Annotated in this window: 91 protein-coding genes and 5 tRNA genes (1 of these 96 cut by a window edge); 17 read left to right on the top strand and 79 right to left on the bottom strand. The window is 42.4% G+C overall.

Annotation, left to right across the window (positions count from 1 at the left end; genetic code table 11):
- From AC1DUD_RS03870 to AC1DUD_RS03720, 31 genes are all read right to left on the bottom strand, one after another.
- Positions 1 to 503, bottom strand: the 5' portion of a protein-coding gene (locus tag AC1DUD_RS03870) for an SDR family oxidoreductase (RefSeq protein ID WP_477371779.1). The gene continues 355 nt to the left of window position 1, outside the view; 503 of the gene's 858 nt are visible here — the first part of the coding sequence; its start codon is at positions 501 to 503; its stop codon lies off the left edge, out of view.
- A gap of 1 nt (position 504) precedes the next feature.
- A complete protein-coding gene (locus AC1DUD_RS03865) occupies positions 505 to 957 on the bottom strand; it encodes a hypothetical protein (protein ID WP_477371777.1) in 453 nt (150 codons plus the stop codon).
- Positions 942 to 2,045 carry a CDP-glucose 4,6-dehydratase gene (gene rfbG, locus AC1DUD_RS03860; RefSeq protein ID WP_477371775.1) on the bottom strand — a complete coding sequence of 368 codons (1,104 nt, stop codon included), beginning with the start codon at positions 2,043 to 2,045 and terminating at the stop codon, positions 942 to 944. Before rfbG ends, AC1DUD_RS03865 begins: the two co-directional genes overlap by 16 nt.
- 21 nt (positions 2,046 to 2,066) lie before the next feature.
- A complete protein-coding gene (rfbF, locus tag AC1DUD_RS03855) occupies positions 2,067 to 2,837 on the bottom strand; it encodes a glucose-1-phosphate cytidylyltransferase (protein WP_477371773.1) in 771 nt (256 codons plus the stop codon).
- A 55-nt stretch (positions 2,838 to 2,892) separates the two neighbouring features.
- A complete protein-coding gene (locus AC1DUD_RS03850) occupies positions 2,893 to 5,286 on the bottom strand; it encodes a GumC family protein (RefSeq protein WP_477371771.1) in 2,394 nt (797 codons plus the stop codon).
- An 8-nt stretch (positions 5,287 to 5,294) separates the two neighbouring features.
- Positions 5,295 to 6,149 carry a polysaccharide biosynthesis/export family protein gene (locus tag AC1DUD_RS03845; RefSeq protein WP_477371769.1) on the bottom strand — a complete coding sequence of 285 codons (855 nt, stop codon included), beginning with the start codon at positions 6,147 to 6,149 and terminating at the stop codon, positions 5,295 to 5,297.
- Between the two features lie 160 nt (positions 6,150 to 6,309).
- Entirely contained in the window at positions 6,310 to 6,621 is a 312-nt protein-coding gene (locus AC1DUD_RS03840) for a DUF3467 domain-containing protein (RefSeq protein WP_477371767.1), read from the bottom strand.
- Positions 6,622 to 6,844: 223 nt separating this feature from the next.
- Complete coding sequence (rpoC, locus tag AC1DUD_RS03835; protein ID WP_477371765.1) at positions 6,845 to 11,134, bottom strand: DNA-directed RNA polymerase subunit beta'; 4,290 nt, start codon at positions 11,132 to 11,134, stop codon at positions 6,845 to 6,847.
- A 111-nt stretch (positions 11,135 to 11,245) separates the two neighbouring features.
- On the bottom strand, positions 11,246 to 15,049 hold the full coding sequence (rpoB, locus tag AC1DUD_RS03830; protein WP_477371763.1) for a DNA-directed RNA polymerase subunit beta: 3,804 nt from the start codon (positions 15,047 to 15,049) through the stop codon (positions 11,246 to 11,248).
- 249 nt (positions 15,050 to 15,298) lie between these two features.
- Positions 15,299 to 15,682: a 50S ribosomal protein L7/L12 gene (rplL, locus tag AC1DUD_RS03825; protein ID WP_073405423.1), complete on the bottom strand. Its 384-nt coding sequence runs from the start codon at positions 15,680 to 15,682 to the stop codon at positions 15,299 to 15,301.
- 61 nt (positions 15,683 to 15,743) lie between these two features.
- The gene (rplJ, locus tag AC1DUD_RS03820; RefSeq protein ID WP_110585431.1) at positions 15,744 to 16,262 is read right to left on the bottom strand and encodes a 50S ribosomal protein L10; all 519 of its coding nucleotides are present in this window, start codon (positions 16,260 to 16,262) and stop codon (positions 15,744 to 15,746) included.
- 2 nt (positions 16,263 to 16,264) lie between these two features.
- Entirely contained in the window at positions 16,265 to 16,963 is a 699-nt protein-coding gene (rplA, locus tag AC1DUD_RS03815) for a 50S ribosomal protein L1 (RefSeq protein ID WP_091145359.1), read from the bottom strand.
- Positions 16,964 to 17,057: 94 nt separating this feature from the next.
- Entirely contained in the window at positions 17,058 to 17,498 is a 441-nt protein-coding gene (rplK, locus tag AC1DUD_RS03810) for a 50S ribosomal protein L11 (RefSeq protein ID WP_477371759.1), read from the bottom strand.
- 178 nt (positions 17,499 to 17,676) lie between these two features.
- On the bottom strand, positions 17,677 to 18,219 hold the full coding sequence (gene nusG, locus AC1DUD_RS03805; protein ID WP_330859559.1) for a transcription termination/antitermination protein NusG: 543 nt from the start codon (positions 18,217 to 18,219) through the stop codon (positions 17,677 to 17,679).
- Positions 18,220 to 18,235: 16 nt separating this feature from the next.
- The gene (secE, locus tag AC1DUD_RS03800) at positions 18,236 to 18,430 is read right to left on the bottom strand and encodes a preprotein translocase subunit SecE (RefSeq protein ID WP_090529653.1); all 195 of its coding nucleotides are present in this window, start codon (positions 18,428 to 18,430) and stop codon (positions 18,236 to 18,238) included.
- Positions 18,431 to 18,448: 18 nt separating this feature from the next.
- Positions 18,449 to 18,519, bottom strand: a tRNA-Trp gene (locus AC1DUD_RS03795).
- Positions 18,520 to 18,599: 80 nt separating this feature from the next.
- Entirely contained in the window at positions 18,600 to 19,787 is a 1,188-nt protein-coding gene (gene tuf / locus AC1DUD_RS03790) for an elongation factor Tu (protein WP_477371756.1), read from the bottom strand.
- A 58-nt stretch (positions 19,788 to 19,845) separates the two neighbouring features.
- Positions 19,846 to 19,917: transfer RNA gene (locus AC1DUD_RS03785), tRNA-Thr, on the bottom strand.
- Positions 19,918 to 20,043: 126 nt separating this feature from the next.
- Positions 20,044 to 20,116, bottom strand: a tRNA-Gly gene (locus tag AC1DUD_RS03780).
- 130 nt (positions 20,117 to 20,246) lie between these two features.
- Positions 20,247 to 20,327: transfer RNA gene (locus AC1DUD_RS03775), tRNA-Tyr, on the bottom strand.
- Positions 20,328 to 20,392: 65 nt separating this feature from the next.
- Positions 20,393 to 20,465, bottom strand: a tRNA-Thr gene (locus tag AC1DUD_RS03770).
- A gap of 242 nt (positions 20,466 to 20,707) precedes the next feature.
- Positions 20,708 to 21,055 (bottom strand): ribosome hibernation-promoting factor, HPF/YfiA family, encoded by a 348-nt coding sequence (hpf, locus tag AC1DUD_RS03765; RefSeq protein WP_110585434.1) that lies wholly within the window; start codon positions 21,053 to 21,055, stop codon positions 20,708 to 20,710.
- A 12-nt stretch (positions 21,056 to 21,067) separates the two neighbouring features.
- Entirely contained in the window at positions 21,068 to 21,979 is a 912-nt protein-coding gene (locus AC1DUD_RS03760; RefSeq protein ID WP_477371753.1) for a tyrosine-type recombinase/integrase, read from the bottom strand.
- 91 nt (positions 21,980 to 22,070) lie between these two features.
- On the bottom strand, positions 22,071 to 22,262 hold the full coding sequence (rpsU, locus tag AC1DUD_RS03755) for a 30S ribosomal protein S21 (protein ID WP_022833144.1): 192 nt from the start codon (positions 22,260 to 22,262) through the stop codon (positions 22,071 to 22,073).
- 310 nt (positions 22,263 to 22,572) lie between these two features.
- Positions 22,573 to 22,893, bottom strand: coding sequence for a hypothetical protein (locus AC1DUD_RS03750; RefSeq protein WP_477371750.1), 321 nt, complete (start codon positions 22,891 to 22,893; stop codon positions 22,573 to 22,575).
- 388 nt (positions 22,894 to 23,281) lie between these two features.
- Complete coding sequence (locus AC1DUD_RS03745) at positions 23,282 to 24,772, bottom strand: SusD/RagB family nutrient-binding outer membrane lipoprotein (protein ID WP_477371748.1); 1,491 nt, start codon at positions 24,770 to 24,772, stop codon at positions 23,282 to 23,284.
- 14 nt (positions 24,773 to 24,786) lie between these two features.
- A complete protein-coding gene (locus tag AC1DUD_RS03740; RefSeq protein WP_477371746.1) occupies positions 24,787 to 27,975 on the bottom strand; it encodes a SusC/RagA family TonB-linked outer membrane protein in 3,189 nt (1,062 codons plus the stop codon).
- 641 nt (positions 27,976 to 28,616) lie between these two features.
- A complete protein-coding gene (locus AC1DUD_RS03735) occupies positions 28,617 to 29,795 on the bottom strand; it encodes an acyl-CoA dehydrogenase family protein (RefSeq protein WP_477371744.1) in 1,179 nt (392 codons plus the stop codon).
- A gap of 249 nt (positions 29,796 to 30,044) precedes the next feature.
- Positions 30,045 to 30,389 carry a hypothetical protein gene (locus AC1DUD_RS03730; protein ID WP_477371742.1) on the bottom strand — a complete coding sequence of 115 codons (345 nt, stop codon included), beginning with the start codon at positions 30,387 to 30,389 and terminating at the stop codon, positions 30,045 to 30,047.
- A gap of 80 nt (positions 30,390 to 30,469) precedes the next feature.
- Positions 30,470 to 30,997: an adenine phosphoribosyltransferase gene (locus AC1DUD_RS03725; protein ID WP_477371740.1), complete on the bottom strand. Its 528-nt coding sequence runs from the start codon at positions 30,995 to 30,997 to the stop codon at positions 30,470 to 30,472.
- Complete coding sequence (locus AC1DUD_RS03720) at positions 30,994 to 31,863, bottom strand: ComEA family DNA-binding protein (RefSeq protein ID WP_477371738.1); 870 nt, start codon at positions 31,861 to 31,863, stop codon at positions 30,994 to 30,996. The genes AC1DUD_RS03725 and AC1DUD_RS03720 overlap by 4 nt, the downstream gene beginning before the upstream one ends.
- A gap of 73 nt (positions 31,864 to 31,936) precedes the next feature.
- Here AC1DUD_RS03720 and AC1DUD_RS03715 point away from each other — a divergent pair, with 73 nt between their 5' ends.
- On the top strand, positions 31,937 to 33,691 hold the full coding sequence (locus AC1DUD_RS03715; RefSeq protein WP_477371736.1) for a lysophospholipid acyltransferase family protein: 1,755 nt from the start codon (positions 31,937 to 31,939) through the stop codon (positions 33,689 to 33,691).
- Between the two features lie 151 nt (positions 33,692 to 33,842).
- Here the strand turns inward: AC1DUD_RS03715 and AC1DUD_RS03710 are convergent, their stop codons facing one another.
- The 6 genes from AC1DUD_RS03710 to pheT form a co-directional block, all read right to left on the bottom strand.
- Positions 33,843 to 37,157 carry a TonB-dependent receptor gene (locus AC1DUD_RS03710; protein WP_477371734.1) on the bottom strand — a complete coding sequence of 1,105 codons (3,315 nt, stop codon included), beginning with the start codon at positions 37,155 to 37,157 and terminating at the stop codon, positions 33,843 to 33,845.
- A gap of 312 nt (positions 37,158 to 37,469) precedes the next feature.
- The gene (locus AC1DUD_RS03705) at positions 37,470 to 38,018 is read right to left on the bottom strand and encodes an Mpo1 family 2-hydroxy fatty acid dioxygenase (RefSeq protein WP_477371732.1); all 549 of its coding nucleotides are present in this window, start codon (positions 38,016 to 38,018) and stop codon (positions 37,470 to 37,472) included.
- A gap of 64 nt (positions 38,019 to 38,082) precedes the next feature.
- A complete protein-coding gene (rny, locus tag AC1DUD_RS03700) occupies positions 38,083 to 39,648 on the bottom strand; it encodes a ribonuclease Y (RefSeq protein WP_477371730.1) in 1,566 nt (521 codons plus the stop codon).
- Positions 39,649 to 39,888: 240 nt separating this feature from the next.
- Entirely contained in the window at positions 39,889 to 40,179 is a 291-nt protein-coding gene (locus AC1DUD_RS03695) for a cell division protein ZapA (RefSeq protein WP_090529762.1), read from the bottom strand.
- 21 nt (positions 40,180 to 40,200) lie between these two features.
- Complete coding sequence (locus AC1DUD_RS03690; RefSeq protein WP_091213498.1) at positions 40,201 to 40,491, bottom strand: hypothetical protein; 291 nt, start codon at positions 40,489 to 40,491, stop codon at positions 40,201 to 40,203.
- 90 nt (positions 40,492 to 40,581) lie between these two features.
- Positions 40,582 to 42,981 (bottom strand): phenylalanine--tRNA ligase subunit beta, encoded by a 2,400-nt coding sequence (gene pheT, locus AC1DUD_RS03685; protein ID WP_477371727.1) that lies wholly within the window; start codon positions 42,979 to 42,981, stop codon positions 40,582 to 40,584.
- Between the two features lie 235 nt (positions 42,982 to 43,216).
- Between pheT and AC1DUD_RS03680 the strand changes: the two genes are divergently transcribed.
- Complete coding sequence (locus AC1DUD_RS03680) at positions 43,217 to 43,663, top strand: DUF1572 family protein (RefSeq protein WP_477371725.1); 447 nt, start codon at positions 43,217 to 43,219, stop codon at positions 43,661 to 43,663.
- 37 nt (positions 43,664 to 43,700) lie between these two features.
- Here the strand turns inward: AC1DUD_RS03680 and radC are convergent, their stop codons facing one another.
- A complete protein-coding gene (gene radC, locus AC1DUD_RS03675) occupies positions 43,701 to 44,399 on the bottom strand; it encodes a RadC family protein (RefSeq protein WP_121232097.1) in 699 nt (232 codons plus the stop codon).
- An 84-nt stretch (positions 44,400 to 44,483) separates the two neighbouring features.
- A complete protein-coding gene (gene rpsT, locus AC1DUD_RS03670; protein WP_076374856.1) occupies positions 44,484 to 44,738 on the bottom strand; it encodes a 30S ribosomal protein S20 in 255 nt (84 codons plus the stop codon).
- 245 nt (positions 44,739 to 44,983) lie between these two features.
- Between rpsT and AC1DUD_RS03665 the strand changes: the two genes are divergently transcribed.
- From AC1DUD_RS03665 to AC1DUD_RS03645, 5 genes are all read left to right on the top strand, one after another.
- On the top strand, positions 44,984 to 45,742 hold the full coding sequence (locus AC1DUD_RS03665) for a class I SAM-dependent methyltransferase (RefSeq protein WP_477371721.1): 759 nt from the start codon (positions 44,984 to 44,986) through the stop codon (positions 45,740 to 45,742).
- A 653-nt stretch (positions 45,743 to 46,395) separates the two neighbouring features.
- Positions 46,396 to 47,520 (top strand): MutS-related protein, encoded by a 1,125-nt coding sequence (locus AC1DUD_RS03660; protein WP_477371806.1) that lies wholly within the window; start codon positions 46,396 to 46,398, stop codon positions 47,518 to 47,520.
- Positions 47,521 to 47,554: 34 nt separating this feature from the next.
- Positions 47,555 to 48,520 carry a zinc dependent phospholipase C family protein gene (locus AC1DUD_RS03655; protein WP_477371719.1) on the top strand — a complete coding sequence of 322 codons (966 nt, stop codon included), beginning with the start codon at positions 47,555 to 47,557 and terminating at the stop codon, positions 48,518 to 48,520.
- Between the two features lie 426 nt (positions 48,521 to 48,946).
- Positions 48,947 to 51,058, top strand: coding sequence for a LamG domain-containing protein (locus AC1DUD_RS03650; protein WP_477371717.1), 2,112 nt, complete (start codon positions 48,947 to 48,949; stop codon positions 51,056 to 51,058).
- A gap of 3 nt (positions 51,059 to 51,061) precedes the next feature.
- On the top strand, positions 51,062 to 52,429 hold the full coding sequence (locus tag AC1DUD_RS03645) for a vWA domain-containing protein (RefSeq protein ID WP_477371714.1): 1,368 nt from the start codon (positions 51,062 to 51,064) through the stop codon (positions 52,427 to 52,429).
- A 92-nt stretch (positions 52,430 to 52,521) separates the two neighbouring features.
- Here AC1DUD_RS03645 and AC1DUD_RS03640 read toward each other — a convergent pair whose 3' ends face one another.
- The 9 genes from AC1DUD_RS03640 to AC1DUD_RS03600 form a co-directional block, all read right to left on the bottom strand.
- Complete coding sequence (locus AC1DUD_RS03640) at positions 52,522 to 53,178, bottom strand: DedA family protein (protein WP_477371712.1); 657 nt, start codon at positions 53,176 to 53,178, stop codon at positions 52,522 to 52,524.
- Positions 53,179 to 53,223: 45 nt separating this feature from the next.
- Complete coding sequence (locus AC1DUD_RS03635; protein ID WP_477371710.1) at positions 53,224 to 53,964, bottom strand: DUF4397 domain-containing protein; 741 nt, start codon at positions 53,962 to 53,964, stop codon at positions 53,224 to 53,226.
- 8 nt (positions 53,965 to 53,972) lie between these two features.
- Complete coding sequence (locus tag AC1DUD_RS03630; RefSeq protein WP_477371708.1) at positions 53,973 to 54,668, bottom strand: DUF4397 domain-containing protein; 696 nt, start codon at positions 54,666 to 54,668, stop codon at positions 53,973 to 53,975.
- Positions 54,669 to 54,781: 113 nt separating this feature from the next.
- The gene (gene dnaN, locus AC1DUD_RS03625; RefSeq protein WP_330860719.1) at positions 54,782 to 55,906 is read right to left on the bottom strand and encodes a DNA polymerase III subunit beta; all 1,125 of its coding nucleotides are present in this window, start codon (positions 55,904 to 55,906) and stop codon (positions 54,782 to 54,784) included.
- Positions 55,907 to 55,939: 33 nt separating this feature from the next.
- Entirely contained in the window at positions 55,940 to 58,441 is a 2,502-nt protein-coding gene (gene gldG, locus AC1DUD_RS03620; protein ID WP_477371705.1) for a gliding motility-associated ABC transporter substrate-binding protein GldG, read from the bottom strand.
- A 124-nt stretch (positions 58,442 to 58,565) separates the two neighbouring features.
- Entirely contained in the window at positions 58,566 to 59,156 is a 591-nt protein-coding gene (locus AC1DUD_RS03615; RefSeq protein ID WP_477371703.1) for a hypothetical protein, read from the bottom strand.
- A gap of 142 nt (positions 59,157 to 59,298) precedes the next feature.
- Positions 59,299 to 59,808, bottom strand: a complete 510-nt coding sequence (locus AC1DUD_RS03610) for a hypothetical protein (protein WP_477371700.1) — start codon at positions 59,806 to 59,808, stop codon at positions 59,299 to 59,301.
- Positions 59,809 to 59,856: 48 nt separating this feature from the next.
- On the bottom strand, positions 59,857 to 60,381 hold the full coding sequence (locus AC1DUD_RS03605) for a hypothetical protein (RefSeq protein ID WP_477371698.1): 525 nt from the start codon (positions 60,379 to 60,381) through the stop codon (positions 59,857 to 59,859).
- Between the two features lie 64 nt (positions 60,382 to 60,445).
- Entirely contained in the window at positions 60,446 to 60,946 is a 501-nt protein-coding gene (locus AC1DUD_RS03600; RefSeq protein ID WP_477371696.1) for an outer membrane beta-barrel protein, read from the bottom strand.
- Positions 60,947 to 61,202: 256 nt separating this feature from the next.
- On the opposite strand from AC1DUD_RS03600, the gene AC1DUD_RS03595 reads away from it, so the two are divergent.
- Entirely contained in the window at positions 61,203 to 62,201 is a 999-nt protein-coding gene (locus AC1DUD_RS03595; RefSeq protein ID WP_477371694.1) for a hypothetical protein, read from the top strand.
- A 24-nt stretch (positions 62,202 to 62,225) separates the two neighbouring features.
- Here the strand turns inward: AC1DUD_RS03595 and AC1DUD_RS03590 are convergent, their stop codons facing one another.
- The 3 genes from AC1DUD_RS03590 to AC1DUD_RS03580 form a co-directional block, all read right to left on the bottom strand.
- Positions 62,226 to 62,933, bottom strand: a complete 708-nt coding sequence (locus AC1DUD_RS03590) for an ATP-binding cassette domain-containing protein (RefSeq protein WP_477371692.1) — start codon at positions 62,931 to 62,933, stop codon at positions 62,226 to 62,228.
- 647 nt (positions 62,934 to 63,580) lie between these two features.
- Entirely contained in the window at positions 63,581 to 66,163 is a 2,583-nt protein-coding gene (locus tag AC1DUD_RS03585; protein ID WP_477371690.1) for a T9SS type B sorting domain-containing protein, read from the bottom strand.
- 543 nt (positions 66,164 to 66,706) lie between these two features.
- Positions 66,707 to 67,372 (bottom strand): FAD-binding oxidoreductase, encoded by a 666-nt coding sequence (locus tag AC1DUD_RS03580; protein ID WP_477371687.1) that lies wholly within the window; start codon positions 67,370 to 67,372, stop codon positions 66,707 to 66,709.
- Positions 67,373 to 68,701: 1,329 nt separating this feature from the next.
- Between AC1DUD_RS03580 and AC1DUD_RS03575 the strand changes: the two genes are divergently transcribed.
- Together AC1DUD_RS03575 and AC1DUD_RS03570 are read left to right on the top strand one after the other, a co-directional pair.
- Positions 68,702 to 70,183 (top strand): glycine--tRNA ligase, encoded by a 1,482-nt coding sequence (locus AC1DUD_RS03575; RefSeq protein WP_477371685.1) that lies wholly within the window; start codon positions 68,702 to 68,704, stop codon positions 70,181 to 70,183.
- A 281-nt stretch (positions 70,184 to 70,464) separates the two neighbouring features.
- A complete protein-coding gene (locus tag AC1DUD_RS03570) occupies positions 70,465 to 71,580 on the top strand; it encodes an AI-2E family transporter (protein ID WP_477371683.1) in 1,116 nt (371 codons plus the stop codon).
- Between the two features lie 102 nt (positions 71,581 to 71,682).
- Here the strand turns inward: AC1DUD_RS03570 and AC1DUD_RS03565 are convergent, their stop codons facing one another.
- From AC1DUD_RS03565 to ligA, 6 genes are all read right to left on the bottom strand, one after another.
- Positions 71,683 to 73,011: a M16 family metallopeptidase gene (locus AC1DUD_RS03565; RefSeq protein ID WP_477371681.1), complete on the bottom strand. Its 1,329-nt coding sequence runs from the start codon at positions 73,009 to 73,011 to the stop codon at positions 71,683 to 71,685.
- Positions 73,012 to 73,031: 20 nt separating this feature from the next.
- Positions 73,032 to 74,411 carry a M16 family metallopeptidase gene (locus AC1DUD_RS03560; protein ID WP_477371679.1) on the bottom strand — a complete coding sequence of 460 codons (1,380 nt, stop codon included), beginning with the start codon at positions 74,409 to 74,411 and terminating at the stop codon, positions 73,032 to 73,034.
- 133 nt (positions 74,412 to 74,544) lie between these two features.
- On the bottom strand, positions 74,545 to 75,243 hold the full coding sequence (locus AC1DUD_RS03555) for a hypothetical protein (RefSeq protein ID WP_477371677.1): 699 nt from the start codon (positions 75,241 to 75,243) through the stop codon (positions 74,545 to 74,547).
- 844 nt (positions 75,244 to 76,087) lie between these two features.
- A complete protein-coding gene (locus tag AC1DUD_RS03550) occupies positions 76,088 to 78,538 on the bottom strand; it encodes a DUF5686 and carboxypeptidase regulatory-like domain-containing protein (RefSeq protein WP_477371675.1) in 2,451 nt (816 codons plus the stop codon).
- Between the two features lie 84 nt (positions 78,539 to 78,622).
- Entirely contained in the window at positions 78,623 to 78,853 is a 231-nt protein-coding gene (locus tag AC1DUD_RS03545; protein WP_477371673.1) for a hypothetical protein, read from the bottom strand.
- Positions 78,854 to 78,982: 129 nt separating this feature from the next.
- Positions 78,983 to 80,995 (bottom strand): NAD-dependent DNA ligase LigA, encoded by a 2,013-nt coding sequence (gene ligA / locus AC1DUD_RS03540; protein WP_477371671.1) that lies wholly within the window; start codon positions 80,993 to 80,995, stop codon positions 78,983 to 78,985.
- Between the two features lie 328 nt (positions 80,996 to 81,323).
- Here ligA and AC1DUD_RS03535 point away from each other — a divergent pair, with 328 nt between their 5' ends.
- A complete protein-coding gene (locus AC1DUD_RS03535) occupies positions 81,324 to 81,920 on the top strand; it encodes a TNT domain-containing protein (RefSeq protein ID WP_477371669.1) in 597 nt (198 codons plus the stop codon).
- 21 nt (positions 81,921 to 81,941) lie between these two features.
- Positions 81,942 to 82,277, top strand: a complete 336-nt coding sequence (locus AC1DUD_RS03530) for a hypothetical protein (protein ID WP_477371667.1) — start codon at positions 81,942 to 81,944, stop codon at positions 82,275 to 82,277.
- Between the two features lie 71 nt (positions 82,278 to 82,348).
- Here AC1DUD_RS03530 and AC1DUD_RS03525 read toward each other — a convergent pair whose 3' ends face one another.
- Positions 82,349 to 83,266 (bottom strand): DUF6263 family protein, encoded by a 918-nt coding sequence (locus AC1DUD_RS03525; RefSeq protein ID WP_477371664.1) that lies wholly within the window; start codon positions 83,264 to 83,266, stop codon positions 82,349 to 82,351.
- Between the two features lie 152 nt (positions 83,267 to 83,418).
- On the opposite strand from AC1DUD_RS03525, the gene AC1DUD_RS03520 reads away from it, so the two are divergent.
- On the top strand, positions 83,419 to 83,661 hold the full coding sequence (locus tag AC1DUD_RS03520) for a hypothetical protein (RefSeq protein WP_477371662.1): 243 nt from the start codon (positions 83,419 to 83,421) through the stop codon (positions 83,659 to 83,661).
- Positions 83,662 to 83,744: 83 nt separating this feature from the next.
- Here the strand turns inward: AC1DUD_RS03520 and AC1DUD_RS03515 are convergent, their stop codons facing one another.
- Positions 83,745 to 85,526, bottom strand: a complete 1,782-nt coding sequence (locus AC1DUD_RS03515) for a DUF885 domain-containing protein (RefSeq protein WP_477371660.1) — start codon at positions 85,524 to 85,526, stop codon at positions 83,745 to 83,747.
- A gap of 99 nt (positions 85,527 to 85,625) precedes the next feature.
- On the opposite strand from AC1DUD_RS03515, the gene AC1DUD_RS03510 reads away from it, so the two are divergent.
- On the top strand, positions 85,626 to 86,096 hold the full coding sequence (locus AC1DUD_RS03510; protein WP_477371658.1) for a DinB family protein: 471 nt from the start codon (positions 85,626 to 85,628) through the stop codon (positions 86,094 to 86,096).
- A gap of 127 nt (positions 86,097 to 86,223) precedes the next feature.
- Here the strand turns inward: AC1DUD_RS03510 and AC1DUD_RS03505 are convergent, their stop codons facing one another.
- Complete coding sequence (locus AC1DUD_RS03505) at positions 86,224 to 87,540, bottom strand: alpha/beta fold hydrolase (protein ID WP_477371656.1); 1,317 nt, start codon at positions 87,538 to 87,540, stop codon at positions 86,224 to 86,226.
- Between the two features lie 287 nt (positions 87,541 to 87,827).
- Here AC1DUD_RS03505 and AC1DUD_RS03500 point away from each other — a divergent pair, with 287 nt between their 5' ends.
- Positions 87,828 to 90,272, top strand: a complete 2,445-nt coding sequence (locus tag AC1DUD_RS03500; RefSeq protein ID WP_477371653.1) for an outer membrane beta-barrel protein — start codon at positions 87,828 to 87,830, stop codon at positions 90,270 to 90,272.
- Here AC1DUD_RS03500 and AC1DUD_RS03495 read toward each other — a convergent pair.
- The 3 genes from AC1DUD_RS03495 to AC1DUD_RS03485 form a co-directional block, all read right to left on the bottom strand.
- Positions 90,269 to 90,496 carry a KTSC domain-containing protein gene (locus tag AC1DUD_RS03495; RefSeq protein WP_477371651.1) on the bottom strand — a complete coding sequence of 76 codons (228 nt, stop codon included), beginning with the start codon at positions 90,494 to 90,496 and terminating at the stop codon, positions 90,269 to 90,271. The two genes, AC1DUD_RS03500 and AC1DUD_RS03495, sit on opposite strands and share 4 nt — an antisense overlap.
- Before the next feature lie 44 nt (positions 90,497 to 90,540).
- The gene (locus AC1DUD_RS03490; RefSeq protein ID WP_477371649.1) at positions 90,541 to 90,924 is read right to left on the bottom strand and encodes a DUF1634 domain-containing protein; all 384 of its coding nucleotides are present in this window, start codon (positions 90,922 to 90,924) and stop codon (positions 90,541 to 90,543) included.
- A 114-nt stretch (positions 90,925 to 91,038) separates the two neighbouring features.
- Complete coding sequence (locus tag AC1DUD_RS03485; RefSeq protein WP_477371647.1) at positions 91,039 to 91,875, bottom strand: sulfite exporter TauE/SafE family protein; 837 nt, start codon at positions 91,873 to 91,875, stop codon at positions 91,039 to 91,041.
- A 155-nt stretch (positions 91,876 to 92,030) separates the two neighbouring features.
- Here AC1DUD_RS03485 and AC1DUD_RS03480 point away from each other — a divergent pair, with 155 nt between their 5' ends.
- Positions 92,031 to 93,869 (top strand): UbiD family decarboxylase, encoded by a 1,839-nt coding sequence (locus AC1DUD_RS03480; protein WP_477371804.1) that lies wholly within the window; start codon positions 92,031 to 92,033, stop codon positions 93,867 to 93,869.
- Positions 93,870 to 94,102: 233 nt separating this feature from the next.
- Complete coding sequence (dapA, locus tag AC1DUD_RS03475; protein WP_477371645.1) at positions 94,103 to 94,999, top strand: 4-hydroxy-tetrahydrodipicolinate synthase; 897 nt, start codon at positions 94,103 to 94,105, stop codon at positions 94,997 to 94,999.
- Positions 95,000 to 95,213: 214 nt separating this feature from the next.
- Here the strand turns inward: dapA and AC1DUD_RS03470 are convergent, their stop codons facing one another.
- The 16 genes from AC1DUD_RS03470 to AC1DUD_RS03395 all read right to left on the bottom strand — a co-directional run bounded on the left by AC1DUD_RS03470 (position 95,214) and on the right by AC1DUD_RS03395 (position 114,952).
- Positions 95,214 to 95,393, bottom strand: a complete 180-nt coding sequence (locus AC1DUD_RS03470) for a histone H1 (RefSeq protein ID WP_090529881.1) — start codon at positions 95,391 to 95,393, stop codon at positions 95,214 to 95,216.
- 314 nt (positions 95,394 to 95,707) lie between these two features.
- Positions 95,708 to 97,144, bottom strand: coding sequence for a glycoside hydrolase family 125 protein (locus tag AC1DUD_RS03465; RefSeq protein WP_477371642.1), 1,437 nt, complete (start codon positions 97,142 to 97,144; stop codon positions 95,708 to 95,710).
- 280 nt (positions 97,145 to 97,424) lie between these two features.
- On the bottom strand, positions 97,425 to 98,669 hold the full coding sequence (locus AC1DUD_RS03460; protein WP_477371640.1) for an aminotransferase class I/II-fold pyridoxal phosphate-dependent enzyme: 1,245 nt from the start codon (positions 98,667 to 98,669) through the stop codon (positions 97,425 to 97,427).
- 328 nt (positions 98,670 to 98,997) lie between these two features.
- Positions 98,998 to 100,599: a cell division protein FtsZ gene (gene ftsZ, locus AC1DUD_RS03455; protein ID WP_477371637.1), complete on the bottom strand. Its 1,602-nt coding sequence runs from the start codon at positions 100,597 to 100,599 to the stop codon at positions 98,998 to 99,000.
- 129 nt (positions 100,600 to 100,728) lie between these two features.
- The gene (ftsA, locus tag AC1DUD_RS03450; RefSeq protein WP_477371635.1) at positions 100,729 to 102,072 is read right to left on the bottom strand and encodes a cell division protein FtsA; all 1,344 of its coding nucleotides are present in this window, start codon (positions 102,070 to 102,072) and stop codon (positions 100,729 to 100,731) included.
- 1 nt (position 102,073) lies between these two features.
- Entirely contained in the window at positions 102,074 to 102,937 is an 864-nt protein-coding gene (locus AC1DUD_RS03445; RefSeq protein WP_477371633.1) for a cell division protein FtsQ/DivIB, read from the bottom strand.
- Positions 102,930 to 104,288: a UDP-N-acetylmuramate--L-alanine ligase gene (gene murC, locus AC1DUD_RS03440; RefSeq protein WP_477371631.1), complete on the bottom strand. Its 1,359-nt coding sequence runs from the start codon at positions 104,286 to 104,288 to the stop codon at positions 102,930 to 102,932. Before murC ends, AC1DUD_RS03445 begins: the two co-directional genes overlap by 8 nt.
- 53 nt (positions 104,289 to 104,341) lie before the next feature.
- Positions 104,342 to 105,445 carry an undecaprenyldiphospho-muramoylpentapeptide beta-N-acetylglucosaminyltransferase gene (gene murG / locus AC1DUD_RS03435; RefSeq protein ID WP_477371629.1) on the bottom strand — a complete coding sequence of 368 codons (1,104 nt, stop codon included), beginning with the start codon at positions 105,443 to 105,445 and terminating at the stop codon, positions 104,342 to 104,344.
- Between the two features lie 79 nt (positions 105,446 to 105,524).
- Positions 105,525 to 106,709: an FtsW/RodA/SpoVE family cell cycle protein gene (locus AC1DUD_RS03430; protein WP_477371627.1), complete on the bottom strand. Its 1,185-nt coding sequence runs from the start codon at positions 106,707 to 106,709 to the stop codon at positions 105,525 to 105,527.
- A gap of 95 nt (positions 106,710 to 106,804) precedes the next feature.
- Entirely contained in the window at positions 106,805 to 108,199 is a 1,395-nt protein-coding gene (murD, locus tag AC1DUD_RS03425; protein ID WP_477371625.1) for a UDP-N-acetylmuramoyl-L-alanine--D-glutamate ligase, read from the bottom strand.
- Between the two features lie 127 nt (positions 108,200 to 108,326).
- The gene (mraY, locus tag AC1DUD_RS03420) at positions 108,327 to 109,568 is read right to left on the bottom strand and encodes a phospho-N-acetylmuramoyl-pentapeptide-transferase (RefSeq protein WP_477371622.1); all 1,242 of its coding nucleotides are present in this window, start codon (positions 109,566 to 109,568) and stop codon (positions 108,327 to 108,329) included.
- 67 nt (positions 109,569 to 109,635) lie between these two features.
- Positions 109,636 to 111,096 (bottom strand): UDP-N-acetylmuramoyl-L-alanyl-D-glutamate--2,6-diaminopimelate ligase, encoded by a 1,461-nt coding sequence (locus AC1DUD_RS03415; protein ID WP_477371621.1) that lies wholly within the window; start codon positions 111,094 to 111,096, stop codon positions 109,636 to 109,638.
- Positions 111,093 to 113,192: a penicillin-binding protein gene (locus tag AC1DUD_RS03410; RefSeq protein WP_477371620.1), complete on the bottom strand. Its 2,100-nt coding sequence runs from the start codon at positions 113,190 to 113,192 to the stop codon at positions 111,093 to 111,095. Before AC1DUD_RS03410 ends, AC1DUD_RS03415 begins: the two co-directional genes overlap by 4 nt.
- Positions 113,182 to 113,595, bottom strand: coding sequence for an FtsL-like putative cell division protein (locus AC1DUD_RS03405; protein WP_477371617.1), 414 nt, complete (start codon positions 113,593 to 113,595; stop codon positions 113,182 to 113,184). The genes AC1DUD_RS03410 and AC1DUD_RS03405 overlap by 11 nt, the downstream gene beginning before the upstream one ends.
- The gene (rsmH, locus tag AC1DUD_RS03400; protein WP_477371615.1) at positions 113,592 to 114,494 is read right to left on the bottom strand and encodes a 16S rRNA (cytosine(1402)-N(4))-methyltransferase RsmH; all 903 of its coding nucleotides are present in this window, start codon (positions 114,492 to 114,494) and stop codon (positions 113,592 to 113,594) included. Before rsmH ends, AC1DUD_RS03405 begins: the two co-directional genes overlap by 4 nt.
- Entirely contained in the window at positions 114,491 to 114,952 is a 462-nt protein-coding gene (locus AC1DUD_RS03395) for a division/cell wall cluster transcriptional repressor MraZ (protein WP_477371613.1), read from the bottom strand. Before AC1DUD_RS03395 ends, rsmH begins: the two co-directional genes overlap by 4 nt.
- Positions 114,953 to 115,343: the final 391 nt, after the last annotated feature.

Here is a 115,343-nt window from a genome sequence, read left to right as displayed (position 1 = left end):
TTACGCCTGGCTTCTACAAAATTTTTTTTATGCTGAAGTGTCCCGCCGAATAACCAACCGGGCCTTATTATCAAAAAATCTTTATTATGTTCCTTGATCCTTTTTTCCCCTTCTAACTTGGTATAATGATGAAAAGTTAAAGGGTTGGTGTCATCTAACTCGTTATATGGCGTAGATTTTGCATTACCGTAAACCCCACAACTGCTGATGTAAACAATTTTAGCACAAACTTTATCAGCTGCACGGGCCATGTTTTGCGAACCAATTATATTGGTTTTAATAGCCGCGCTTTTATCATCCTCGCATAAATCAACATTAGTCATGGCAGCACAATGAATCACAACATCTGGTCTGAAATCCGTGATCTTGCTTTTCACATCTGAAAAACTACTCAAATTAATATTTTGGGAATTGAAAGCCAATATCTCGTTATCAAAAGATTGGAGCTGATTATATATCTCGCTTCCCAATATTCCAGAAACTCCTGTTAAAAATACTTTCATCTTAAAATATCCAGTTGTAAGGAATTTCTGAGGCTTCCGGTTCCAACCTTATGCTCTCTTCAGGATTATGCTTTATATTGCAAACGTTTAAAATCAAGCTGTCAACATCTGCAATCCCGCTAAATCCAAACCATATTCCAGGATTTATTACTAATCTTCCGTAATTACTCGGCGATAGTGTAAACTCAGTAATTTTACCAAAATGCTCGCTTTCTTGTCTGTCGTCGTAGAAAACAAACTTCACTGCGCCTACTGGTACAAATAAATTACATATCATTAATGAGTGTTTCTTCCAAGCTTTGGGGTTCCTGCTTTGAGCGGTTGAAAAATAACATTCTCCAAATTCAGGAAGATTATCATCCAATCCTTTAATGGCATGCATTACACTTCCCCCGGTAGTATTTATAACATTTAAAGGATAATAATAAACACCACTAATTATTTCAGTGACCATACGATATTTTTCCTTTTAGCTACTTCAGTGTATTCGTTTATTTGCTTTAGCGTAAAATCCAGCATATTATCGTTATGCTGCTGGTAAAATTCTTTGTACCAATCTGCAGTAAAAACAGCTGTTTCGTTGAAATTAAGAGTCGGCACCCATTGCATGTCAAACAGCGCTTTATCTATGTTTAACTTTAATAACCCCGATTCAGGGAAATTAGATGGTTCAATATTTAATATATCGGTATTATCCTCATCCCAGTTTTCTGCAAGTTTTTTAAGAAGATCCAATACAGTATAATTTTGATCAGTTGGAGGGCCAAAATTATATGCTTCGCCATTTATTGAGTCCTTTTCTGGGTCGGCCAAAAACTGACCAGTTCTTAAGTATCCGCTGAGTGGTTCAAGGACATGTTGCCAAGGACGCGTTGCGTAAGGGCTTCTGATTAGTACCTTTTCATCCTGAGCCCATGCACGGAAACAATCGGGTACTATACGATTGGCTGCCCAATCGCCTCCACCTATTACGTTGCCTGCTCTTACAGAAGCTATTTTTATTTTTTCGTCCTTTTTAAAATAAGAATGAAAATAAGTTTTTATCATTAATTCAGCAGCTCCTTTTGAGGCCGAATATGGGTCTTTACCACCGAGGTGATCGGTTTCTTTATATCCCCAAACCCATTCCACGTTGTCATAGCATTTATCACTTGTAATCATGACAGCTATGCATGGCTTGTTTATAAGCCTCAATACCTCCAAAATATTTGCAGTACCTATAATATTGGTAGTAAAGGTATCTATTGGTTGTTCAAAAGCTAATTTCACGATTGGCTGTGCCGCCAGGTGAAAAACAAAATCAGGTTCAATTTCACCTATGATTTTCTTCATCTCTTCCAGATCACGTATATCTGCGATATATGATTCCATCTGGCTTTCTATATCGGCAATACCAAAAAGAGACGGGTCTTTATAAACCTCGTTTGATATTCCGTAAACTTTTGCGCCTAAAAGCTTTAACCACAAACATAACCAACCACCTTTAAACCCGGTATGGCCGGTAACAAGCACCTTTTTATCGTTGTATATATTATTAAACATATGATTTCAATTTTTATATAATCACCAAGTTTTCCATTTAGCTTTCCCGGAAACCCAATCAGCTTCCAACTCGTGTTTATCGCGCAATGTATCCATTGGCTTCCAAAACCCTTCATGCTTATAGGTAACCATTTCGCCTTTATAGGCAATTTGTTCCATCGGTTCACGCTCCCAGGTTGTGGCATCTCCCTCTATATAATCAAAAACAGCCGGCTCACATACAAAAAAACCTCCATTAACCCAAGCACCATCACCTTTAGGTTTCTCCATAAAAGAGTGAACAAGATTGTCCTGATTGATATCTAAGGCACCAAATCTCCCGGATGGTTGTACTGAAGTAACCGTACAAAGCTTCTTGTTTTCTTTATGAAATTCAACAAGTTTGGTGATATCAACATTACTTACGCCATCCCCATAAGTGAGCAAAAATGGGTTGTTACCGATATGAGGCTGAACGCGTTTAATTCGGCCTCCTGTCATTGATTCGTTTCCCGTATCAACTAATGTTATAGTCCACGGCTCAGCTTGGCTGTCATGAACCTTCACCGTATTATCTTTTAAATCTATAGTTACATCTGATTTATGCAAAAAGTAATTCGTAAAATACTCCTTAATAACGTATCCCTTATATCCTAAACAAATTACAAAATCGTTATATCCGTGGGAAGAATATATCTTCATAATATGCCATAATATCGGCATGCCTCCAATTTCAACCATTGGCTTAGGCTTTAAAACTGTTTCTTCGGATAGTCTGGTTCCTAATCCACCTGCAAGCAATACTACTTTCATTTATGTTAATTTGGGTTAATGATGTTCGATTATTATTATAAAAGCGATCAAGTATCTATTTCTTAAATAGTTTTTTAAACCAGTTATCTTTGCTTACCGCAACGCCCTCACCGTAGCCGTAGCCATAGCCATAACCGTAACCATAGCCGTAACCATAACCATAATAGCCACCTTTCCTGGTTTTTATATCATTAATTACCAGGTAAGCTTTCCTAAACTTACCATCATTTGATAAATCATTAATGATATTTAATTGAGTCTTATAAGTATACTCCTGGCGTACTATGTACAAGCTTACATCAACAAATTTTTCTATTATTTGCGCATCAGACACCAAGCCGATTGGCGCACTATCAATAATTATGTAATCAAATTTCTTCCTTAAATCATTGATCATTAAGCCAAGACGTTCGCTCATTAATAACTCTGACGGATTTGGAGGAATCGGCCCGGAAGATAAAACAAAACAGTTCTCGGAAAAATAACTCTGCTTTATCACACTATCAATATCCATTCTTTCGGAAATCACATAGTTGGTAAAACCATTATTAGGATCCAAGCCCAAATTCATTGACAGTTTTGGTTTACGTAAATCCAATTCTATTAGCAGAACCTTTTTTCCGCTTAAAGCTAATACGCTACCTAAATTGGTACAAATAAATGACTTCCCTTCCCCACTCATACTGGAAGTAGCCATAATAACATTACACTCACCAGTTTTTAATACAAACTGTAAGTTTGTTCTAAATGCTCTAAACTGCTCTGAAATTATTGAACGGGAATTATTTATAACAACTAATGAATTACCTTCAGGATTATTTCCAATCTCGCCTAATATTGGAATCTTAGTTACAGCTTCTATATCCTCTTTATTAATGATCTTTATGTTTAAACGATCTTTACCGTACAGGTAGCCCCATGGAATCAATAAACCACAGGCAAAACCGATTAGATATATGAGTGATTTATTGGGCTTAAAGGGTAGATATTCACATTTAGCCGGATCAATAATTCTTGCTGTCGATAACGTAGATGTTTTGGCGATAGCTGTTTCTTCGCGCTTTTGCAACAAATATAGATACAGCTGTTGTTTAAGATCTTGCTGCCTTGAAAAATCAAGATACAAGCGTTCCTGCTTTGGAACTTTTTTTACCTTTGTTAATAAACCAGCATTCTTAGATTTCAATTGGTTTACAACTATTGATAAACTCTTTTTATAAGTATCAAAACTTTTTATTAGGCTAACTTTCGCTGTTTCAAGTTCGGCATCAATATTTTTAATAACCGGGTTGTCCGCTTTATACGAAAGCATTAAGTTATCTCTATTAATCACCAATTGATTATACGAACTTATACCTGCTGCAAAAACCGGGTCTTGAACCGACATTGAACTGGGAATAATTCTTTTGTTACCAGAAGCCGTCAAATATTTTTCGATTTCATTTACAAGTGACAATTGAATTTCCTGCTCATTTAGCTTATTGTTATAATCAGAAACATTTGCAACTAAAGCCTCACCTTGAGCATTAACATTCGCAAGTTCATTCTCTTGTTTGAATTTTTCAAAATTAGATTCAACCCCAGCCAATTCCTTGCTGACAACTTGTATCCTTTTATCTATAAAATTCAATGTACTATCTGCGATCTCAATTTTATTTTGATGGTTTCCTTCTAAATATAAAGTCATCAATTTCTGAACGATTGCTTCGCCCTTCTTAGGATTTGAATATTGAAAAGAAAGGGCAACAGTAGTACTTTTCTTATCAGTTAAATCAACATTAAGACTTTTACTTAACCTTTCTACTTGTCCATCAATAGAATTGATATTCAATTTGTAACCGTTAGCTTCGATAGGCTGTCCCGGGATTTTCAAAAAAACCAGGTCATAATCGGCCAGTCGCACAACATCATTATACTTAAAAGTTGTATCAATATTGTCCTTCCCGTTTACAAGATGAATTTGATCTTTATTATTAATGTCTAACAAATAATCCCTCGCTTTTATCGAATCCGCTTTAGGAATAATTTTAACGTAAAATGGATATTCATTATACAATTCGATCGAATTCAATCTGCCTCTTCTAAATACGGTGACATCAAGGTGCAAATCTTTAACAACGCTTGTCATTAATGATTTAGATTTTAATATATCTATTTCATTATAAACGTTGCTTGACATATCCAACAGATCAGAAAAATCCATTAAGGAACTACTACTGCTTTTACCGCCTAAAAGGCCACCCGATGACCCATCGTCGATGGTAATTTTACTATCAATTTCATATGATGGAGTACTATATCGGGAATATAAAAAGGCTAAGGATAAGCAACCTATTAAACCAATTAAAAACAGGTGCCAGTGACCTACAATATTTCCAACAAATTTTTTAACATTGAAGCTATCTTCTTTATCCAAAGATTTATTAGATTCTTGAGTACGAAATTCCATTTAATAGATTATTTTCTTGTTATATAAATAGCTATGATTGATAAAAGCGATCCCAATATAGTATAGTTACGCGCTTGTGTGGCATCGGTAGCTGCCGCCTTTGCCTTACTGGGTTCAACATAAATAATATCATTTTGGCGTAAATAATAATAAGAGGCTGTCAGCAAATCACTTTTTTTCAAATTCACTCTATACGGCGTTTTTGAACCATCAGGATTTTCCCTTATCAAAAGCACATTTTCCCTTTTACCATAAATTGTTAAATCGCCTGCCATAGTAATGGCATCCAATAAACCCACTTTCTCATTTGGCAATATATATACTCCAGGCTTTGCCACCTCTCCGGCAATACTTATCTTAAAATTAGCATAACGAACAATTACCGTTGGATTATTGTAGTATTTCGAAGCCAATTCTGTTACAATAACTTTCAATTCAGATGTCGTATGTCCTATCACGTGAATCTTACCAAGTACAGGAACATCGATATCTCCATCCTTGTCAACCAAGTATCCTATCGGCGACTGTCCCGAACCAGAGCCAGAAAGCCCACCCGATAGCTGACTTAATGTAGACGGCGAATTGGGAGATGCAGAGGATGGCGCGCCGGAAATAGGAACATTGCCAGCATTGATCATCTGAGTAGCGCTTGGATCGATAGTTTGTACAATTACAGTCAAAATATCGTCTACTTGAATTTTAGGAGCAACATATGTATTTACACCAATAGTTTTCAACGCTCCAGAATCTGGAATATCTTGAAAGTATTTGGTTTTTTTTGTGCTGCTACAAGAAAAAATGTTGAAAACAAGAAACAAAACGAAGAGTAGTAAAAATGAATTTACAATGTAGGATTTTCTCATAAAATTAGGACTCCCATGTCTTTGTAGGTATAAGTTGTAAAACGTTGCAATATATACACTTTTTTCTCAAATGCAACACACTATTATTAAATTTTTTATAAACAAGGCATAAGCATAACTTTTCCTTAACCAAAGGACCATTTTAATATAATATTATTAATTATGCCTGTCCCATTGTGCCACCAAAATTCATCGGAAAACCTGGATGATCGGGCTGTACTTTGATCCGGCCGTTAATAGTTTCATACTTTTCAATGTTGTCTTCCAATGCCGACAAGAGACGCTTGGCATGCTCCGGAGTTAATATGACCCGCGACTTTACCCTGGCTTTAGGCACGCCTGGCATAACCCGGATAAAATCCAACACAAATTCTGAATTTGAATGGGTAATGATAGCCAGGTTTGAATAGGTACCTTCTGCAATTTCTTCCGAAAGCTCGATATTGAGCTGATTTTCATTTTGTTCTTCCATGTTACTAAAATAACAAAAAGACGTTCTTCATAAACTGTCTTTTTGCGGGGTAAATGCCGGGCAAATATAGCTTTTAAGAATATAAGTCCATATTATATTCTTTCTGCATAAGGTCGAACGTAGAACAGTGTTGCTTCGCTTTTGTTTTAACTATTTTTAAAAAAACATAAAAAAAGCCTCCCGGAGAACCGGGAGGCTTGATAAATATTTGAATAACTAAAGGTTAAGCTTCTAACTCTTCTGCTTTTGAAGCCATCAGGCGGTCAAACTCTTCCTGTGAGCCTACCCGGATATTTTCATACTCGCGCAAACCGGTACCTGAAGGTATTAAGTGACCTACGATAACGTTTTCTTTTAGGCCAAGCATTAAATCTTTTTTACCTGCTATAGCTGCTTCGTTCAGTACTTTGGTTGTTTCCTGGAACGATGCCGCTGAGATAAATGATTTGGTACCTAACGATGCCCTGGTGATACCTTGCAGTATCGGGCTAGATGTAGCCGGGATAGCGTCACGCACTTCAATCAATTTAAGATCGCGGCGTTTCAAAATCGAGTTTTCATCGCGTAAGCGGCGTAATGAAACTATCTGACCAGATTTCAATGTAGTTGAATCACCCGGATCAGTTACAACTTTCTTGTCGTAAATTTCATCATTCTCGGTCATGAAATCCCATCCGTCAACAGCTTCACGCTCCAAGAAACGGGTATCACCCGCATCTTCAATCGCTACTTTCTGCATCATCTGGTGAACAATAACCTCAAAGTGCTTATCATTGATCTTCACACCCTGTAAGCGGTAAACTTCCTGAATACCGTTAACAAGGTATTCCTGAACTGCTGCAGGGCCCTTGATAGCAAGGATATCTGCCGGAGATATTGAACCGTCTGACAGTGGCATACCAGCTTTAACAAAGTCATTATCCTGTACAAGGATGTGTTTTGAAAGCGGTACAAGGTATTTTTTAACCTGGCCGTCTTTTGATTCAATGGTGATTTCGCGGTTACCACGTTTTACACCACCTAAAGTTACCACACCGTCTATTTCGGTTACTACAGCCGGGTTTGAAGGATTACGTGCTTCAAATAACTCGGTTACACGTGGCAAGCCACCTGTAATATCTCGCGTTTTACCGGTTGAACGAGGAATTTTAGCAATAACCTGGCCTGTTTGCAGTTTGTCACCTTCATCAACAGCGATGTGGGCGCCTACAGGGATGTTATATCCTTTAATAACGTTACCTTTTGTATCAGCAATCTGGATAGCAGGGTTTTTAGTTTTATCCCTGGTATCGATGATCACTTTTTCACGGTGACCGGTTTGCTCGTCAGACTCCTCACGGAAAGTAATACCTTCCAATACGGCATCAAACTGGGTAATACCCGCAAACTCAGATATAATTACCGCGTTGTACGGATCCCATGAACAGATCCGGTCGCCTTTGGTGATCTTGCTGCCATCTTTCACATACAGGTATGAACCGTATGGGATATTGTTGGTAACAATTACTTTATTGCTTCCGGCTTCAATGATACGGAATTCGCCTGAACGGCCTAATACCACATCAACAGCGCCGTCTTCGGCAGTTTCATAAGTAACAGTACGTACGTTCTCAAATTCAATGATACCATCAAATTTAGCGTTGATCTGTGATTCAGCCGCAATGTTTGACGCGGTACCACCCACGTGGAATGTACGAAGTGTTAACTGTGTACCCGGCTCACCAATTGACTGTGCTGCAATTACACCGACAGCTTCACCTTTTTGCACACGCTTACCGCTTGCAAGGTTACGGCCATAGCACAATGCACAAACACCACGTTTACTTTCACAAGTTAATACGGAACGGATTTCGATGCCTTCCAACGGCGAGTTCTCGATCTTTTTGGATACCTCTTCGGTAAGGTCCTGACCAGCTAAAGCTAACAATTCGTTAGTAATAGGATCATGAACGTCATGAAGCGTGGTACGACCTAAAATACGGTCATATAATGGCTCAACAATATCTTCGTTATCTTTCAATGCAGTTGTATAGATACCCCTTAAAGTACCGCAATCAACTTCACCAACAATCATATCCTGTGCAACGTCATGCAACCTACGTGTTAAGTAACCAGCATCCGCTGTTTTCAACGCCGTATCCGCCAAACCTTTACGCGCACCGTGGGTAGAGATAAAGTACTCCAATACCGACAAACCTTCTTTAAAGTTTGAAAGGATCGGGTTTTCGATGATCTCACCACCTGAACCTGATTTTTGAGGCTTGGCCATCAAACCACGCATACCTGCAAGCTGACGGATCTGCTCTTTTGAACCACGGGCACCTGAATCAAGCATCATGTAAACAGAGTTGAAACCCTGGTTATCGTTGCTCAGGATGTCCATTACGTTAGCGGTTAAGCGGTTGTTGATACGTGTCCAGATATCGATGATCTGGTTATAACGCTCATTGTTAGTGATGAAACCCATGTTGTAGTTACCCATAACCTCGTCAACTTGTTTAGAAGCTGTTTCGATCAAAGTAACTTTTTCAGCAGGGATATTGATGTCCTTCAGGTTAAATGATAAACCACCCTGGAATGCCATCTTGAAACCTAACTCCTTAATATCGTCAAGGAACTGGGCAGCACGTGCCATACCGGTAATTTTCACTACTTCACCAATGATATCACGAAGTGATTTTTTGGTTAATAGCTCATTGATATAACCTACTTCAACCGGTACGTGTTGGTTAAACAATACGCGACCTACAGTGGTATCAATAATTTTGCTTACAATTTTACCATCGCGCTCTTTAGTGAAAGCTTTAACTTTAATAAAGGCGTGCAGGTCAAGTTTCTTTTCGTTATAAGCGATGATTACTTCTTCGGCAGAGTAAAAAGTTAAACCCTGGCCTTTAACCACACGCGTTTCATCTGTTTTACGGCCTTTGGTTATGTAGTACAAACCAAGTACCATGTCCTGAGATGGTACAGTGATTGGCGTACCGTTTGCAGGGTTAAGGATGTTGTGCGAAGCAAGCATCAGGATCTGGGCTTCCAAAATTGCCGCGTTACCAAGTGGTACGTGAACGGCCATCTGGTCACCGTCAAAATCCGCATTGAATGCCGTACAGGTTAGTGGGTGCAATTGGATCGCTTTACCTTCAACCAGTTTTGGCTGGAACGACTGGATACCCAACCTGTGCAGCGTAGGCGCACGGTTTAGTAACACAGGGTGTCCTTTCAATACGTTTTCCAAAATATCCCAAACTAATGGGTCTTTACGGTCAACAATCTTTTTGGCAGATTTTACTGTTTTAACCACACCACGCTCAATCATTTTGCGGATGATAAATGGTTTAAACAGCTCGGCAGCCATATCTTTTGGTAAACCGCACTCGTGTAATTTAAGGTTAGGACCTACAACAATTACCGAACGGGCAGAGTAATCCACACGTTTACCTAATAAGTTTTGACGGAAACGGCCTTGTTTACCTTTCAGGATATCCGAAAGTGATTTCAATGCACGGTTACCTTCAGTTTTTACCGCGTTAACTTTACGTGAGTTATCGAATAACGAATCCACAGCTTCCTGCAACATACGTTTTTCGTTACGTAAAATTACCTCTGGTGCTTTGATCTCGATCAAACGTTTTAAACGGTTATTACGGATAATTACACGACGGTAAAGGTCATTCAAATCAGAAGTAGCGAAACGGCCACCTTCCAGTGGTACTAACGGACGCAACTCAGGCGGGATAACCGGAACGATCTTAACGATCATCCACTCTGGGTTATTTTCGATCCTGGTTTTTGCATCACGGAAAGCCTCAACAACTTGTAAACGTTTTAAAGCTTCGTTTTTACGTTGTTGTGAAGTTTCGTTTGCTGCCTGGTGACGCAGGCTGAATGATAATTCATCAAGGTCAAGGCGTTTTAACAATTCTTCCAAAGCCTCAGCACCCATTTTGGCAACAAATTTCTGTGGATCTTTGTCGTCAAGGTACTGGTTTTCTTTAGGAAGGGTATCTAATACGTCAAGGTATTCTTCTTCAGTAAGGAAATCCATTTTGTTGATTCCATCACCTTCTTTAATACCTGCTTGTATCACTACGTAACGCTCGTAGTATATAATAAGGTCAAGCCTTTTTGTAGGCAAACCTAATAAATAACCAATTTTGTTTGGCAATGAACGGAAGTACCAGATATGCGCAACAGGCACCACCAGGTTGATGTGGCCCATACGCTCACGACGTACTTTCTTTTCGGTTACTTCAACACCGCAACGGTCACACACGATACCTTTGTAACGGATACGTTTGTATTTACCGCAATGGCACTCATAATCCTTAACCGGGCCAAAAATACGCTCACAAAACAAACCATCACGCTCAGGTTTGTAGGTACGGTAGTTAATGGTTTCCGGCTTTAAAACTTCACCGCTTGAACGCTCAAGGATAGACTCAGGAGAGGCTAAACTGATAGTAATGGTGGTAAAGTTACTTTTGATTTTATTATCCTTTTTGTAAGACATAGTCTCCTTTATTTTTAATTATTGAAGGACTGAATTATTGAATTATTGATTGCTCGAAAATTACTGAAGGACTGAATTACTCAATAATTCAATCCCTCAATAATTCAATAATTACTCTAAAGTGATATCCAAACCTAAGCCGCGTAACTCATGAACCAATACGTTGAATGATTCAGGAACTGATGGCGTTGGCAGGTTTTCACCTTTAACAATAGCCTCATATGTTTTGGCACGGCCGATAACATCATCCGATTTAACGGTCAATATCTCCTGCAGTATGTTTGATGCACCAAATGCTTCCAGTGCCCAAACCTCCATCTCACCAAAACGCTGACCACCAAATTGTGCTTTACCACCCAATGGTTGTTGTGTGATCAATGAGTACGGTCCGATTGAACGGGCGTGCATCTTATCATCAACCATGTGACCTAATTTCAGCATGTAGATAATACCTACAGTAGTTTGCTGATCAAAACGATCACCTGTTAAACCATTGTATAAATAGGTACGGCCCGATTCAGGTAAGTTGGCTTTCTTAACCCACTCTTCCACTTCTTCATGGCTTGCACCATCAAAAATAGGAGTAGCGAATTTTATACCAAGCTCTTTACCGGCCCAGCCCAATACGGTTTCGTAGATCTGGCCCAGGTTCATACGTGAAGGTACACCCAGCGGGTTCAACACAATATCAACCGGTGTTCCATCTTCAAGGAAAGGCATGTCTTCGTCACGTACAATACGTGCAACAATACCTTTGTTACCGTGGCGGCCTGCCATTTTATCACCTACTTTGAGCTTACGCTTTTTAGCGATGTAAACTTTAGCCATTTGCACGATACCTGATGGAAGCTCATCACCCACACTGATAGCGAATTTATCACGACGATAGGCACCCAGCTCCTCATTAAACTTAATGTTGAAGTTGTGAAGAAGGATCTTGATCTGATCGTTTTTATCATCATCAGTAGTCCATTTAGTTGGGTTAATATTATCGTAATTAAGCTCAACTAATATTTTCTGGGTGAATTTAACACCTTTAGGAACCTGTAACTCTTTGTAAACGTTATAAACACCTTGCGAAGTTTTACCGTTAACGATCTCAAATAACTTTTCGATCAAAGTATTTTTAAGATCTTTTACAGCTTTGTCATGCTTGTTATCCAATTTCTCTAACTGTGCTTTTTCTTCAGCCTTTGAAGTTTTCTTAGCACGTGAGAATAATTTGGTATCGATAACAACACCGGCAATTGACGGCGGGGTTTTCAATGAAGCATCTTTAACGTCGCCGGCTTTATCACCGAAGATAGCACGTAACAGTTTTTCTTCCGGTGATGGGTCTGATTCACCTTTAGGGGTGATCTTACCAATCAGGATGTCGCCTTCTTTAACCTCAGCACCTACACGGATGATACCGTCTTCGTCAAGGTCTTTAGTAGCTTCTTCTGATACGTTAGGGATATCTGGTGTTAACTCTTCCTCACCGCGTTTAGTGTCACGAACTTCAAGCTCGAACTCTTCAACGTGGATTGAGGTAAATATATCTTGTGAAACAACACGCTCAGAAATTACGATCGCATCCTCAAAGTTATATCCCTGCCAAGGCATGAACGCTACTTTAAGATTACGGCCTAATGCAAGCTCGCCATTTTGGGTAGCGTAACCTTCGCAAAGTACCTCACCTTTTTCAACCCTCTGCCCTTTTTTAACAATAGGCTTAAGGTTCATAGTAGTGCTTTGGTTGGTTTTCTTAAACTTGGTTAAGCGGTAGCTTCTGCTATCTCCTTCAAACGAGATCAAACGATCAAGTTCGTTACGGTCATATTTAATACGGATCTCATTAGCATCAACATACTCAACCACACCATCGCCTTCGGCGTTGATCAGGGTACGAGAGTCTTTTGCTACGCGACCTTCCAAACCGGTACCAACAATTGGCGCTTCAGGGCGTAACAATGGTACGGCCTGGCGTTGCATGTTCGATCCCATCAATGCACGGTTAGCATCATCATGCTCCAGAAATGGAATAAGTGAAGCCGCGATTGAAGTGATCTGGTTTGGAGCAATGTCCATTAAATCCAGACGCTCTGGTTCGATAACCGGGAAGTCGCCTTCGAAACGTGCTTTTACACGTGGCAATGCAAACTCACCTTTATCGTCATACACTGCGTTTGCCTGGCCAATGGTTTTACCGTCTTCATCTTCGGCAGATAAATAGATAACCGGCTCATCAACCATTACTTTACCTTCAACCACACGTTTGTACGGTGTTTCGATAAAGCCTAAGTTGTTGATCTTGGCATGCACGCAAAGTGATGAGATCAAACCAATGTTCGGACCTTCGGGAGTTTCGATAGTACACAACCTACCGTAGTGGGTGTAGTGAACGTCACGAACCTCGAAACCTGCACGCTCACGCGACAGACCGCCGGGGCCTAAGGCTGACAGACGACGCTTGTGCGTGATCTCTGCCAGTGGATTGGTTTGGTCCATGAACTGTGATAACTGGTTTGTTCCGAAGAACGAGTTGATCACAGATGATAATGTACGCGCGTTGATCAGGTCGGTTGGTGTGAACACCTCGTTATCACGAATGTTCATACGCTCACGGATGGTACGGGCCATACGTGCTAAACCTACGCCAAACTGAGCATAAAGCTGCTCACCAACGGTACGTACACGACGGTTTGACAAGTGATCAATATCATCCACCTCGGCTTTTGAGTTGATTAATTTGATCAGGTATTTAACAATCGCGATGATATCCTGCTTGGTTAAAACTTTAGTTTCTTCCGAAGTGCTCAGTTTTAATTTACGGTTGATGCGGTAGCGGCCCACATCGCCCAGGTCATATCTTTTATCTGAAAAGAACAAACGATCGATGATACCACGTGCTGTTTCTTCATCAGGTGGTTCAGCGTTACGTAACTGACGGTAGATGTGCTCAACCGCTTCCTTCTCAGAGTTGGAAGTATCTTTCTGTAAGGTATTGTATATAATAGTATAATCACCGCTGGTTGAAGCATCTTCCTTGTTCAGGATGATGGTTTTAACACCAGAGTCGATGATCATATCAATATGATCGTCTTCCAATAAGGTTTCACGCTCAAGGATGATCTCATTACGAGGGATAGAAACTACCTCACCGGTATCTTCATCCACAAAGTCTTCGATCCATGTTTTAAGTACCCTTGCAGCAAGCTTACGGCCAATATATTTTTTAAGGCCTGATTTGCTTACTTTAACCTCGTCGGCCAGTTCAAACAACTCTAATATATCTTTATCAGAGTCATAACCAATGGCGCGAAGCAGCGTAGTAACCGGGAATTTCTTTTTACGGTCAATGTAAGCGTACATCACGTTGTTAACGTCTGTAGCAAACTCAATCCATGAGCCTTTGAAAGGGATAACACGGGCCGAGTATAATTTTGTACCGTTGGTATGGCGGCTCTGACCAAAGAACACACCTGGCGAACGGTGTAACTGTGATACAATTACGCGCTCGGCACCATTAATAACAAATGTACCTTTAGGGGTCATGTATGGGATAGTGCCCAGGTACACGTCCTGTACAATTGTTTCAAAATCTTCGTGCTCCTCATCATTACATGACAGGCGAAGCTTGGCTTTTAATGGTACGCTGTAAGTTAATCCGCGTTCAATACACTCTTGTATATCATAACGTGGCGGATCAATAAAGTAGTCAAGAAACTCCAGGACAAAGATGTTTCTTGAATCTGAAATAGGAAAGTTTTCGGCAAACACTTTAAACAGCCCTTCTTTATAACGGTTGTCGGAAGTGGTTTCCAATTGAAAAAATTCCTGGAAAGATTGTAACTGAACATCCAGAAAATCAGGGTACTCAAGCACCTTTCTGCTGGTTGCAAAGTTTACTCTTTGATTATTATTGTTTGCCAAGGTATTTAAATTTTAGTTTATTAATAAACTTGATAGATGTGAGATTTAGGATTTAAGACATGAGCATTGAGATTTGAGAACAGAAATACGATTCAGACAGATGCCGCTAAAGCAAGCGGCAAAAATCTCATATCTTAAATCTCATATCTATCATCTCCTATCGGATATCTGCACTCCAAACCTTTATAAACAGCAATAGACCCCGACCGTTATGGTCGGAGTCTTGATGCTATATTTCAGTAGGTTAAATTACTTAACCTCAACTACTGCTCCGGCTTCTTCTAATTGTTTTTTCAAAGATTCAGCTTCCTCTTTAGTTACACCAGTTTTAACTTCTTTTGGTGCACCGTCAACAAGATCTTTAGCTTCTTTCAAACCAAGGCCAGTTAAGTCTTTTACTAATTTAACAACTGCTAATTTAGCGCCGCCTGCTTCTTTCAGGATAACGTCAAATGCAGTTTGTACTGCTTCAGCAGCAGGGGCATCATCGCCACCAGCAGGAGCAGCAGCAACAGCTACAGCTGCAGCAGCAGGCTCAATACCATACTCATCTTTTAAGATTTGAGCTAATTCGTTTACTTCTTTTACTGTTAAGTTTACCAACTGTTCAGCAAACGCTTTTAAATCCGCCATTTTATTTAAATTTTTACTTTTAATGCTTTTTGTTTGTTATTATCGAACTTAAAGGTGTTCGTTAACCTCTTTCCTGTAATGTTTTTACAAGGCCTGCAATTGTATTTCCGCCTGATTGTAATGCTGAAATAACGTTTTTCGCAGGTGATTGTAGCAATCCGATAACTTCGCCAATCAGTTGTTCCTTTGATTTTAGTTTGATCAAAGTATCAATCTGGTTGTCACCGATAAATATCGCTGAATCAATATAAGCTGCTTTTAAAATTGGTTTTTCACCTTTTTTCCTTAATTGTTTGATCAACTTGGCCGGAGCTGTTGCTGATTTTGAAAAAAAGATAGATGATGAACCTTTTAATACATCAAATATTGGGCTGTAATCGCCGCCGGCAGCTTCCATAGCTTTTTTAATCAAGCTATTTTTAGCTACTTTCATCGTAATGTCGCTTTCGAAACACTGACGACGAATGTCGTTGATTTTTGCAACTGTCAGATCTGAAGTATCAGTAATATAAAAGTTACCGAACTCCTGCATTTGCTCAGTTAGGGCTACAACAAGGTCGTATTTTTCTTCTTTATTCATGATTAGATCCCCGCTACTGATTTAGTTTCAACTGTTATTCCTGGCGACATAGTTGAAGAGATATGAATGCTCTTGAAATATGTTCCTTTTGCTGCAGATGGCTTCAATTTAGAGATGGTTTGCAATACTTCTAATGCATTCTCATAAATTTTATCTGCAGGGAAAGATGCTTTTCCTATTGAGGTATGGATGATACCTGTTTTATCAACTTTGAAGTCGATTTTACCACCTTTAACCTCAGTTACAGCTTTACCAACTTCTGGAGTTACTGTACCTGATTTAGGGTTTGGCATAAGGTTACGCGGGCCTAAAATACGACCTAAACGACCAACCTTTGCCATAACACTTGGCATAGTGATGATAATATCAACATCAGTCCATCCACCTTCAATTTTGGCAATATAATCATCCAAACCTACAAAGTCCGCACCTGCATCTTTTGCTTCTTGTTCCTTATCAGGAGTACAAAGCACTAATACACGTACAGTTTTGCCGGTTCCATGAGGTAATGTTGCAATACCACGCACCATTTGATTGGCTTTACGCGGGTCAACACCTAAACGAACGTCTATATCAACTGATGAATCAAATTTAGTTAAGGTTAATTCCTTTACCAAAGCTGATGCAGCTTCTAATGAATACGATTTGTTTGCCTCAATTTTGGAGAGTGCCGCTTTTTGATTTTTTGTTAATCTTGCCACTGTCTTAAACTGATTTGTATAAATTTTTAATTCTTGATTTGAGATTTGAGATCAGAGATTAATGAAAACCAAAAATCCGCTATCCTAAATCAATTTAATTCCAGGGAGCCGTACCTGATAYGGTGATTCCCATACTACGGGCAGTACCTGCCACCATTTTCATGGCTGATTCAACTGTAAATGCGTTCAGATCTACCATTTTATCCTTAGCAATAGTTTCAACCTGCTCCCAATTTACATTGGCAACTTTTTTACGGTTGGGCTCTGCTGAACCACTTTTTAAACCTGTTGCTTCCAATAACTGGATTGCAACCGGAGGGGTTTTGATGATAAATTCGAAAGATTTGTCAACATAAACAGTAATCAAAACAGGCAATATTTTACCAGGTTTATCCTGGGTACGTGCATTAAATTGCTTGCAAAACTCCATGATGTTCACACCTTTTGCACCCAATGCAGGGCCAATTGGAGGTGATGGGTTTGCGGCGCCGCCTTTAACTTGCAGCTTTACCATTGCACCGATCTCTTTTGCCATTTTAATTTACTTTAATTATAACTCAATGTTAGTAAGTGGAAGCTAAGTAACATTTAAGGTTGTTTTGATTTCGGATTTGGGATTTTCCATTTCGGATTTATCTCCCTCCTCTTTCATCTTATATTTTAAATTCAAAAATTCCGAAATCGAAAATCCGATATCCGAAATTGTTTGAAAACTATTCTTTCTCTACCTGCATGTAATTCAATTCAAGCGGCGTACGGCGCCCGAATATCTTTACCATTACTTTCAGTTTCTTTTTCTCTTCGTTAACCTCTTCGATAACGCCGCTGAAACCGTTGAAAGGACCGTCCATGACTTTAACGGCCTCGCCAACATAATAAGGTACATTCATGGTTTCGCCCTGCGAGCTCATTTCGTCAACCTTGCCTAAAATACGGTTAACTTCTGCCTGGCGAAGCGGAATAGCATTTCCGGCTTTATCACCCAGGAAACCTATAACGCTGTTTATGTTTTTTATGATGTGCTCGGTCTCGCCATCTAAAACAGCTTCCATAAGCACATAGCCCGGAAAGTAGTTACGCTCTTTAGCGATCTTCTTTCCATCGCGCATCTGGTAATACTTTTCGGTAGGTATTAATACCTGTGGTACCAAATGACTAATGCCCAAACGGCTAATTTCGGCATCTATATATTGTTTAACTTTTTTTTCCTTACCACTAATAGCCCTAACTACATACCATTTCAATTGATCACTCATCTCCGTCTCCCTGATATTATGTTAGTGATGTGTAAAACAGTTTAAGCAAATAATTAATGATCTGGTCCATACCTAAGATAACCAGCGCAATAATTATAGCGGCAACCAATACCAAAACAGCGCTGCTTTGCAGCTCGCGCCATGTAGGCCAGGTAACCTTTTCGGTTAACTCGATGTATGACTCTTTAATATATTCAGCTACGCCTGCCATTTTTATATTGTGCTTAAGCACGGGAACAAGGATTCGAACCCTGATCAAAGGTTTTGGAGACCTCTATTCTACCGTTGAACTATTCCCGTGTATCATTTATAATAAGAAAACATAAGTTTGCCGTTGGAGGCTAAACTTATGTTTTCAAATTAACCTTTTTGAAATGTTATTATTTAACGATTTCAGTCACCTGACCAGCACCTACTGTTCTGCCACCTTCACGGATAGCGAAACGTAAGCCTTTTTCCATTGCAATAGCGTTGATCAATTTTACGTTGATAGTAACGTTATCACCTGGCATAACCATTTCTATACCTGGTTCTAATGAAATCTCACCAGTAACGTCAGTAGTACGGAAATAGAATTGTGGACGGTATTTGTTGAAGAATGGAGTGTGACGGCCACCTTCTGCTTTTGATAATACGTAAACTTCTGCTTTGAAATCGGTGTGAGGAGTTACTGAACCTGGTTTGCAGATAACCATACCACGACGGATATCAGTTTTCTCAATACCACGTAACAATAAACCTACGTTGTCACCAGCTTCACCGCGATCAAGGATCTTACGGAACATCTCAACACCAGTTACAGTTGATTTCAAGTTTTCAGCACCCATACCAAGGATGTCAACTTGCTCACCTGAGTTGATTACACCACGCTCAATACGACCAGTAGCAACAGTACCACGACCAGTGATTGAGAATACGTCTTCAACAGGCATTAAGAAAGGAAGTTCTGTCAAACGTGGAGGGATAGGGATGTAGCTATCTACAGCGTCCATCAACTCCATGATTTTACCAACCCAGGTAGGATCGCCGTTAAGGCCACCTAATGCAGAACCCTGGATAACTGGGATATCATCGCCTGGGAATTCGTAGAATGATAATAATTCACGAACTTCCATTTCTACTAATTCTAATAATTCCGGATCATCAACCATGTCAACCTTGTTCATGAAAACAACAAGTGCAGGTACACCTACCTGACGTGCCAACAGGATGTGTTCGCGGGTTTGTGGCATCGGACCATCAGTTGCAGCAACTACAATGATTGCACCGTCCATCTGAGCAGCACCAGTAACCATGTTTTTCACATAATCCGCGTGACCTGGACAGTCAACGTGTGCATAGTGACGGTTAGCTGTTGAATATTCAACGTGGGCAGTGTTGATGGTAATACCACGTTCTTTTTCTTCAGGAGCCGAGTCAATTGAATCAAATGAACGAGCTTCTGATAAACCTGCATCAGCCAAAACCTTAGTAATAGCTGCGGTAAGGGTTGTTTTACCGTGGTCAACGTGACCGATTGTACCGATGTTTAAGTGCGGCTTACTGCGGTCAAACTTTTCTTTTGCCATGATCTATAAATTATTTTTGTAGGTTAATTTTAACTTTAATGTATGTTTTATAACACCGAGCCAACAATGGGATTTGAACCCATGACCTCTTCCTTACCAAGGAAGTGCTCTACCCCTGAGCTACGTCGGCTTATTTTTGATCTCGGATTTCGGAAATTCGATTTCGGATTTTTTTTCCTTCCTCTACTTACCTGCCCGGCATCTTATTTTGCTTAGTTCAAATCTGATATCGAAAATTCGAAATCCGATATCACCGAGCGGAAGACGAGGTTCGAACTCGCGACCTATAGCTTGGAAGGCTATCGCTCTACCAACTGAGCTACTTCCGCTTGTTAAGCTTTTGGTTTGTTGTCTTCAATTAATGAAACTCCATTCCTCAAACCTCTTTAATCAAGTCAGCAGTTTACAATCCCGTTAACTTATTGCTAACTGCGAATTATAAACTGCTTACTCAATATGTGGGGGGAGAAGGATTCGAACCTTCGTAGCCGAAGCAACGGATTTACAGTCCGTCCCATTTGACCGCTCTGGTATCCCCCCAGTAGTTGTTTCCGGATTTGTGATGTCCAAAATTGAAGCTAAACACCTCAATCCGAAAAAAACTGAGCCTCCTATCGGGATCGAACCAATGACCTACTGATTACAAGTCAGTTGCTCTACCAGCTGAGCTAAGGAGGCTTATATTTAAATTTGCCTTTTCGTTATTTAAACCTAAAGTGGCTTCCGATAACGGAGCGCAAAAGTAATAAGCTTTTTGATATTTTAAAGAACTATTTTAACTTTTTTTTAAGGCGTTAAATACCTCCCCGAAAGGGACTGCAAATCTACAAAAAATAACACCACGTCAAAATTTTTTATCAAAAAAAATCGGCAGGCTAAAAACCTGCCGATTTAAGCTTAAAATAAGCCTTGTTATAATATTAAAAACCCTCTTCTGCTGCTGTTAAAACAGCTTTTTTGGCTGTGGCATCAGCAAGGGCCTTCTTTTGTTTATGCTTTTCAATTTGCTTCCTCAGGCTTTCAACCGCCAGATCGGTAGCTTCCTCAAAACTCTTACACTTCTCTTTCGCGAATATCTGATTGCCGGGTAGTAATAATTTGATCTCCGTTATCTTATTACATTCATCTTCCACATTCTCAAGCTTTAAGTAAACTTCACCGCTAATAATATGGTCATAAAATGTATCAAGCTTGTCCGTCTTTTTCTGAATAAAATCTAAAAGTTTCTTGTCTGCGGTGAAATGAATTGACTGCACTGTAATTTTCATGTTTCCTCCTTTTTAAGCCTTTGGATGGGCGAGTTTATAAATAGATTTTAATCTTTCAACTGAATTGTGCGTATAAATTTGGGTAGCGCTTAAATTGGCGTGCCCCAAAAGTTCTTTTATTGAATTTAAATCGGCCCCGTTATTTAGCATGGTGGTTGCAAACGTGTGCCTGAGCACATGGGGGCTCCGTTTATTTTGGGTTGATATGTTGGAAAGGTATTTCTGCACTATTAAATAAATCAATTTCGGATAAGCATCCGCTCCTTTGTTTGTAACGATTAATGTAAAGGAATTGTTATCGAAATTTTGATTTTTCTTTAATCCTAAATATTCAGGCAGCAGGATCTTCAGCTCATTATTAACAGGGATGATGCGTTCCTTGTTGCGTTTGCCCAATACCTTCACCACTCCCCCATCAAGGTTAAGGTCCTGTTCCTTAATACCTAACAGTTCGGCAAGGCGCATGCCAGTACCAAACAAAAGTTCAATAACAAGCTTATCGCGCAAACCCGGAAAATCATTTGTAAAAATGTCATCACTATCTAACATTTTTGTGAGGCGCGCATCTTCAACTACTACGGGCAAAGTTTTAGCAACCTTTTGCGACCGTACCCTGGATACGGGGTTAGTTTCAACAACACCTTCCTGCAATAAAAATTTAAAGTATTTGCGCAGCGTAGCCATTTTGCGGTTAACCGAACGGCCTGTAAGTTTTTGATCAATAAGTTCAACCATCCAGTTACGGATGTCATGATAGCTTACCTGCGATGGATGGGTAATAACCGGCTCAGGTGCGGGATCGGCACCGCCGGGATTGTTTAAAAAGCGCATGAACTGATCCAGATCAGACTGATATGCGGAAACAGTGTGCACTGAGTACCGCTTTTCATACTTGATGTATTGGATAAAACGCGCTAAAAACATAAAAAACTATTTATACATCCGGGATGATGAATGTACAAATAGTTTTAATATAGTGTCAAGAAATTAATTAATTCTTTTCAACAAAAAAGAATTAAACAGTTTCCTGGTTTAAACCTTGTTTATATATAGCATGTTTAACAACATGACGACGGGTTACAGATTTCTTTTCGAAAGCCTGACGACTGCGTAGTTCTCTTAAAACACCTGTTTTTTCGAATTTCTTTTTGAAGCGTTTCAATGCTTTGTCTAATGATTCGCCGTCTTTTACGTTAATAATGATCATAATTCCTAAAATACCTCCTTTCAAGGGAGGGCAAAGATAATCACAATGTTTTGAATATCAAATAGAGAGCGGGAATTATTTTTTGATTTTATAGATTATGTTGATGTCGTGGATTTCATCCATATAAAAGTTAATAACGACAAGATACTCATTGAACCAAAAAGCAGCAAATCGTGGATGCTTATGCAATAGAAATTATTCAGAAAATATCATTTACTTTTAGTAAATGATATTTTCCCGCTGTCTTTTCTTATACATCTCTTATAAAAACAGTCCCTGCCTTTATAAATGAATTTCTTACCTATTTTGTTTATCTCGCCTTACCAATAAACTCCATGTATTCACCTGGCTTTTGCTTTGAAATTTTCAGGATAACTTTTTCATCAACTTTGAAAGTATCACTCCCTACGGAAAAATCCGAATGCAATCGTACACCTTTATAATCGTATTCTACATAAATAATGGTAGTACTTCTGGTTTTCCGCTTTTCCACTACAATCCCTTTAACCGTTACCCCATCTTTTAATGCAGCTTCTTTGTTCCTTTTATAGTTAATATCCCTTATTATACCCAGCAAAACAACAGTGCCTGCAATAGTGAAAATAATTTTCCCTGATTTTTCTCTTGTCATAATATGCTTTATAAACCAAAGTTTTTGCAGGAATACAAATTTAATATTTACAAACACTATCTCCTTATACAAACCTTTAAATACTTATCTTAAACATAAACTCAACAATACGGTGAAAGTAGACTAATTATTTTTCAGGAATCCATCCAGGTAATCCTCTAACGGAGTTTGACGGTACGAGTCCGTAAAGCGTCACAACTTTACAGTTCTCGTCAATAAATTACCCCTCAGGGCAAACTAAGACAGCTCGATTAAGAAAATACAATTTGTTAAGTTATCTTAAATCTAATATGTTAATACCAAATAAAAACTCCATTCTAAAAACACACATAAACAACAAAGGCCGCCAATGGCAGCCTTTGTTGTTCTCATAATCTGTAATCAACAATTATTGTTTATCCCAGTAAACCCTTGTATTAAGCGCATCCGGGCCCTGACGGGCAATTACAGCATTGTAATTGGTTTTGTTAAGGTCAAACTCCGTTTGCGGATATTGTTGCCTGCGTGGGATCTTTTGATCAGGGCTTAGTGAACCCGGAACCGGATCAAGCAGTTTAGGCAAGCCTGTACGACGGTACTCTGCCCATGATTCCCATCCGTTGCCCAAGAAACCGGCAATCCATTTTTGGGTCATGATTAGGTTCATCGCATTTGCAGCCGAAAACTGAACCGATGCCTGTGCAAGATAAGCACTTTCGTCAGTCGAACTAACAGCGTTTTGCTCCAATGATGCGGCCATACCTTTTTTATAGAAATCGGCAGCGGCAGCATCGCCACCAGCAATCCAGTTTAGGTGGGCAGCTTCAGCCTGTGTAAACATGATCTGGGCGTATGATGTCCATACGGTTGGTGATGCCTGACCTGAAACAGCTAAGCCAATTAATGATACATTACCGGGTTTAGTGCGTGTTCCTTTGTTATAATTACCTAAAGCATCTCCAAAAGTCCCGTAAGGTAAACCTACGTATGTTTTTGAAGCTGTTTGTGCCGCATAAACTGCTAACCTTGGATCATTAAGACCGGTTAAGGTATTAATTACCAAGCTGCTTACAGCATAATCATAACGGTTACGGTAATTAGTAAAGTAAGGGTTTTCGTTAGTTTGAATGGCCAGGTAATCATAAACAACGTTATCATCGTTTGAAGTCATTAAACCACCTGCAACCGCCTTTGCATATTCTGCTTTACCTGTTGTTGGATCAACTTTTGAAAGCCTTAATGCCATAATAGCGTGCAACGAATTTGCCCAATGTTTCCATTTAGTGTTATCGCCACCAAATAAAATATCACTTGTTAAGCCAGCGCCTGCATCAAATTGCGCCTGTGCTTCGTCAAGTTCTTTCATCAAAGCCGCGTAAACATCTTTTTGTGCATCAAATACGGGGGTTAAGCCAGATACACCATTTAATGCCTGAGAGTATGGGATATCGCCCCACCTATCGGTAATGGTAAGATATACAAATGCCCTTAAAATACGCGCTGCTGCTATCTGATTAGCATTTGAACCAAATTTAATTGTTGACTGCAGGCCTTTCTTAGCCGGATCGGTATTAAACTGGATCAGTGTTTGCAAATCTTCAAGCGGGCCAGTGTAATACCCCTGGTAGTCATATTGCTTTAACGAAAACTGCGATTCACTGGTATAAAATGTTTCGGCAAGATATTGTGAATACAATTCGCCGGTGAACGAGTTAATATTGGTTGTTGCACCAGCACCGTTAATACCACCCAAATACTGCAGCGCGCTTGTTAACAGGTAACCGGTTTGCGCGTTAGGTGACTGGTTAGGGTTAACGTTTAAATCGCCGCCCACTTTACATGAGGCAAGTATAAACATACCAGCCCCGATTATATATTTACTGATATATGATTTTTTCATGATTGAAGAACTTATTAGAATGTTACCTTAATATTGAACCCTAAGTTTCTGGTATTTGGCAATTGGCCTCCTTCATAAAATGAAGTTTGCAATTGCGACGGGTCAACACCTTTAACCTTCGAATAGATCATCCATGGGTTTTGGGTTGTAATACCAAAGTAAGCAGTTTGGAATGGCAGTCTGCCTAACATCTTTTTAGGGAACGAATAACCGATGCTAACTTCTCTTAATTTAACGTATGAAGCATCATAAGCCCATTTTTCCCAAATCTGGCTATATGATTGTTCATATAAGGTACGGGTTTCTACATAAGTAGTATTAGGGGTACCATCGGCATGTACACCTGCAACCAGGGTACCACCGCCTTCGGCTACAGGGTTACGTACCGGGTTACCTTTAGCATTGTTGCCAATAGTTTCGATACCTAAGCCCGACCCGTTAAGGTTTTGCTGGGTAATTGATACAAACTTACCGCCTTTCTGGAAATCAAGAGAGAAAGCAAGTACCACGTTTTTGTAGTTAAATGAGTTGGTAAATCCGCCTGTGTAGCTTGGCAACATGCTGCCAAGGTTAACATTGTCCTGCCTTACCGGAAGACCATCGGCACCAATTATGATATTTCCTTTACCATCGCGGGCAAAACCTGAACCAATGATCTGACCATATGACTGACCAAGGTACCCGTTAATACCAAAGCTTGGTGAACCAACAAAACCAAAGCTTTGTGAACCCGCAGCCTGGTTACCACTTGCTAACCCATAACCGCCAAGGCCATCAGGAGTTACCTTAACGTTAGTTACACCAGGGTAAAGAGAAACGATTTTGTTACGGTTAAATGAAAGGTTGAAATCGGCATTCCAGGTAAAATCTTTCGATTTGATTGGAGTACCACCAAGGCTGATTTCGATACCATTGTTACGGATAGAGCCTGCATTGATAACAACTGTTGAATAACCGGTTGTACCATTAACAGGCAATGACAGGATTTGATCTTTAGTAGTACGTGTATAGTAGTTGAAATCAAACTTAATCCTGTCTTTTATAAAATGTAACTCGGTACCAATTTCGTACGAGGTTGAAAGACTTGGTGTTAAATTTGCATTTGGTAAAGTATTAGGTACTGTTTGCACAGCATCATTTCCGTGTGGAGTAGTACTTAAGTTATAAGTTGGAAATGTTGAGTAAATAGGTGCATCAGAACCCAACTTAGCTGCTGATAACCTCAGTTTACCAAACGTTAATATGTCGTTTTTAGGCATAAGTTCGGTAAACACAAATGAGCCAGACAAACCACCGTACCAATATGAATTGTGGTTTACCGGTAAAGTTGAAGACCTGTCATTACGGGCATTGAAATCGAGGTATAAAAAGTCTTTATAACCAAATGAAGTATAACCATAATAACTGTTTACCCTTGAAAGAGCGTTATAGCTAAATGACGTTGCCGCGTTTGCAGAGTTGCTTAGTGTATACAAGTCTGGAATAGCTAAGCCACCTACGGTTGCACCAGATAGATAAGTGTAACGGTCCTGGCGTGATTCGGCATATACACCGGCTTTTACAGACAGGTCTTTAAAGTTATGGCTGTATGATACGTTACCTACATAGTTGTTTTCTTTGTAAGTATATTGGTTTTGTGAGTAAGCATCAGGGTTAAGTGTACCTGAACCTACCTGTGCGCTCGCATCGCGGTTCAATAAATCTTCTCTTGCAATAAATGATGCAGAGATATCTTTAGTAAACTGGTAGCTTAAAGTTAAGTTACCGTAAACACGGTTATTATTTGATTTTGAAGTATTTTCATACGCCTCGGTGTATGGATTATCCCAGTAGTGCGGCGTTAAATCATCGGGGCTGGTAATGTTCCATGATGTAAATGTACCATCGGCCCTCCTGTAATTTTTAAGCTTGTCAATTTCAACGTCCCTGTGAAACCACTGACTGAAAGAGCCGGCAGTTTGTGTTCCGTATCCTTCCTGAGGAATGTTGAATGAATTGATCTGCGAAAAGTTGGCGTTAGCACTTACAGTTAACTTTTTTGTAAGTTTCAATTCGCCGTTTAAGCTTACACTATTGCGTTTTTGATCGCTGTTTGGAGTGATACCGGTACGTTCAATATTGGTATATGATACCCTCAGGTTATAATCGTCGGTTGCTTTTGAAAAAGCAGCATTGGTGTTATAGGTAACACCTGTGCGGTAAAAATCACGAACATTATTAGGCTGCGCAACAAATGGTTTTAATTTACCGAAGTCGGGGTTTGTTGGATCCCAGAAATACCATGGAGCATAAAGCGTACCATCCATCTTAGGACCCCAGCTTTCATCAACTCCGTAATCGTAAATTTTTGTACCGTTAAATTTAGCGAATGAAGCAGGAGATCCGTTAGCAGGATCATAAGTATACGTATCCCATTTAACGCTGGTACCACCACCGTATTCGTTTTGATACTCAGGTAACTGGTAAACTTTTTCAAAAGTTGTTGATTGGTTAATTGATACGCCAACCCCTTTATTTGAACCTTTTTTAAGTGTGATAACAACAGCACCTTCAGATGCACGCTGACCGTAGAGGGCAGTAGCAGCAGGGCCTTTTAACACCGAAACTGATTCGATGTCATCATTGTTCACCGCGTTTGGATCGGTAATCACGCCATTTACTACATAAATTGGGTTACCGCCTGATAATGAGTTAATACCACGGATGCGGATAGTTGATGTACCAAATTTTGCACCAGAACCGCCTAACACCTGCACACCAGCAATTTTACCTGCAAGGGCAGTATTAAGATCAGATTGCTTGGTAACGCTAAGATCATCACCTTTTACCTGCTGGGCAGCGTAACCTAATGATTTTTGCTGCCTTGTGATGCCTAACGCAGTTACAATTACCTCATTAAGGCCGCGGCTTGATGCCTCTAAAACCACTTTAAGGTTTGATGAACCGCCAACAGGCACATCCTGTGTAGCGTAACCAATAAAACTGAATAATAAAACCGCGTTGTTTGGAACGCTAAGGGAAAATTTACCGTCGACGGTAGTTTGGGTACCGGTTACTGTACCTTTTATTTTAACCGATACGCCCGGCAGAGGAAGACCGTCCTCCTTGGCTGTTACCGTACCGGTAACAGTGTGATTTTGCGCAAATAGCTGTGTTACAGCAAATACGAAACTGCACAAAATGAGTAGTAATCGTTTTTTCATAGAAAAAATTTAGCTAATAGTTAAGGCAGCAAACTTAATATCGAAGGGTAAAATAAAACAACATAATAATGTAATATTTCCTTTACAAAAAATAATTTAACCATGGTGAATATTTTAGGAAATAATCAACAAGAAATTACCTTTGCAGTCGTTAATACCATATGGCCGATTAGATCCGGCCGGTAATAAGTCAGTTAATATTGTTAATTATAAATTAGGAAAATGCGCGAGGCATTTTCCTAATTTGCTTTATAATCCGTTGTAAATCAAAAGCTCAACCAAATTAACTTTAGCGATAAATCACAGGAAGAAATTAGCAGACCGAAGCCTGCAACATTACGTCAAAATTGGAAAAAACGCTTGATCAAACGCTCAGGAAGGGACTTGATTCGGGCACAAAAACTTTAAGAAAACATTATTTAAATCATGTTTTCTTCGTCGATAAATCAATGTAACAATATATTTACGTGATATAAACTAAGATAAGTAACACTTTATCGGAGATTAAATGACACAAAGCTGACAATATGTAAATCCAAAAATTCGCTTTTAAGCCCGTTGTTGCTGAACTACTCCCTTCAATTTGGTAGACTATCGAAAGAAAAGCCGACTTAAAGTGCAAAATAGTAACCTACGGTCTATCATTTCAGCACTTCCCTGCTGATCACTATTTTCTGGATCTCACTTGTTCCTTCACCTATGGTACAGAGCTTGGAATCACGATAAAATTTCTCAACCGGAAAATCTTTGGTATACCCATATCCACCGAAGATCTGAACAGCCTCGGTAGCTGTACGCACCGCCGTTTCAGAGGCGAAATATTTAGCCATGGCCGATTGTTTAGTCACTGGTTTATGGCGATTTTTCAAGTCAGCGGCCTGCATCACCAGCAGTTCAGCCGCTTCAATTTCAGTAGCCATATTGGCCAGTTTAAATGCTATCCCCTGAAAATTGCCTATAGGTTGTCCAAACTGATGGCGCTCTTTAGCATAAGCAACAGCCGCTTCAAAAGCACCTTTGGCAATCCCTAAAGAAAGGGCCGCTATCGAAATCCTTCCGCCATCCAGCACCTTCATAGCCTGTTTAAAGCCCTCGCCTTCAACGCCCAGTAAATTTTCTTTAAGCACACGGCAATTGTCAAAAATAAGTTCGGTAGTTTCAGAAGCACGCATGCCCAGTTTGTTTTCCTTTTTGCCATGCGTAAATCCTGGTGTACCTTTTTCAATCACGAGTGCCGAAATTCCGTGCGAATCACCTTTATTACCTGTACGTACCATCACCACCGCCACATCGCCCGATTTACCGTGGGTTATCCAGTTTTTGGAGCCGTTAACAACATAATGGTCACCATCCAAAACGGCGGTGGTATTCATGCCCAGCGCATCCGATCCAGTATTGGCTTCAGTCAATCCCCAGGCGCCAAGCCACTCTGCGGTAGCCAGTTTGGGCAGCCATTTAAGTTTTTGTTCTTCGTTACCAAAGGCCAGGATATGCCCGGTGCAAAGCGAATTATGAGCAGCAACCGATAACCCAATAGCACCGCAAACTTTGGCTATCTCACTGATCACAGTTACATATTCAAAATAACCGAAGCCCGAGCCACCATATTGTTCGGGCACAAAAACGCCCATCATGCCTAACCCGCCCAGTTGCTTAAATAAATCTATAGGGAAATGCTGGGCCTCATCCCACTCCATTACATGAGGTTTAATATAGCGTTCGGCAAAGTCTTTGGCCATATGGCCAACCATTTGCTGATTTTCGTTCATAGCAAAATCATACCCACCGGCTGGCTGGGTATCTGTTAACAAAGCATCCATATATACATTTATAATTGGTTATTAACAAAATAACGTATAAAAAATGAGATTGGTTTGCCTGTAAAAGCCTGCAAATCAAGAACGATTTAGTATCCGGTATGAATTATAGGTTTAGTTGAAATAGAGTGGTTTTGGGAAGCGGAAATTGGTGAAAAATATTTTTCAGGAAATTAAAGTAAGGTACCGTTCTAACAGTTCGAGACAATCAATATTCGTTTTCCATCTCTGTTATGATCAATTCAGGCTTATTTATCGAATACTTAAACCTAACCGAATCGTCTTTACCAAGATGGTTAGGATTTTTGTCCAACCACCAATGTGTTCGTATGTCACATTACCTATCGTATATTGTACGCGTAACGAATGACCTTTGTAGTAAAAAATCTTGGTAATAACACCCTTACCATATGCAGGGTTGCTATTGATCTCTTTTAAATTTGCAGCCCTGTTCCTATCGCTCACAACAGCTAACCACCATAGCCCACCTACTACCAAGACAGTCATGATAAGAAGGGTTAAAAAAGCTGGAAATTTATTTTTTAATTGGGCCTGTTTCTTATTCATAGCATCGCCTCCAGCCCAGGCTCTGCTCATATGCCTGCAGGCATTATGCTTTTGGCCGGTATCCGCTTCTATCCCTAACCTGGGCATTTTCAGCACTAAAAAAACAATGATTAATAATCGGCCAGCACCACCAACTTATCACAAATAGGTGCAATGCGCTCCCTGCCATTCAAAAAGCCAAGCCCAACCACAAAAGAAAAGCCGGCAATTACACCGCCCATTTCTTTGATGAGTTCGCTTGCCGCAGTCACCGTACCGCCGGTAGCCAGCAGGTCGTCATGCAATAATATATGCTGACCGGGTTCAAAGGCGTCGGTATGCAGCTCGATGGTAGCAGTACCATATTCCAGCTTGTAAGCTTTTTGTTTTATGGTAAACGGCAGCTTACCGGCCTTGCGTACAGGGACAAACGAAACCCCTAATTTGGTAGCCAACGTAAGCCCGAACAGGAAGCCCCGGCTTTCGATACCGGCCACTGCATCTATCCTTGTGTCTTGCAATTGCTCAACAAAAGCATCAATGATATTTTCGCACAATGCAGGATCTTTGAGTATAGGCGTAATATCTTTAAAAACAATCCCCGGTTTCGGAAAATCAGGAATATCCCTTATCGCTGCTTTAATTTGCTGAGCTATCATTTGAAAACTAAATAAGGCCCAATTTTACGCAAAATTCCGTCATTAAGTATGGCAATATTTTTCATGTCGGTCAAAGTATTGTAATTACCATGCTCGTCGCGGTAAGCTACAATGGCGTCCATCTGCTTAAAGCTCAGATACGGAAAGCGCCTGAGTTCATTAAATGTAGCGGTGTTAATATTTATTTTAATTATATGCTTGCCGTCAACAGTAATCCCTTCTTTAATCTGGTTGTATTTTTCTTCGTTGATGCCATAAACTTCCTTCAACTGTTCTTTGCTGTAAAGCCCGCCTACCCGATTGCGGTAGTGCACAATACGCCGGGCAAAGGCCGGGCCTATCCCCCTGATCATGGTAAGCCGCGCCGAATCAGCACTGTTGATCTCTATTAATTCGCCCGGTTTGGCTTTATTTATATGATAGGCAGGGCCATCGGGCAGGTTGATGTAAGGTTCAAGGCGTTTATATGTTTCCGGGCTAATGCTGTACATTTTTTGCACATCGCCCCTGGTAAAAAACCGCCCGCCTTTTTCTTCATAATGCTTGATCACCTGTGCCTGGTGCTGAGTAAGTCCGAGCTTTATCCAGCTGTTAAGCGGCAAATTATTGGGGTTAAATTTAAAGAGTACGGCTGACGCGCCATTATGACCACCTGTAAAAGTATTTTCCTTTGATATTAAATCGCCTGTTTTATCGGCATTGGCTATCGCTTTATCAAAAGCCTTAAAATTTATTGTATTATCTTTGCGGTTTGGCTGGAACGCATAAGGGGCCAACAAAACCATTGCAATTAAAATAATCAACACTACCATTCCGTTCCATTCCTTTTTAGTGATGGATAGGTAGCTTTTAATTTGCGACCTCATTTATATACATTCCTGGCGTTAAATTAAATAAAAATTTAGGATATTTATTTGTTAAACATACTGCTTATAAACAATGAAAGTTATAACCACCGAAGAGTTTGCCAAAGCCACCAAACTGGATAAGTTGAAAATGCCGGGCCTGGCCGCTTTATTGATGGAACTAATGAAAATAAACCAGGTTAATGACCTGTTTGCACAGGCACAGCCCAAGCAAGGCCCTGAGTTTGTTGATGCTATATTAGAGGGTTGCGGTATTGATATTGAATTTGACGAGCGTGAACTACGCAATATACCCAAAGACGGCAGTTTTATAGCCATAGCCAATCATCCTTACGGAGGTATCGAAGGCATGGTATTGCTAAAGATCCTGTGCATGGCCCGCCCCGATTCAAAGCTGATGGCCAATTTTCTGCTTAAAAAGATCCCAAACCTTGCCGACTACTTTGTAGCCGTGAACCCTTTTGAAAACGTTGAACACTCATCAAGCATCAGCGGTTTAAAAAACACGCTCGAACTGTTAAACCAGGGTACCCCGATAGGTATTTTCCCTGCAGGTGAGGTATCAACCTTCAAAGTAGAGCAAAAACAGGTAACCGACCGAATGTGGCATCCCGTTGTAGGCAAAATCATAGCTAAAGCTAAAGTGCCGGTTGTGCCTATTTATTTTCATGGCAACAATGGCCTGCTATTTAACCTGCTTAGCCTGCTGCACCCTGCGCTGCGCACCGCAAAACTACCGTCAGAGTTATTTAACAAACACGGGCACACCATTAAATTACGAATAGGCAAGCCTATCAATGTAACCGAAATCCCGGAGTATACCAACAGTACCAAGCTCCTTAACTTTTTGCGTGCACGCACCTACGCATTAGGCACCGGTTTAGAAGAGGAAAAGAAGATCTTTAGTCCGCGCAACCTGTTTAAAATTAAGCGCGAAGCCGAAGATATAGCTCCTGAAATAGATCGCACTATTCTGGAAAAAGAGATTGAGCCGCTACGCGAAAATTATAAAGTCTGGACGGAAAAAAACTACGAGGTATTTATTGTACCTACCTCAACTATCCCTAACGTAATCCGCGAGATAGGTCGTTTACGGGAGATCACCTTCCGTGAAGTAGGCGAAGGCACCAATAAAAGCATCGACCTTGATGAGTATGACATCTACTATCATCACCTGTTTATCTGGGACTTTGAGGCCAAAATGATAGTAGGCGCCTACCGGATTGGTTTAGGCGATGAAATTTTTTACAGCGTAGGCAAAAAAGGATTTTATGTAAATGAATTGTTTAAGCTTAAAACGCAATTTATCCCGGTATTGCGCCGCAGCCTTGAATTGGGCCGTTCATGGATCCGCAAAGAATATCAGACCAAACCGCTGCCGCTATTTCTGCTGTGGAAGGGCATCCTGAAATTCCTGATAGATAACCCACGGTACCGTTACCTAATAGGCCCGGTAAGTATCAGTAACTCGTTTTCCAAGTTTTCCAAATCTCTTATTGTTGATTATATCAACCGCAATCACTTTGATCATGAAATGGCGCAATATGTTAAACCGCGCAAAAAATTCAAGGTTGATTTTTCCAAAATTGATACCGACCTGCTCATGGCCGGCGAAGATAGCTTTAAAGGCCTTGATAACCTGATATCGGAGGTAGAAACCCGCAATATGAAAGTACCTGTATTGCTGCGCCAGTACATTGCCCTCAACGCAAAGATCATCAGCTTTAACATCGACCCTAAATTTGCCGATTGCCTTGACGGCTTCCTGGTACTTGACCTTGAGAAGGTGCCGCAGGATATACTGGATAAACTGGGGAAAAATTTATAGTTGGTTCAACTTAATAAAAGAGAGAGATAAGCCCAATAAGCAATCTCTCTTTTTTTTACGACTATAATTCAAATAAGTAAAATCATCCCAAAACAAAAACGCCTCCGATGAACATCGGAGGCGTTTTCATTAGCTATAGTTTGTTTTACAATTACCAACTGTAACGTACACCAAACTGCATTTGCCAGCGTGAAGCGAACAAATCAACTGAGTATGGTACACCTGGGTTGCTGAAATTGTAAGTTGGGTATGATGTAACATTACCATCTTTAACAAATGTAGGGCCGCCAGATGCACCTGGTAATTTGCTTACAGGTGTTAAGCCAACACTTGCCGAAGAGTTGAATGTATTTGCTGAGAAATAATACTGGCCCCAGCTCTTATTCAATAAATTGGTAAGGTTAATGATGTCATAAGTAAATGTGATCATCTGTTTGTGTTTACCATTGCCAAATTTAAAGTCTTGAGTAAAGCGGAAGTCCAATTGATTATTCCAAGGTGTAAAGGCAGCATTACGTTCGGTAAACTGACCACGACGTGAGCTTAAATACTTATCGTTATCAATAAATGCATCAAACGCAGCTACTTGTTGTGCGGCAGTTTGTACTACTACACCATTTTTTACCTGATCAACGATAAACTTAGATGTTTCGCCCCTGTTAGGGATGTAAGCCAAGCTCAATTGCTGACCTGTTCCATCTGTAGCATTTGGATAGGTATCATAAGTATATGGGTTACCACTTTGCGCGCTAAAGAAGAAAGAGAAGTTAGCTGTATAGTTGTGGGCAGCATCCCAATCGTGTTTAAAGTTTACGTTTGATACGATACGGTGACGGATATCAAAGTTTGAGTTAGCTAAACCTGGATTGTTAGGGTTTAAAGCCTGGTTTAACTGCCAGTTTGACTCCATTGAGTTACGGATACCGTTGGTAACATCTTTAGAGTGACCATAGGTATAGGCAACTGAGAAGTTTAACGCACTCTGCGGATCAAATTGGGTAAATTTAGCTACCTGTACAGTCGCGCTGTAGCGGTAACCTTCGCTGGTGTTTGATAACAGGTAAGCGTTGGTATATTTTGAGTTGATGCCTTTGTTAATAAATATAGGCTGCAGATGCTGGGTATCATAAGGATAATAAGTTACGCTATCCTTGGTATTTACCTGCTGAAATTTCAAGTCATGAATAACCTTGGTATAAATACCTTCTGCAGTAAATTTCCACTGGTTGTCGGTAGTATAATCGACAGCTAAACTGCTTCTCCATACCTGTGGCATTTTGAAGTTGTTATCGATCATATCAACCTGGGTAGCGCCCGTAGAACTTGTATTAACACCACCTTGTTGATTAACGAAATTTAAACCACCGTTAGCAGGTGCTTGTATAGGGTTAGTACCGGCTGTAAACGGCCCTGCAGATGATCTTTTATCATATGCACCATAAGTAGCACCGTTGTTATAAAACGCATAACCAAACCACGCAAACGGAACACGACCGGTAAAGAAGCCGCTACCACCACGCAAAATAACGCTTTGATCACCATTTGCATCATAATTAAATGATACACGTGGGTTCCACTCAATGTTACCCAAGTAATTTTGTTTGATATCTCTTGGCTTTGTATATGTAAAAGTATTGCCATAGTTTGGATCAACCGGAGCATTGGTTGTTTTATCACTCAATGGTTGTTTGTTTGGCACACCAGCATAATCGGCACGTAAAGCCACAGTCAATTTGAAATTATCAGTTAACTGGATTTCATCCTGGCCATATAAACTAAGCAAGTTAACTTTAAACTGAGCCGAAGGGTGCGCTAAGATATAATCGCGTGTGTTATCGGTGTAATTAAAGTTGGCACGTACGCGTGCTGGGGCATTATTAACAAAATCTTCAATGCTGTTATAGGCAATACGACCGTTCCACGCGTTCACAAAGTTATAAGTGATGTTGTAAAACTCGTTGTGAGTACCGAAAGTGAACGTATGTTTACCTTTTGTCCAGGTAAGGTTATCAGTAAACTCAGCTGTTTTCTGGTGCATATCAAATATAGCGGCCTCACGGTCAGTACCCATGAATATAGTTGTACCAGGAGTACGACCAGTGATCTCGATTTGAGGTAACGCCGGGTTTGAATTAGGATCACGATAATCATGTACCGCAGAATATCCTAATACCAAGCTATTGCTCAAGTTGCCTGAAAATCTTGATTTTAGCTCAGCAACTGTCGAAGTTGAGTTATTGTGCGAAGTGTAATCAATACCGCTGAAACGGAAGTTCTGCTGATCACGCTCTAAGTTAGTAGCTTTTGAGCTGATAGTATTGTTACGGATAGTTAACTGGTTGTGATCATCGATATTCCAATCCAAACGGTTAAAGAATTTGTTTGAGTTAGAAAATATCGTGGTGTTATTATATGTACCTGGGTCGATACCACCTGTAAATGTTTTAAATGCAGTAACCAATTTATCACCATCAGCCTGGCTCAGGATATTGGCCGAGCCATTATGATCTAAACCACGGATTACAGGATCCTGCCTGCGGGCAATTTCCTCGTTGGTAAAGAAGAATAATTTGTTTTTAATGATAGGGAAACCTAAACGGATACCGGTTTGGTAATCATGAAAATCGTTAAGTTTTGATCCGTCGCCACCTAAAGCAGCTTTGGCATTGTTGGCACCTACCATGAACGATCCACGGCCGTAACCGTAAACAGCACCGCTAAAATCATTTGTACCGCTACGGGTTACAGCATTGATACTACCACCTAATACGTTACCAATTTTGATATCGTAAGGAGCAACATAAACCTGGATATCCTGGATAGCATCAAGCGAGATAGGGCTTGTACGTGTGCTGCTACCAACCTGGCCTGAAGCATTGTTCTGACCGCCTAATGAAGGGCTGAAACCAATCGCGTCGTTATTGATAGCACCGTCAAGCGTTACGTTATTGTAACGGTAGTTGGTACCCTGAAACGAGTTGTTATTGCTTTGAGGGGTATTCCTTGTTAAATCCTGTAAGCTACGGTTAATTGATGGAGCCGTACGGATCTGGTTTTGACCAATACGGGTGCTTGCACCTGTTTTAGCCGGACCAGCCGATGCTTTTACTTTAACTTCCTGCAACGTAGTAGTTTCATCCTGCAATACAAAGTTTAAAGTAGCATTACCTAATTGAAGCGTAAGGTCGCTGCGTTCGTCTTTTTTATAACCGATAAAGGTAGCGGTTACTGTGTAAGGGCCACCCGCGTTAATGTTGTTAACTGAATAACGGCCTTCGGCGTTGGTTTGTGCACCATACCGGGTACCTGTGCTGGTGTTAAGTACAGTGATGGTTACACCTGGCAGTGTAGCACCCTTTTGATCTGTAACTTTACCAGTAAGTACCGAGGTGGTGATCTGAGCGTTTGCAACGCCCCCAACCCCAATAATTATTAGTGTTAAAATAATAAAGTAGAGCTTTTTCATTTGTGATTTTTTATTGCACAAAATTGCCCTACTAATGTTAAGTTTATATTAACATCAGATTACTATATTAACAACTGCTTAATGTTTCCTTTTTTATTTAACATACACTCCGCCGAACCCAAATAAAAAGTTCTGATTATCAATAAAATACAAAAAATCAATATACATTAATGTTAATTTTTTATATATCATCTACAGGAGATAAATTACACAACTATGTTCTTTACAGCTAAAAAAATACCCTGCTATACGGTATGTGAAGGCCATGTTAATGAGCACATTAACAAATATTTAATACGCAAACACCTAAGATCAACTTTTGATTCTCAGCTTATTAAGCAATTGGTTTAACAAATACGCAGGAGCAATAGCTAATGATCTGATATTGAGTCCATTTTTTGCATATAGCGGCTCGCGGTTATTACCTATCAATAAGGCAGATAACGAAGGAATGAATATAGAAATGCATAATGACCACATAGCAGGCCCTCCGGCTTGTTGCCAGGCCACGAGCTCCATTATACCATAGCTAAAGCCTAATAAAATAAATAAGATAAAGTAAGATATAATTGGCGAGAGCTTTAAATAAAAATAGATAGCAATGGCTATTACAAATGAGGCCCAGTTAAAATATCCATTATAAACGCCAAGAAAAGCTAAATGCGGAAACGGGACTGACCAGATCAGTCCAAATACACTGAATGCTAAAGCTGGAATACAGATATAATGTATAATTTGATTAACCCTATTCTGGTGGGCTTCTTCATATTCACTAAAATATCGATCAGCCTGGCGTTCGTCTCTACTCGCAGCAGTTTTAACGGATGCTTTCTGTTTACTATTTGATGTTTTTGCAGTCACGCTGTAAAAATAAAAAACCCTTTCAGTTTTTGAGCCGAAAGGGTTTTGTTTAATTTTATAATGATTACTTGGCAAACGCCACCGAACGGGTTTCCCTGATAACGGTTACTTTAATTTGCCCCGGGTAGGTCATTTCTGTCTGGATCCTGTTGGAGATATCAGCAGCCAATACTTCTGATTGTGCATCGCTGATCTTTTCGCTTTCAACAACTACACGTAACTCGCGGCCGGCCTGGATAGCAAAGGTTTTTTCAACACCAGGATATGACAGTGCAAGCTCCTCCAGTTCTTTCAAACGTTTGATGTAGCTTTCAACAACCTCACGACGGGCACCCGGACGGGCACCTGATATCGCGTCACAAGCCTGGATTATCGGCGACAACATTGAAGTCATTTCAATTTCATCGTGGTGGGCACCTATAGCGTTGCAAACTTCAGGGTGTTCTTTATATTTTTCGGCCAGCTGCATACCCAAAATAGCGTGTGGCAGTTCCGGGTTATCATCAGGTACTTTACCAATATCATGCAGTAAACCTGCACGTTTAGCCATTTTAACATTTAAACCAAGTTCGGCAGCCATAGTAGCGCAGAAGTTTGCAACCTCGCGCGAGTGCTGCAACAGGTTTTGCCCGTATGATGAACGGTAACGCATACGGCCAACCATACGGATCAGTTCAGGGTGTAACCCATGAATCCCAAGGTCAATTACCGTGCGCTCGCCTATTTCAACAATCTCTTCTTCTATCTGCTTTTTAGTTTTAGCAACAACTTCTTCAATACGCGCCGGGTGGATACGACCGTCGGTAACCAAACGGTGCATAGCCAAACGGGCTATTTCGCGCCTTACCGGGTCAAAGCCCGAAAGAATAATAGCTTCAGGGGTATCATCAACAATGATCTCGATACCGGTAGCAGCTTCCAAAGCACGGATGTTACGACCTTCACGACCGATGATACGGCCTTTGATCTCATCGTTTTCGATATTAAAGATCGATACGGTGTTTTCAATAGCACTTTCGGTAGCAGTACGCTGAATGGTTTGGATAACTATTTTCTTAGCCTCTTTAGTAGCTGTAAGCTTCGCCTCGTCAACAATATCCTTGATCTGGATCATTGCCTTTGTACGGGCTTCTTCACGTAGGGTATCAACCAATTGGTTTTTTGCATCATCGGCAGATAAACCGGCAATAGTTTCCAATTGTTGTACATGCTGATTTTTCAATACTTCAACATCTTCTTGCTTTTTAACAACTATCTCAGTTTGTTTTTCAAGGTTTTTGCGGGTATTATCCAACTCGCTCTCTTTGCGGTTAAGGTTTTCAAGGCGCTGGTTTAAAGATTGCTCTTTTTGTTTAACACTATTTTCGCGCTGGTTGATACCATTGTTTTTATTGTTCACTTCCTGCTCATGCTCGGCTTTCATTTGCAAAAACTTCTCTTTAGCTTCAAGCAGTTTGTTTTTCTTCAGAATCTCGGCATTGTTTTCAGCATCCTTTAAAATCTTTTTCACTTTATTCTGAGCCGAGGCTTCCTGGTCTTTAAACAATTTTCGGAGCAGGAAGCGGCCTATCATAACGCCGATTATGGCGCCTACGAGCAGGCCGATGATAACGTATAATAATATGTCCATTTTAGGTTTGGTGGTGTTATGTATATGTAAATAAAAAACCGCAACTAAATTTAAGTATCATGTATTTAAAACTTCATTTCGGATATTGGGGACCATGGGTTGGTTAACGTTAATCGCAACTAACGCATGCCTCTTGATCCGCTTAATATTGAAGCGTTAAGTTTTTAATAGTGAAACCTAAAATTTAACTGCGGTTAAATCTTAATGTGCTCTGTATGTATATTATATAAAGAACGATTATTACTTCGAAAAAAACTCTGTCAACAAATGATCTAAATGATAAACCTTTTCGGTTACCTCAGTATCTTCTACGGTAACTTTCTTTTCTGCCTTTAACGATGAGGTGGCATAATGCAACACACACATCGAAAGCAAATCCTGCTTATCCCTAACCGCATAATTTTCCTGATATTCTTTTATCCGGTCGTTGATCAGCTTAGCCGCCCTGCGTATTATTTCTTCTTCCTCCATGTTCACCTTTAAGGGGTAAACGCGGTCAGCAATATTTATTTTTATTGAGATTTCTCCCATTTGAGCTTTTCACTTTTTGTACTATTTTTTCAATAATACAATACACTTATCTATTTCCTGCACAAAGTCGTTAATTTTTTGCTTAATGTCAACACTTTTTTCATTTGTTTCAGAAAAAGACTTGGCGACTTTAACAACTTTCAATTTTTCTTCCAGTTCTTTTGTCTTGCCCTTACTGGCATTAAGGGCTACTGTAAGGGCCTCGCTCTCCAGTTTTAAAAGGTCATTTTCCTCCTGCAAAGCAGCGCACAGTTCAATCAGGCGCTCGGTTTTATCTACAATTTTATTTAACTGCTCTGCTAATGAGGCCATGTTTTTGGTTAATGGTTGATTAGGTTGATTGAGTGAATGGTTTATCAGAAAACAACCTTGTCAACCACTCACCCAATCAACCATTCACTATTATTTTCTTATTTCCGCTCCGGCTTCTTTTCCTAAATTATAAATTAATTTCTGCATAATAGAATCAATTGCCTTATCCGTTAACGTTTTTTCAATGTCCTGGATGATAAAGCTCAAGGCATATGATTTTTTGCCTGCAGGCAATTTATCGCCCTGGTAAACATCAAACACATCAACTTCCTTCAGCAATTTACGCTCAGTGCGCTGAGCAATCTGTTTCAACTGCCCAAATGATACACTTTGATCTATCAGCATAGAAAGATCACGCCTTACAGCCGGGAATTTTGAAACTTCCTGGTAAACGATCTTATTTTTACGGATAGCAGCCAATACCAGGTCGAAATTAAAGTCGGCATAAAATACCTCTTTATCAACATCTGCCTTTTTTAGTGAAACACCTGCTACCGAACCAAATTTCACCAATTGCTTGCCATTAAGCATGTATTGAATGCCAAACGACATTTTTTTACAGGTTGCATCCTCAACTATAAAGTTGCTGATGTTCAGGCGCTGCAAAACACCATCAACCACAGCCTTGATATTGTAAAACGATACCGGCTTTGCTTTCTGGTTCCATTGCTCACCTGTGTTAGCACCAGTAATAAAAATACTAAAACGCTGAGTTTCGATATATTTATCATTTTCCAGTTTGTAAACCTTGCCAAATTCATAAAATTTCAGATCGGCACTACGGCGGTTCTGATTATAAGCTATGGCTTCCAAACCAGAGTATAGCAGCGTTTGACGCATTACATCCAGATCGCTACTTAAAGGGTTCAGGATCTTCACGGCAGTATCCAGGTTGTCTGAATATGCAGATTTTGTAAGTGAGTTGGCCAGGATCTCGTTAAAACCATTCGCGCTCAACAGATCCGACAGCTGATTTTGCACAGTATCTTTTTCCGGACGGATAGAGTTATTAAGCGAAGCCCTTATCTGTGTAGGGATCTCGATGTTGTTATAACCGTAAATTCTCAGGATCTCTTCAACTACATCCACATCGCGGGTAACATCCACACGGTATGGCGGCACCTGTAACGACAATGAATCCGCAGTTTCATTCACTATCTTAATATCAAGCGCCGTAATAATTGCCCTGATCTGGTCATGACCAATCGCTTTACCAATCAATTTATCAATAGTATTGTACGTGATCTCTACAGCAAACGGCGCAACCGGGGCTGGATAATGGTCAGATATTTCTGATGATACCTCACCACCTGCAACCTGCTGAATTAACAAAGCAGCACGCTTCAAGGCAAAAACGGTCATGTCCGGATCGGTACCACGTTCAAACCTGAACGAAGCATCGGTTTTTAAGCCATGCCTTTTTGAAGTTTTACGGACAGATACAGGATTGAAGTAAGCACTCTCCAGGAAAATATTTTTGGTCGATTCCTTAACGCCTGACTTTGCACCACCAAATACACCAGCTATACACATGGGCTCTTCGGCATTACCTATCATCAGATCATCGGCAGACAGTTTCCTGTCAACATCATCAAGGGTTTTAAATACCGTGCCTTCAGCATAGTTTTTCACCAACACTTTACCGCCTGTTATTTCATCGGCATCAAAAGCATGTAAAGGCTGGCCAAGCTCATGCAGCACATAGTTGGTAACATCCACAATATTATTGATAGAACGGATGCCGATAACAGCAAGGCGCTCTTTCAACCATTTTGGCGAGTCCTTAACCTCAACCCCGCTGATAGTTAAACCCGAGTAACGCGGCGAAGCCTGTTCGTTCTCAACAATAACCGGTATAGTATGACTGGTGTTATCAACTTTAAAAGCGCTTACATCAGGCTTGTTAATACCTATTTTAAGGAAAGCGGCAATATCCCTTGCAGTACCTAAATGCGAAGCCGCATCGGCACGGTTAGGGGTTAAGCCTATCTCGTACATGTAATCGTCGTTCAGCTTAAAGTATTCTTTAGCAGGAGTACCTACAAGAGCATCCTCCGGTAATACCATAATGCCGGCGTGACTGGTCCCTAAACCTATCTCATCTTCGGCACAGATCATTCCGTGAGACTCCTCTCCCCTAATCTTTGATTTTTTGATAGCAAAAGGCTCACCGCTGGTTGGGTAAACTGTAGCGCCAACTACAGCAACCACCACTTTTTGCCCGGCAGCTACGTTGGCAGCACCACAAACAATCTGCAGGTCTTCTCCAGTGCCCACATCAACTTTAGTTACATGCAGGTGATCAGAATTGGCGTGATCAATAGACTCCTTTACGTAGCCAATTACCAGGCCTTCCAGTCCGCCGGGAACAGCCTGTACCTTTTCCAGGCTTTCAACCTCCAAACCGGTACCGGTAAGAATGATAGAAATTTCCTGGGGCGTTTTATCAGTATCAATAAATTCTTTAAGCCAGTTATAAGATATTTTCATTATTCCGAAATGATAATCGGCAAAGATATAAAGATTTCGGATGTGAGGCTTGGTAGATGTGCAGATTTCGGATGATTATTGAACGCGGCTTAAACGATTCAACCAATGGACTCTATACAGAAAAATAGCTAAACATTAAATTGAAAATTTTAGTGGTCACGTATAAAATAACTTACTTTGCGTCATTAACCCAAAAGATTTTCTTAGTAAATACTGCAGCCAGTCACCCCAAATTATGATAAAAGATACGCTGAAAACACTAATCATCCGCGACCTTGAAAAGCTAAAGCAAGAGATAGAAGCTTACCAAAATGAGGCAATGCTCTGGTATGTGGAAAAGAGTATATCAAACTCTGCAGGCAACCTTTGTTTACACTTGGTTGGTAACCTGAACGCCTACATTGGTGCAGAACTTGGCAAAACCGGCTACGTGAGGAACCGTGCAGATGAATTTGCGCTGAAAGATGTACCACGCGCGGAACTGGTGGATAAAATAGAAAAAACGATCATGACGGTCGAAAAGACCTTTGATAGGATATCGGAAGATCAGTTGAAAGAAAAGTATCCAGCCGAGATATTCTTAAAAGATGCATCTACCGAATACTTTTTTGTTCATCTGGCCATGCACTTAGGTTACCATTTGGGGCAGATAAACTACCATCGTCGGTTGTTGGATAATTAGCTGTAACTGCATAGCTGAAATCTACACATTGGCATATCTACATCAACCCTTCATCGGCTAAACTAAAATAGCCGCCATCTGTAATGATCAAATGGTCGAACACACCGATGTCGAGCATCCTGCCGGCAGCGCTTATTTTTTTGGTGAGCTGGATATCTTCGTTGCTTGGCTTTAGGTTCCCCGATGGATGGTTGTGGACAAGGATAAGCCCGCTGGCCTGGTATTGCAGCGCCGAATAAAAGATAATTTTAGGGTCACATACAGTGGCCGATAAACCGCCCTTGCTGATCAGCTCCTTCCCTAATACTTTATTGGAACGCCCCAATAATATGATCCAAAACTCTTCGTGGTTCAGATCCATCAAATGGCGGCGCATAATATTGTAGCCATCCCTGCTTGAAGTGATTACTTCTATAGCACCCGATTCAGATTCGTTGCGGCGGCGACCGATCTCCAACGCGGCAATAATAGATATTGCCTTGGCCTCCCCTATTCCTTTAAATTTGGACAGCTCAGTTATGGAAGCTTTACCAAGCTTGTTCAAGTCGTTATCATAATGGTGCAGGATGCGTTTACTCAGCTCTACCGCGGTTTCGGTACGGCTGCCCGAACCTATCAGTATCGCTATCAATTCGGCGTCGGTAAGGGCACGGCGCCCCTGCCCGCTTAGTTTTTCACGCGGGCGATCTTCCTCGGCCCATGATTTAATACTGATCTTGCTTTCGTAGTTTTCCACGGCATTAAAGTATGAAAAAGCGCCAAACAAAAAAAGGGATAGCGCTTTTACACTATCCCCTTTGGTATATTTTTTAAGCTAAGATTAGCTTAAGCCGTTAACAAATTTAGTAAGCTTTGATTTATTGTTCGAAGCTTTGTTTTTGTGAATAACGTTCTTTTTAGCTAAACGATCAAGCATTGAGATCACTTTACCCAACAATGCAGAAGCATCAGCTTTGGTAGTAGTGTTTCTTAATTTCTTAATAGCGTTCCTGGTTGTTTTAGCCTGGTACCTGTTGCGCAGACGCTTCGCAGCGTTTGACCTGATTCTTTTTAATGATGATTTATGATTTGCCATCTCGTATAGCTTGTTATTCTTTTCTACTTATTTTAAGGACTGCAAATATAGGGTGATTAATTTTAATATGCAAGTGGTTTTTTGATTTATATTTTCATGTAATTGAATTGATAATGTGCAGCATTGACATCAACATTGCTATTTACAAATCTGTCCATTTAACAAGGTGTTAACCCGGCATTCACAAAGTGTTCATACAACACATTGATTTTTGCAGCGTTATTAATTTATAAAACTATTGCATTATGGTAACCAACAGCACCACCAGGTTCAGCAACCGGGTTGAAGATTATGTAAAATATCGTCCCGGCTACCCCGTAGAAATTGTTAAGTTTCTACATGACACCTATGGCTTAACCCAGGATAAGCTCATTGCTGATATTGGTGCAGGTACCGGGATCTCTACCGAATTGTTCCTGAAAAAAGGATACAGGGTAATTGCCGTTGAACCCAATGAGGAGATGCGGGAAAAAGCTATCGAGCTGCTTGATTCATATAACGGTTTTATCCCCAAAAACGGTACTGCCGAAAATACCGGTATCGACAGCAATAGTGTCGGTGCCATCATTGCCGGGCAGGCTTTCCACTGGTTTGATGCTGTAAAAACCCGTACCGAATTTAAAAGGATCCTGAAACCCTATGGCATTGTTGCCCTGATCTGGAATGAAAGAAAAACAACATCAGCCTTTGAACAGGAATATGACGAACTCATCATAAAACATGGCAACGATTATGTAAAAGTTGATCACCGCAATATTGACACTGAACATATTGCAGCTTTCTATAATCCAGAGCCAGTGCACCTGGAAACATTTGCCAATAAACAGGTATTTGATTTTGAAGGATTAAAAGGCAGGCTGCTTTCATCGTCATACATGCCCGCACGGGATGAGGAAGGATACGAACCGATGATCAATGATTTGCAGGCGCTTTTTGATAAATTCCAGCAGGATGGGGCTATCATTATTAACTACGATACCAAGGTTTATTCCGGTAAACTGTAAAAGCCTATCAGTAAAATCTTTAGTTATTTTGCATCGATGAAACAATTGCAGAAAAGTAATATCTAATAAGTAAAAATAACTGCTTATTAATACTACTTTTAAACATGCTATATTGGATATTCATTGTCATAACGCTGCCTTTTATATTTATTTTAATAAGTCATCTAAAAAGCAAAAACCAACAAAAAAAGAAACTTGCTGAGATAAAGGAACGCTGGGGTAACCCCATAATTACGGGCAGAAATCTCAAATCGATCAGCACCTATCTTACGGCCGATGGTGGTTCAAGCGAGATCTCAGCCGATACCGCCACCGACCTGGATATTGATAGTGTATTTGAATATATCGATCGTACAAACTCCAAACCCGGCCAGCAATATTTATACAAGCAACTACACTCTCCGCAAATTTCAGATAGCTATTTTGAAACGCTTGAGCAACGAATCAGCAGCATTACGAATAATAAGGAGCTTAGAGAAGCGGCTGAACTCAAACTATCGGAGTTAGGTAACAATGACGCCTATTACTTACCGGAACTTTTTAAGAAGCCTCACTATTCTATTTTCCCTGCAATCGGCAACTTTTATATCAGTATAGCGCCGTTTTTGATCATCGGGGTAGCTATCAGTCTTTTTATAGTTCCTAACCAGTTTATGCTTATGTTATTGCTGATTTTAATGATAGCCAATGTGGTTATCCATTACAGTAATAAAACCCAGATGCTAAACTATACACATTCTCTACCACAATTACTGGTTTTGCACAAGGTTTCAAACTGGCTTAAAAACCATCATCTGCTTAGTAATGATGAAACCACGCAAAACAGCATGGCTAATTTAAGCAAGTTAAAAAAGTCGTTAAATTATATCAGCCTGCAAAATAAAGCAGCTATTGACCCTACTGATATTTACTACCTGGTTACCGAATGGTTAAAAATGTTCCTGCTTATTGAACCGATGGTATTTATCAAATCCATAGGCAAAGTGAACAAATATCTCAATGATATTAAGGTTGTTTATAAGGCTGTGGCCGAAGTTGATGTCGCCATTTCCATCCGGTCGGTACGTGATGGCGCAATCCATTATTGCAGGCCGCAGTTAACAACAGGCAATATCAATATAGTCATTAAAGATCTTTACCACCCCCTTATTGAAAACTGTGTATCAAACTCCATTTCTATTGATAATAAACAGGGCGTTTTGGTAACCGGATCTAATATGTCGGGCAAAACTACTTTCATCAGGGCTATTGCTATCAATGCGTTGTTAGCGCAAACCATTAACACCAGTTTCGCTACGGTATACCAGGCACCACCGCTTAAAATATTTACCAGTATTGATATGACCGACGACCTTGGCGATAACAAAAGTTATTTCCAGGCCGAAGCATTAGCGGTTAAAAATATAGTAGCGCAAACCATTGCCAGCAAGCCGGTGAACAGCCTGGTGATCATTGATGAAATTTTCAGGGGAACAAACACCATTGAGCGCATAGCAGCCGCTAAAGCGGTTTTAAGCTACTTTATCCAAAATGAAAGCTTTGTATTTGTATCAACCCATGACCTGGAACTTGCCGAACTACTGGGAAGTGATTATAAAGTTTTCTTTTTTGAGGAAGTGATTGGCGATGACCGGCTCGTGTTTGATTATAAAATTAAGGAAGGGTTACTCAAAAACCGGAATGGCATCGCCGTTTTGAAAGGTGTTGGTTTCCCGGAGAGCATTATTGATGAAGCCAATAATGTAAGCAGCCAGCTGAGGGCGAAGTATAATTTGTAATTTAAAACTCCGCTATAAATAGCATCTTTACCCCATGAACCGCCATATAATTTTAAGCATAACAGGCATCTGTTTAATTATGTTATGCTCATCTTGGGGATTCTTTGCGCATTACCGCATTAACCGGCTGGCTGTTTTCACGCTCCCTAAGGCCATGGCCGGTTTCTACAAGGCCAATATCGATTATATAACCGAGCATGCGGTGAGCCCCGACAAACGCCGTTACGTTGACTCGACAGAAGCGCCCCGCCATTTCTTTGATGCCGACCGTTATGGCAAAAAGCCTTTTGAGGGTATGCCTAAAAAATGGAAGGATGCAGTTGCCAGATATTCGAAAGATACCATCATTAAATATGGCACCGTTCCATGGGCCATTCAGTACCAGTATTACAGGCTGGTGAGGGCCTTCAAAGCGCATGATACAACAGCTATTCTCAATGCATCTGCCTATTTAGGGCATTATATTGCAGATGCCCACGTACCTTTGCACCTAACCCAAAACTACAACGGTCAGCTTACGGGGCAAACCGGGATCCACGCCCTTTGGGAAAGTCGCCTGCCCGAATTATTTGCCGATCATTATAATTACTATGTTGGCAAAGCTCGCTATGTCGAAAACCCGCTCAACGAGGCATTCCGTATCTGCAGGGCTTCTTATAAAAGCGTGGATACTGTTTTACGCTTTGAACGCATCCTGAACAAAAGCTATCCACAGGATAAAAAATATGAACTGGTGCAGCATGGCAAAAAACAGGTAAATGATTACTCTGCCGCGTACAGCCAGGCTTATCACAAAATGCTGAAAGGGATGGTTGCAAGGCAAATGAGATCGTCGGTCCTCTCTGTGGGCAGCTTTTGGTATTCGGCCTGGGTTGATGCTGGCCAGCCGGACGTGAACAAGCTTATCGCACAGCCATTAAGCACGGAGCAAAAAGTTCAGCTTCAGCAAGAGGAAACACTTTATCGCTCTGGTAAAGTACTGCTAAATACTCACGAATAGCTAAAAGCTGAATTCGAAAAAGCATCGTCAATATTGCTTTAACATAGCCTTTCTTAACCTGCACTTTCTACAATGATAATGACTTTCGGAACCGATATCATTAGGTCTGCATCTTCAAATCATGCTTACTTATTGATGCCTTCCTGTTATTTCACCACTGATAATCGGATATTATCAAAAAGAACCCTCCTGCCATTATTATTATTCCACGATTTGCGGTATTTATACGCAACTTTTTGATTAGGTATTTATACGCTATAAGTCGTTTTACAACCCTCCTAACTTAGATGTATCAATCAGAAAATTGATTACAGGCCCTTTGTTGCCAGAGGCCCAAAGCCCAAAAAGAACCTAAATAAACAGGCGCCTATATCGATGACTGAGATTTTGTATCACTGAATATTTACATCTATAAACTATCATCTTATGGCAAATTTAACTTTAGCACCACGATGGGCATCAAGTGTGCTACAACTCGGAAACACCGCTTATGTAGATTGCGGTAAACCAACCGTACTTAACAGTTTAACGTCATTTACCCTGGAAGCCTGGGTAAATATATCGAGCCTCAACGGATTTCAGTCTGTGGTGGGCAATGTCGATAACGCGGTAGGCGGGCAGTACCAGTTATTTATTGAATCTGGTTATGTATATGCCTACGTAGGCATTGCACCCTATCTGATCAAATCTACTTTACCAATTACTATTAATGAATGGCACCACCTGGCCTCTGTATTTGATGGTACAAGTTCCAGTTTATCGCTGTACGTTGATGGCGTGGCTGTTGCACAAAGTACCTTTTCAGGAACGCTGCCCACAAGTGGCACCAATATGTTGTTGGGCGCGGTAATGCAGCAAAACAGCCCCATATGGTACTTACAGGGGCAGATTGGACGAATTATGATCTGGAATAGCGTGCGTGGTGCTGAGGATATCCTTAATGATTCGGTACAGGTAAATAATTACAGCGCTGTGCAAAATCCAAACCTTATATTTTACAGCGACTTTTCCGAAATGCCAGGGGTGGACAGCTCGGGAAATAACATCGCTCTTAATTTCAAAAACAATGTGCAATATGCTTTCAACGTGCCTTCGGTTGTACTGGGGGCAGATGGCTATGTTGATTGCGGCTCATTCCCTGAATACAGTATTCCCGGCAATGCACCTTACACTATTGAGGGCTGGTTTTTCCCGGGTAGCAGCAGCAACGGTATCCTGCTAAGTTATGGATTGAACGGCGCATGGGAATACAAGGTAAGCTATCAAAACAACCAGGTTATAGGCCAGCGCAACAGCGACAGTATTTCTTTAGCATCAGCAGCCTCCGTATTGCCGCTAAGTTATTATCATTTTGCAATAAGTTATGATAGCGATGTCAAAGCACTTAGTTTGTATGTAAACGGCAATCTTCAGGCTATCGATTACTTTCCTTCGCCGGTTGTTGCCGTTCCGAACGGTCATGTGCTCGTGGGCGCTCAATACGACTCGAACGGAAATATCATCGACAACTTCGGCGGTTCTATCCAAAACCTGCGGATCTGGAATGTATGCCTGGAGCAATCAGAAATTGTTCAATGGATGTACAATGACGTAATAACCGATAACCGTTTAATTTCCAATTTTGATTTCACCGTTAACCCTCCGATAGATACAACCGATAAATCAACCCTGGAGCTGGATAACGGCGCCGTGCAGCAACTACAAACCGTAAACGTTTTAACCACCGAGCAAATTGCCCTTTTGGGGATTCCGCAATCCATCAATGCAATTTATCTTAACCAAAATGTGGAAACGCCGGTACCGCCGCCAACAGATATACTATTTGCCAGCCAGCCTAAAGTTTTTACCGAAGATCATAAGGAGGAAAGCTGGGCTCAGTTTGAAGATTGGTTCGGCACCAAAAATGGAGGCCCGGAAACCGAAAACTTTCGTCAGCAATTTGATAACGCTTATGAAAAAGCAAGGCAAATGTTTGACGAAAATGCCAACCTTTCCCGTGTCTTTACCCGGACCGACACTAATGGTATAACCCGCATTATTTATCATGGTGTAAAGGCAGATATGCTTGTTTACGAGGGGGCCGTGGGAGCCGAATCGGACTGTACGCTTTGGTGGATCCAGTTCATCTTTGCACTTACCGTAGGTTTTCTGCAGGCTGTGGGGCTGGCACCTACCACCGGCAATATTGCCACCCGCATCTATAACCTGTTGCGGGCAAATCAAACGGTAATGAACGCTATGAGCTCGATGGCCGGAAAAGCAATCAGCGCTACCGCCGCTATTGGCTTTGTAGGTGTTGTGTACCAGCAAGGGCTAATGTGGACCATCATCAAATTTGTACTGACATCTGCAGGGTGGTACGCCTTGTTCTGGATACTACGTAAAGTGATAGCCATTGTAACGGGCCTTGAGGCGGCAGCCATACTTGCCGGCTTTATTGTATGGGCCACTCAGCTTACCATACTTTCACTTAAATACAATACCGCCTGCGGTCAACTTCTTCAATCAACTAATGTTTCACCTTCTTTTAATTCATAAGCTATGCCAACCTCAGCACCTATCGTCGCTATACCTGTAGTAGATACTTCAAATAGCATGACCTATTACAATTATGTTGCTATCACCGTCATCGACACCAAGGCTTTTCTAAACAATGCGCTCCCCGGCGATTATATTGGCGTAGCCTCCTATGACGTTAACGGAAGGGTAACCTACAATCTGACCCTGGTTGATCAAAACCTCACCGTACCTGTTGCCGCTGCTGCTGCTGTACAAAACCTTAATTTTACCGGAAGCTGCACCAATATGGGCGGCGGGCTCCAAACAGCAGTAAACATGCTTTCAACCGCACCTGCCGGTGTAAATAAAGGTTTGGTCCTGCTTTCCGACGGCTATCAAAACTGCGGCACCAATCCCCTGCCGTTACCTGCCGGAACCCCTCCTGTATATTCATGCGCAATGGGGCCATCGTCTGACCAAAACTTAATGCAGCAAATTGCAACCCAAAGCGGCGGTCAGTATTATTACGCGCCTTACGTTTACAATATGATGCAAATTTATAACCAGATCAGGGCACAAACTCCGGCAGCACAATTGCTTGCCAACGCATATAAGGTAGCCCAGGCTTACGATTACCTGCTGATTCCGGCCACCATATCTGCCGGCAACGACCTTGGGCAGTTTTCGGTTGTATGGAGCGATACTAAATACACGTTCACAAACGGTCAGCCCGGGCTTAATCAATTAAGTGTAACACTTGTAACGCCGGCAGGCGTGGTAACTACACCAATGCCTACTTTACAAGGCGGAGCCTATGTGGTATTTAATATTCCTAACCCCGCGGTAGGCCTTTGGTACATCCAGATCATGTATGGTGGTACAACTCCGCAGGGTTTAACAGGAGGTGCCTTTGAGTACGCGCCTTCAGGTAACACCGCGCCTCTTCAGCTTAGTGTTGAGGCACCGGCGGTTGTGCGCAAGGGGCAGCCTATTACCTATCACGCACATCTAACGGATGATGGTAAGCCCGTAACCGGGCAACAAGTACATGCTTTTGTTACGCGTCCAAAGCTCAGTCAGCACAGTGCTCTTAAAGCCTATGCATCAGAACTTAAAAGCATAAAGCTGTCTGAAGAAACTATGGATACTATACAACATCCGGATTTGGCAAAGCTCGATCTGCTTTACAAACAGCGGTTAGCAGATGAGGATCAGGATCTTTTGCCACACCTCAAAAGCGGAAGTATCCTGTCAGTGGCAAAGCAAGGTGGGTATACGGGCACAATACACGAAACGCACGAGGCCGGAAGCTACACGGTAGAACTGGAAGTAACAGGATTTTCAGACAAATCCAAAACGCCATTTTCGAGAAGCCACCGCTTTAACGTAATGGTTACCGATGGTGATTAAATCAACCATCACCCCGTTTAACATGCAAAAGCCGGTGCCTGGAATTATATCCGGCACCGGCTTTTGATATTTGAAAATATTTGAACCGCTATTTAATGGCTTTCAGGAACCTTGGCAGTACGGCCTTTTATAGCCGCAAAAATTGGCGGCAATATCGATAGCAGGATAATGATCACCCCTACCAGCGAAAAGTTTTTAGCAATGACAGGCACCTGACCTAATTTGTAACCTGCAAACAGGAAAACAATGATCCATGCAGCACCGCCAATAATGTTATAAAGACTGTATCTTAAAAAAGGCATGCGGCCAACACCCGCAACAAATGGCGCTATGGTGCGAATAATGGGCATAAAGCGGCTAAAAATCACCGCTTTGCCACCATGCTTATCAAAAAAAGCTTTGGTTTTAAGATAGTATTCGAGTTTAAGTATCTTGTTTTCTTCCTTAAAAACTTTGGGGCCTAAATAGTTGCCTAAAAGATAATTCACTGTATTACCGATAAAAGCAGCGGCAATCAGTATGATGCCCAACAACCAGATATCCAAACCCGAGCTACCTCCGGCTATTAAAGCACCGGCTGCAAACAGCAGTGAATCGCCGGGTAAAAAGGGGGTTACTACAAAACCTGTCTCGGCAAATATGATCAGGAAAAGGATGAGGTAGGTCCATCCCTGGTAAGCACTGGTTATTTGCACCAGATGCTTGTCAATATGCAATATAAAATCGATTATACTTTTTATTACTTCCACAGGCTTAATTTTTGCCCAAAAATATAAATATTAAACAGAAAGCAGCTATTGAAGTGTCTTACTAAGCAGATTATTAGTAAGTACGCCTGCACCAAAGGCCAAAGAGTCGGCGCTGCCAACAATGCCCCTGGTATAAATAGTGTAGGCACGGCCATCTTGTATAGTTATACTTTGCAGGGTTGTTTCAATTTTGGTAGGCGTTCGGGTAGCGGTAATGGTAAAATTATAATTACCGGCGGTGAGCTCTACATATTTAGATACACCATTAAAAGCCGTTCCGCTTACCACAAGCGTATCGTTTGCCCGCAGATCAAGGGTTGGTGTATTTGGCGATGCATGCACAAAACGTACCTTTCCTTTGCCAATGGCGGGTAGCGATGTGCTGTCTGATACAATGAATGAGTTTGCGAAGGTATTATCTTTTTTAAAGCCGGTTATAAACATAGTATACTTCCTGTTGACCTTCAGTGTGGTATCAAACTGGAGCAAAATTACAGGTGCCGCGGTGGCTGTACGTAATTGCAATGGAGGCTCGAGGGTTGAAAGATAAAAATATCCCGAACTTGTTGGGTAAGTATAAGTAGTTGTGCTATACCTGATATAATGCTGATAAAGGTACACCGGCTGAATATCGGGGCTTAAATTAACTATCTGAAACTGTGTATTTAAACCAACCGATGACGCATTGCCTCCCTTGCCGCATGATGAAACAGCACAGATAAAAAGGCCGCATATCACCGCTATAAAAAACGAAACCAGTACCTTGCTTTTATTTCTATTAGCCATTAATATTATTATTGATTAGTGAACAGCCCGGTTGCCAATCCGGCGCTTTTATTACCATATCCATAGTAGGTATAAATTTTACCGCCTGTTAACACCACTGTATCCCTTACAACAGTAGTTGGCAACGCTGCCGAATGCAGTGCCATATTATGCTCTCCCGGCTTTACCAGGTAAAAAGCCGAAGTAGTTTTAAAACCCAGATCTTTCACTTTTTCGGTATCAGCAGCAGCAGTTAAACCCTCAAAATGCACACTTATATTACCGGCATCAGATGATGCATTCACAAATCTGATCTTTGCCATAGCGGTTTTGCCGGTGTCAGCAACCAATATATCGGTAGTTTTGAAAACCTGGTCTACAGTATTACCTGCTACATAAAATGAATATATCGAGTCCTTGCTTAATTTTAGCGGCAGACTGAACAGCGGATTGGGATTATTAGGCCCATCCAGCTTAACCGAATAGTTTTGAGTGCCGGCTTTTACCAAAATATAACCAAGCGTGCCACCCGAATAAAAAGTGGTAGTATTGTTTATCCTTATACCATTAAGGTAAACATTAATATTATTAAAGGTAGCATTAATAACGTTTAACGATGATGTTGACGAATCTACCGCATCGGGCTTATCGTTATTTTTTTTACATGATGCAAGGCAACCCGCCGCTACCGCCATCATCAATAAAACTTTAACCTTTATATTCATATACAATTATAAGCTATAACTGCTTACTGTAATTTTTGGTATTGGGTGTTGAACAAAAAAAGTCCGGTTTATGATACCGGACTTAGTTTTGGATTTATAATTTAAGTTTACACTTAAGCATAACTATTGAGCATCACCGGCATTACCAGCATCAGCACATCTTCATTTTCATCTCCACCTTGTGGCAGCAATAAGCCGGCACGGTTTGGAGTTGACATTTCCAAAGATACTTCTTCGCAACTTAAATTCTTCAACATTTCTATTAAAAATCTTGCATTGAAGCCAATTTCCATGTCCTCGCCCTCATATTGGCAGCTTAAACGCTCGTGGGCCTCGTTAGCAAAGTCGATATCTTCTGACGATATATTCAACTCGCTGCCATTTATTTTAAGCCTTACCTGGTGGGTAGTTTTATTAGCGTAGATAGCTACACGGCTTAACGAACCCAGGAAAGTAAGCCTGTCGATATTTAATTTATTAGGGTTATTTTGAGGGATAACCGCCTCGTAGTCAGGGTAACGCTCGTCAATTAAACGGCATACCAGGTTAATATTGCCAAATTTGAAGAATGCACTTGTGTTGTTATACTCAACCGATACATTCACATCATCACTTGGTAATGATGATTTAAGCAGGGTTAAAGCCTTTTTAGGCAAAATGAACGATGTAGTGCTTGCAGCCTTTGCATCTTTACGACGGTAACGAACCAGTTTATGTGCATCGGTAGCAACAAAGGTAAGGGCCGATGTTGTTAGCTGGCAGTAAACGCCTGTCATAGCCGGGCGAAGCTCATCATTACTTACCGCGAAAATGGTTTTGTTGATAGCTTCGGCTAAAACTGAAGCAGGCAGGTTTACCGATGATGCATTTTCAACAACCGGGATCTTCGGGAAATCCTCGCCGTTTTCACCGCTTAGTTTGTATTTACCATCGCCGGCATTGATTTCAATGGCGAAGGTTTTATCATCAACCGAAAAAGCAACAGGCTGCTCAGGTAATGATTTCAGGGTCTCTAACAATATACGCGACGGTATAGCAATCCTTCCATTCTCTTTAGCCTCAACAGGCAGGGAGGTTGTCATACTGGTTTGCAGGTCGGTAGCAGAAATGGTCAAGTTCCCATCCTTTATCTCGAACAAAAAGTTTTCCAGTATCGGCAGCACAGTACTGCTGCTTAACGCACCACTTACCGACTGCAGTTGTTTGAGTAATGTTGATGTAGAAACAATAAATCTCATATGGTTGTAATTAATCTATCAAAAATAGAAAATTTAACGGGCATACTTTTGCCTGCGTAAATAATGTTGAAAAATAGCACATATTAACACTAATAGCAGCGGAACAATGGTATTAACCAATTGCCAGTATATTTTTTCATTTACAACAATTCTAATATTGAATTTGTCGTATTGAAAAACCATCTTTTCCCCTCTGATTTTTGCCCTATCCAACAGGCGGATCCTTATCTCCTTGGTACGCAAGGCGATAAGGCCAGAATCATCGGTCATGTAGTCAGCTATGTTAAGCAGCAGGTTTTTGTTGCCATAGGTTTGATGCGTGTAATGGTCATAACCTAAGGGATATGGTGAGCCGTCACTGCCTACCTGGTTCTTTAAAATATCGCCATCACTTATCACTATCATTTTGGTTGGCACGCTTTGCTGCTGTATGGCAACCTGCTCCTTAATGCCCGCGGGCAGGGGGCGGTTTTGCCAGTCGCTTACAAACCGGCCTTCCAGCAATACGCCTGTTATTTTGGGTGTGCTTTGAAAATCTTTAGGGTTTGGTTCCTGCTCCAAAGCCTGTAACGACAGCATATACGGGGCAGTTAGCTTTTTATTATATGGTGATGATGTTAACAACACCGTTTTGTTTACATCCTTGGTATCGAGGATATCTATGGTACTGGCAAACTCGCTGCTGATACCGTCAAGGTTTTTCACTACCGGATGTTTGCTTAGCGGAATAAACACCGGGTAATACAGCCATGGCAGCATCTGGATCTGCGCCTGCCCGCCAACATTGCCTGTGCTGATGGGGATCTGTGAGCAGTTCATATCGGCAATCAGATCATAGTTGATACGGATGCCGTAGCGGAAAAGCTGGTCATCTAAATTAAGCTGCTTGGGGAATGACAACTGCTCACCGCCATGCCCGCGCAGGCTGTCAAGCTCTGCGCTTACCTGATCAATAGTCCATAGCACACGGCCTCCGCGCATGATGTACTGGTCAAGCTTGAATTTCTCGATCTCTGAAAACTTTTGATCGGGTTTGGCTATTACCAGCAATTTGATCTTTTGCAGATCGGCGGTGGAGATAGCATTCAAATCTACCCGGCCTACCTGGAAGCCGTCGGCAAGGCTCTTCATGGCATCGTTCAGTTGAAGGTCGGTTAATTCATGGTGGCCTTCGGTAAAGCCTATTTGTGGCCTGCCCCCGTTAACAACCTTTTTTATAGCCGATGAAAACGCGTATTCTAAATTTTGGATAGAGTTGTTCAGCACTTCATCGGGCGAGAGGCCTATCCTGCTCATCAATAACTTTACAGGAATATCCTTTCCATCTGCCGATACCAGCGCCGAAGGAAAGATGAGTTTTTGCGATACCCCATTATCGGTTTTAACACTCAGGTTGGTTGGCTCGACACCTTCAGCGGCCATATTCTGGATCATCTCGTTTTGCTGATCGTCATTCAAACCTTTCAAAGGGTCGCGAAATTCGAATTGGATTTTACCATGGCTATAGGCCTGCAGGTCGCTCAGCATATCGCGGGTAGCGGTTTGCAGGCGTTTAAAGCCGCCTGGCAGGTTATCGCCCTGTAAGTAAACCACCACCTTTACGCGCTTTGGCAGCTTATCCATTATTTGCCTGCTGATGGGCGATATGGTATAACGTTTTTCGGCAGTAAAATCAAAACGGGTAAAGGTTAGTGAGGATAGTATCCCCACAAAAAGCAAAACACCCAATACACTGATCATGACCGTGCCGCCCAAACCTTTTTGGCGCTGCCTTGCCAATATAAATAGCGTAAGCCATATAAAAATGCCGGTAGTAATGATAAAGTAAGCCAAATCACGGGTATCCAGTACGCCCCGGCTTACCGATTCATAATGCTGGGTGATGCCTAAGTTCTGCAAGCCCAGGTCCTGCAGGGATAACAGCTGACTGATTGAATCAAACCCGCTGTAAAAAAAGAAACACAGGAAAACGGATATAGTAAAGGCAATGATCTGATTTTTGGTGATGGACGAGGTAAACAAGCCTATCCCCACAAATACGCCACCTAATAAAAACAACCCGATGTATGAACCTATTACAGCCCCGGTATCGATATTACCCTGCGGCGTACCTAACGCGCTTACTGAATAGTAGTAAACCAGCGTAGGCAGTAAAGCAAAAAGCACTATTAATAAACAGGCCAGGTATTTACCCAGCACAATTTCCCAATCTTTTAAAGGGCGGGTGAACAGCAGTTCAAAGGTACCCTCCTTACGTTCCTCGGCAAGGGAGCGCATGGTGATAGCCGGGATCAGGAACATGAACAGGTATGGAGCAGTGCTGAACAGGCTATCGAGGCCTGCATATCCATACTCAAGGATGCTTGAATCAGGAAATACCCACAAAAACAAGCCCAGCACCAATAAAAATACGCCTATAGTTACGTAAGCCACCAGCGAACTCAGGTAGGATATTATTTCTTTTTTAAGGATGCTCAGCACGTTATAATATGTAGTGTTAAGCGCCGAAATTACAACAATATTGCGCCAAAGCAAAGCAATTGGGTTAAGGTTTTATGATGACTAATACCGGCTAAAGGGAGTGAAAGTGTCCGTCCGTTCCTCTGCAACAGCTACCTACAGACAGTGGAGGACATTTTACTTGATAATGCGCCTATCCCTAAAAGCGATATTTATAAGCAACGTTTAAACCAAGCTGACTGATTGCGTGATCATAATCGGTATTTTTATAGCCCCGTTCAAAATTTAAACCAAAATCAAGCCCATGATGAGGGCCAATCGGCACAACAGCTCCTGCCCCTCCCGAATAGATAAACGAGGTACGCGCCCTGTTATTGATGCTGAAAGCGCTACCTGCTTCGGCATTTACATAAAAATATTTTGCCCAGTAATATTTTAAACCTGCAGTTACGGGCAGGTAGGCGTAAAGATTATGAAAGTCACTATCGTAGAAAACGTTTGAAGAGTTGCTTGAAAATAAATACTGCGGGCTTGATTCGGTAAAAACCAATCCGGTGGCGACTGTAAAACGCAGGGTTTCGGTTATGGGCTTTTCCAGCTTTAAATTAATGCTAAAGCCGGCATTTACGTTAAAATCGGTGCCGTTATCATTGCGGTAATCCATATTAAGCGGTGCTATTATTTCGGTGCCTACGCTTACCGATGTTTGCTTGCCACGCTGTGCTTTAGCTGCAAATGAAAATACCGTAAATAATAAAATTAGTGTGATGCAGATAGGTTTTTTAGTCATGTAATAAAGGTTATAAGTGCTATTTAACGATAATACCATCTTCAATAATATATCGCTACAAAAATACAATACACAATAATTAAAAGCAGCATTGTCCGTCCGCTCCGGGAACCGACCACTTGCAGCCAATTTCGGCCAGCTTCTACCTGCCAAAGCGATAAGCAAACCTCATAGCCGTTTGCTGCAAGGTATGGGCCGACCAGCTTTCGTACCTTAAGCCCAACTCAAAGTTACGGTTCTCAGTACCTGTAGGAATCATGATAGCCGGGCCAACTGAAAAGGCAAACAGCTTACGCTCATCGTAATTAAGTTCGATAGCGCTGCCTGCTTCAGCCTCCAAAAACAGGCCCGAGCTAACGCTGTATCTTAATCCGGCTTTTAGCGGTACAAAAACATCGCCACCGGAGCGCCCCTCATTTAAAAGTGAGTTTTTACGAAAAAAGCTGCTGAACCCTGCTGTAAGCGTAAAACTTACCGGACTTACAATAGGCTGCTCCAGTTTAAGCGAAGCGCCAACGCCTACGTTGTATAAATTGCGCGATGGGATACCAAATTCAACACCGGCACTAAAAGCGGTTGAAGGTTTCGGCCCGTCCTGGGCATAAGTTTTAAAGGCAGGAAGGATAAGCAACAGCAATATCAGTTTTTTCATATCGGCCCGAAAATACAAGATAAGTTTAAACTTATGCAAAAGGCAATATCAAAACTCAAAATCAACATTAACGGGTGTTGTTGACCAGGGTTTCCAGGGATGGGAAAGAAGATCAATAACACCAACTATAATAACAACGCCAACCACTACCCCCGCCACTACTGCTACTGTGGCTAAAACCTTGGTTTTTCTTTGTGCAAAGTTAACGCCCGATGAACCCCAGTTAAGCACCTTTCCATCCTTATCGAATATAAATTTCACGTACTTATCATGTTGCGAAAACTGCTTTACCATTACCGGAACGGTATTAAAACCACTGGCGGCATTATACACGCCATTGATCTTCACCCGGGTTTTTGTGTCGTTAAAAACCGAGGGATCACTGCAATTGTAAAGCCATTTGGCAGTATCATTTACAACCATTATTTCGTCAGGTTGCCCAAACTGCCTTATCACGTCATCTTTGGTATGGTAACTAAACATGACCTCTTTATGCGAATAGATCTGTTTACTACAGCTGCTTAAGAATGCCCAACCGGCAAACGCAGCAAAAATTATTGCTATATTTTTCATGATGATTGCCATTAGTAATACTATAAAATAAATAAAGGCCTGCTAAGGCCTTTATCTTTTTATATCAAAACCGGTATGCCAGGCGTGCGCCTACCTGCCCTATTGTTCCATTATTTGACCATGCTTCGTAACGCACAGCTACTTCAAAACCTCCGTTAAAAGTATAGCCCAAACCCGGCGAATAAAGAAAGGAGTTACCTCCATCTTTTTCGGTTGAGAACACGGTACCCAACTGTCCTTCAAAAAAGAAGCCGCCATCCAGGTAGGGTTTAATACCTGCCTTTACGGGGATAAACCCAAATGACGATTTACTATCAGGTTCCTGAAATTCGCTTTTAACATGCAGTGACTCATAGCCTGCCGATAGCGTAACGAAAACCGTTTTTGAAACAGGGTACTCGTACTTAAGTGAGCCGCCTATGCCATAGTTAAAAATCTCATGTGCATCGCCTGTTGGAAGGGCTGCTTCGGCACCAATACTGAATTTGCCTTGCCCGTTTGATGATTGCGCAAAACTGCTTAATGCTGTACAAACGAGTAATAATGGCAGGAATAACTTTTTCATAATGTTTCGATTTAAGGTTAATAATGATTAATTGTTGAATAAAACTACAACCATTACCACCCGGCTTAAAATGGATAAATCGGCACCAGAGGGAACATTACGTAACAATTAATTAACTGTAAAACAATCATTTGCAAACAATTGCATTTTTCACTAAATTTATTGAAGGTTAAGGCCGGCTTTTGCATTTTTTACTAAAAACAACAAACCGATTATTGATAATTGCTAAAAACTTTCACGTAACATCCCCTGCGTTATGGATAACAACAGTGCCCAGCAATCATTTTTCAACCATATTAAATCAAAGCATGCCAGCCATCTTTCGTTTGTTGATGAGATAGCCGAGCTACTGAACATCAGCAACGATAGTGCTTACCGGCGCATCAGGGGCGAAAAACCAATCAGCCTTGATGAAACCCGTGTATTGTGCAATAAATTCCAGGTTTCGATTGATCAGCTGCTGCATAACAAAAACAACACTGTGCTTTTTTCGGGTAACAGGGTTGATAGCATCAACTTTAGGTTTAACGAATATTTGCAGGATGTAGCTAATAACCTCAGGCTGTTTAAAACGCTGAAAAACGCGCAGATCTTTTTCTTTAACAAGGATGTGCCCTTATTCCATTTTATGCAGTTCCCGGAGCTAAGCGCTTTCAAATTCTTTTTTTGGAAACGCACACTTATAGGCTACCCGGAGCTTGCCAAGCAGCAATTTACCGGGGCCGAGAGCGATGAAGAGATCCTTCAGATCGCTACCGATGTGATCAACCTTTACACCGGGATCTCATCAACCGAAATATGGACCGAAGAAAGCATTCACGTTACCATAAGGCAAATTGAATATTACAGGTATACAAACATCTTTATTAATACGGAAATGCTGCTGAAAGTTTATCACCAGTTAAACGAACTACTGAACCACCTGGAGATGCAGGCAGAAATTGGTCGTAAGTTTATTTATAACCAGCAGGCCTTGCCTAACAGCCAACCTTATCATATTTATATTAATGAATGCCTGCTTGGTGATAACTCCATTTTTGTACAGGCCGAAGGGAGGCAAATTACCTACCTTAACCATAATGGCTTAAATTTTATGGGTACGCAAGACCAAAGCTTTTGCGACTATACCTATAAAAACCTGCAAAACATCATCAGCAAATCAACACATATCAGTTTGGTAGGTGCCAAAGAGCGAAGTATCTTTTTTAATAAACTTAGGGAGAAGATCCATGAGCGCATCAGGAGCATCAATTAAAAAAGGCTGAAAGAGCAGGGTGTTTTAATCATTGGTAAGACTGATAAACACCTCCTCCAACGATTTGCCGCCATTATTTTTCCGGAGCTGCTGCAAGCTATCATTGGCTACAATAGTACCCTTATTGATGATGATAACCTGGCTGCATACAGCCTCAACCTCCTGCATAATATGGGTTGAAAGCACAATGGTTTTAGTTTTGCCCAGGTCGAGGATCAGTTGACGGATCCCAATCAGCTGGTTTGGGTCGAGGCCGGAGGTTGGCTCATCCAGTATCAGCACCTCGGGATTGTGCAGCATAGCCTGCGCCAACCCTACCCTTTGGCGGTAACCTTTTGATAGCTGCCCTATCTTTTTATGCTGCTCGGGCCCCAGACCTGTTTGCTCAATAATATCGGCAATGCGTTTGGCAGGCTCATGAATTTTATGAATCCCGGCAACAAAGCCCAGCGATTCCTTCACATACATATCGGTATACAGCGGGTTACTTTCGGGCAGATAGCCGATACGGCGCTTAACCTCAAGGGGCTGCTTAGCCACATCAAACCCACATACCGATGCCTTACCCGATGTTTGCGGGATAAAGCCCGTAAGGATTTTCATGGTGGTTGACTTACCAGCGCCATTAGGCCCTAAAAAGCCCAATACACCGGGTTGGGCAGTAAAACTAATGCCATCAACAGCCTTTTGTACACCGTAAACCTTGGTTAATGCCTCAACACTGATACTCATGCTGTAAAAATAGATTTTAGATTTGAGATTTGAGATAAGACGTGAGATTTTGGTGTGCCCGTCCGTCCGGAAAGGGGTAACAGGGTAGTGATAGACAGGTGTCGGACGGGCATCCTCCACTAAGTCATTGCAAGGTACGAAGCAATCACGAACTATGCCCTCCACCACGTCATTGCAAGGCATGAGGCAATCACGAACTGTGCCCTCAACCCCGTCATTGCAAGGCACAGCCTGTCCCGAACTATGCTCTCCACCACGTCATTGCGAGGCACGAAGCAATCGCGAACAGTGCTCTCCACCACGTCATTGCGAGGCATTAAGCAATCGCGAACTATGCTCTCAACCACGTCATTGCGAGGCACGAAGCAATCGCGAACTGTGCTCTCCACCACGTCATTGCGAGGCACGAAGCAATCACGAACTATGCCCTCAACCACGTCATTGCGAGGCACGAAGCAATCGCGAACTGTGCAGGGGCACATGCATGGTTACTCTGTAAGTAGGGGATTGCTTCGTGCCTCGCAATGACGGGGTTATGAAAGGTGATGAAAGATTGCTTTGTGCCAATCAACCACTCACCTAATCACTCAGTCAACCACTCACCCAATCAACTAATCAACTAATCAACTAATCACCCACTCACCCACCTACCGCAACACGGTTACTTCTCCACTCAGCTTGCCGCTGCTGCTTTTGGTGTCAATTACATAATAATATGCACCGGTGGGCACAGCTTTGCCGTTACTTGTCCCGTCCCAGGGGTGTTGGTACCCTACCGAGCGGTACATCATAGCGCCATAGCGGTTATAAATATTTATGGTACAATTGGTATAGGATAGTAAGCCGGGGATAAACCAGGTGTCATTATATCCATCGCCATTGGGTGTAAAAGTATTGGGTACCACAATTTTTTCGGGCACTACAACAGAAACAACTATGGTATTTGAAGTTACAACAGGGTTAGCAATGCATTTACCTCCCGATGACATGATGCAGGTAATTCCATCACCATCAGCTAAAGTATTACTGGTGAATGTAGCGCTGTTTGTACCCACGGGTTGCCCGTTAACATACCATTGATAATCAGGAGTACCCTGCACATTAACTGGTTGCGCCTTAAAAGTAACTGGTGTGCCTGCAATCACTGTTCCGCTAACTGATGAGCTAATGGTAAGGGTAAGCGTAACATATGGATCGGCTACAATGGTAGATGTGTTGGATACCGGCGAGGCTACTGGCGCACATCCGTCATTATTGATAACTACGCAGGTAATGATATCGCCTGTGTGTAATGTACTTTTATAAGTATTGGAATTACCGCCAACGTTTTGCCCGTTTAACCTCCATTGATAGGTTGCGTTACTACCTGCATTTTGAGCATCGGCAGTGAACTCATACTCCATGCCATCGCACCCTGCTATCACGCCCGCCGGATCTATGGTTACTGATGGCACAACCGGTGCAGCAACTGTTAATATTTGCGATTTGGGTATGGCTGCGTTATATAAGCTGTTACCGCTTTGCGATGCTGTGATGGTAGTAACACCGGCACCAATAATATGAATAACGCCTGTTGCCGAAACGGTAGCTACCGCCGGATCGCTGCTTACATAAGTAAGCGGAATTGTTGAGTTAGAACTTGTTGCCCCTGCCGGAAAATCGGTGCTGCAAGTAGATTTAGCTGCTATAGCCGGAAAACTTATCACCTGATCCTGCGTAATGGTGAACGGTCTTTGTACAGGAACTGCCGGGGAATAAGTATCATTACCTGTTTGATAAGCCGTAATATTGGTTACTCCGGGAGCAATTACATGAATTTGCCCGTCGGCACCTACATAAGCCACATCAGGGTTACTGCTGGTGTAAGTAATTGGCGTTTCGGTGTTGGTGCTGGTAGCACCGGGATGCAGGATGTTATCAGCGTCGATATGAACAACTACAGGAGGCGGAAAAGTAATAACCGACGGCTGTAGCACGATATCCTCTACCACCTGTATATTCACTGTAGTAGGGTTACTACCTTTGGCATTATAAGCCGTTATGGTATAAACTGTGGGCGGCGATAAAACAGTGGGCGTGCCCGAAATAGCACCCGTTTTAGGATCAAATACCATACCTGCCGGCAAAGATTTATTAATGGTATAGCCTGTTATTACAATCTTTCTTACGTCGTTGTTACCGCTCTCGCCAATATATAAATTACCTTTTCCGTCAATTGCCATTCCAAGCGGGCCGTAAAATGATGCCCTTGCTCCGCCGGCATCAGTTGCGCCACCTCCGGCTATAATTGTTACCACTCCCGCAGGGCTTATTCTTTTTATAGTATTACCTTCTTGCTCAGTAACGTAAACATTACCTGTACCATCTACCCTAAGCTCACGTGGAAAACGAAAACCTGTTGCAAAAGTAGAAACGACACCTCCAGGGCTTATTTTCCTAATGGCGTTATTTCCAACATCAGAAACATATAAATTACCGGCGCCATCCAGTGCAACTGCTGTTGGCGTACTAAATGAAGCAGAATGAACATCGCCATTTTGTGCGCCCATAGTGCCGTTGCCCGCATAAGTGGTAACCACACCGGCCGCGGTTACTTTCCTGATCACGTTATTTGCCTGATCGGCAACGTACAGATTGCCGGCATTATCAATAGCTAAACCTCTGGGGCCATTGAATTGTGCTGCTAAACCTGTACCATCAACCAAGCCAGGCGTGTGCGCGGTGCCGGCAAGTGTAGTAACAAAACCCCCGGGCGTTATTTTTCTGATCAGGTTATTAGCCTGATCGCTGACATATATATTACCGGCAGCATCCGAAATAAGAGCATCTGGTTCATAAAACAATGCTGTGGTACCCTGCCCATCATCCCAGCCTGAGTTTCCACCTCCGGCAAACAACGATAAATTTCCTGTTGGAGTTAGTTTGTAAATCTTATTATCGCCCCAATCTGCTATAAATACATTCCCTGCCTCATCAACAGCAACCCCGGTTACTGTATGAAAAATTGAAACCGTGGCCGAACCTGCTATCGTACTTACCTGTCCATAAATAGTTGCAGGTACTGCGCTCCCTGTATTGACCGGGACTAACGGTGTAATAGGAGTATTGATTTTATACGTACGGGGCGTTGTATATTTAATAACCGGTGCCTGGGCAAATAAAGGGGTATAATAAATTAGCGAAACAAGCAGAAACGCTGTAACGCGCAAAACAAAAAATAAGCGGTACATTATTGTTTTGATCGGGTAAGGTGACAAAGTTAAAGTTGGCGAAAATTAAGCTTTTTAACTGATACTTCTGTGTAAAATTGATATGAGATTAGGTACCTGTGATTTTGGTGTGCCCGTCCGTCCGGAAAGGGGTAACAGGGTTTGATAGACAGGTGGCGGACGGGTAGACTTCCGGTGCTTGTCTGCTTTTGGATCATAAGTGGGTTACCCCTGAACGGACGGACAAGCCCATTATTTAAAACTTCTGATATTCGGTTTTGGATTCGGTATAGATGAAGAAACCTGTCCATATCATTTTCCGGGAGTTGGACCCAACCGAACGGACGGACAGACATTCTCCACCACGTTATTGCAAGTAAGCACCAGTGAACCCTTTGGAAAAAAACATGATGACATATGAAATATACTTTAACCACGGTGCGCGGGGGCCGCGTTAGTGATAGGAGCGGATACCGTCCGTTAGCCAACGGATAATGCCTGTGCAGTATGAGCGCATAGCACGGGCCGCAGGCAACGCCCGTATTATAATGATGATATTTACCCCTACCTTTCAAACACAACCGATTCGGTATCGGCTCCTAACCCTGCCAGTAAACCACTGATCTCCTCAACCATAGCATCAGGGCCACATACATAAAAATGCTTTGAAAAATCTTTGACCTCAGCTTTTAAAAACTCAGCATCAATGCGGCGTTGATCGTACATGCTATCTTTTTGACCTGTAACCGTAAACACAGCATTTGAGCCAAGCATACTTTTCAGTTCATCGCCTAAAATGATATCCTTATCGGTTTTGTTGCTGAAGAAAAGCTTGTTATTACCTATAGCGCCATCATTATTGAGCTGCCTCAGTATAGCCAAAAATGGTGTTATTCCTGCTCCTCCTGCAATAAAATAACCTTCGCCTTTATACTCAATAGCTCCCCAAACATCACGTAAAATCAGTTCATCGCCTACGTTGAGCTTACCCAGTTGATTGGTAACGCCATCATGGTCGGTATAGGTTTTTATAGTAAACTCAAGGTAATCATCACTATTGAGGCAGGTGAAAGTAAACGGTCGTTTCTCCTCTTTCCATTGCTCAAGGTTAATGGATAGTTCAGTAGCCTGCCCTGGTATGAAGCTATAGCCCGATGGTTTCTCCAGCCTGAACTGCCTTACATTATGAGTAACGTATTTTGCGGAGAGTATTTTTACTATCTGTTCCATTGCCGTTTTTGATTTGATACAATATTAAGCTCAGAAATAAGCGGATGGTTTTGATTGATTTAATTAATTGCAAAGGATTTACAAATACGCCCCCTTTTGTCATGCTGAGTAGGTAAGATCCAGGGACATTGAAGAGGAAAAGACATTTGCCCCTTTGTCATGCTGAGGTACGAAGCAATCGCGAACTGTACAGAGACACTTGCAAAGCCCTTCTCCACCAAGTCACTGCGAGGTACGAAGCAATCCCAACCAACACGTCATTGCGAGGCACGAAGCAATCTCCACCAACACGTCATTGCGAGGCACGAAGCAATCGCGAACTGTACAGAGACACTTGCAAAGCCCTTCTACACCACGTCATTGCGAGATACGAAGCAATCCCCTACTTACAGAGTGGCTAAGCCAGTCCCCCTGTACAGTTCGCGATTGCTTCGTACCTCGCAATGACGGATTGGAGAAGATTGAAAAGAAATGACGCTTTTTAGAAAATACCCCTCCATTAGCTAATATTATATATATTAACCTTGAAGGGAAGCGGATGCTACCGATCTGTAGAAGATGTGTGGAGATATAACAACTTTGGATTGGCTTGTCCGTCCGGAAAGAAGTACCGTACCCGGTGGGCCAAAAACGGACAAGGCTTTATCAGAGATTGTAACCCGGCAATACAAATATAAAGAAATTTCTTTAATTTAAAGAATCTATCATCAACATTGTATGTACGTCCGTCCGTCGCACTGTGTCAAACTCCTGAAATAAACTATTGGACAGACAGGCGTCGGCATCAATGCCAACTCGTGCCCGGGCATGTCTGGCCTGCATATCAGCAATGGACCCCTCCCGACGGACGGACAGGCCATAACCCACACATGTCATGGCGAGGAGCAAAACGGCAATGTGCACCGGGACGCGACGTGGCAATCGCATGCTGTACAGGGTGGCTATGCTTCCGTGCGATTGCTTTCCCGAAGCAAATTCGGGACAAGCTGTGCATCGCAATGACGTAATCGTAAATTATTGATTATTAAGCATGTTTTTTAAATAGATTTTATAGTATGGGCGTTGCCTGCGGCCCGGGCTTTCCGTTACAAGTCCTCGCCTTGCCTACCCGCAATCCCTACACACGCTGTGGGCTTTTCACTGCAATCCCTAACGCAGCCCCGCGCACCACTGCCAAAGTATATTTCATACGTCATCACGTTTTTTCCAGAGAGTCCCTGGTGGTTACTCGCAATGACGTGGTTTTAATCTGCCATATGAATATTATAGTTTTATGCTTTTCGCCTTTCGCTTTTAGCTTTGTGCCTAAATTGTATCTTTGCAGCTATTATGAGCAAATCAACCGACGAACTTTTTAAAAATGTTATTTCACACGCCAAGGAATATGGCTTTGTTTTCCCTTCCAGCGAGATCTATGATGGCTTAAGCGCAGTTTATGATTACGGCCAAAATGGTGCCGAACTCAAAAACAACATCAAAGCCTACTGGTGGAAAGCCATGGTGCAAATGAATGATAACATTGTGGGCATTGATTCGGCCATATTTATGCACCCGAAGATCTGGAAAGCAAGCGGTCACGTTGATGGCTTCAGCGACCCAATGATCGATAATAAAGACTCAAAGAAACGCTACCGTGCCGATCAGTTGCTGGAAGATAAAATAGAACGCTACAGCAAAGACGGCAAAACCGATAAGGCAGAAAAACTACAGCACGATATGGATGAGGCCCTGAAAGCCGAAGACCTGCCGCGCATGAAAGAACTGATCCTGGAACACGAAATTGCAGATCCTATCAGCGGTACCCGCAACTGGACCGATGTACGCCAGTTCAACCTGATGTTCAGCACCCAGATGGGCGCTGTAGCTGATGATGCCGATACCATTTACCTGCGCCCGGAAACTGCACAGGGCATCTTTGTAAACTACCTTAACGTGCAAAAATCGGGCAGGATGAAAATCCCTTTCGGTATTGCGCAAATTGGTAAAGCTTTCCGTAACGAGGTTATTGCCCGCCAGTTCATTATCCGCATGCGCGAGTTTGAACAAATGGAGATGCAATTCTTTGTTCGCCCCGGCACTCAAAAAGAATGGTTTGATCAGTGGAAAGCAGCACGTTTAAAATGGCACCTTGCTTTGGGTACCGATGAAGCCAAATACCGTTACCATGAGCATACCAAACTGGCCCATTACGCCGATGCTGCTTATGATATTGAGTTTGAGTTTCCGTTTGGCTTTAAAGAGGTTGAAGGGATCCACAGCCGTACCAATTTCGATTTGAGCCAGCACCAGGAGTTCTCAGGCAAAAAAATGCAATATTTTGACCCGGAGGTTGATCCTGAAACAGGCAAGCCTTACGGTAACTATATCCCTTACGTAATTGAAACTTCGATAGGTTTAGACAGGATGTTCCTGCTTACCATGATCAACGCTTACGAAGAGGAAGACCTGAGCACGGAAGAGAAACAGGACAGTCGTACCGTGCTACGCCTGCACCCTTGCCTTGCACCGGTTAAAGCTGCTATTTTCCCGCTTACCAAAAAAGACGGTCTGCCCGAAAAAGCCCGCGAGATCATGGATAAACTGAAGCTTGATTTCAATATCCAGTACGAGGAAAAAGATGCTATCGGTAAACGCTATCGCCGTCAGGATGCCATCGGTACGCCTTTCTGCATCACGGTAGATCACCAGACGTTAGAAGATAACACCGTAACCATCCGCCACCGCGACAGCATGGCACAGGAGCGCGTAGCCGCCGATCAGCTGGATAAGATCATTGGCGATCTGGTTAGCTGGAGGAATGTGTTAGCATAAGTAAGCGGTTCGGTGATAATGCCGGGCATAAGCAAATAATCTACACCACGTCATTGCGAGGCACGAAGCAATCCCCAATTGGCAGGTTCGCCCTGTACAGTTCGCGATTGCTTCGTGCCTCGCAATGACGTTTTTTTGTTTCCCGTCCACTCCCCTGGCCAACAACTACCTACTCCCCCCTACGGACGGACACGCCAATCCAATCAGCATAAAACCGTCTAATTACCGGCAAAGCAAACAATTACTTATCTTGTTCCTTTCTGTGTAAAAACCCTGCACCCATGCCTGCTGTTAAAGAATACCCCTTTTACCTTAAAAGTACTGTTATACTTTTTGGATTGATTTTATTGGTTTATGTATTTGCCCAACTGGCAGATGTATTGATCCCATTAGCCTTTGCCGCTTTCATTGCCATTTTGCTTAACCCGGTAAGTAACTGGCTTGAAGAACGTAAGGTGCCTAAAATATTAGCTATAGGGCTGACCATGCTGCTCGGCGCCATTTTACTGGCAGGGTTGTTCTACTTCCTCTCTACCCAGATCATTCAGTTTGGCGACTCGCTGCCCATGCTGAAAAAGAAGTTTGCCGAGCTGTTCATCACCTTTAAAGACTGGGTAGCCACCACCTTCAATTACTCTGTTCAAAAGCAGGACAAGCTTATTAAAGATGCCATGGATAACAGCCAGGCACTGGTAGGCCGCACGCTGGGCAATGTATTGAGCACCTTCGGATTGGTATTTGTTGTGCCGGTGTATGTGTTTCTGATACTGTTTTATAAAGTACTGATCTTAAATTTCCTTTTCGAGGTATTCTCCGAAGAAAACTCAAAACAGGTTGCCGAAGTGCTAAAAGAAACCAAAACAGCTATACAAAGTTATATCCAGGGTTTATTGATTGAGATGCTGATAGTAGCCGCCATGAACTCGCTGGCATTGGTGTTACTGGGTGTTAAATACGGCATCCTGATAGGCGTTATAGGTGCTATCCTTAACCTGCTCCCCTACATCGGCGGTATCATAGCCATCGCTTTACCTGTACTGATGGCAACGGTTACCAAAGATGGTTACACAACCCAGCTGGGCGTGATCATAGCCTACCTTGTTATCCAGTTTATTGATAACAACATCCTGGTGCCGCGCATTGTATCATCAAAAGTGCAGATCAATGCGCTTATTTCCATTGTGGTGGTATTGTTAGGCAATATGCTTTGGGGATTATCGGGTATGTTCCTTTCCATTCCCTTCGTAGCCGTACTCAAAATCATTTTCGACAGGATTGACGGTCTCAAACCCTGGGGCAAGCTCCTCGGCGATACCGTACCCACCAAACCCAAAGGCGCCGGCTGGACCCGTACAAGGAAAAAAGCGGTGTTACCCGAGGAGGAGGCGAAAGGCTAAAGGTAAAAGGCGAAAGGTATAAAAAACAAAAGGCGAAAAGCAAAAGATCACCGCTGGTGTGCTACCTTTTACCTTTCGCCTTTTACCTTTTACCTAAAAAGCCTAATGGCTCACCGGGTTTTCGCCTTTATGCAGTGTGCCGTTGATGTACAGCAATTGGTTTACTTTTTTAGGATCGCCCTGGTATACCCATACTATGTTGTTGATGTATTTACGGAAAGCGTTGCTTACATCATCCGGGGTTAGTTTCTTCACGTCATCAACCAGGGTTAACGAGCGTTTCCAGTTATCGTGCAATACTTCGTTAGCGGCTATTGATGATGCCTGGGCGCTGTTGGTTTCGTTTTTATAGTAGAAACCTGTTAGGTAAGTAACCTTCATATCGGCTACGTCTTCAGCTTTAAAGCCTTCGCGTTTAATTTTATCAACCAGTTTATCAAACACAGCTATGTATTTATCAGGCTCGGTTGTTGAAACAGAGAACTTGGCGGTTGATGTTTGACCGGCACTGAACCAGGCCTGCGGGGCATATGATAAACCATTGTTGGTGCGTACCTCTAAAAAGTGCATGTTCGAGAAAATGCGCATAGCTACGTTAAAGGCATTAAAATCGGGCGTACCGGCAGCAGGGCCACTGGCAATACCTTCTACATAATTGGTAGCAAGGTCACGCTTTTCAACATTGATGGTATTTTTTTCGGCCCTGAAGGTGGATTTTTTAAATGCAAACGACTGGCCTTGTTTAATGCCGCTCAGCATAGCTTTTACTTTAGCTTCAATAGTTGCCTGGTCAAGATCGGCAACCACAATAATCACCAAACGCGATTTGGTTAGTATCGATTGGTAATAAGCCTTGGTTTCGGCAGGGGTTAAAGCTGTGATAATAGGCACAGTGCCGCTTGGGTCTTTAGCATAGTTGGTACCGGCAAAGGCTACCTTATCGGCATATTTATCAATAGCGTTATCGGGCTGTGAATCTTCCTGCTTGATGTTGTTAATAGCATCCTGTTTAATGCGGGTAAACTCCTTTTCGTCAAATTTAGGCTGGGTTATAGCCTCAACATACAGGGGCCAAACAATATCAAAATCGCCTTTAATACAGTTCATGCGCACTACCGAATAGTTTTTGTTGCTGCTGCCGTAAACAGTGGCGCTTACTTTATCCAGCTCATCTTTAAAACTGTTTTTATCGTGCTTTAAAGTACCGCACTCGGTAAGGGCGCTCATCGCCAGCGATTCGATCCCCGCTTTTGTAGCCGGGTAGTTTTGCACACCGCCTTTTATAATGGTTTGCACTTCCACAATATCGTTACCGCTTGGCTGTACAATAACCTTTACGCCATCTACCGTAGTTTCGTAGGCCTGTTTTTGCGCCCTGGCGGTATTTCCTATAGCCGCTGCTACCAGCAGGGCAATTATATATTTTTTCATCATGATGAGGTAGTTTTAAATTACTTAGCTGCAAAAAATGAAGCCGCGTTTACTGTTTTGTTTAACTCAGGCGCTATGATCAAACCTGCCGCATATGGCTTGCCAATTACGTAAGTCTCCAGGTACTTTTTAATATCGGCACGGGTAACTTTCTGATAGTTGGCATCTAAATCGGTATAAAAATTAAACGAGGTGCTGCACCATTGGTAGCTGATCTGGCTTGGCAATGATGATGGCTTCTCTTTAGCGTGGATATCATTACGGTGCAGGATAGCTTTAGCGGTAGCCATTTGCTCATCGGTAAAATAGTCGTCCTTATTCCACATGCTAATTTGGTTCATCAGCTCGGTATAGCACTCTTTCAGCTTGTTAGGGTTAGGCACTACAAAAATATCTATAGGGCCTACATAACGGCTGGTAGTGTAGCTTACATAAACACCGGTGGCCAGGCCTTTATCAACCAATGCCTGCTGTAGTTTTGATGAGTTTAAACCCACAATGGTCGAAAACACATCAGCAACAACCGTTCCCGCCGAATCTGTTGGGTATGACGGTCCCTGCCAGGTAAACTCCATATAGGGGGTTTGGGCAATGGTAGCTTCCTTAACAAAATATTCGGGCTTGGTTAAAGGCTTAAATGCCGGGATAGGGAACTTGGTTTGCGGATCGAAACCACTGTTGGCCCAATCGCCAAAAATGCTTTCGGCAAGGGCAAAGGCATTGTCATGCTTCACATCGCCGCAAATAGTAAGCAGACTATTATTAGGGAAATAGTATTTATCCTTAATGATCATCATTTTTTCGGGCGTAGCCGTGTTGATCACCTCATGAACACCGATAGGGTTTTTACGGGTGATGAGATCGCCCCAAAGCTTTTGCTGCATACCATACCAAAGCTGGAAACCCGGGTCACTTTCGGCACGCTGAAACTCGCCGTCAACCACAGGGCGCTCCTTCTTCATATCTTCCTCGCGGTAAATAGGGAAACGGATAGCCGCGTTCATGAACTTTAAACCGGCTTTAAGGCTATCCCTGTCAAAAGTAAAGTAGTAATTTACACGCTCGGTATTGGTGGTACCATTCCAAATGGCGCCAAGTTCCTGTGTGCGTTTTAAAAACTTTTCCTGGGTTGGATAGTCTTTATTGGCTTTGAAAAACATGTGCTCAAACAGGTGCGAGAGACCGCTGTATTCCGGGCCTTCGGTATAGGCTCCGTTTTTAACAGCTATTTCAATGGTGGTTAAAGGCACTTTGCTGTTTTCAATAACCAGCACGTCCAATCCGTTTGGCAGCGTTTTAAGGAAGTAACCTTCCGGCAGCCTCACCTGGGCAGTAGCCATGCAGGCACTAAAAACTGCGGCTACGCTCAATGCAAAAATTTTGATAAAATTTCGGTTCATATATCTACAATGTTTTATACACTATAAATATATCGGTATAATCTCAAATAAATGAATGATTTAACCGTCTACCCGCAATTTTTTAACACAAATTTAAGCCTGTGGTGATTTCAGCATATTTGCAAACCGGCAATTAAATACCGGCTTTAATACTATTATAAGGTAAACCCAAATCATCTATAGAATATTGGGTAAGCACACTATCTTTAATGGTGATATAGTCGCCACGGTGGGTTACCAGGTATTTTTCCACGCCATCTTTGTTATCAACCTCGGGTATGGTTGCTGATACCACCGTGCCTGTAGCATCCAGTTCAATTACATATAATTCCTTTTTACCACCAACAATATCTGTAAAAGGTACAATAAGGGTATGGTTATTATCGTCAACAAAGCGGCCCACAATACTTTTGCCTGCCAGTTCTTTAGGATCCAGTGTAAGCAAATGCTTAGCAACCTCGGCGCTTATACCGGTTATGTTTAACCGCACCGTATTGCCATCGGCATCTTTAGTGGTATCCTGAATAGTAACCTTATCCCCCTGCGGGTAACGGGCTACTGCATAAAAGCTATTGGCACCGGTGCTTTTATCATTATGACCAGGCAGCAAAAAGTAAAGCTGCAGGTTGCTCAGCTTGGCACTATCAGCCTTAATTTGTGAGGTGATGCTCAGCAGCTCGTTCCACTTAAGCCTGCCATCTATTTTAACGGTGAGTTTGGTAGCGGTATCTAACTTGGTAACCCTTGATATGGTATAATGTGGTACGTTTTTCTTAGTGCAGCCAAAAGCCACAAGCATGATTATTAAGCAGGGAAAAATATTCTTGGTCATGTGGCAAAGTTAAACCGTTGATTTGAATTTAATGCTGGTGATTTTTAAGTATTGGTGAGTGGTTGATTGAGTTGATTAGGTGAATGGTTGGTTGCCATCATATCCATCCCGTAATTGCGAGGCTCAGCCTGTCCCGAACTTGTTTCGGGAAAGCAATCGCGAACTGTACAGGGTAGGTTTGCTTAGCCCCTCTGCCTATTGGGGATTGCTTCGTGCAATGACTGGAGCCTTTCTGTCCACACGTTGGCTACAATTGTCTTACTCCCTTAAACGGACGGACAGACAAATTAAAATCCCGTTATTGCGAGGCTCAGCCTGTCCAGAACTTGTTTCGGGAAAGCAATCGCGAACTATACAGGGTGGATTGGTTAAGCCCCTCTATTTGTTGGGGTTGTCTTCGTGCCTTATAATGACGTGACCGCAAGTTATTGATTATTAAGTATGTTTTTGTGATCGATTTTATAACATGGGCGTTGCCTGCGGCCGGGCTTTCCGTTACAAGTCCTCGCCTTTCCTACCCGCAACCCYTACAMACGCTGTGGGCTTTTCACTGCAATCCCTAACGCGGCCCCTGCACAACATCCCTAAAATATATTTTTTCTACGTCATTACGGTTTTTTCCTGTGTTCCCTGGTGGATACTCGCAATGACGCTTTTTAATTTTCTGTCCACACGCTGGCTAAAATTGGCTTACTCCCCTAAACGGACGGACGCACAAATTAAAATCCCGTCATTGCGAGGTACGAAGCAATCGCGAACTGTACAGGGTGGATTTGCTTAGCCCCTCTGCCTGTTGGGGATTGCTTCGTGCCTCGCAATGACGCTTGTAAAAGGTAGAATCAATCTACAAATTTATCCCCAACCTCAATGCTGATTTAGCTTCCGTACCTCCATTATACGATATGCCGTACATCAGCCGGAAGTTGAGGTACTGCAAGCCGAAGCCCAACTCGGTGTAGTTTTTTAACGTAGGCGTGTACAGGTAATTTACATCGATGATCTCCTGTAGTTTAAACTTGCGGATAAGCGGGATTTTATTGGTGATGAAACCCGAAAAGTTGTGTTCAAAATGCCCTTCGATGTATTTATCAGGTGTGCTGAAATCATAATAATCAAGCAGCAGGAAACGGTTTAACCTTGGTTTGTATGATAATACTTCGTTACCTGCAAAGTGGAAATAATCAGGAAAGAATACGCTTTTAGCATTCAGGAATTTACCCGCACCTATAAAAAATGAGCTGCTGCCATAAAAGCCCAAACTGATATCGGCTTTGGAAATGTCAGCGCTGATCTTATCATAATTAACATCCGAGCCTAATACATTGTTGATACCCTTAGTATAGTTTACGCTGATGGTTGGGTATTTGGATGGCAGATACCGCCTGCCTGATGGATAGGTTTCATACTTATTGCTGAAATCATAACTGGCCTGCAGATTTACAGTGAGCGACTGATTTTCGGGGAACAGCAGCGTATTATGGTCAGGATCTAAGGGGTTATTGGATGTGAACTGGTGAGCATGCGGATCAAAAATACTGAATGATGCCGTATTCAGTAGTGACTTGCGGTTAGCCCATTCAACCGAAGCGCTACCACGCAAGCCGCCGGTTCCCCTGCCCGAAAGCGATGCTGATGCAAATTGCTTTTGGTACAGTTTCTTAAAGTTTTGCTGCGAAAGCAGGCTGTGAACGGTATTTACAAAGGCCGACATGGGTGCCTGGTCATTTAAATCAACCACATCCGACCCACCGTTTAAACCCAGCGTAAAGCGCTCAAGCACTGGAATAGCCGCACCTGCCGAAGCATTGAACAAATGATTTGAAAAACCATAGCGCACCTTTCCGTTCAACCTAAAATAGCGATTGTTAACGGTATCCACCAGCTTACTGTATGATGCGCCGTAATCAATAGCCAAACCCTCAACCGTGTTATAAAGCAGGGAGCCAATAATTGGGTCGTAATGAAAATATTCCTTTTTATAGCGGTTACGGGTATTGATGCCGGTGAACAACAGGTTTACCGGCTTAAATTTATTATTGGCCTTATCCAGCGAATCAAGGTATTCTTTGGATTCGCGTTTTTTGGCTAATTTATCTTTATTGGTATAGTCGGTAACCTCTTCGGCAGTAAGTGGAATTGGCCGGGCCTGGTTCCAGTAGGATGTATCCTTGCTGATGCCTTTGGTAATCCGGAGCACCTCGTTAAAATCAGCTTTATTTACCGAAGGATCGAGGTTGTAGTTTTTATAGATCGAAATAAAATACCCTCCCAATTTAAACCCGAACAAGCCTCCTGTAAATTCAAACTTTACGGATGATGTCATCCATACCTTTTCGCTAACAGGAAAAAACTGCTGGTTAATTTTAAGGGTATCAACAAAATTGATGTTGGCCTTTTTGGTGATGTAAAGCTGCAAGCCATAAATGCGCCAGCTATCATCCAAAATATAAATATACCCCTCAAAACACGGGTCGTGCGCCCGTTTGGGGATCACCTGGATCTTGTTGATAGTTTCACCGTTCTCAACAGAAGTGCCTATGTATTTGTAGTTATAATAAAACATGGCATTATCAGCCACCGGCGATACCAGCGGGCGATTGCTCATGCCCTGCCAGGTTTCATAGTTTTGGTAAAAGTTAACCGCCATGTCCGACGCCCGGTTAAAGCTGAACGCCCTGTTACGGCCAGACACTTTCGACGATACCTGCTCTTCATGCACCTTATCGGGCCTGATGAAACTATATTTTGATTCCGACTCGGAAAGGTAAACTATCCCGCGGCGGTTTGAATCGAGCCCGGCTTCGCTGGTAGCCTTCTGCACATCAAAGCCCATGAATGTTTTAGGGGCAGCCAGCAGTTTTTGCAAACCCTTAATGTAAATATCGCAGGTATAGGCTTTTACTTCGTTAAGATAGGTTTTACGTTTTTTGATAGCCCTACGCATAATAGCGTAAGCGGGGTCTTCGCCTCCTGCGTGCACAGTTACATCCTTAAGCTGGTAGGTTTCTGTTTGCAGGCTGATATTGATCAGCTGGTTAGCCGCAAGATTAACAACCCTGCTTTGCTGTGCATATCCAACCGCTTTATATTGAATTTCCTGCCTGCCGCCATTTAAACGCAGCAGGTATGTGCCCTCGCTGTTAGCAGATACTCCAGTGGTAGTATTTTTTATAAATACAGATGCAAAAGGAACTGGTTTACCTTCTTCGTTGGTTATTTTACCGCTGATGCTGAATTGCTGGGCATATGAGGAAAAATTTAGTATTAAAAATAACGCAACTAAGGCTGGCTTCATTTAGCGGATGTTTATGCTAAGATGAAACTTATTACTTGATTGTTACAACGCCAAATTGTTAAATAATGTGAAAAGGCACCCCGCTTAGGATGCCTTTTTCTTTGAAGTTTCTTTATTACCAAGAGGCGGATGGGCCTTATTTTTAATATTCCAGTCGTTGATATCAATTAACCCTGGCTTTGTTTGATAGTGCGATTTGCTTTTAGGGCACCTCACAACAAACTTACCCCTAACCTGCTCAATAACAGGCCTTTCTCCACATTCCTTACACGGTTCGCAAAAAATATTTGCTTGTATCGGTATAAATTTTTCCATAGTAAATTATTCGAACATAGTACGTTTAATTAATTATGGGGGGCCCTTTGGGTAAGCAAAGTAACTGTTTTTTACGCTAAAAAAATAAAAACTTTAACCCAATGAATAAAATAAACAACTCAGGAATACTTATTTTATCAATTCCATTAACTCCTGGTCGCCAATTATGGGGATATTTAATTTGTTGGCTTTTTCAAGCTTTGCAGGCCCCATATTATCGCCGGCAACCAGGTAGTTAAGCTTAGCCGATATGCTGCTCAGGATCTTGCCGCCGTTTTGTTCAATAATATCCTTCAGTTCATCGCGCGAAAACTTCTCAAACGTACCCGATATAATAAAATTCATTCCGCTAAGTTTTTCGCTGTCCAGTACAACTTCTTTTTCTTCGGCAATAAACTGCAGGCCCTGCTCCCTTAGTTTTTGTATTTCCTGGCGATGGATGTCCCCTGCAAAATATTCAGTTATGCTTTGGGCTATGCGTTCGCCTATTTCTTCGGCGGCTGTCAATTCTTCAACCGATGCTTCCATCAGTTTATCTATCGATTTAAAATGGAAAGCCAGTTTACGGGCAACAGTTTCGCCTACATAACGGATGCCCAATCCAAACAGCACTTTTTCAAAAGGCATTTTTTTAGATGCCTCAATACCGTCAAGCATATTATTGATCGATTTTTCGCCAAAGCGCCCCAATTGCTTCAATTCGGCAGCATGGGTATGCAGCTCATAAATATCGCTGATGTGGCTTATAAAGCCTTTGCTGTACAGCGTTTCAATAGTTTCATCACCCAGTCCGTCAATATTCATAGCCTTACGGCCGATGAAATGCTGCATTTTCCCAACAATTTGTGGCGGGCAGCCTTCATCATTTGGGCAGTAAAACGCTGCTTCTCCTTCCTTACGTTCAAGCAGGGTATCACAAGCGGGGCAGTTGGTACGGTAAACAACAGGCACAGCATCAGCCTTCCGTTTTTCGGGGTTTACGCTGATGATCTTCGGGATGATCTCACCTCCTTTTTCAACAAAAACAGTATCGCCCTCATGTAAATCCAGGCGGATGATCTCATTGGCATTATGCAGCGTAGCACGTTTTACCGTGGTGCCGGCAAGCAATACAGGCTTTAAATTGGCAACCGGTGTTACAGCGCCGGTACGGCCTACCTGGTAAGTCACTTCAAGTAGCTCCGTCTCTACCCTTTCGGCCTTAAATTTATAGGAGATAGCCCAGCGCGGCGATTTGGCGGTAAAGCCAAGCTCCTGCTGCTGTGAGTAGTTATTTACTTTTATAACAATGCCATCAATATCATAGCTCAGGTTAAATCGCTCTTTATCCCATTTATTAATAAACTCCAGCACACAATTAATATCCGGGCAAAGCTCGCTATGCTCGTTGGTATGAAAGCCCCAGGTTTTAACAGCCTGCAAACTTTCCCAATGGGTTTTAAATACTGTTTTTTCGGTGTACAAAAAGTACAGGAAGCAATCAAGCGGGCGTTTAGCCACTTCAGCCGAATCCTGCATTTTTACCGTACCTGAAGCAAAATTACGTGGATTGGCGTAAGGCACTTCGCCGCTTTCAATCCGCTCGTTATTAAGCCTGTCAAAAGCTTTACGGTGCATGAACACTTCGCCACGAATATCAAAATAGGCAGGGTAACCTTCGCCATGAAGGCGTTTGGGTATGGTATGGATAGTTTTAATATTGGTGGTCACTTCGTCGCCCTGTACACCATCACCACGGGTAACGCCGCGCACCAGTTTGCCGTCTTCATAAGTGAGGCTCATGCTCAAACCATCAAACTTAAGCTCACATACGTACTCAAAGTTATCGCCAATAGCCTTACGTACCCTCTGGTCAAAATCAATCAGTTCCTGTTCATTGTAAGTATTGCCTAATGATAACATAGGCCAGCGGTGCCTAACGGTTACAAACTCCTTGGTGATATCCCCGCCTACCCTTTGCGTTGGCGAATCAGGGTCGGCAAATTCCGGGTATTCTTTTTCGAGTTTGTTAAGCACCTCCAGTTTTTTATCAAAATCAAAATCAGAAATGGTTGGCATGGCCAGCACATAGTAATTGTAATTGTGCTGTTTAAGTTCGGCTGTTAATGCCTCTATTTGTTTTTTTGCTTCAGCTGATGACATAGGTACGAAGGTAATAATTTCCTTTATTGGTTTGTTTTGGTTAGATTAATATAGGATGGCAGAGATTTTCACAATGAGATTTTTTAGCTCAGCCGTTGTTAGTGTTGATACCATAGGTGTTCGGGAGATTTTTAATTCCCTTCTTGGGAGGGGTGCGGCGGCAGTGTCCTCTTTCTGTCCTCAACTACCCTTACCCGAAAACGGACGGACAGGCCAACCTCACCTGTTTGATATTTCATATTATAATATTGAATAAAATAAATAACATAAAATGCTTTAATATCCGCCTTACTCCTATTAGCTTTATCACACCAAAAACTTACATCGAATGAAAACACTAAAACTGCTGATCCTTTCCGTATGGCTGATGCCTTTCCTTGCAACAGCGCAAACCAAACCACACCATGCTGCAAAAGCGCACCACCTGCCGGTACGTGGAGTTACCTACGAAGATTTCAAAAGCTCCGTAGCCGATTTTGCCGACAGCACAAAAAAGCCTCTTGCTGACTCGGCCTGGCTGTTCTTTAAAACAGAGAAATGGGACGCCCTCGAAAAATTCTTCACCAGGAACAACCTTAACGGTGGCTGGCCGCCAAACCGCGGAGCCGTAAACCTGGTTATCATTACGCTTCCAAAAGGTGTGCTGATTGACCGTTACGGGGGTTATAGCGATTCTACCGGTACCTTCCAGGATAAAGGCACATTTGTATCGCCAAAAGGTGTACCTTTCCCAAAACGCGCCCTGCCTGATAATACGTTGACCAAGCCTTACAAAATTTATAAAGTTTTGAAAGCGATAGCCAAAGTAAGGCAAGGGAAGATCATCCCCTGGTTTGGCAAACCGGGTTTAGGTATCCAGTATGAAGTACCGGCTACTGTTAACGACCTCAAAACAGGCGGTTACATAGAAGAAGTGAAACAATAAAAAAGCGATTATTATTAAAATATGATCACAAAATATGAAATAACAAAGTCATTGTTATTTGATGGAGACGAAGCTGAGGCTGTGCATAAATCTTTTAACCTGCCTGCCGGTGATATAAAGTTCAGTGATTTTGCCAATAACAATTTTGAAGATCTGCATAAGGTAATTACCCCTGACGACTTTAACACCATTGTAAAAACAGGCGGCTTCAACGCCGACTTTCTTAATTTATACAAGGGCAGCGAAAGGCTCAGGCTATATTATGCAAAAAAGGGAAATACCCTTGCCGTTTTTGCATATGGCGAGTTTCAGCCAACACGGTACAAACTTTATCTTGAAGGCCTGTGGACGCTGTAATACATGGTATTACCCAATAAAAAAATCCCTGCCGGTTTAGGCAGGGATTTTTTGTTATGGCTGTTTAATAATTAATGATCAACACTTGACGTTTCGCTGGTAACACTCATCGGGAAGGTTAAACCGCCCGGTACTTTGGGATTATCTTTTATTTCTACAGTACCATCAATGTTTTGCTTTAGTTTTGAACTTGAGATCCAGCCGGTAGCCTTGTCAACAATAACATCAGCTACCATAGTGCCTTTCATATTATATTTCATAGGCATATTACTGATGGTTTTATAATCGGCAGTATTATCTGTTTCAAGTGTGGCATTACCGTGGATCACATAGCTTTGCGGGGTGATATCAATCAGCTGATAAACGGATACTATCTTAGCGCTCATAGCGCCTTCCAGGTTATTTTTAATGGTCCACTTATCATTTTTTGCAACGGCTGTTTCCGGCAGTACCGACATGGCCATTTCCAGGTTGCCTTTAAGTGCCCCGGAACCGAAGGACTGGCTCAACTGTGTCTTTAACTGTTCTTTTTGTGCAGCCGGAACCTCCTTAAAACCATCTATCATAGATGTGATCATGGTTTCGGCATTGGCTATTGATTTGATCCTGCCGCTTTTAGTTATCGTTGCACTAAACGGCTTATTAGTTAAAGCAGACATGATCCGGGCCATAATATTTGTAGTGTCTTTACTATCAGAATCAAATACCACATTACCGTTAGGCAGCTGCATTTTCATGCCTACTTTGGTATAGTTAACCTCCATATAATAAAGAGAATCGGCATTTAACACCTTGAACGACATTTTACCATCGATGGTCATATCAATATTATTAACCTGCCCGTTTATGGTTTGCTTCACAACAGAGTGTGCCGAGGTCGACAGATAATAGGTATTACCCTTAATTAATTTCAGCGCCGGTTTTACCTTTTGAGCAAAGGCTGATACTGATATCATTGCCAGTACACCGGCAAACAAAATTTTCTTCATGATCTGTGATATGTAAGGGCTAAATATATTATAATATCCCACGAAAAAAACTGAAAATTCCTAACAATTAATTAAAAACAATTTCGTTAACTTTATGCAACGCTCTACTCTTTAATTTTTTGACACACCTAATAGCGGAAAGAGAGGTTTTTATGTTACAGCAAATAGCATTTATACCACAGCACCAATTTCATGTGCTGATTAATTTTTCGGGAGAAGATGAACGCATAGTGGCCGTTTTACCCAACGATGCAGGAAATTTCCGCGTAGTTGACCAGGGTAAGGTGATTGCCGAGCTAAACCTGGATAAAGGTTGCTGTACCTGTTATAAAGGCAGGTTGAAAAAAAACGTCATGACCCAACTGGAGCACCAGATAAAAAATCATTACGCGTAAGCTGTTAATAAAAAGATTTTGATAGTTCATGGGAAGTAAACTCATGGTTCATAGTCCATGAGTTTATCCCTGTGGACTATCAATTAATTTCCGCTGGTTTTGGCCAGCATCGCTTCCCTTATAAATTTAACCGGGGCACTGCCGTAGCTTAAAAACTTCTCGTTAAACTCTTTCAGTTTATATTTATCGCCCATTTTAATTTTATAGGCATCCCTCAAATCAATGATCTCTTTGTAACCTGTATAATAACTAGTTAGCTGAACGCTGGTTACGCTAACACGCTTCCATTTACCATCGGCTTCGGCCTGCTGCTGGAAGGCTTCGCGGGTTAATAATTTAATGGCTTCATCTTTAGTCATGCTGTTACTGTGTACACTGTAATCCAAAATGGTATTGCATACCGAACGCAGGTTCCATTTGTACCACATCAGCATCATTTCGGGTTCGTTATTACCAAAACCGTTTTCCAGCATCATTTGTTCGGTATATACCGCCCAACCCTCGGCCATAGCACCGTTGCCAAATACTGCTTTAATAATGCTTGGGGCTTTGTTTGAATATACGCCCTGTACATAATGTCCCGGTACTGCCTCGTGGATGCTCAGAATCTGTAAAATATAATTATTGTATTCGCGCAGATAGCTTTCGGCCTTTTCCTTACTCCAGCCTGATAAGCTGCCTACGTTATAGTACGAATTACCGTTTTTATCATAAGGGCCGGGGCCACTCATAGATGCGCCCGCTACACCTGCCATATAACCAGGCTCCTTACGGATGATAAGCGGTTTTGACGGATCAAGCGTTAACAGGTCTTTAGCTTTAACAAAGGCATTAAGCTTAGGTATGATCTGCTCAATTGACGATTGAAAATCTTCCGGCTTAACATGTTTGGATGAGATGGTATCTATCAGCTGGCTTATCATTAACAAACTATCAGCAGGTGCAGCCTGTTTACCAAAGTATTTTGACCAAAGCTGCTTGCTGATCTTAGCCATTTCACGGTGGATGAATTTTTTACGTTCAACAGCCGCATTGTAAATTTTTTCGGCAGTATTGGTGGCTACTATTTCGTATTTAAACTTATCCTCATACAGGTCCTTACCCAATCTGAAACTTCTTGGGTGATCATTTTTAAGCACCTTAAGCCAGTCGGCATAAGCTTTAATAGCCACCACGCTTTGGGCAGCCCTGTCGGTCATTAATTTTTGCTCGGCTTTGGGAATATTGGTTTTCTTAAGTGAATCGGCAAAATCTTTTCCTATTACGTCAATACCGCCCAGGTTTTGCTCTATGGCCAGGCTGGTAAGTTCCACCACCGGGTTTTTGATCTGCTTTTGAGCATCTTTGTAATACTGCGGAATGAACGACATGCGCTGGTAAAAATGACGTAAGCGTTTAGGCAAAGGCTCGTAATGCTCATTCAAAATATAAGCGAACGTACCGATCACGTTGTATGATGATGGGTCCCACTCATATTGTTTTAACTGGCGCACCTGCCATTGCAGGTATTCAAGTTGATTTTGCAGGATCTTGTAATCTATCTTATTGGCTTCAGACAGCGTATTCACTTCAAAGCGGCTTAACGAATCGACCTGGTATTTGGCAAAGGTTACCAGTTTATCGCGGCTTTGTTCGTTAGGAAGCACCATCAGGCTATCATATTTATGATACCCTGCCGATGTAGCCCAATCGGGGTTAAGCTTCCAGAAGTTATCCAGAAACGTATTCTCATATTTAATAAAAGCCTCGTCATCTTTACCTAATAGCGGACCGGTGCCGCTACCGCCATCTTTTTTACAGCCTGTAAAGGCAACCATGAATAAAACAACGGCGAGTGCTAATTTTAAGAATATGTTTCTGATCACAACTGATGAGTTTTACAATGAAGCATAAACTTAAAACATTTAAGCCAAATAAATCAAACCGGCGACGAATTTGTTACTTTAAAAACATTTGATTTACCTATGAACAATGAACACCAGATTTTAATTGATGAGATAACGCATTTGCTACAGGGAGGCAATGCCCACGCCGATCTGAAAAAAGCCCTTGATGGTTTACCATCTGAGCTTCGAGGCGTTAAAGTTGATAAGCTTCCCTATACCATTTGGCAACTAATTGAACATATCCGGATAGCTCAATGGGATATGTTGGAGTTTAGTAAAGATGGCAGCCATGAATCGCCCAACTGGCCCGATGATTACTGGCCTAAAGAACTTGCCCCAAAAGATGACCAGGCCTGGGATAGTTGCCTTAAACAAATTGATGATGACCAGGAAGCACTGATTGAGTTGGTAAAAAGCGAGGATATTTATAAAAAGATCCCACACGGTGATGGACAAACCATCCTTCGGGAAGCATTACAGGCGGCTGATCATAACGCTTATCATGTAGCCGAGATCATTGTGATCAGGAGACTGTTGGGGGTGTGGTAGAGTGAAAACGGACATCTCCACCCGTCATTGCGAGGCACGAAGCAATCGCGAACTATACAGGGCGCACGTCCAAATCGGGGATTGCTTCGTGCCTCGCAATGATGGGTTTATAAGTATAAAAGGGTGCTTACTTCGTTGTCTTCAGCACAAACGTAGTTATCGCCGTAACAAACTCCGGTTTAAGCGGTAAATCAGGCTCGTTGTAGGTAGCCTTATTCTTTTCCTTATCTGCAGGGGCTTCTTTCAGTACGTGGTTCATGTTAGGGATAATGGTAAGTATCGCATCTGATTTTGCTTTTTTAAGCTTTTCTGCATCACCAACGGTTACTTGTAGATCTGTTGTTCCCTGTATGATCAGGATCGGTGCTTTTACCTTCCTGATCTCGCGCTGCGGGTTATACCTGAACCACGACATGAGGTATTTCTGGATACTTGGCCTTGCAATAAAGTATAACGCAGGATCAATGTTATCAGTTGTTTTACCCCGCTTTAAACTATCCAGCATACGGTTAAACCCATCCGATATAAACGCGGGCTGTGATTTCATTTGCTCGGTCAGGATCTTATCAGCCGAATCACCGGCACCGGCTACTGATATAAAGCCTTTTATCGGTTCATCAAAAGCAGCCATCATGCCAACCAATGAGCCTTCGCTGTGACCAAGAATAATTACCCGCGAAAAACGTTCATCAGCAGTGAACATATTAAGCAGTGCGGCGGCATCCTCTACATAATCTTCAAACCTGATCTCGTTTTCTTTAATGGAAGTGATGCTCTGCCCTACCAAACGTTTATCATAACGTAAAGACGCTATGCCTTTTTTACCCAGCTCGTTAGCAATCATTTTATAAACATTGGCATGAAGTCCCAATTTAGGGCTATTGCCGTCCCTATCAGTAGGGCCTGAGCCTGCTATGATCAATACCAGCGGCACTTTGCCATTAGCGTCCTTCGGTATGGCCAATGTTCCGGATATTGAACCTAATAAAGTTTTAACTAAAACAGGCGACTCAGTTAAAGATGGATCGGTAGCTATAGTTGTGCTTGCTGCTGGTGCTGCGGCAGTAGCAGTAGTTGCAGCGGTATATGGCGTTAATGAAAGACCGGTAAATTTATTATCGGCATTCAGTGACAGGTTTAATAAAAAAACTCCTTTTTGAAACGTAGCCTTATAATGAGCTATCGGGGTTTCATAGCTTGCAAGATCAGCCTGTAGCAATGACCCTAACTGTGTTTTTAGCTGTAAAGTAGTGCTTTTAAAATCGGCCAATGAAAGTGCCTTCGTCATTTCGGGGCCAAACATACTGTACACGCTGTCCGGCTGGTTATTGTTGTATAGCTGCTTAAATTTATTTAAAGCCGTGGCATAATTGCCAGATGGCATTTGCGCAAACAATTTTCCTGCAAAACAGGTAACTAATATAAACAGACTAAGTTTTTTCATGTTATAATGGTCAAGATACAATGCGATGATGTATTGAGGCCGAAAATAAAGAAAAAATCAGGTTGTTTTGTTTATTTATGCCATTGCACACGTTTTTGCAAACAATATTTAAACTGTAATAATATAAAACCTTTTACTCAACATAATTCATACTAATGTTGCAACATTGTTTTATATTATATCGTTAAAATATCAATACAATACATATAGTTTTATATATATTGTATTATATTGCGGTACATTTTATAATCTTTTAAACTATAGCCATTTTCTACATCTACTAATTAATGAGGGTTTTAACAGCAGGCTTATTTTGTGCATTCCTGACAGGAATGTATTGTTTTTCATTTGCCCAAACAAGATCTTCAATAATACAAGGTAGAGTTTTAACCGAAAATAATCAGCCGGCCGATGCAGCTACAGCCGTTTTGCTCAGTGCCGCCGACTCTTCCATATTAAAATCAAACCTGGTAAGTAAAAACGGCCAGTTTGAATTTACAAACTTGCAGCCCGACAGCTACTTAATACTCATCAGCAAAATAGGATACATTAAAGTTTATGCCGGGCCTTACAAGATTGTGGTCGGTCAAAAAATAACGGCCAATGATATTATCTTAAAACTTTCAGATAACCAGCTACAGGAAGTTAAGGTAGTGGCCCGCAAACCCTACATAGAGGTAAAACCCGGTAAAATTGTATTAAGCGTACAAAACAGCATCCTGGCCGAGGGTAATTCGGCCTTTGATATCCTGAGGCAGTCGCCGGGGGTACGGGTTAACAGCAATGAAACTTTGAGCATCAACGGCAGGCAGGCTGCTTTGATAACCATTGATGGCAAACCCACCAACCTTTCCGGCGATGACCTTACCAGCTTGCTTCGCAGCATGCAAAGCAGCACTATCGACCAGGTTGAAATGATCAGCAGCCCGTCGGCCAAGTACGATGCATCGGGTGGAGGGATCATCAATATCATCTTAAAAAAGGGTAAAAACCTGGGCACCAACGGCACCGTTACCGCCATGGCGGGTTATGGTAAATATTATAAAAGTACTGCCGGCATTGTTTTCAACAACCGTACCAGCAAACTCAATGTCTTTGGTAATTACACTTATGATAACAACAAAGGTACCCGTACCATTACAACCAACCGCAATATTACTTATGACGATATCCTGAGCAATTACGATGTTGATTATAATAATATCCAAAAAACCACCAACCATAATTTTAAAATCGGGGCCGACTATACCATTAGCTCCAAACAAACCATAGGCTTCCAGGTAAGCGGCATAGTCAGGGAAGATGATTTCACAAAACATAATGACCTGTATATCCGCAACCAAAGCAAACTGGATTCGATAATCAGGGCCCGTTCAAATCTCGACAGGGGCAGCAGCTATTTAAACTACAATATCAACTATAACGCGGTACTGGATAAAAGCGGCAGAAATATTTCGGTAGATGGTAACTATTCAACTTACCACCGTCATTCAAATGAGTTCATTACCAATAGCTTTTTTACCCCGGCGGGCGAAACTTACCGTAACGACCTTGATTTGGAAAACCTATCGCCGTCAGATATCCGCATCTGGACATCCAAGGTTGATTTTGTAAATCCGCTGACTAAGACCTCAAAATTGGAAGCCGGCATCAAGTACAACAATGCCAGCAGCAACAACAATCTTGTTTTTGGCCCCAAAATAAACAACGTATACCAGGCCGATCCAAATTTCAGCAACAGGTTTCTTTATACAGAGGCAGTGAGCGCCGGCTATATCAACTATGTTAATAAAATTGGCAAATGGGATCTTACAGCAGGCATACGTGCCGAAAACACCCATGCAAGCGGTAAATCATGGGGGTTAAATGACAACATCCCCGATGTAAATACCTATAATTATTTCAATCTTTTTCCGCAGGCGCAAATAAGCTACGAAGCCGATAAAAAGAACATCATTGGCATCAGTTATAACCGTGGCATTCACCGGCCTCTTTATGAAGATATAAACCCATTCCTGTACTACACCGACTTGTATGACTACCGTGCAGGCAACCCGCAACTAAAGCCCGAATACACCAATACCATACAGATCTCTCATACTTACAATCAAACTTTTTCAACCGAACTGTATTACACCGTTACCAATAACGCTTATGATTTCCCGGTGTATTACCAAAATGACACTACCAAGGTAAATGTAACCTTCCGCAAAAACTTTGGGCAGATCTTTGTATATGGTGCTTCATTTTATGCACCGGTGCAATTCACGAGGTGGTGGTCGGGTAGTTTTAACCTTGATGCTATTTACGTCCGTTACAAGGCCTATCCGCGAAATGGGGATTTCGATCGGGGCAAGCAAGATATCATTTTCGGCAGCACACAAAACTTCACCATCACCAGTACATTACTTGGCGAAATATCGGGCAGGTATGAAACCCCAACCATTTATGGCATCAATGAACTAAAGGCCAGCTATTCGGTAAATGCAGGTATCAGCAAACAAATATTAGAAAAGCGCGCTACTATTAAATTAACACTAAACGACGTAATTAATACCGACAGGGGCCGTAACCACGCCAGCTATCAAAACATAGATCTTTCGGAGGTAAATAAGCGCGATACACGTATTGTAAGGCTCAATTTTAGTTATCGTTTCGGCAAAAGCACTGTTAAATCGGCCAATAAACGCAATACAGGCAATGATGATGAACGCCGTCGTACAGGAAATTAATGACGTGCAAGCCTAACCTTTAACTCGGGATATTTACCTTTTATACGGGTAACGAAGAAGTTCCCAAGCGATTCGGCGCTAATAAATTTTTTATAGGTAGATACAGGAAAACCAAAGTACTGCCACACGCCGCCGTTTTCCCGAAATTCAAGTTCAAGGATGCGGGCGTCAGGATCATAACCTACGCTGCTTAAGGCCGATGATTGTACTGCAAGTCTCTGCATTTATTATATATACTATATTAAATACAAAAAGGTTTTTAAAAATATTATCCTGCGTGACCGCTTATCATGCTGGCTAAAATAATAAACAGCACAAGTATAGTGATAGCCGTGTACAGGTAATCCTTTTCCATAATGAAGCCTATGGCCGAAAATATCACCCTGATAACCGGTGTGGCTATCAGCAAAATGATCCCTGTTTGTATAATTGCCCGGCCGCGCAAAGTAAACACGCCATGGATAATAGCACCTGGATTACTCACCAAATCGGGCACGCCAACAAACTTGCTGTAATCAACATGTGCTTGTCCGTGCCGGTACAGGTAAATAACCCCGCCAATAAAAATAACACTCATTGATACCAGCACCCCTGCGCGCAGTATCCAGCCTATTACGGCCTGCATATCGGTATCCTTAAACTTTTTAGTCATTAGTTCACTTGTTCATTAGTTCATTGGTGTATTATTCATTAGTCTGGCTGCCAGGCAACCGGTATGACCCATCAGATAAGCACCAATGAACCAGTGAACTAATGAACCAATGAACTATATAGCTCCTGTCATTCCTTTATATATCATTTGCGATGCTAAAAACGTAACCACCAGGGCAAATACCCAGCGCAACCAGCCCGATGATGACGTATGCACCAATATTTTTGACCCGGTTAATGCTCCCAATAAAACACCTATAGCAACCGGCATGGAAAGGCCAGGATCAATGTACCCCCGTTGCAGATAAACTACTGCGCTTGCGGCAGCGGTAACCCCTATCATAAAATTACTGGTAGTAGTTGATACTTTAAAGGGAATGCGCATAATGCCATCCATCGCCAAAACTTTCAGTGCACCCGAACCTATGCCAAGCAGGCCCGATATTACCCCGGCAAAAAGCATCATGAAAAAGCCGCCGCCTACATTCCTTACCGAGTAGGCTACTTCCCCTGCCGGAGTTGGAAAACTACCGTTCAGTTTCAATTTTTCAGCCAGTTTGCTTTTTTGCTGATGGATTTGCTGCGATTTTTTCCGGAGCGACATTATCGCCGAAAGGATCAGGATCACACCGAATAAAACCGCTATAAAATTGGTTGGGATATAAACTGCTATCAGTGCGCCAACCATGGCACCTGCGGTAGTGGCAATCTCCAGGAACATACCCAATCTGATGTTGGTTATCCCCTCTTTAACATAAGCTGCCGCCGAGCCTGATGATGTGGCAATAACCGATATGAGCGATGCGCCAATAGCATACTGGATATCAACCCCTAGTAAAATAGTAAGTAATGGAATAATGACAACCCCTCCACCTAAACCCGTCAATGAGCCCAACAATCCCGCAAAATACGACCCAACAAGTATAATAAGCGTAAGTACGGTAACCGACATAAAGGAATTGAAATTTGAAGCGAAAGTAAGGATTTTATCATTAGGTCATTGAGTCATTGCCTATCTTAATTAAGGATCAAACCTATCCATCATATCAACGGGTCAATGACAATGAAATGGATGACCCAATGAACTTATTTCTTAATTTCGCCCCTATGGGTTACTCAAGTTTACAAGCCTGCATTATCGATCTCGAAAAAAACGGCCACCTTGTTCGTATTAAAGAAGAAGTGGACCCTTACCTGCAAATGGCAGCGATACACTTACGCGTATTTGAAAATGAGGGACCTGCTATATTATTTGAAAATGTAAAAGGCAGTAAGTTTCCCGCAGTATCCAACCTGTTTGGTACGCTCGACAGGTCGAAATTTATTTTCAGGGATACGCTCGAAAAGATCAAGGTCTTGGTCGATATAAAAAACGAGCCGATAAAGGCCATTAAAAACCCTTTTAAATATGCTGGTGTTGGCTTAACAGCCCTTTCGGCATTACCTATGAAAGGCGGATCGGGTGCACCGATCAAATTTGGCAAATGCAACATCAGCGATATTCCGCAAATTGTGAACTGGCCTATGGACGGCGGCCCATTTGTTACCATGCCTCAGGTTTACACTGAAGATGCCGATCAGCCGGGCATCATGAATGCCAACCTGGGTATGTACCGCATACAGCTGGCCGGTAATGATTATATCCAAAACCAGGAGATCGGTTTGCATTACCAGATCCACCGGGGGATCGGCGTGCATCAAACCAAAGCCAATGCCAAAGGACAGCCGTTAAAAGTAAGCATCTTTGTAGGTGGTCCACCGGCGCATCCTGTTGCTGCAGTAATGCCTCTGCCCGAAGGTTTATCGGAAATGACCTTTGCTGGTGCGTTGGGTAACCGTCGCTTCCGCTATTTTTATGACGATGAAGGTTTCTGCATTTCGGCCGATGCTGATTTTGTGATCACCGGCACTGTGATGCCGCACGAAAATAAACCAGAAGGGCCTTTTGGTGATCATTTAGGCTATTACAGTTTGATACATCCCTTCCCGCTGATGAAAGTGCATAACGTTTATCACCGTAAAGACGCCATATGGTCATTCACTGTGGTTGGCCGCCCGCCGCAGGAGGATACCAGTTTCGGGGCATTGATACATGAAATTACAGGTTCGGCTATTCCCAAAGAAATCCCCGGTTTGCATGCCGTTAATGCTGTTGATGCAGCAGGTGTACACCCGCTCCTTTTCGCCATTGGCAGTGAGCGTTATACTCCATATCTTAAAGAGCGCAAGCCACAGGAGATTGTAACTATTGCCAATCACATCTTAGGCAAAGGGCAGCTAAGCCTTGCCAAATACCTGTTCATTGCCGCGCAGGAGGATGATCCAAAACTTAATGTAAATGATGTAGGCAGCTTCCTGAAGCACATCCTGCAAAGGATTGACCTCACCCGCGACCTGCATTTCCACACCAACACCACTATCGATACACTCGACTATAGCGGCGAAGGCCTAAACTCGGGCAGTAAAGTAGCCATCACGGTTGCCGGCGATATCAAACGGGAACTTTGGACAAAATTACCGGACTGGTTCAACTTCCCACGCCCTATCACCGGCTACAAAATGGCTATGCCCGGCGTGTTAATGGTTGAGGTTCCCAAACACGTAAATCACAAGGATATCGATAACGTCATCAGCATTATTGAATATCATTTGCAGGACGAAGACTTAAATGGACTGCCACTGATAGTGCTTTGTGATGATGCCGGCTTTGCCGCACAAACCATCAATAACTTTGTGTGGGTAACCTTTACCCGCAGTAACCCTTCGCATGATATTTATGGCGTGGGCAGTTTTACCGAACATAAACACTGGGGCTGCAAAGGCCCGCTGATCATTGATGCCCGGATAAAACCACATCACGCGCCTGTGCTGGAACGGGTTCCGGAAGTTGAAAAAACGGTTGATAAACTGGGAGAAAAGGGTGGATCGTTGTTTGGGGTGATTTGATAATATCTCCACCGCGTCATTGCGAGGCACGAAGCAATCCCAAACTATACAGGGCGGACCTGCTTATCGGGGATTGCTTCGTGCCTCGCAATGACGGATGGGATAAAATGCAATCCCCCACCCCAAAATCTAACTTTAAACTCAACCAAGGCACTTTTTCAAAAAATAAACCGCTAACAAACCGCTAATCTCCAATCACTAATCACTATATTAGCATCCTTTTAATTTTACTCATGAATATATTTTACGGAACAGGGGTAGCTATGGTGACCCCTTTTCATGCGGATGGTCAAATTGACTACGACGGGTTGAGAAACCTGATTGAACATTTGATTGATGGCGGGGTGGAATACCTGGTATCGTTAGGTACAACCGGCGAAAGCGCCACATTGAGCGAGGCTGAACGAAAGCAAGTTTGGGCTTTCACTGCCGAAGTGGTAAATAAGCGCGTTGGCCTGGTAGCCGGTATAGGAGGCAATAATACTCATGAAGTTGTTGAGCAAATAAAATCGTTTGATATTAATGGTTATGATGCTATACTTTCAGCAAGTCCGCATTATAACAAACCCACCCAGGAGGGTATTTATCAGCATTATAAAGCAATTGCACAAAACAGCAAATTGCCGATAATATTATATAACGTACCAAGCCGCACAGGCAGCACTGTTAGCGCAGAAACAACTGTGCGCCTGGCAAAAGAGTTTAAAAACATCATCGGTATTAAAGAAGCATCAGGTAATTTCGATCTGTTTAATCAATTGATGCGAGATAAACCTGAAGATTTTCTGTTTATCTCTGGCGATGATCCGGTTACTTTACCAATGATGGCTTTAGGGGGCGTTGGCGCAATATCGGTTATCGGTAATGCCTTGCCCCGTCAGCTATCTGACATGGTGAGGCTTTTGCTCAATAACGATTACAAAGGTGCACATGCCGCGCATTTTAATCTGATAGAGTTTACCCGCTTGATGTTTTCCGATGGAAGCCCTGCAGGTGTTAAAACCGCGCTGAAACAATTGGGCGTCTGCGGCGATACTGTAAGATTGCCACTGGTACAGGTAAGCGAAAAAACTGCTGATGCTATTGCAGATGAGCTTAAAAAGCTGGCACCGGTAGCAGTAAGGGCTTAACAGTTTAAATTTATAAGAACTCTCTACTTCACGTCGTTGCGAGTCACGAAGCAATCCCAAACTATACAGGGCGGACTTACTTAGCCGCTCTTCAAATCGGGGACTGCTTCGTGCCTTGCAATGACACTTTTTTACAACCCTGAAAAATATCAATAAATAAAAAACCCGGTCCATGGACCGGGTTTTTTATTGGAATAAGATGATAAAAATCTTACTAAGCCTCTTTATTCTTAGCTTCCTGAACCTCAAGGCGGATTGCCTGTGCCAGGTTTTTAAGATCCTGCATGCCTTTACGTACACGTGTACCGGCAGCGCTGTTTCCTTTATTGTAGAATTTATCGGCGTCGGCCTCTAAAGCTGCTACAAGCTCTTTTACTTCAGTAAATTTTTTCATTTAATTACTCCTTTTAAATTTTGAGGTTTATTGTTTTAATTAAGCTAAGCTAAAATGTTTTTTGTTAATTAAAAACTTTTGAAGCCGAAAAATACGGCCTTGACAGTGGTTTTTTTCCACATTTTTAGCCCTTTAAGTTTATTAGCCCTCGTTTATTTTTTATTAAAAAGTTCAAATCAAACTTATACTTTTAAATAAGCTTCATTAATAATTAAAATACAAATCATAGATTATCATAAATAATATTTATAGCAATCTATACAATCTAAACGCCGTATTTTAAATACTATTAAGTATTAATATATTTAACAGGTTTAAAAAGTCTGCTGTAGTATATCAGGGTAATGCTCGTGCACTTTTAGTATCAATTCGCCAAATAAAGTGTTAGCCCAGGCAAACCATTTGCGGGTAAAGTCCTTTGCATCATCTTTATTGAAGGATTCGTGCATAAAACCGGTGCCCGCGTGGGTGCTTTTCAGCCATTTGATACACTGTACAATCTCCGCTTTATCGGTTGATGTAATGCCGCGCATAATGATTGCCATTGGCCAAATGTAGCCAATACCAACGTGCGGACCGCCAATACCTTCGGCAGCAGTGCCTTTAAAGTAGTAAGGGTTACTATCACTTAACACAAACTTACGGGTGCTTTGATACAAAGGGTCATCAACCTTTACCGAATCAAGATAAGGTAAAGCGAGCAGGCTTGGTACATTTGAATCGTCCATAAACAACTGGTTTCCGTAACCATCCACCTCAAACGGAATTACCTGTCCAAATTGCGGATGGTGGCCAATAGCATATTGCTTAAGTGCTGCCTGAACCTCTGTTGCTAAAGCTTTACAAGCATCAGCAGTAGCAGCATCATGACCTATGGTGCTGTACATCTCGGCCATTTGATTTAAGCTTGCTACAGCGAAGTAGTTTGACGGGATCAGGAACGGATAAATGGTAGCATCATCCGACGGGCGGAAGATGGAGCAGATTAAACCAACGGGTTTAACCGGGTTACCATAGCCCCTGTTTGGTGCGGTATCACTTTGTGTCTCGGTTTTACGCTGGAAGAAGTACGGGCCTTTACCATCCTTGCGTTGCTGCTCTTTAAAAGTAGCAAGGATGATCTTGCCAGCTTTTTGCCAGTTTTCGTCGAAGAAACTGCTATCGCCGCTAATTTTCCAATAGTTGTAAGCCAACCTTACAGGATAGCAAAGTGAATCAATCTCCCATTTGCGCTCATGCAATTCGGGTTTCATAGTAGTGCGGTCGCTGTCCCATTCGCTGCCGGTCGGGCCTTCGTTAAAGGCATTGGCATAAGGGTCAATAATCACACATTTAGCCTGGCGGCTCAATACACCCTGGATCAGCTTTTTAAGCGCCGGATCATTTTTAATAAGCGGCAGGTACGGCCAAACCTGTGCTGATGAATCACGCATCCACATAGCGTTAATATCGCCGGTGATCACGAATGTATCGGGCTTACCATCTTTTTCAGAATAGTTTACCGTAGTATCTAAAGTGTTGGGATAGCAATTTTCAAAAAGCCAGGCAACTTCAGGATCTTTAATATCAGCCTTAACTTTTTTAATGATGGCCTCCACAGCCTTGCTGGTGAATTTACGATCGGCCAGTTTCGGGCGTTGACTTTCAAAAGCCGGGGCCAAAGCCGAGGCGAATACAGGGGTTACGCCCAAACCGATACCGGCAGCTGCAACGCTGTTAATTTTTATAAAATGTCGTCTGGTTAATTTCATGGTTTTGATATGGTAGGCGTAAAAATAGAAAAGCGTTTTAGTTAAACAAAAAAGCTTGCTAAAATAATTTAGGAAACGTTTTATCAAGGTTTTGGCATCGCACTCGCGTGCGTAGAGACGTACACATGCGTCTCCCGCAGGACAAGCGACTACGCATTTATTAGCTATAGCGGCTTTGCGCACGGGAGACGCATGTGATGCGTCTCTACATCAAATTCCAAAACACAAAAAAGCCCCGGATCATCCCCGGGGCTATCTATATTATTCACCAGATTTGCTATTAAGCAATCTCCAGTTTATTTTCTTTGTAATAACCTGCTTTTAACTTTTCACCAATAGCGCTGTAAGCATCAAGGGTACGCTGTACATCATCTAAACTATGTGCAGCTGTTGGGATCAACCTTAATACAATTAAGCCTTTAGGAATAACCGGGTACACTACTATTGAACAAAAGATACCGTAGTTCTCGCGCAGGTCGCGGGTTAACGCGGTAGCTTCGTACAGATCACCTTTTAAAAATACCGGGGTAACCATGGTATTTGAAGCACCAAGGTCGAAACCCCGCTCTCTTAAACCTGCCTGTAAAGCATTAGCGATCTGCCATAATTTTTCGCGAAGCTCTGGCTGGGATTTCAGCATTTCGAAACGTTTTTTCAAACCTAATACCATAGGCATTGGCAATGCTTTGGCAAAAGTTTGCGAACGCATATTATAGCGCAGGTAATGGATAATATCCTGATCGGCAGCAACGAAAGCACCGATACCGGCCATTGATTTGGCAAAAGTTGCAAAGTAAACATCTACCTCGTTCAGGCAATCCTGCTCCTCATGTGTACCGGCACCTGTTTTACCCATAGTACCAAAACCATGCGCATCGTCAACCAGTAAACGGAAGTTGAATTTCTTTTTAAGTTCGGCAACCTGTTTAAGTTTGCCTTGAGCGCCCGACATACCAAAAACACCTTCGGTGATCAGTAATATACCGCCGCCGGTTTGTTCAGTTAAGCGGGTTGCGCGCTCCAGCTGTTTTTCGCAGCTTTCGATATCGTTGTGCTGATAAACAAAGCGTTTACCCATATGTAAACGTACGCCGTCAATAATACAGGCGTGCGATTCGGCATCATAAACAATAACATCGTTCCTGTCAACCAGGGCATCGATGATAGATACCATTCCCTGGTAACCATAGTTAAGTAAGAAGGCTGATTGTTTGCCAACAAATTTGGCTAATCCATCCTCCAGTTCTTCATGATGGATAGAGTTTCCCGACATCATCCTTGCGCCCATGGGGTAAGCCATACCGTAATCGGCAGCGGCTTGCGCGTCGGCCTGCCTTACTTCGGGGTGATTAGCCAAACCGAGGTAATTGTTAAGGCTCCATACCAGGTGCTCTTTACCCTTAAACTCCATATGCGGGCCTATCTCACCTTCCAGCTTAGGAAAAGAAAAATAACCATGCGACCACTTTTGGTGCTGACCTATCGGCCCACCCAAGCTTTTTGTTATTTTATCAAATAAATCCAAAATGAATTGCTTTTATAAATTTAAATGCAAATATAGCCGTTAAAACACCTTTAAACAATAGCTATAACTTTTTAGAATAGGTTATAACCTTTTGCGAAAGAAGCAAGACTTTTAGATACAAGACCCAAGAAGTCAAGGTTCAAGACCAAGGAAATAAAGACCACGAAAACCAGATTAACGAATCAAAATCAATAAAAGTATCTAACAAAAAGGGAGATCAACTTTCAGATTTAATTCTTTTGTCGATCTCCCATTCAATTATTGTGGTTTTATTTTTCTTGTCTCTTTAATCTTGGCGTCCTGACTCTTAAAAGCCTTGCCTCTATTCCTAATCTGCGTTTCCGTGCAGGTATGAGTTGTTATTCCTGATCTCCACATTACCTTCGCTATCCTGCATCAGGGAAAAACGGGAGATCTGGCTTTCGTCAGATGCCGGGGTGTCCTGCAGGGCAATTTCCTTGCGTTTGTAAGCTGGTACATTCTCCAGTTCCTGGATGTTACCGGTACGCAACTTCATGCTCAGGTCTTTCAACCTCATAATGCGCTCACGCGATTTCTTCAACTGCTCTTCAATTGATTCGTTGGTTTTGTTATCATCAGCACCAACAACAGGAGCCGGTTCAGGCTCAGGTTCTGGCATGCGTGGCTGTTCCTTTACAGGCGGCTCGTAGCTTACGGGTTCGCTCATTTTAAAAGTGAATCCGGCAGTATCCGGTTCGTTATCAGCTTCAGGTTCTTCCTCGTGCATCAGGCTATGCCTTACTACAGCAGGTTCTTCCTGGCGGCTGCCGGCAAACATATCAAACAAACCAGCCTGTTTAGCATCCTCTTTAGGAGCTTTAGCATAAGGCTCGGCAGGAGCATCAACTTTAACAGGTTTAATAAACTCATTAACCGGCCTTGCCTGCTGAGGCTCTTCAGGTACCAGCATCGAAACAATTTTCTTGTTGCTGTGCTCCTTTTCGCGCTCATCTTTGGTTTGGAAACCGGTAGCAATAATAGTTACCGATAATTGCTCACCCAGGTTTTCGTCGATACAGTTACCCCAGATCAGGTCGGCAGCTAAACCAGCTTCTTCCTGTATGTAATCAGTAATTACACTGATCTCATCCATGGTAACCTCCTTAAGGCCCGAGCTGATGTTCAGCAATATATATCTTGCACCTTCAATTTCATTATCCTTTAACAATGGCGATGCCAGTGCACCTTCCACAGCTTTTAAGGCACGGTTTTCACCATCGGCAGTAGAGCTGCCCATGATAGATACACCGCTATCTTTCATCACTGTGCGCACATCCTTAAAGTCGACGTTTATATAACCCGGCAAGGTGATAATCTCGGCGATACCTTTAGCAGCCGTGGTCAAGATATTATCAGCCTGTGCAAATGCCGAACTCATAGTAAGGTTACCAAAGATCTGGCGGAGCCTGTCGTTTGAGATCACAAGGAACGAATCAACGTATTTCCTCAATTCTTCCAAACCGGCATCAGCCTGCATTTTACGGCGTTTACCTTCAAAAGAGAAAGGCGTGGTGATGATACCCACCGTTAATATATCCATTTCGCGCGCTGCTTTGGCAATAATAGGGCTTGCGCCTGTACCTGTGCCACCGCCCATACCTGCTGTAATGAACAGCATTTTGGTATTAACGCCCAACATCTGTTTAATATCGTCAATATTCTCAATAGCCGAATTTTTGCCAACTTCGGGTATCGAGCCTGCACCCATGCCCTCGGTTAAACTGGCACCCAACTGCACCTTGTTAGGTATAGGGCTCAGCTCCAATGCCTGGGCATCCGTGTTGCAGATTATAAAATCAACACCGGTAATTCCTTGCCTGTACATATGGTTTACCGCGTTTCCACCACCACCGCCAACACCAATTACCTTGATGATCGACGATTTTTCTTTTAACATTTCAAAATGCATAATCTTCGTTTTCAGCTATATGTAAATCAACCAACATTAGATTTTACCATTGTAATAATAACACTTTTTCAACAAGGTTTTTCCACATTTGTGAGCAATGTGAATAAGTTTTACCCTTGTGAATAATTATTATTTCAGAAAGTCCTCATCCTTAATGTCATCCTTAATAAATGTGATGCTCTTTTTCAGCAACCTGTCTAACAAGCCACCTTCTTTAGTTTTAGCATCGTATTTGGGCTTAGCCGTTTTTACTTCGGCCGGGATTGCTTCATTCATGTATTCCACTTTCTGGATACCTTTTATCAACAAACCAATACCGGTAGCAAAAGTTGGGCTTTGCAATTCTTCGTAAACAGTTTTTGGCAGCACTTCGTTTTTGGCCAAATGCTCAGTAGGATAACCTACACGGCAATCCAAACCGGTTACAAACTCAACTAACTGGCGTAAGTGTTTCAACTGCGCGCCGCCACCTGTTATTACGATACCTGCTATCAGCTTTTTCTCGTAGCCTGATGATTTGATCTCGTAGTAAACATGTTCTACGATCTCTTCCATACGCGCCTGGATCACGTAAGCCAGGTTTTTTACCGAAATTTCTTTTGGCTCACGGCCGCGTAAACCCGGAACACATACAATCTCATTCTCTTTGTTCTCGTCGGCCAGGGCAGATCCAAACCTCACTTTCAGTTGCTCGGCAATGTTGCGCATTACAGAACAGCCTTCGCGGATATCTTCGGTTACGCTGTTACCGCCGAAAGGGATAACGGCAGTATGACGAATGATGCCTTCGTGGAAGATAGCTACGTCGGTAGTACCACCACCGATATCAACCAAAACCACACCGGCTTCTTTTTCTTCTTCGCTCAAAACAGATTCAGAAGATGCCAGCGGTTCAAGGATCAGTTCCTGGCTTTCCAGGCTGGCCTTGTTAACACACTTTACAATATTTTTGATAGCGGTTACCTGGCCAGAGATAATGTGGAAGTTAGCTTCAAGCCTAACACCCGCCATACCTATCGGATCTTTGATCCCAGGCTCATTATCTACCGTAAACTCCTGCGGCAATACATGTATAATCTCCTCGCCCGGAGGCATTACCAGGTTATACATATCCTCAATCAGTTTATCAATATCCTTACGGCTGATCTCCGATTGCAGGTCACGACGGGTAATTAAACCGCGGTGTTGCAGACTTTTGATATGCTGACCGGCAATACCCACGTTCACCACCCTGATCTCCACGTTGGATTGCGAGCCCGCCACATCCACCGCCTGGTGAATGCCCTGTACTGTTTTATCTATATTTGAAACCACGCCGCGCGTTACACCGGCAGATTCGGCTTTGCCAATTCCTAAAACCTCAATCTTCCCGTTCCTGCTCCTGCGCCCAACAATGGCACATATCTTGGTAGTTCCGATATCCAATCCTACTACAATTGGCGAACTTTTTTCCTGAGTTGAGCTTTTGTCCATATTACAATTTAATTTGAGATGAGTCCCTTTTCGTTTTGAGCGAATCCTGTTTGGCAGCCTTAGCCGCTTTTACCGAATCAGCTTTTATATTTTCATTTYTTATACCAATTACCTGGTTGGTATACTTTACATTGATCACTTTATAAGTATCCCAGCCTACTTTTGGCAACACCTGCTTATAAAAAGCCTGCAGGTTATTTAACTTCACATTGAGCGAATCGGCATTACCGATCAGGATCCTTTGATTGCCCACCCTGGGGATCAGCTCGATCTCGCGGTCGCTGTTCACATACATCTGCGCTATCTGTGCATCCCAAAGCGAATCCCTGCGGATATAATCAGCCGTTTTAAACAGATCTTTAGCCACGCGTGTGTGCAACGAATCAACATGGTTGGTAAACAGTTCTTCAATAAAACCATTAGCCACCAGTACCCTTGCGGTAAAGTTTGGCGATAGCGGGATCTTTAAACCATGCTGATCTACATAAAAATCCATATCATAATGGTTCATGATCCTTAGTATCGGCTGGCGCTGGCTTACTTCAACCCTTAGTACCCCGTCCATTTCGGTATAAACCTTGGCAAACTCAATAAAAGGGTTCGCTTTTAGTTTATCTTCCAACTCCTGGATGTTAATATTTTCGATAGGCCTGCCTACCAGCGAGTGACTGGTAACTTCGATAATGTGGTCGACCTCCTGCTTGTCAATAAAATATTGACCGCCTGGAATGCTCACATTTACCGCTGTACACTTTACCCCCGCTTTTTTTGTTTCAATAAAACTCATGAGCACCACAAGGCCACCCAGGCTTATTACCCAGGCACAACCTATCAGCAGGCGCTTCCAAATGAGTTTTTTATTCATTACTCAATACTTGTTTTAATGGCTGTACCAGTGTATCAATATCACCGGCACCTACCGTTAATAATAGTTCAGGCTTTTCGGCAGCTACCGAAGCTACCGCGGCCTCTTTACTCAGTATCCTTTTATTTTGCAGCTGCATGCGGTTAAGCAGCATCTGCGAATTAACTCCTTCAATAGGCAACTCACGCGCCGGGTAAATTTCCAGTAATATCAGCTCATCAACCATGTCAAGCACTTCGGCAAAGCCATCGGCAAAGTCGCGGGTGCGGGTAAATAAATGCGGTTGAAAAATAGCCGTTAACTTTTTAGCCGGATACAATCTTTTAATTGATGAGATACATGCCCTCAGTTCTTCAGGATGATGTGCATAGTCATCAATATAAATATGCTCCGGTGTTTTAACAATATATTCAAACCTCCGTTTAACACCTTTAAATGATGCCAATGCTTCCTTGATATCAGCCGGGGCAATATCCAGTTTCAACACTGCTTCAATGGCGGCTACAGCATTCTCTACATTGTGGGTACCTGCTATGCCCATTTTTATATCAGTGATATTTACCGCTGCACTGTTATAATCAAAGTAAAAGTCGCCTTCAATGATACGAACGTTAGATGCATGTGCATCGGCAGTTTCGTCTTCAAAGGCGTAGGTATAACCACCATCCAAAGGCAAACCATTTTTATGCACCAATGTGCCTCCCGGTTTTATCTGCGAAGCAAATAACCTGAACGACTCAGTCAGGTGCGCGTGATCCCCATAGATATCCAGGTGATCGGCATCCATCGAGGTGATGATGGCCACATCCGGATACAGGGTAAGAAACGAACGATCATACTCATCGGCCTCAACCACCATTACATTGTTTTTGCCGTAAAGCACGTTGGTTTGGTAGTTTGACGAAATACCACCCAAAAATGCCGAGCAATCATTACCCGATGCCTTAAGCAAATGTGCTACCATGGTTGAAGTGGTAGTTTTGCCATGCGTACCGGCTACAGCAATAGTAAACGAACTTTTACTGATCAACCCTAAAACCTGCGAGCGTTTGAACAGCTCAAAACCGTGATTTTTGAAATAGTTAACGATGTGCGAATCCTTTGGTACTGCAGGCGTATAAATAATAAGCGTATCGCTGCAGGGTTTCTGAAAACTCATGGGGATATAATCCGCGTGATCTTCAAAAACAACCTGGATCCCCTCGTTGTGCAACTGGTTTGTTAAATCAGTCGACGTTTTATCATATCCGCAAACAATACAACCTAAATGATGGAAATAGCGGGCCAGGCCGCTCATACCGATGCCGCCTATGCCTATGAGATAAACTCGTTTTATATCGTGCAGTTCCATTTTCAATTTGTTTAAAAAAGGCCCTCCTCCCTTTGGAAGAGGAGGACCATCATTTAATTGTTACTTATAATTTGGATAAGTTCCTTTGCTATAACTTCATCGGCATTTGGCATAGCCATTTTACCAATGTTATTGCTCAATTTTTTTTGCAGATCGCGGTCTTCTAATAATTCAAGCGCCCTGTCGACCAGCTTTGCTTCGGCATCCCTGTCGGCCACAAAAGCAGCCGCGTTTTCATGTACCAATGCCAAAGCATTTTTAGTTTGATGATCTTCGGCCACATTTGGCGAAGGCACAAGGATCACCGGCTTTTTAATGGCACACAGCTCGGCTATTGTGCCAGCTCCAGCCCTTGATATAATGATATCGGCTGCAGCATAGGCCAGGTCCATCCGAGTTAAAAATTCCCTGATCTGCAAGTCGGGATGATAATTTTCGCCCAGCTTTTCGATGATACCTTTATAATAAAACTTGCCGGTTTGCCATATCACCTGTACATCGGCAGCCAGTAGTTTATCAATACCATTCATGATACTGTTGTTCAGTGTTCGTGCCCCAAGGCTGCCGCCGGTTATCAGTATCGTTTTTTTAAAAGCCGATAAGTGATACAACTCCAAAGCCTGCATGTGTTTGCCGGCAATGTTCACCGCATCCTTGCGGATAGGGTTACCGGTTTTGATGATCTTATCGGCAGGAAAAAATTTCTCCATACCATCAAAAGCTACACAGATCTTCTGGGCATGCTTACCCAGCCATTTATTGGTGATACCAGCATAGGAGTTTTGCTCCTGTATGAGGTAAGGTATTCCTTTTAACGATGCAGCATAAAGCAAGGGTCCCGAAGCATATCCGCCCACACCTACCGCGGCATCGGGCTTAAAATCCTTAATGATCTTGATAGCCTTAAGCACACTATTGGCAAGCTTAACAGGGAACATCAGGTTTTTAACAATAGAGCCACGCTGGATCCCCTGGATATCCAACCCGATGATCTTATAACCAGCCGCCGGAACCTTATCCATTTCCATACGCCCGTTAGCGCCCACAAACAGGATCTCGGTATTGGGATCAATATTTTTCAAAGCATTGGCAATAGAGATAGCCGGGAAGATATGTCCTCCTGTTCCGCCACCGCTTATGATTATCCTTTTTGACATGCTTTTAATATTTAACTTAAATCCTATTCCTAACCTTGTTTATAACTAATCTCTTATCTCCAACCACTAATCACCAGTTTTACACCGTCCTGATCTCTCCTACTATAATTTTATTAGGGCCTGTACTGTCTTCTTTTATAGTTTTATCTTTCTTAGGCTCTTCAATATCCTTACTTACTGAAAGTATAATACCAAAGGCGATACTTGTAAACAATATCGATGTTCCCCCCATACTCACCAGCGGCAGCGGCACACCCGTTACCGGACCTAAACCAACGGCTACAGCCATATTGGCAAAAGCCTGTATGGTTAAGCTGAAACTTAAGCCGCAGGCCAGCAAAGCTCCAAATGCCTTTGGCGCCTTCGTTATAATCTTGATACATCGATACAGCAGGAACACATAGATCCCCACCACTATTATGCCCCCTACCAGGCCATACTCTTCAACTATGATGGCATAAATTTCATCAGAGTATGATTCGGGCAGGTAGTTTCTTTCGGTACTGTTCCCGGGGCCTTTTCCAAATATGCCGCCTGTTGCAATGGCAATCTTGGCATGGTCACTCTGGAACGATTTATCAGCCTTTGCCAGTTCCGGATGCATAAACACCTTCATACGCGATACATAAGTATGCCTCCTTGGACCAAGAAAAATCACACCTAACAATAGTATAAAGCCGGCGGCACAGGTAATGGCTATTTGCCTGATACTGATACGACCGATGATCAACAACAATATGCTAACCCCAAACAGCATCAAAGCTGTTGAAAGGTTGGCCAGCGCTATCAGGATAAACACCACGCATACCGAACCCATGATGGGCAAAAAGGATTCTTTAACATCCTTAATATTTTCCTGCTTGCGCGATAACGTACGGGCCAGGTAGGTGATCAAAGCCAGCTTAGCCAAATCCGAAGTCTGGAAGCTTAATCCCGTTCCGGGGATGGCTATCCAGCGGCTGGCATTATTGATATGACTACCAAAAACCAGCGTATACAGCAACAGCGGAATGGTAATGATCATCATCACCTTAGAGATCCCGGCATAATAACGGTAATCAAGCTTGTGCGAAAAATACATCAGCGCAATACCACCCACTATCATGAACACGTGTTTCATGAGGATGATCTCCACACCTTTACCCTGCTTAAATGCCAGCGTACCAACCGAACTGTATACCGCTAACAAGGATATAACAGAAAGCAATATGACAATGAGCCATATCCAGCGATCTCCTTTTGTATTTTCTAATATCCTATGCATAGTCTATGAACCTTGATTTTTAGGATTTTGGGATTACCCTGATCCTGTATCTTTGCCTTACTCTTTTATCATCTGCACATCTGAAATCTGCACATCTATAATTCCTTCACTGCCTCTTTAAACTGTTGGCCGCGGTCTTCGTAATTTTTAAAAAGATCGAAGCTGGCGCAAGCCGGGGATAGCAATACCGTATCGCCTTTGGTTGCCAGGTGATAAGCCACCGTTGCGGCTTCCTGGGCCGATGCTGTGTTAACTATAATATCAACCATATCATCAAAGGCCTCATGGATGCGTTTGTTATCCTTGCCTAAACACACAATGGCTTTTACTTTTTGCTTAACCAGGTCATTAAGCATGTTGTAATCATTTCCTTTGTCAACACCACCCAAAATCAACACTACATCGCTGGTCATGCTTTCTAAAGCGTACCAGGTTGAGTTAACGTTGGTAGCCTTTGAATCATTAATGAAGCGGATGCCCGATATATTGGCAACAAACTCCAGGCGGTGCTCAATGCTTTTAAAGTTGCCCATGCTCTCCCTCATCGTTTCGTTGCGCAGCTCCAACACCTTTGCTACAATACCCGATGCCATGGAGTTGTAAATGTTGTGTTTGCCTTGCAGGGCCAGTTCTTGAATTGACATTGTAAAATGTTCTTGTTTTGTGTTTATGACAATATTGTCGTTACTATCCAGGTATGCGCCCGGTTCAAATTTTTGCTGTATGGAAAACGGCAACAGCTGTGCCCCGAACGTTCGTTCCCTCATGCCTTTAATGGTTTCAGGGTCATCGGCACAATAAATAAAATAGTCGGCCGCTGTTTGGTTCCGGGTTACGCGGAATTTTGATGCCGCGTAGTTTTCCAATTTATAGTCGTACCTGTCCAAATGGTCAGGCGTAATATTTAATAATACGGCTATGTCAACTTTAAATTTGAACATATCGTCGAGCATAAAGCTGCTTAGCTCCAGCACATACCAATCGAACTTTTCAGTAGCCACCTGGTAGGCAAAGCTTTTACCGATGTTACCTGCTAAACCAACGTTCATGCCTGCGTTGTGCAGGATGTGGTAGGTTAGGCTGGTAGTCGTAGTTTTACCGTTTGAGCCTGTGATCCCTATGATCTTTGCATCAGTATACCTTCCGGCAAACTCAATTTCAGATATCACGGGAATCCCCTTTTCATGCAGCTTTTTAATGATCGGGGCCTTATCAGGGATCCCCGGGCTTTTGATCACTTCGGCAGCGCTCAGGATCAGTTCTTCTGTATGTTGTTTCTCTTCAAAAGGAATTTTCCAATCCTCGAGTTGCTTTTTATAATTATCGGCAATGCCGCCAAAATCCGACACAAAAACATCAAAGCCCTGCTGCTGCGCAAGGTATGCCGCCCCAACACCGCTCTCGCCGGCACCGAGGATGACTAACCTCACCCCGGCCCTCTCCACAGGAGAGGAAGTTGATTGGGTTGATATTTTATTGTCTTGATTCATTCTTTATTTTCTTTTGGGATTTCATCGATTGTTTGATGATTTCACCGATTCTCTTTTCTTTCTTGTCTCTTGACGCTTGATTTCCTGGCTCTCGATCTCTTGTCTCCTAACCTCCAATCACTAACCTCTAACGAAGCTTCAACGTTATCACCGTCACTATCGCCAGCAGGATACAAATGATCCAGAAGCGGGTAACGATCTTTGCTTCGTGGAAACCTTTTTTCTGATAGTGGTGGTGCAGTGGTGCCATTAAAAACACCCTTCTGCCCTCGCCGAACCTTTTTTTGGTATACTTAAACCACGATACCTGTATGATCACCGAAAAATTCTCTACCAGGAAAACACCGCATAGTAATGGCAGCATCAGTTCCTTGCGGATCATGATAGCGAACACCGCTATGATACCGCCTATGGCTAAACTACCGGTATCGCCCATAAACACTTGTGCCGGGTATGAGTTATACCATAGAAAGCCTACGCACGCCCCCACAAAAGCACCGGCGAAAACCACCAGTTCGCCCGAATTGGGGATATACATAATGTTCAGGTAATCGGCAATAACCGTGTTACCCGATACATAAGCCAATATAGCCAGCGTAATACCGATGATGGCCGATGTACCCGTAGCCAAACCGTCTATTCCATCAGTAATATTAGCTCCGTTTGATATGAACGTGATTATAAGGATCACAAAAAACAGGAACACTACCAGCGCGTACTGCTCATAACCAGCCCCTAAAAACTTCAATACCTTGGCATAATCAAACTCATTGTTTTTATAAAAAGGCATGGTTGTTTTGGTAGAGTGCACATCCTGGGTATAAACAGGAACGTTACGCTTCATATGAAACTCAACCGGAGCATCATCTTTCACCGGCAAAACCACTTCCTGACGGATAATGATATTGCTGTTGAAATACATTGTCCACCCCACAATAAGTGACAGACCAACCTGACCGATGATCTTGAACCGGCCTGCCAAACCCTCCTTATTCTTTTTAAATACTTTAATGTAATCATCCAAAAAGCCGATAGCACCCAGCCAAACGGTGGTTACGATCATCAGGATCACGTACACATTATCCAACTTGGCAAAAAGTAACGTTGGCACCAGGATCCCCAACAAAATAATGATCCCACCCATTGTAGGTGTACCTGATTTTTGCATCTGCCCTTCTAATCCCAAATTTCTTACGGTTTCACCTACCTGTTTAAAACGCAGGTAATCAATTAACCGGCGACCGTAAACCGTAGTGATCAGCAATGATGTAATTACAGCCATTGCCGTCCGGAAAGTGATGTATTGAAATACCCCAGTTCCTGGTATGCTATAATTTTTGCTTAAGTAATTAAACAGGTAATACAACATTGCTCTCCTCTTTTACTAATAGTATCTTCTTAATCTAACCAACCACCTTTGCAATTGGCCCCATCTTTCAAACCAAATCTTTGAACCGACTTTCCAGTTCTTCCATATCGTCGAAGTGGTTTTTCACTCCGTTTATCTCCTGATATTTTTCGTGCCCTTTGCCTGCCACCAGGATAATATCACCGGGATTAGCCAGCATACAAGCTGTTTTGATAGCCTCGTGCCTGTCGACGATGCTTACCGTATGCCTTTTAAATGCCGGATCAACACCTTCTTCCATCTCTTTGATGATCTGCGCCGGGTCTTCGGTACGCGGATTATCAGATGTCAGGATCACTTTATCGCTCCACTCGCAAGCTGTTTTAGCCATGATAGGGCGCTTGGTTTTATCCCTGTCGCCACCGCAGCCAATGACGGTAATTACCTTTTCGTTGCCCTTGCGGATATCATGGATGGTACTCAGTACGTTCTGCACAGCATCTGGTGTGTGGGCATAGTCAACTATACCTACAACTTTATTAGGCGCAGTTATGTATTCAAAGCGGCCTTCAGCACCAGTCAGTTTGCTTAAGCTAGTAAGCACTTTGGCTTTATCCTGTTCAAGCAGCATCGCGGTAGCATATACCCCAAGCAGGTTATAAGCGTTGAACGTACCCACCATTTTAAACCATACTTCCTCGCCATCAATTTGCAGCAGCAAACCGCTGAACTGATTTTCGAGGATGCGGGCTTTATAATCGGCCATGGTTTTAAGGCCATAGCTTTTTTTATGTGCTGCTGTATTCTGCAGCATTACATTCCCGTTCTTATCGTCGCTATTAGTAAGCGCAAATGCATCTTTAGGCAAGCCGTCAAAAAATGCTTTCTTAGCATTTAAATACCTCAAAAAGGTTTTATGATAATCTAAATGATCGTGTGTTAAATTGGTGAATACACCGCCCGCGAACACCAGGCGCTCAATACGCCTTTGTGAAATGGCATGCGAGCTCACCTCCATAAAACAGTAATCACAACCACTATCCAGCATTTCGGCAAGCAGGCTGTTCAGCTCAACCGGATCAGGCGTGGTATGGGTTGATGGGATCACCTTGCCGTTGATCTGATTTTCAACAGTCGACAGCAAACCACATTTATAACCCAGATCACGAAATAACTGATATAGTAGCGTAGCAATAGTTGTTTTACCATTAGTACCTGTTACACCAACCAGTTTTAATTTAGCCGATGGATTATCATAAAAGTTAGCAGCTACAATACCCAATGCTACGGCCGAATCGGCTACCATCAGGAAATCTACCTCGCCGGTGGTATGGGCAGGCAGGTCTTCACAAATTACTGCTACCGCACCTTTTTTTATGGCCTGGTCAATATAATCGTGTCCGTCAACAAGAGTGCCCTTTACAGCAACAAACATCGATCCCGGGATTACCGCCCTCGAATCAAAAGCAATTGCCGTTATCTCCACATCAGCGCTTCCCTGCAACTCAGTGAAGGCCAGTCCATCAATTATATCGCTTAAATACCTCATTGCAACTCTATTAATATTCGTGATCCTTTTGGTATTGCACTTCCGCCGGTAACCGATTGATTGGTAACAATGCCGCTTCCGCGTACAGTTACCTTATAACCGGCGTTACCCATTACATATAACGCGTCGCTAAGTCCCATGCCTGTCACCGCCGGCACGGTGCCGTTTTTATATTTTACTTCTTCAAACGGGATCCCGTTGCTGGTATCAACCGTACTATTGGCCGATGCATACAAAGGTTTAACACCCAGTTTTGAATAAACTTTTTTCAAAGCCTTCATATTGCCCTGTTTTACCTGCGGCATTACAGTATTGCCTACGTAATGCGTCTGTGAGCTTTGGTTAATATCCAAATCATTAGCATAAACCCTGTCCGCTACTTCCCTGAACACCGGACCAGCAACCTTTGCCGCCAGGTAATCGCCCTGGGTTGGGTTATTGATCACCACGATCATCGAATATTTAGGATGATCGGCAGGGAAATAACCGCAAAACGAAGCCTGATATTTCTTGTCTTTATAACCTTTGGTACCGTTTGCTACCTGTGCCGTACCGGTTTTGCCGGCCACGCTGTAAAGCTTGTTTTTAATAACGTTTTTACCGGTACCATTCATCACAACACCTTCTAACATCCCCCGCACTTTACCTAAAGTTGCTTCAGAACATACCTGCTCGGTAATTACCCTCGCCTGGAACTGCTCGATAGGATTACCCAGCCTGCGGATCTCACGAACCAGCAGCGGAGCTATCATTTTTCCATTATTGGCTACCGAATTATAAAAAGCCAGCATTTGCAGCGGCGTAATGTTCATTTCATAACCATAAGCCATTTCGGGCAAACTGTAATTTTTGTTCCAGCTGCGGTTTGATGGATTCTTGATCACCGGTCTTCCTTCACCCTGTATTTGTAAACCAAGCTTTTCATTCAAATGATAGCTGTACAGCTTATTGATGTACTGCCATGGGTTATTATGATAAAACTGGTCAACAAGCCTGGCTGCTGCCACGTTTGATGATTCTTCAAAAGCCCGCTTAACCGACATTTCATAGTTATCATGCTCGGTATCAGTAATGGTTGGCCCCTTTGGGAACTTAAACCTGCCGCCTTCGGCATTCACTATAGTGCTGGTATCAATTTTATGCTGATCGAGCATGGTCATGTACGATGCCAGTTTAAAAGTCGATCCCGGATCGATAGCATTGCTGATGGCATAGTTCATCTGCTCTTTATAATCACCATCCTTAGTGCGGGTATAGTTAGCAATCGCCCTGATCTCGCCGGTAGATACCTCCATAAGCACAACGCAGCCATGATCGGCCGCGCTTTTTACCAGTTGTTTTTTCAACGCATCTTGCGCTACATCCTGAAAGTTTACGTTGATGGTTGAAATAATATCAGCACCATCTTTAGGCGCTATCTCATCATCATCATCAACAGGCATCCAGATTCCCCCAGGAATCCTTTGCATTAAGCGCCTGCCGCTTTCGCCATTAATATATGCCGAATAAGCACCCTCCAAGCCTACAGGGTTCTTTACGTTTTCGTTTTTGTAACCGATAGTACGCGCCGCAAGCGACTGGAACGGAAGGATTCTCCTGTTTTTTTGAATAACGATCAAACCACCTTTGTACTTGCCCATGTTAAACACCGGGAACTGGCGGATCTTTTTCAAATCCTGGTATGATACCTTGCGCCTGACCAGCACATAACGTGAGCTATCCTTACGGGCCTCACGCAGCACACGCGAATAATCCCTTGCCGACCTGTCACCAAACATACCCGATAGCTTTGCAGCCAGTAGGTCGATATTATTATTAAACGCCGTATCGGAAGCAATACCACCAGCCAGCATATCCATGTGCAGCTCATACTCAGGTATCGAGGTAGCCAGCAAGCTTCCGTCAACAGAAAAAATATTACCCCTCGCAGCTTCAACAGTTTGGTATTGCGCCGAAAGATCGGCAGCCATAGCTTTCCATTTATCGCCCTGAACAAATTGCAGGCGGAATAACTGTACAGTAACAGCAATTGCCAAAAGCAACACAAGCCCGAAGGCTAAATAAACCCTGGCCAGTATGTTAGTCCTAATTCCCATCAGAAACCTCCTTTACTGTTATTTTTCCGGGCGGATCAACCGATTGGCTCAGGCCCAATGTATCTGCACGCTTAGCAACTTCAGTAAGTGTGCTTTTAAATGCCATATCAGCCTTTGTCGATTTATAATCCCAACCCAGTTCTTTAACTTCTTTGGTAAGCGCGTCAATCTCCCTTACCGATTTTTCGGCAAAGTGCATATTACCAATGTACACCATACCCAAAAACGCCAAAAACAAAACAAAAGGCAAAGCATTGGTAGCCCTCTCGGTAGTGAGAAGGCCTTTGGTAAAAAGTTGCGTAAAAAAGTTATCGGGCAGTTCCCTTGCAGGTCTTTGCCTTTCCTCAATAACCTCCTCAACTTCTTCCTCTTCCTGAATTTCTGTACGTAAACGATTGGTCATTTTTTTACAGCTATTCTTAACTTAGCGCTCCGTGCCCTGTTATTATTGGTTATCTCCTCTGCCGATGCTGTTATAGCCCCGCGGCTTACAGCATCAAGCGGTTTATTATCGTTGCCATAAAGGTCTTTCTCCACCTCGCCGCTGAACTTGCCTTTGGCGATGAAGTTTTTTACCAGCCTGTCTTCCAGCGAGTGATATGACATCACCACCAGCCTTCCCCCAATACCCAAAACCTCGGCCGACTGTATTAAAAAATCCTTTAATGCTTCCAGCTCCTGGTTAACCTCTATCCTTAATGCCTGGAACACTTGTGCCAGGTATTTATTTTCTTTTCCTTTTGGGATGCGGTTACTGATCACATTTTTCAGATCAGCAATGGTCACTATCGAAGCATTTAACCTTGCAGTCGCAATAGTTTCTGCCAGCGATTTGGCATTTTGAATTTCTCCGTAAATGCCAAAGATCCGGTGCAGGTCGGCAACCGAATAGTTATTTACCACATCTTTAGCAGTCAGCTCGCCCAACTGGTTCATGCGCATATCCAACTCGGCATCAAACCGGATGGAAAAGCCACGATCGGCCTCATCAAACTGGTGCGATGACACACCCAGATCGGCCAGGATCCCGTTTACGGGGATAGCCCCATGTAAACGGCAAAAGTTTTTGAGATACCTGAAATTCTGGTCTACAAAAACAAAACGTTCATCATCAATTATATTCCGTTGCGCATCGGCATCCTGATCAAAAGCGATCAGCCTGCCTTTAGGCCCCAAATGCTTCAATATCTCGCGCGAATGCCCGCCACCACCAAAAGTCACATCCACATAAGTACCATCCGGATCAATATTCAGCCCATCAATGCATTCCTTCAGCATTACCGGTACATGGTACTCACTCATTCCTGCTCCTTACTTTTACCACCCATTACTTTTTTTGCCAGCGCGCTAAAACTTTTTGGCTCATCGTCCATCAGCTTACGGTGCGCTTCAGCATCCCAAACCTCAATTTTGTTTAACTGGCAAGCCAGCACCACATCACCTTTTATACCCGCATATTCCAACAGGAATTTTGGCAACAATACCCGACCGGCAGCATCAGGCATAAGCTCGGTGGCACCACGGGTAAAATATCGTATAAAGGCTATATTATCCTCTTCGTATTCATTAAGTTTGCTCAAATCTTCAAGTCGCTTATCCCATTCCTTTTTAGTGTATATGACAAGGTATTTTTCAAACCCGCGATTGATCACCAGGCCTTCAGATTCCAGTTCAGGAAGCTTTCTTTTAAGGCCAGCCGGTATCATCATCCTAAATTTAGGATCAAGCTTACACTCAAATTCACCGGTTAAAAACGACATTGTATGACTTGGGCAATTTTGTAACGTAAAAGTAAATACTTTTACCACTTCTTACCACTTTCCCCCACTAAAAGTTTTCAACAATTTTTAGCGGGTACTGTTTTATGTTTTTGGCAGATTTTTCAAAAATCACACCTCAATAAAACGTACTAATAAACAAGCAGTTACTCAAGCTTATTGCTATAAACTATACGATATTATCAAGTGGGAGAAAACACCATTTTTGAAGCGCGATCACTTCATTAGCCGGGCAAGCAGAGAGGCCTCTTTTTTGATATTTATACCGATCAGATGGAATAAATGAGAAATTTTTACACTAATTTTTCCGGATTATCTAATTACACGAATTTTTAGCTGAAGCAGATTTGCATTTGTGTAATTAGATTAATTA

The sequence above is a fragment of the Mucilaginibacter sp. P4_A11 genome, from assembly GCF_056402535.1.
Note: the sequence above shows the minus strand (reverse complement) of the source record. Positions and strands in the feature narration are given on the sequence as shown.

Coding starts and splice junctions, on each gene's coding strand:
- AC1DUD_RS03405 (WP_477371617.1), bottom strand. CDS start 113,595: ATGACCAATCGTTTACGTACAGAAATTCAGGAAGAGGAAGAAGTTGAG.
- AC1DUD_RS03655 (WP_477371719.1), top strand. CDS start 47,555: ATGAACCGCCATATAATTTTAAGCATAACAGGCATCTGTTTAATTATG.
- nusG (WP_330859559.1), bottom strand. CDS start 18,219: ATGAGTGATCAATTGAAATGGTATGTAGTTAGGGCTATTAGTGGTAAG.
- AC1DUD_RS03595 (WP_477371694.1), top strand. CDS start 61,203: ATGGATAACAACAGTGCCCAGCAATCATTTTTCAACCATATTAAATCA.
- rpsT (WP_076374856.1), bottom strand. CDS start 44,738: ATGGCAAATCATAAATCATCATTAAAAAGAATCAGGTCAAACGCTGCG.
- rpsU (WP_022833144.1), bottom strand. CDS start 22,262: ATGATCATTATTAACGTAAAAGACGGCGAATCATTAGACAAAGCATTG.
- rfbG (WP_477371775.1), bottom strand. CDS start 2,045: ATGTTTAATAATATATACAACGATAAAAAGGTGCTTGTTACCGGCCAT.
- AC1DUD_RS03715 (WP_477371736.1), top strand. CDS start 31,937: ATGAAAGTTATAACCACCGAAGAGTTTGCCAAAGCCACCAAACTGGAT.
- AC1DUD_RS03730 (WP_477371742.1), bottom strand. CDS start 30,389: ATGAGCAGAGCCTGGGCTGGAGGCGATGCTATGAATAAGAAACAGGCC.
- AC1DUD_RS03750 (WP_477371750.1), bottom strand. CDS start 22,893: ATGACAAGAGAAAAATCAGGGAAAATTATTTTCACTATTGCAGGCACT.
- AC1DUD_RS03645 (WP_477371714.1), top strand. CDS start 51,062: ATGCCAACCTCAGCACCTATCGTCGCTATACCTGTAGTAGATACTTCA.
- mraY (WP_477371622.1), bottom strand. CDS start 109,568: ATGTTGTATTACCTGTTTAATTACTTAAGCAAAAATTATAGCATACCA.
- AC1DUD_RS03600 (WP_477371696.1), bottom strand. CDS start 60,946: ATGAAAAAGTTATTCCTGCCATTATTACTCGTTTGTACAGCATTAAGC.
- AC1DUD_RS03615 (WP_477371703.1), bottom strand. CDS start 59,156: ATGACTAAAAAACCTATCTGCATCACACTAATTTTATTATTTACGGTA.
- AC1DUD_RS03710 (WP_477371734.1), bottom strand. CDS start 37,157: ATGAAAAAGCTCTACTTTATTATTTTAACACTAATAATTATTGGGGTT.
- AC1DUD_RS03725 (WP_477371740.1), bottom strand. CDS start 30,997: ATGATAGCTCAGCAAATTAAAGCAGCGATAAGGGATATTCCTGATTTT.
- AC1DUD_RS03745 (WP_477371748.1), bottom strand. CDS start 24,772: ATGAAAAAATCATATATCAGTAAATATATAATCGGGGCTGGTATGTTT.
- AC1DUD_RS03850 (WP_477371771.1), bottom strand. CDS start 5,286: ATGGAATTTCGTACTCAAGAATCTAATAAATCTTTGGATAAAGAAGAT.
- AC1DUD_RS03665 (WP_477371721.1), top strand. CDS start 44,984: ATGGTAACCAACAGCACCACCAGGTTCAGCAACCGGGTTGAAGATTAT.
- AC1DUD_RS03470 (WP_090529881.1), bottom strand. CDS start 95,393: ATGAAAAAATTTACTGAAGTAAAAGAGCTTGTAGCAGCTTTAGAGGCC.
- AC1DUD_RS03495 (WP_477371651.1), bottom strand. CDS start 90,496: ATGCAGAGACTTGCAGTACAATCATCGGCCTTAAGCAGCGTAGGTTAT.
- murC (WP_477371631.1), bottom strand. CDS start 104,288: ATGGAACTGCACGATATAAAACGAGTTTATCTCATAGGCATAGGCGGC.
- AC1DUD_RS03630 (WP_477371708.1), bottom strand. CDS start 54,668: ATGAATATAAAGGTTAAAGTTTTATTGATGATGGCGGTAGCGGCGGGT.
- AC1DUD_RS03580 (WP_477371687.1), bottom strand. CDS start 67,372: ATGGAACAGATAGTAAAAATACTCTCCGCAAAATACGTTACTCATAAT.
- rfbF (WP_477371773.1), bottom strand. CDS start 2,837: ATGAAAGTAGTATTGCTTGCAGGTGGATTAGGAACCAGACTATCCGAA.
- hpf (WP_110585434.1), bottom strand. CDS start 21,055: ATGAAAATTACAGTGCAGTCAATTCATTTCACCGCAGACAAGAAACTT.
- AC1DUD_RS03575 (WP_477371685.1), top strand. CDS start 68,702: ATGAGCAAATCAACCGACGAACTTTTTAAAAATGTTATTTCACACGCC.
- AC1DUD_RS03760 (WP_477371753.1), bottom strand. CDS start 21,979: ATGTTTTTAGCGCGTTTTATCCAATACATCAAGTATGAAAAGCGGTAC.
- AC1DUD_RS03505 (WP_477371656.1), bottom strand. CDS start 87,540: ATGAAAAAACTTAGTCTGTTTATATTAGTTACCTGTTTTGCAGGAAAA.
- AC1DUD_RS03680 (WP_477371725.1), top strand. CDS start 43,217: ATGATAAAAGATACGCTGAAAACACTAATCATCCGCGACCTTGAAAAG.
- AC1DUD_RS03565 (WP_477371681.1), bottom strand. CDS start 73,011: ATGAAAAAATATATAATTGCCCTGCTGGTAGCAGCGGCTATAGGAAAT.
- rplJ (WP_110585431.1), bottom strand. CDS start 16,262: ATGAATAAAGAAGAAAAATACGACCTTGTTGTAGCCCTAACTGAGCAA.
- rsmH (WP_477371615.1), bottom strand. CDS start 114,494: ATGAGTGAGTACCATGTACCGGTAATGCTGAAGGAATGCATTGATGGG.
- AC1DUD_RS03590 (WP_477371692.1), bottom strand. CDS start 62,933: ATGAGTATCAGTGTTGAGGCATTAACCAAGGTTTACGGTGTACAAAAG.
- AC1DUD_RS03535 (WP_477371669.1), top strand. CDS start 81,324: ATGAAAACACTAAAACTGCTGATCCTTTCCGTATGGCTGATGCCTTTC.
- AC1DUD_RS03465 (WP_477371642.1), bottom strand. CDS start 97,144: ATGAAATTAACCAGACGACATTTTATAAAAATTAACAGCGTTGCAGCT.
- tuf (WP_477371756.1), bottom strand. CDS start 19,787: ATGGCAAAAGAAAAGTTTGACCGCAGTAAGCCGCACTTAAACATCGGT.
- AC1DUD_RS03840 (WP_477371767.1), bottom strand. CDS start 6,621: ATGGAAGAACAAAATGAAAATCAGCTCAATATCGAGCTTTCGGAAGAA.
- AC1DUD_RS03520 (WP_477371662.1), top strand. CDS start 83,419: ATGTTACAGCAAATAGCATTTATACCACAGCACCAATTTCATGTGCTG.
- murD (WP_477371625.1), bottom strand. CDS start 108,199: ATGAATCAAGACAATAAAATATCAACCCAATCAACTTCCTCTCCTGTG.
- rpoC (WP_477371765.1), bottom strand. CDS start 11,134: ATGTCTTACAAAAAGGATAATAAAATCAAAAGTAACTTTACCACCATT.
- rny (WP_477371730.1), bottom strand. CDS start 39,648: ATGGACATATTATTATACGTTATCATCGGCCTGCTCGTAGGCGCCATA.
- AC1DUD_RS03395 (WP_477371613.1), bottom strand. CDS start 114,952: ATGTCGTTTTTAACCGGTGAATTTGAGTGTAAGCTTGATCCTAAATTT.
- AC1DUD_RS03845 (WP_477371769.1), bottom strand. CDS start 6,149: ATGAGAAAATCCTACATTGTAAATTCATTTTTACTACTCTTCGTTTTG.
- AC1DUD_RS03410 (WP_477371620.1), bottom strand. CDS start 113,192: ATGGGAATTAGGACTAACATACTGGCCAGGGTTTATTTAGCCTTCGGG.
- AC1DUD_RS03740 (WP_477371746.1), bottom strand. CDS start 27,975: ATGAAAAAACGATTACTACTCATTTTGTGCAGTTTCGTATTTGCTGTA.
- AC1DUD_RS03490 (WP_477371649.1), bottom strand. CDS start 90,924: ATGACTAAAAAGTTTAAGGATACCGATATGCAGGCCGTAATAGGCTGG.
- AC1DUD_RS03525 (WP_477371664.1), bottom strand. CDS start 83,266: ATGAAGAAAATTTTGTTTGCCGGTGTACTGGCAATGATATCAGTATCA.
- AC1DUD_RS03585 (WP_477371690.1), bottom strand. CDS start 66,163: ATGTACCGCTTATTTTTTGTTTTGCGCGTTACAGCGTTTCTGCTTGTT.
- ftsZ (WP_477371637.1), bottom strand. CDS start 100,599: ATGCATTTTGAAATGTTAAAAGAAAAATCGTCGATCATCAAGGTAATT.
- ftsA (WP_477371635.1), bottom strand. CDS start 102,072: ATGGACAAAAGCTCAACTCAGGAAAAAAGTTCGCCAATTGTAGTAGGA.
- AC1DUD_RS03690 (WP_091213498.1), bottom strand. CDS start 40,491: ATGGCCTCATTAGCAGAGCAGTTAAATAAAATTGTAGATAAAACCGAG.
- AC1DUD_RS03650 (WP_477371717.1), top strand. CDS start 48,947: ATGGCAAATTTAACTTTAGCACCACGATGGGCATCAAGTGTGCTACAA.
- dapA (WP_477371645.1), top strand. CDS start 94,103: ATGAATATATTTTACGGAACAGGGGTAGCTATGGTGACCCCTTTTCAT.
- AC1DUD_RS03695 (WP_090529762.1), bottom strand. CDS start 40,179: ATGGGAGAAATCTCAATAAAAATAAATATTGCTGACCGCGTTTACCCC.
- AC1DUD_RS03610 (WP_477371700.1), bottom strand. CDS start 59,808: ATGAAAAAACTGATATTGCTGTTGCTTATCCTTCCTGCCTTTAAAACT.
- AC1DUD_RS03560 (WP_477371679.1), bottom strand. CDS start 74,411: ATGAACCGAAATTTTATCAAAATTTTTGCATTGAGCGTAGCCGCAGTT.
- dnaN (WP_330860719.1), bottom strand. CDS start 55,906: ATGAGATTTATTGTTTCTACATCAACATTACTCAAACAACTGCAGTCG.
- AC1DUD_RS03635 (WP_477371710.1), bottom strand. CDS start 53,964: ATGGCTAATAGAAATAAAAGCAAGGTACTGGTTTCGTTTTTTATAGCG.
- secE (WP_090529653.1), bottom strand. CDS start 18,430: ATGGCAGGCGTAGCTGAATATATTAAAGAGTCATACATCGAGTTAACC.
- AC1DUD_RS03485 (WP_477371647.1), bottom strand. CDS start 91,875: ATGTCGGTTACCGTACTTACGCTTATTATACTTGTTGGGTCGTATTTT.
- ligA (WP_477371671.1), bottom strand. CDS start 80,995: ATGTCATCAGCTGAAGCAAAAAAACAAATAGAGGCATTAACAGCCGAA.
- AC1DUD_RS03550 (WP_477371675.1), bottom strand. CDS start 78,538: ATGAAGCCAGCCTTAGTTGCGTTATTTTTAATACTAAATTTTTCCTCA.
- rplL (WP_073405423.1), bottom strand. CDS start 15,682: ATGGCGGATTTAAAAGCGTTTGCTGAACAGTTGGTAAACTTAACAGTA.
- pheT (WP_477371727.1), bottom strand. CDS start 42,981: ATGAAAATATCTTATAACTGGCTTAAAGAATTTATTGATACTGATAAA.
- AC1DUD_RS03480 (WP_477371804.1), top strand. CDS start 92,031: ATGGGTTACTCAAGTTTACAAGCCTGCATTATCGATCTCGAAAAAAAC.
- AC1DUD_RS03605 (WP_477371698.1), bottom strand. CDS start 60,381: ATGAAAAATATAGCAATAATTTTTGCTGCGTTTGCCGGTTGGGCATTC.
- AC1DUD_RS03430 (WP_477371627.1), bottom strand. CDS start 106,709: ATGCATAGGATATTAGAAAATACAAAAGGAGATCGCTGGATATGGCTC.
- AC1DUD_RS03510 (WP_477371658.1), top strand. CDS start 85,626: ATGAACAATGAACACCAGATTTTAATTGATGAGATAACGCATTTGCTA.
- AC1DUD_RS03555 (WP_477371677.1), bottom strand. CDS start 75,243: ATGACCAAGAATATTTTTCCCTGCTTAATAATCATGCTTGTGGCTTTT.
- AC1DUD_RS03720 (WP_477371738.1), bottom strand. CDS start 31,863: ATGAGGTCGCAAATTAAAAGCTACCTATCCATCACTAAAAAGGAATGG.
- AC1DUD_RS03660 (WP_477371806.1), top strand. CDS start 46,396: ATGCTTATGTTATTGCTGATTTTAATGATAGCCAATGTGGTTATCCAT.
- AC1DUD_RS03865 (WP_477371777.1), bottom strand. CDS start 957: ATGGTCACTGAAATAATTAGTGGTGTTTATTATTATCCTTTAAATGTT.
- AC1DUD_RS03545 (WP_477371673.1), bottom strand. CDS start 78,853: ATGGAAAAATTTATACCGATACAAGCAAATATTTTTTGCGAACCGTGT.
- AC1DUD_RS03500 (WP_477371653.1), top strand. CDS start 87,828: ATGAGGGTTTTAACAGCAGGCTTATTTTGTGCATTCCTGACAGGAATG.
- AC1DUD_RS03415 (WP_477371621.1), bottom strand. CDS start 111,096: ATGAGGTATTTAAGCGATATAATTGATGGACTGGCCTTCACTGAGTTG.
- murG (WP_477371629.1), bottom strand. CDS start 105,445: ATGTCAAAAAGGATAATCATAAGCGGTGGCGGAACAGGAGGACATATC.
- AC1DUD_RS03570 (WP_477371683.1), top strand. CDS start 70,465: ATGCCTGCTGTTAAAGAATACCCCTTTTACCTTAAAAGTACTGTTATA.
- AC1DUD_RS03530 (WP_477371667.1), top strand. CDS start 81,942: ATGATCACAAAATATGAAATAACAAAGTCATTGTTATTTGATGGAGAC.
- AC1DUD_RS03735 (WP_477371744.1), bottom strand. CDS start 29,795: ATGGATGCTTTGTTAACAGATACCCAGCCAGCCGGTGGGTATGATTTT.